This is a genomic window from Calidifontibacter terrae (genome assembly GCF_054778835.1).
Genome location: NZ_BAAGZF010000001.1, coordinates 114125 through 227629, shown reverse-complemented (window position 1 = coordinate 227629; position 113505 = coordinate 114125). Strand labels below are relative to the sequence as shown.

Sequence of the window (113505 nt, the reverse complement as noted above, 5' to 3'; positions counted from 1 at the left end):
TCGATCTCGATGCCACGTTGCTCGACCAGGCGGCGCGAACCTTCCCCGAACTGCCCACGTTCCTGACCCGGATCGACGACGCGACGCCGGATTCGCTTGCCGCCCAAGGATTCCCGGACGCGTACGACGTCGTGGTGTGTGTCGGCAACGTGATGATTCTCGGCGAAGAGGGCGGCGAGCAACTGGTGCTCACCCGGATGCGTGAGCTGCTGGCTGACGGCGGGCGCCTGCTGGTCGGCTTCCACACCGACGCCACCCCGCCGGACTCCCGGGAATACTCCCCCGCCGACTTCGCGGTCGATGCCGCGGCCGCTGGCCTGCGCGTCGACGCACGATTCGGCAGCTACGAACTACATCCGTACGACCCGAACGAGAACTACGTCGTGCACCTGCTCAGCCGCGCCGGCTGACCACCCAGCGACCGGTGTCGACGATGGTCTCCTGCGCCGGTCGCGGGCTCCAACCGAGCGTCTGCTGCGCCTTCGCCGACGTCGCGTTCTTGTGGTGGCTCAGTTCGGTGACGACCTGACCGACCGCGCGATCGACGCGACCGACCAGCTTCACCAACGCGTTCGGCAACACCCGGGTCGGCACCTTCCGGGCTTGCGGCCCGAGGCCCTCGCGCAACGCCTCAGCGATCTCGCGCACCGTGAGGAAGTCGCCGGAAACAGCCAGGAAACGCTCGCCCGCCGCCTCCGGATCGGTCATCGCACGCACCTGCAGATCGGCGACATCGCGAACGTCGACGACCCCGAAGGCAACATCCGGAACTCCGGGTAGGCCCTTCATCAGCCGTTCGATCAGTTCGACCGAGGTGCCACTGTCGCGACCCAACGGAGGCCCGAGGATTGCCACCGGATTCACCACCGCAAGTTGGGTCTGCGGGTGGTCCTTCGCGAACTCCCAGGCGGCGCGCTCGGCAAGTGTCTTCGACGTTGGGTACGGCGCGACCGGCACCTCCCCGGACAGGTCGGTCCAGTCCTCCTCGGTGAAAGCGCGACCGGTCGGCTGGTGGCCGTATCCGACGGCGGCGAAGGAGGAGGTGACCACCACCCGTTCGACTCCGGCCGCATGGGCGGCCCGCAGCACCCGCAGGGTGCCTTCGCGAGCAGGGCCGATCAACTCCTGGGGGTTCTTCGGGACATTGGTCGGGAAGGGCGAGGCGACGTGGAGGACGAAGCGACAACCGGCCACCGCCTCAGCCCACCCCTCATCAGAGGTCAGGTCGGCGCGTACGACCTGGACCTGGCTGACGTCCTGACCCGCGGCGGTCACGAGGTCGCGGGCCTCCTGCTCCTTGGCGGTCGACCGCACGGTCGTACGCACGCGGTAGCCGCGTTCGAGTAGCGTTGCCACGCAACGGGATCCGAGGTATCCGGAGCCCCCGGTCACCAGGACAAGTTCAGAGCTCATGAGCCCAGCGTAAGACGACCTTTCGCGACCGTCACCACGTCTGGACAAGCCAGCTCCGACCAGAACTGAACGGCTCTCTGCGGCGGCAATACCCCCACCCCGCGCACCAGCCAGGCGGTCATTGCCATCCCGTGGGTGGCGATGACAACGGGCAGTTCCGGATCGGCGCCGACGACAGCCCTGGCAAGCGCGCCGGCGAACCGGTCGGCGACCTGCTGCGGGCTTTCCCAGCCTCGGTGACGGTCGTCCAGGTCACCAACGATCCAGGCGGCACGCCGCGCCCGGAAGTCCCCAGCGAAGGGTTCGTCGCGGCGCACCTCACCGAAATCGGGGTCTTGCTCGATGCGCGCCGTCGGCGCGGCCAACCGGAGCGTGTCCCGCGCCTTCGGTTCCGGGCTCGAGCGCCAGGTCGCCTCGACTGGCAGGAGGGCGCGCAGCGATGTCGCAGCAGCCCCGCCGACGGGCGACAACAGCCAGTCCTCCGGCCGCACGTCGGCTTCCAACTGCGGCATCGCGTGTCGCACCAACACCACCTTCACGCCCTTGATCCTCGCGCAGCCCTACCCTTGCCGGGTGACCGACACCTACACCGACCACGAAACCGGCGTGCACTACTGCGGCGGCGAGATGGAGGACTGGTCCGACCGCCCCGCCGCGGCGGACGTGTTGCCCGCCCACGCAGCCCGCTTGGTGCCCGACGACGCCCGCCGCGTGTTGCTGATCGGCGCCCGCGCGGCCGCCGTCGCGCCATTGCTGAGCGGCGATCGGGAGTTCACGGTGGTCGTACGCGGTGAGACTGACGCCGAGCGCCTGGCCGCGACCGGGGCGACGATCCACTGCGGTGCCCTGGGTCGATGGACCCCCACCGACCGCTTCGACGCCGCCGTTGTGTTGGACCCACCGGACCGGATCCTGCCGCCTGCGTCCGACGGAATCGGCCACTTCGACCTGCTCCACCTGGTCGAAGGATGGGCCCCCACCACGATCGCCTACGTGGAGAATGGCGCCGGCCTGCCGTCGTTGGACCACCAGGAGCGCGGGCCGTTCAATGATCGCGACTTGACGGCACGAGGGACCTCGTATGACCTACGCCCGCCAACCGCGACGGAACTGACCCGCGCTCACCGGCGCCCCACAGCCTTGGTATTCGGAGCCCGGGCCGCTGCGGATGTTGTTGTTGCGCCGGACCGCCTCGACAACGCGGTGGTCACGCTGATCCGCTCCCGTTCAACGCTCGACCTGCGTTGGGACGCGCTGTTGGAGGCGCCCGCCTCAGCGGTGACCGGATGGCTACTCGGCGGCAACGTTCGCGACCGCTCACTGACCTTCCGCAACCTGACGGGCGAGGTGGTGACCGATGGCGAACCGACCGCCGTCGGCACCCCGCTGGAGACTCCGTTCCTGCGCTTGCTGCGCAGCGATGACCGGCCACGACTGACGACGGCACTGAAGGCGTACGCCCGGTGGGTCGGCCGCGACCAGGGCCCACTGCCGCGCGATGTTGTGGCAACTGACCAAGGCTTCGCACCGATCGAGTCAGCCGGGCCGAGGGTCGACCTCGCTGCGGCCCTCATCGACCTTGCCGCCGCGGTCGCCGGGCGGCCGCACGCGCACCGCTTCGGGCCGGAGCTGGACCGGGTCGCCATCGCCGCTCGGTTGGCGGACCTGCTGCCCGACGGACCGGACGGCGCGGCGCTCACGGCCGCCGATGCGGCGTACGAGGGGGCGCCGTTCGCTCGCCCAACGGTGTTGAGCCACTGGCAGGAGCAGCAGTCGGCCGCCCAGCTACGCGCCGAGGTGTTGGCCAAGGAAGCCCAGTTGGAGCAGGTCCGAGCCGAGTTGGCGAAGGATCAGCGCGACCGCCGCGCCCTCGAACGATCGTTGGCCGCCGACTCCGGCCCACGCGCCACCAACCTGCTGAAGATGCCCGCAGATCGTCTCGGTCGGGTGGCCCGGCGGCTCGGCCGATGATTGGCCCGGCGGCGCAGCCGATGATTGGCCCAACGGCGCAGCCGATGATCCAGGTCAGCGACGACTAATTGCGGATGTAGTCGGTGAGCTGGTCGCGTTCGGTCTGCAGCTCATCGATCCGGCCCTTGACGATGTCGCCGATGCTGACGATGCCGACCAGTCGGTCATCGACCACGACGGGAACGTGGCGGAAGTGGCGTTCGGTGACGATGCGCGCCACGGACTCAACCTCATCGCCGGGGGCGCAGCTGTGAACGTCCGCAGTCATGATCTTGCTGACCGGAATGGCGAAGAACCCAGCCTCGGCGCCGGGAAGCGCTCGCACCACGTCGCGCTCACTGACAATCCCCACCACCGTTCCGGCTTCCGGATCGTCTGAGACGACGGCTGCACCGATGCCGTGCTCGGCCAACAACGCGACCAGATCCCCGATCGTGGCGTCGCTGCGAATGGTGACGACGGACTGGCTTTTGGAGCGGAGCAGGTCTTTGATACGCATAACTGAATGTAACGCTCGTCACATGCAGTCGTCGCCTCTCTCGGCGAGGCGGAATGTGCGAATTCTGCGCAGCGTCAGTCCAACCGGGCGACGCCGTAGCAGAGCAGGACGTCGTCGCGGCGCTCCCACTTCAGCAGCACCCGCTGGGCAACGTCGTCGGGAACCTTCAGTCCGGGCCAGTTCAGCCAGGACAGCACCGGCAGGTCAAGCGCCTTGGCGGCCGCCTCGCAGGCGGTCCACAAGGGCCATACGACCTCGGGGTCGAACGATTTGGTGCGCTGGGCGAGCATCGGCGATACCGGCTGATCGGCCAGCTCCGCGTCAATCGCTAGCGCACAGCCGTCAGTGGCCGGCGCCTTCCATGCGATGCCCCGCCCATCGGCGAGATAGGACCGTGCGGTGCCGGGAAAGGTCTCCCCGGACACGTCCGGTCCGATTTCGACCCACTCCGGTCCGGTGAAATCGGACAGGATTCGTTGCCGTTCGTCGATGCTCACGCGACCTCCTGGGCACTCATGTGGCCATTCAATCGCAACCGGTGCAACACCCTCAGGGGCGGGGTCAGATCGACCCGCCACCATCCAGCACGATCACCTGGCCGTTGATGTTCGTGTCGTCGAACAACAGGGAGCGCACGATCGGCGCGATGTTGGCCGGCGTCACCATCCGGCCGGACGGGGTGCGGCGGCTGATCGTCGACAACTGCTCGGTGCCCAGCACCGACGACATCTCCGAAGCGAAGAAGCCCGGCGCGACCGAGTTGACCAGAAATCGGCCGTGCATCTCGCGGGCGAGGGTGCGGGTGGCCGCGTCGAGGCCACCCTTCGTCGCGGAGTAGGCGACCAAGCCGGAGTAGCCGCGCTGCGCGCAGATCGAGGTGATGTTGATGATCCGGCCGCGTCCGACCTTGCTCATGGCGTGGCGGATGAACTGGCGGGTGAACACCAGTGGCGCGGTCAGGTTGGTTTGAATGATCTGCTCGATGCGCTCCGGCGAGGTGTGCAGATGCATCGAATCCTGGCCGATCGCAGCGTTATTGATCAACGCGTCGACCGGGCCCAGAGCTGCCGAGGCCGCCTTGAGGAAGGCCCGGCCGCCGGCCTCGTCATTGATGTCGAGCGGCGCCGCGTAGAGCCGGTCAGGATTCTCCTGCAGCAACTGCTCGATCTCGGGCGTCAAGGAGCGGGAGAAGGTCGCGACCTTGGCGCCGTTGGCGAGGGTGTCGCGCACCAGTTCCAGGCCCAGGCCTTTGGTGCCTCCGGTGATCAGAACACAGGATGCGGCCGGAATCGCGGTGGGTTCAGCAGTGGGCTCAGACATCGCTTTTCAGCGTCTCCTTCAGCGGGATCTCATCGCGCACACGGATGCGGCGCGGTACGGAGTAATCGGGCAGACGCGCGGCACACCACGCCTGCAGCTCGGCGTCGGTGACCGGCTCGGCCGCGGGGTCGAGCACGACCTCCGCGGCGACAACCATTCCGACCAGGGGCGCCTTGCGGCCCTTGACCGCCGCCCAGGCCACCGCGGGGTGGTCGAGCAGCACGGCGCGCACCTTGGCGGCAGATGCCTTCGATCCACCGACGTTGATCTCGTCGGACGCGAGGCGACCAACGATTCGTACGCGGCCGTTCTCGATCTCGACCCGGTCGCCGGTGTGGATGGCGGCATCCATGCCTTCGGCTGCCTTGCTGGAGGCAATGACGAGTTCGTCATCGACCACCGACAAGCGCGGGCGCCCCGGAGTCTGACGGTCAAGCCACGCTGCGGGGAAGCCCGCGAGCCCGTCATGGACGGCAATGGCCGCGCCGGCTTCGGACGAGGCATAGATCCAGGACAGACGCGCCTCGGGATAGACCGAGCGCAGCGTGTCGAGAACCGCCTGGTCGACCGGCTCGCCGCCGAGCGTGACCTGCTGCAGCGGCAGTTCCTTCATCGTGTCGCCGGAACGCCACAATGCCTGGCGCCAGAAGGTGGGGGTGCCAGAGGCGGCGGTGACGCCAGCCTCGAGCGCGAGCCCGGGCCATTCATCCAGCTGCGACGGCTCAATGAACAGCACGTTCTGCCCGGGCAAGCTCAGGGACAGGGTGACGACCTGCCACCAGGCGTAGGCGCCAACGGCGTAGGGACACAACCAAGTTCGGGCCGGCTGCTCCCCCGCGACGGTCGTCAAAGAGTCGAGCGTGTGAGCCACCTGCTTGGGCCGGCCGGTCGAACCAGAGGTCAACAACCAGACACGACCGCGCTGCGGTTCGCGCTCGGTGGTGGCCGGCTCAACGGCGTCGCCGCGGACGAGCGCGAGCCCGTCGGCGCGGAACCCGTCAGCTTGCTCGGCGCCGACCCGACCAGACCCGGCGATCAGCGTCTCGCGGCCCTCCGGATCGATGGCGTGGCGCCACACGGCGCGCAACGCCTCCAGGTGAGAGTCAACGAGATATGCGGCGGCCGCGGGCGTGTCGCCGGCGCGCTCGTCGAGGGCGCCCAACTCCTGCCAGGTGCCTTCGAATCCGACGGTGACGATGCGGTTGTTCGCACCAGCGGGAAGGGCGGCGGCTCCGGAACCCAACGTCAGGCTTCTTGCAGCTGCTCGATGAAGGTGAGGACGTCGCCCACGGTCTCGATCGAACGCAGCCCAGGGGCGTCGAAGTTCAGCTCGGTGTCGAGCTCGTCTTCGACGCGCAGCGCCAGCTCGGAGAAGTCGAGCGAGCGGAAGCCGATCTGCGACAGCTGGGTGTTGTCGTCGGCGGGCAATTCCTTGCCTTGAGCCGACAGCACCTCCGCCATCATCGAACGCACCTGGTCGCGGCTGAGCGTGGTCATCAATCCTCCGGGGGTCGAACGGTCCTCGGTTAGTCTAGGGGTCACCTGCCCGTCCACCACGAATGCCGGAGGCTCCATGCTGCGCCCTGCCACCGACGAGGACTGCGAAGCGGTCCGCGTCTGGCGCAACCACCCCGACGTACGCGCCGTGTCCCTGACCCGCGACGTCATCAGCCCCGAAGAACACCAGAAGTACTGGGACTCGTTGCGGGACAACGAAACCCGCAAGGTGTTCATGTACGAGCGAGGCGGTGTGGCGGCAGGGGTCGTCACCTTCTTCGCGATCGACCGGGCCGCAAAATCGGCGATGTGGGGCTACTACCTGGACAACGACGGCCTCACCGAACGTGGCGAACTGCTGCTGGCGTGGATGGGGATCCAACGCGACGCGGTGAAGCTGGCCGACGGCGAACTCGACCTCGACACGCTGGAGGGCGAAGTGCTCGACTCCAACGCCGCCGTACGCCGGATGAACACCCGCAACGGGTTCGAGGAGATCGGCTCCGACGAGCGCGTGATCGACGGCGAACCCACCCTTGTCCATACCATTCGCCGCAGGAGGCCAACAGCATGAGCAGCATCCGTATCGCGGGCCGCGAGATCGGCCCGGATCACGAGCCCTACATCATCGCCGAAATGTCCGGCAACCACGACGGCTCGCTGGACAAAGCGCTCGACATCGTCCGGATGGCGGCCGAGTCAGGCGCCCACGCGATCAAGCTGCAGACCTACAAGCCCGAAACGATCACCATCAAGTCGGACGCCCCCGACTTCCGCCTCTCGGCAGGTCACGAGTTGTGGGGCGGCCGCACCCTGTGGGACCTCTACGAAGAGGCCCACACGCCCTGGGAATGGCACAAACCGATCTTCGAGCTCGCCGCCGAACTCGGCATCACCTGTTTCTCCTCGCCGTTCGACCCGACCGCGATCGACCTGCTTGAGGACCTCAACACCCCGGCCTACAAGATCGCCAGCTCCGAGATTGTCGACCTGCCGCTGATCCGGCTCGCGGCCAGCAAGGGCAAGCCGATCATCATCTCGACCGGCATGGCATCGGTCGGAGAGATCTTCGCCGCTGTTCAGGCGGCTCGCAGCACAGGCAACGAGCAGATCGTGGTGCTGGCCTGTACCGCCAACTACCCGGCCGACCCCAGCGAGTCGAACCTGCGCGGCATCCCGGTGATGGGCAACACCTTCGGCACCCTCATCGGCTACTCCGACCACACGATGGGCATCGGTGCCGCGATCACCGCGGTCGCGCTGGGCGCGTGTGTCGTGGAGAAGCACGTCACCTTGTCGCGCGCCGACGGTGGCGTCGACTCCGCGTTCTCCTCCGAGCCGGAGGAACTGCGGATGCTGGTGGAGCAGACCAAGGTTGGTTGGCAGTGCCTCGGCCAGCCGCGCATCGGTGCCCGTCAGCAGGAGAAGGAAGGGCTGCGCTTTCGCCGTTCGCTCTACGTGGTCGAAGACGTCGTGGCGGGCGATCCGGTCACTGCCGCGAACGTACGCTCCATCCGGCCCGCGAACGGGCTCTCCCCCGACGAGTTCGCGCGCGTCGAGGGCCGCACGTTCAAGCACGACACCCCCCAGGGCACCCCGCTGTCCTGGGACCTGATCTGACAGCGAGGAAACGCCACATGCTCGAAGATGTCGAAGCCGTCGTCGACACCGACCTGGACTCCGGGGCAACCCTGCTCGGCGACCACCTCGTCGAGGGGTCCGACCTGGCTGGCGAACGGGAGTTCTGCGCGCTTGTCGCATCCTTCCGCCAGCTCGTTCACGACCTGCGTCCTGCAAAGGCGCTGTTGGTTGGCCCGAGTGCCGCCGAGTTGGTCAGCCTGCTGCCGACTGAATCCACCGCCCACCTGTTGGTGCGTCACGTTGTTGACGCTCGCGCGATCGCGGCGGTCGTCACGGACCGACCCAACGACCATATCTTCAGCGGCGGCTTCGAGCTCTTCCCGCAGCGGGAGTCGTACGACTTGGTAGTCGTGCTCGGGGGCGGTCCGGTCGTGCTCTCCCCCATCGCCGAGGGCATGTCCGAGAGGCAGATCCTGGCCAAGGCGAAGTCATTGTTGAGTCCCGACGGGGTGCTGCTCTACTCCGCGGAGAACGCCCTCGGTCTGCACGACATGCTGGCCGCTGAGGCCGAGGTGCCGACCGGCGACGATCGACTCTGGTATGTCGGCAAATCGCGTGTCTCCCAACGCCCCTGGGTCCACAACGAACTTGTGGCCACGCTGGAGGACCTTGAGCTACACACGGCCGGATGTCTCTTGGGCTTCCCGTCTCCTCAGGCGCCCGATCTGGTCGTCAACGCCACCTGCACCTCCGCGCAGATCACCACCCGGTTGGCGCGTGAACTGCCGCATGCCTTCACCAACTATTTCTCCGATCGCGCGTCTGTTCGTAACGCCGGCGACTTCGCACAGTTGGTGCTGCAGGCCGACTTGCGCACCCAGCTAGCGCCGGTTTGGTATTTCCTGCTGACCACCCGGGAACGCACGCTCGACCTTCCGGCCCTCGTCGTCGCCGAGCCCGACACGGCCCCCGCCTGGTCGTTCCTCGAGCGTTACAACGCGGCTGGCGAGGCAACGCTGACCTGGGGCGACGGAGTCAGCACTGTTGCGGAGCGTTCGGTCCTTGGAGTCTCGCGAACCCTCACCCCTGGTGACTTCACCGACGGCACCAACCTCGAACGTGCACTGCGCGTGGCGTGCGCCGGCAGTGACCACCCCACGCTGCGAACGCTGATGAAGCGCTACCGAGCGTGGCTGGAGCAAACCGAGCCATCCGAGTCGTTCACCGCTGAGCAGCGGTGGTTTGCCGTTCCGAACAACGTGATCGTTGGACCTGACGACACCCTGACTCTGGACGACCCGTCCTGGTCGGTGGCTCGCCCCGATGCCGCCTCGGCCGCGTTCGTCCACGGCGTTCGCACCTTCGCCACTCGCCTGCTGGCGGGCGGCGCTCCGCACCCGTGGAACCTGCCCGTGACTCCCGACGACGTGACCCGCACGCTCGCCGCGATGGGTGGCGTGACGGTGACCCCCGAGGTCATCGCCCACGTCGCCGACATCGAGGTCGAGATCGGCAGCGCCATTGGCACTCTCAACGGCGACCCCGAAGAGCTCCTGGCCCAGAACCTTGCGGAGAGCGCCCGGGAGAACCACTTGCCCGACGCTTCGTCCGCTGGCTTCCGCGAGCTGCTCGGCCAGGTCCGCACCCTCAGCCAGACGGTCCGATCGCAGGAGCGACAGGTGGCCTGGCTCGAGGGAACGATGAAACTGCGCGACCGCCGAATCGCCGAATACGACCGCCTGATGTTCAAGCTCGAAGAGTCATTGAGCTACAAGGCGATGCGCACCATCGGCGCGCCCAAGCGGATCGCCGTCGCGCGCGCCAAAGACCGCGTTGACGAGGCGTTGCCGGACGACGTGCGCAAGAAGGCGCGCCGGTTGGTTAAGCGCTTCATCGACCAGCAGGGCGGCTCCGACAGCTGATTCCTGCCGGTCACGGCAAACGCCGAAGGGCGGGTCAATTGACCCGCCCTTCGGCGTTTGCCATGTGGTTGCAGAAGACTCAGAAGCCACCCTTGGGGCGCACCCGTGGGATGTCGCTGTTGGTGCGCGAGGAAGGGAACTCCTCCGGTGGTGCGAACCGGCGGGCCAGCGCGGACCAATCGAATTCGTACGACGGTTCTGGCGCGGTGTGGGCCTCGACGTCGAGGTCCTCGCTCCACCCGAAGAGATCGATGATTTCTTCGGGGGGCAACAACTGATCGGCGCCCAGTTCCTCGACCGCGATCGCGTAGGCGATGTCGCGGGGAACGGCCGGCTGGTGGAACTGCGGATAAAGCGCCTGCGGTCGGTGCGCCCCACCCAGAATCGCGTGGTCGTCGCCGAGCTCCATCGGGTCGCCGTAAACACCAACTTCGGCTCCCGCGAGCGCTCCGTGCAGCAGCGCCGAGGTCATCCGGTTGCTCACGACCCGGCGGTGACGACGGATCTCGGCGAGTTGCTTGTAGAGGAACTCGGTGTCGGTCTCGCGCCAGAGATAGCCGCGCTTGCCATGGGTGATGACTCGGAAACCGGCGCGTTCGTAGATCTTGCGCACCCGCGGCTGCTCGAACTCGTTGATATAGAGGCAGATGGTGATGGGAACGTCACCCTCAGTCTCGCGAATCTCGGCGATGTAGGCCTCGTGGTCTCCGGCGACCTGCTGCCCTTCCCAACCGTGGAAGGGATAGACGATCGTTCCCTCTCGGGGGTGATTCTGGGCCTCCCACTCGCGCTGGTTCTCCATCTCCAGGAGGTAGTTCCACGGCGCGCCGGTGACGACGTAGTCGCGCATCCCGAAGGCCCATCCTCGACGGGCGCAGGCGTGGGAGTAGACGAACTTGGGATAGCGGGCGGCGAAGACAGTGCCGACGGCGAACCCGTCGTACATGTTCCAGCCGTGCTGCAGGTAGCCCCAGATCCGCGGCGGATCCGTAAGTCCCACATAGCGCGCCATGATGTGGGCGTGTCCGTAGAAATGGTTGGCGTGGTGCATCGACTCAGGCCTTCAAGAAGCTGCGGATCAGCTCGATCACTTGGTCGACCTGGTCGTCGGTGAGGTCCGGGAACATCGGCAGGCTGATCTCCTGCTCGGAGTAGAGCTCCGCGACGGGACAGGAGCCTTTGCGGTGGCCGAGCTCCTGGAACAGCGGTTGGTGGTGCACCGGAATGTAGTTGACCTGCACGCCGATTCCGCCATCGCGCAGGTGATCGAACAACTGGCGCCGTCGACCGTCCTGGATCCGCAACGGGTAGAGATGCCACATCGGGGAAGCACCCGCGCGGTGACCGGGCAGGATCAGTTCCTCAATCCCGGCGAGACCCCTGTTGTAGCGATCGGTGATCGCTTGTCGGCGCTCTTTGAACGCCTGGAGGCGCTTCAGCTGGCTGAGACCGAGCGCGGCGAGAACATCGGGGAGCCGGTAGTTCAGGCCCAACGAGTGAACCTCGTAATACCAGCCACCGAGTTCTTCCATCAGCTCCGGGCGACGTTCATAGCCGATGCCCTTGAACATCCGCGCCCGCTCCAGCAGGTCGGCATCGGCCGATACGACCGCGCCACCCTCGGCGGTGGTCAAGTTCTTGGTCGGGAAGAACGAGAAGGTGGTGACGTCGGCCAGCGACCCCACGGCGACGCCGTCCAGCGAGCCGGCAATCGAGTGGGCCGCGTCCTCGAGCAGCAGGGCGCCATGGTCGTGGGCGACCTTCTTCAGCGCCGCCGCATCGATCGGGTGCCCGGCATAGTCGACGCCGGCAACCACGGTGGTGCGGTCGGTGATGTGTTCCGCCACCGAGGCCGGGTCGAGGTTGCCGGTGTCGGGGCTCACGTCGGCGAAGACGATCTCCGCGCCCTGCCACATAGCGCAGGTGGCAGTCGCGAAGAAGGTCAACGGCGTCGTGATCACCTGATCACCGGGCTTCACCTGCAGCGCCGCGTAGGCGGTGTGTAGGGCGGCGGTGCCCGAGGTGACTGAGACGGCCGGCAGGTCAAGACCTGCCACCGCGCCGATCTGCTGCTCGAACGACTCGACGGCCGGTCCGGTCGTCAGCCAGTCGCTGGTGAGGACCGCGGTGACCGCGTCGATGTCGGACTGATCGATCGACTGACGCCCGTACGGCAGCATCAGACGCCGGACTCCAGGATCTTGCGGATGTCGTCGGCGTCGTACCAAAGGTCGTTCTTGTCAGACGCGCAGTGGAAGCCCTCGGGAACCGGCACCGCATCCTTCGGGGCTTCGTAACCCCAGGTCGCGAACTCCGGCTGCAGGATGAAGTATTTGCCGTCCATCACCATGACCGCGCGACGACCCTCCTCCTGGCTGATCATCTCTTCGTGCAACTTCTCACCCGGACGCAGACCGATGTCGTGCATCTTGGCGCCCGGCGCCACGGCCTGAGCAAGGTCGGTGACCTTGTGGCTCGGGATGTGCGGGACGACGAGTTCGCCACCCTGCATCATCTCGAAGGTGTCGAGCACCATCTGTACGGCCTCAGGCAGCGTGATCAGGAAGCGGGTGCAGCGCAGGTCGGTGATCGGCAGCGATTCGCCGGCCGCGGCGAGCGCGCGGAACTTGGGGATGATCGAGCCGCGGGAACCGGTCACGTTGCCGTAGCGCACCACCGCGAAACGCGAGGGGTAGGCGGCGGCGTAGTGGTTGCCGAGCACGAACAGCTTGTCGGCGGTCAGCTTGGTGGCGCCGTAGAGGTTGATCGGGCTGGAGGCCTTGTCGGTCGACAGCGCCACAACCTTCTTGACGCCGGCGTCAATGGCCGCCTCGATGACGTTCTGCGACCCGAGCACGTTCGTCTTGACGAACTCGTGCGGGTTGTATTCGCCGGTGTCGACCTGCTTGAGCGCGGCGGCGTGAACGACGTAATCGATGCCGTGCATCGCGCGGCGCAGTCGATCCAGGTCACGGACGTCACCGATGAACCAGCGCAAGCGCGGGTCGTCCTGGAACAACTGGCGGGCTTCCCACTGCTTGAGTTCGTCGCGCGAGTAGATCACCACGCGCTTGGGGTTGACGTCCTTCAACAACCGGGTGATGAAGGCTTTACCGAACGAACCCGTTCCTCCGGTGATCAGGATGGAAGAACCCTGCAGAATGCTCACGAATTGGCTCCCGTTGGTCGCGTGGTGGCCGCCCGCTGTCACGGGCCTGTTCCACCCTGTTCCCACAAGACCGCAGCACAAGTCGGGCACCGTGGGAACGGGGCGCCTCAGGCTAGCATTCACGGGGCGCCAGACCGTCGGACGACACGGGAAGCAGGCAGACGATGAGCAGGGACCCGATGAGCAGGGGCCTCAGTGGCGCGACCGTCGGTCTGCGGTGCGACGCATCGCGCGATACCGGAGTGGGTCACGCGGTGCGGTTGCTCGCCCTGGCCCAGGAGCTGATCAGCCGTGGCGTCACGCTCGCCGGCTTCGGTGGCTTGGAGATCGACTGGGTGGCGCGGGCCTACGCCGATCTCGGAGTCCACTTCTCACCTGCTGCCGATCTGTCGGCTGCGCCGATCACTCACGCGGTGCTCGACGGCTATGGGCTCTCCCCGTCGATCGGCGCGAGCCTGGCCCAACGCGGAGTGCGAACGCTGGCCATGGTCGACGGGCCCTTTGGAGCCGAACAGATCGCCGACGTCTACGTCGACCAGAACTTCGCGGCTGAGTCCGCAGCCGTGAAGCTGCCCGCCGTGGCGGTCGCCGGCATTTCGTACGCCCTCTTCCGCGACGAGGTGCTGCGCGCCCGTCGCCCCCACGTTGCGGACAGCAATCCACCGAGGGTGCTGGCCGTGTTCGGTGGCACTGATCCCTACGCCGCGTGTCCGCAACTGGCTGCGCTCGCGCTGGCGACGGGCCTGCCGATGACGCTCGTCGCCGTCGCGGCGACGACCTCGATCGCTGACGGCCTGGCCACACTCGCGACCCTGCCCTCTCAGCAGGTCGAGATTGTTCGCTCCCCTGCCAACCTCGCCGACCTCGCGGCTGGCTGCGATGCGGCGATCAGTGCGGCCGGTAGCACCATCTGGGAACTGCTCTGTCTGGGAGTGCCGACCGCCTCGGTCTGCGTGGTGGACAACCAGGAACCCGGCTACGACGCAACGATCAACGCCGGCGTCACCCTTGCCGGCGGGCGGCTCCCCCGGCTGCGCGGCACCGACCGCGAAGTTGAGGAACGGACGGTCGTGGGCAACCTCACCGAACTGATCGGCGACATCGCGCTGCGCGACGAGCTGCGCTCCACTGGACTGCAGCTGGTCGACGGTCGCGGCCGCAGTCGCGTGGCGGATCTGCTCCTGCAGAGCGCCACGCCGTAGCCTGTCCGGAACGTCCGCTCTCGCCACACAACCTTCGTGGAGGTCCGAGGTGCCCCGCACCCGCGTCGTCATCCAGTCCCGCCTGAACTCCTCCCGCCTGCCAGGCAAGGCACTGATGTCAGTCGGCGGCATGCCGCTGATCGAACTCGTGGCCCGCCGTGCCTCGCGATCCGGTCACGAAGTCGTGGTCGCTACCAGCGAGGAGCACTACGACACCCGTATTGCCGACCACCTGGGCGGGGTGGGCATTCCGGTGATGCGCGGATCGCTCGACGATGTTCTCGGCCGGTTCGTCGAGGCGACCAAGGACCTCGAGCCGGGCGACTGGGTCGTGCGCCTGACCGGCGATAACCCGGTCGGCGACGCGCTGCTCATCGACGAACTCGCCGAGGCGATGCGGGCGGGGGGTTATACGTACGGCCGCAATGACATCTCGCATATGCCCGAAGGCTTGGGCTGTGAGATTTTCCTGGTCGACGATCTGCGCCGCGCGCACGAGACGTCGTTGGAGGCCTACGACCACGAACACGTCACGCCGTGGCTGCGCCGCAACGTCCGCACCCTCGACTACACCCCGCGACGGAGCCCGGGTGACCCGCTGCGCTTCCGCTGCACCGTCGACGTCCTCGGCGACTTCGACCGCGTGGCACGCCTGTTCACCGATATCGGTGACCCGGTCGCCGTCCCGTGGCCCGACCTGATCCACAAACTCGACGCGATGATTGCCTCCTCCGGGGCAACAGTGCCCAGTCGCAACCACCGCGGGACCCCGCACAGCGTTCTCACCCTCGGAGGAACCCAGCTGTCCGGACCGTTCGCGTCGGCCCCACCCGAGGTGCGCGAGATGCTCGCCCGCGCGGTCGACCACGGTGTGACCCACGTGGAGGTTGGCCGCGCCGACGGCAACGCCGAACACATCCTGCGCAGCTGCGGCGAGCCGCAGCTGACCCAACGGCTCAAATTCATCTCGAGGTTGCAACCGCTGGTTGCGGGAGACGCCTCGGTGGCCCGCCTCGGAGTCGAGGCAAGCCTGGAACGGTCATTCGCCGAGCTGGGTCGGCGCCAGGTCGCCGCCGCTCTGCTCAGCGGCGTCGAACAGGTGGGCCTGGGCGGCGGTGCCGCTTGGCAGCGACTGCAGGACTACCGCTCCACCGGCGAGGTCGGCGCTGTCGGTGTGAGCCTTGCCCATGCGAGCGAAGCGAGCTCGCTGCTCGGTCTCGCGGGCTTGGATTTCATCGAGCTGCCGTTCAACGTTCTGGCCGGCCAACTACCCGACGCGGCGATCGAACTCACCGAGCGCGGAGTCACCCTCCTTGCCCACTCGATCTACGCCGGCGGCAGCCTCTTGCGGGGTGACCATCCGCGCGCCGCGTCACTCGGCGAGGCGGTCCGGGCCACCGGCCGCGACGGTGTTGCTGACCTCGCAGTCAGCTACGTGCTGGGCCACCCGGCTGTCGGCTCGGTCGCTGTGGGTGCACTCACCGACGATCACATGCGCCACAACTTGCAGCTGGCAGCTCGCGAGCCGCTGACTGCTGATCAGGTGACGCAGGTGCAGCAGATTCTGCGCTGAGGGCGCGACCGTAGGGTGGGCGCCATGCGTGTCGACCAGATCGTCCCGAGCCTGCTCGCAGGTGACCCCGCCCGTCCGCGGGTGACCTTCTACGACGATGCCGACGGACCCACCCGGGGCGAACGCATCGAGTTGTCCGGCAAGGTGTTGGCGAACTGGGTCAATAAGGCAGCGAACATGCTGCAAGAGGAGTTCAACCTCGGTCCCGGCGGGACCGTTCAGCTCGACCTCCCCGCGCAGCACTGGCGCACCATCTACTGGGCCCTCGCCGTCTGGTCCGTCGGCGGCACCCTGCTGGTCGGTGGCGGTGAATCCGCAGATCTCCGGATCAGCGATTCGGCGCCCGCCGATGTCCTGGTGACCCTGGCCGCCCTGGCCCGTTCCCATCCCGGCGACGTCGGCTCGGCGCTTGATGAAGCGCGCGAACTGCCGACGTACGGTGACCGGTTTGTGGCCTGGGCCAAGGCGCCGGACGATCAGCCGTGCCTGGCCACACCGGCGCAGTCGTGGACCTACGCCGAACTGGTCGCTTCCGGCCAGCCCGAACGAGCCCTGGTGACCGGCGACCTGGCCCGCACCCTGCGTCGCGCAGCGACGCTGTTCGCAGCGGACGGCGCGGTGCTCCTCGTACGCGACCCGGACCCTGCGCTGATGCCAGACCGATTGCGTGCCGAAGGTGTGGCAGGCTGACGCCTCAGGCCCGCGCGGACGCTTGTTCGCGGACCGCGTCGCGCTGCAACCGGCGCTTGATCCGCCCGTCTTCGCGCTTGGCCTTGGTCTCGAGTCGCTCGGCCTCTGTCGGCGGCGTTCGGTCCTCACCCATCAGGTCGGACATATAGCGCTCCATGATGTCGTCCATCGGGCCGTCGGCCTCGAGTTGGCCGCCCTTGAGGTAGAGACCACGGGTGCAGAAGCGCAGCAGATCACCCTCGGAGTGAGAGACCAAGAACAGGGTTCGGCCCTGGTCAAGCAGGTTCTCCATCCGGGTGTAGCACTTGTTGCGGAAGGCCGCGTCACCCACCGCGAGCACCTCGTCGACCAGGACGATCGGCTCGTCCAGACAGGTGATCACCGCGAAGCCGAGACGCACCTGCATGCCGGAGCTGAAGTGGCGGTAGGGAACGTCAAGGCCGTCTCGGACGGCTGGCCCGGCGAAGTCGACGATCTCGTCGAACCGCTCGTCCACCTCTTCCTTGCTCATGCCGTGCAGACCGGCGGTGAGGTAGATGTTCTCCCGCGCCGAGAGGTCACCGATAAAGCCACCGGTGAGCTCGATCAGCGGCGCCACACCCTCGTTGACCGACGCTCGACCCTCGTCAGGCAGCAGGGTTCCGGCGATCAGCTTCAACAGGGTGGACTTGCCCCCGCCGTTGCCGCCGACCAGGCCGACAGCCTCTCCGCGACCGACGCTGAAGTTCAGGTTGCGCAGCGCCCAGAACGTGTCTCGGGTGTGTGAGCTACGACCGGTGAACACGATTTCGCGCAGCGACAGGTTGCGCTTGCGACCGCGCAGAAACTCGATGCCGAGGTCCTCGACCCGGATCACCGGTTCACCCGGTGGGGTCTTCCACTTCACCGTGTCCGCAGCCTTGGAGAAGCCGTAGTCGTTCCAGGACAGCGCCGGGTCGTAGCCCGGGGGGTCCTTCGGGCCGCGCTGCGGAGTCCACAGAGGCCCCGCGTTCTGGTCGGTCATCTCAGATCTCCTTCAACACCGACGGTTCGAGCTTGCGGAATACCCACATGCCGAAGGCCAGCCAGAGAAGGGTGACCACGGCGCCAGCGATCCACGCGTGATAGTCGGGCGCGATCTTGGTAATAAACGCCTGTCGCAGCATGTCGTTGATCGCGGTCAGCGGATTCAACTGCTGGAGGTGGGCCGCCCAGGGTGCCTTCTCATCCAGCAACTGCGAGGAGTAAACAACGGGGGTGAGGTAGAAGAGCACCCGCAGGCCGATTCGGACCAGTCGTACGAAATCGTCGACCAACGCCGTCACCGGCGCCATCACCAGCCCGATGCCGATGCAGAGCAGGAACTCCATCAGTAGCGCCGGAATCCACAACAACAGTTCGAAGGGTTGCAGCGAGAGCTCCCCGCGCACCAGGAAGAAGAGGATGAACGCGATGAGGATCGGCAGGGACATCAAGAACTCGATGCCCTTGGCGATGATCAGGCGAATCACCCACAGCTCGCGCGGGATGTTGGTCGAACGCACCAGCAACCGTTCGGCGTACAACGCCCGAGCCGACTCGTTAATCGACATGTTGAACCAGTTCCAGGGCAGCAATCCCGCGACCAGGAAGACGACGAACGGGGCACCGCCGCTGCGGGTGCTGCCGTGTTCGCTGACGCCGTAGATCACCCCGAAAATGAACCAATAGACCAAGGCCATGGCCAACGGGTCGATCAAGGTCCAGAGGTAGCCCAAGACACTGCGGGCGTAACGGACTCGCAGGTCACGCCTGACCAACGTCCAGAGCACCTTGCGGTGCTCGTAGATCCGCGTGATGCGGTGGGTGATGTCCATCGTGTCCTTCGTCTTCGCCGGAATGCGATAACCGCGTCAGGATATCGGCGATTGGCTGGGCGTCCGCCGATCGTCGAGCGAGAGTCGCACCCGCGAGGTCAGGAAGCCAAGTCCCCAGGTGAGGTGCATTGTCGCGAGCACCGGCGGCACCAAGGATCGCACGGCGGCAGTCTCGCCGCCAGAGATGGCGACACCGCCGACCGTGATCGCGCCGAGGTATCCGACGGGGAGCACCCACAACGGGCGCCACACCACTCCCCCGAGGGCTCCGACAGCCACGGCGACCAGCGCCACCGGCGGCGCGAGGTAGCGCGCGTTGATCGACCCGCTGTGGGTTCGGGCAACCACCCGGCGCCACTGGCCGTACTCAAAATATTGCCGAGCCAGCTTGCGGAAGTTCGGGCGCGGCCGATAGGCCACGCGCATCTCCGGGGTGAACCACACCACGCCGCCCTGCTGGCGGATCCGGAAGTTCATTTCCCAGTCCTGGGCCCGGCTGAACCGCGAGTCGTAGCCCCCGACACGGTTGAGCCATTCGTGGCGGAACACGCCGAGATAGACCGTCTCGGCCGGACCGGCGTCACCCCCCAACTTGAACTTGGCACCGCCGACGCCGATCTTGCTCTTCATCGCCACCGCGACCGCCTTCTCGAAGGTGGTGCGGCCGACGGCGTCCATGATCCCGCCGACGTTGGCCGCGCCGGTCTCCTCCAGGGTGCGCCGCGCGGTCTGCAGGTAGTCCGGCGACAACATGCCGTGGCCGTCGACCCGACAAACGATTTCGTGACGGGCGTGGGCGATTGCGGCGTTGAGCGCGTCGGGGGTGCGACCGGTCGGATTGTCGACGATGCGCACCCGGTCATCAGCCGCTGCGAGGTCGCGCGCAACCTCGAGGGTGCGGTCGCTCGACGGGCCGATCGCGAGGATCACCTCGATCGGTCCGGTCCACTGCTGCGCCAACACCGCATCGACCGAATCGCGCAGGTAGCGCTCCTCGTTCAGGATCGGCATGACCACCGAGATTCCGGGAAGGGTGGCGTCATCGGTGGGTGGCACGCCCGCCAGGCTACAGGCTGCTCTCATCGGTGGCCGCTACCCTGTCGCGGTGGCAGATGACGACGATGCGATGACCTTTGACACGCGGCCCGGTGCTCCGCGCCGGCCACGGCGCAGCCCAAGGACCGACGACGCTCGCCGTGCCCTCCCGGTCCGCGGGCAACGCCGCACACCCTCGGAAGACGCCACCCAGGCTATGCCGGCCAAGAGTCGACCGGCGGCCAACGGCCGACCATCGCCCCCCGCCGCTCAGGCTCGCCCCACCCGCGCTCCAGCGGCCGATGCGACGACCCGGATACCGGTCGCCGGAGGCTCGCGACCCAAGCCACAGCGCAGCCCGGACGCCACCACCCACCTGCCCACAGGCGGCCGGTCGGCGCAGCGTTCCGGCGGCTCTCCGGCCCGTCCTTCCGCTGGAGCCCCGGCACCGCGTTCTGGGGGTCCGGCGCGAGGCTCCGGCGGCAATCCCCCGCCGCGCGGCCCCGGCTCTGGACCGCAGGGTCCGCGGGGCCCCCGCGATGGTGCCGATACCCGACCGCCGCGCCGCCGCCGTCGCTGGGTGAAGTGGGTGATGATCCCGCTGGTCATCCTCGCGCTCTGGGTCGGCTCCTTGCTGTGGGCGGCCAACAGCGCCTGGAACAAGGTGGCCAAGGTCGACGCCATGCCGACCGATAACCGACCCGCCGGTGGCAAGGGCACCAACGTCCTGCTCGTCGGTTCGGATAGTCGTGCCGGCCTGACGACCGCGCAGATCCATGAGTACGGCGCGGGCGGCGAGGGCACCTCACGCACCGACTCGATCATGATCCTGCACATGGGGTCGGGCAACCCAGTGCTGCTGTCCATCCCGCGCGACTCCTACGTCGACATTCCGGGCCACCGCAAGAACAAGATCAATGCGGCGTTCTCGATCGGTGGCCCCAAGTTGCTGATCCAAACCGTCGAGCAGGCCACCGGCCTGAAGATGGACAACTACATGGAGATTGGTTTCGGTGGGTTCGCTGGCGTGGTCGACGCGGTCGGGGGCGTACGGATGTGTCTGCCGGAGGCGGTCAACGACTCCTTTGCCCACATCAACCTGCCGAAGGGCTGCCAGACGCTCAACGGCCAGCAGTCGTTGGGCTATGTGCGGTCACGACACGCGTTCGCCGAGGGTGACCTCGCGCGGGTGAAGCACCAGCGGGAGTTCCTGGCCGCGTTGATGGCCAAAGTCGCCAGCCCGAGCAACTTGCTTGTTCCGTGGAAGCTGAAGGGTGTCGGCGAGTCGGGCGCCCAAGGCCTCGCGGTCGACAAGGCCATGTCGCCCTGGACCGCGCTCAAGACCGCATGGACGCTGAAGGGCGTGACGAAGGCGGGTCAGTCCATCCAGATCCCGATCGCGAACGCCGCCTACCAAACCTCGGCGGGCGAGGCCGTGCTGTGGAACGACGCGAAGGCCAAGGTCCTCTTCGACGCACTGCGCAACGACCAGTCGCCCAACGTCCAGCCGTAACCGCGACACATGTGATGAGGCCCCCGGCGCTTACGCCGGGGGCCTCATCACAGAGCAACGATCAACCGATCACCGCAGCAGGCTGCGGGCCATCACCATCCGCTGAATCTGGTTGGTGCCTTCATAGATCTGGGTGATCTTGGCGTCGCGCATCATCCGCTCGACCGGGTGGTCCTTGACATAGCCGGCCCCGCCGAGCAGCTGAACCGCATCGGTGGTCACCTCCATGGCAACGTCGGCGGCGAAGCACTTCGCGGCAGCACCGAAGAAGGTCAGGTCGGGGTCCTGGCGTTCTGACTTGGCGGCGGCGACGTAGACCATCTGCCGGGCAGCTTCGAGCTTCATGCCCATGTCGGCGAGCATGAACTGCAGGCCCTGGAACTGGGCGATCTCCTTGCCGAACTGCTTGCGCTCCTTGACGTAACCGAGGGCGTAGTCGAGCGCGCCCTGCGCGATGCCGACGGCCTGGGCGCCGATCGTGACGCGCGTGTGGTCAAGGGTGCGCAAGGCGATCTTCAGCCCCTCTCCCTCGGCGCCGATCATCCGGTCGCCCGGGATCCGGCAGTTGTCGAAGTGCAATTCCCGGGTGGGGCTGCCCTTGATGCCGAGCTTGCGTTCAGGCTCGCCGAACGAGAAACCTGCGTCATCCTTCTCGACCACGAATGCGGTGATGTTGCGACCGCGTTCGCCATCAGCATCGGTCACGGCCATCACCGTGTAGAACTGCGAGACACCGGCATTGGTGATCCAGGACTTCTGTCCGTTGAGGACGTAGTCGTCGCCGTCCTTCTTCGCGCGACACTTCATCGACGCGGTGTCGGATCCCGCCTCACGCTCAGAGAGGCCATAGGAGAACATCGCCTCACCCTTGGCCAGCGGCGTGAGGTATTTGCGCTTGATCTCCTCCGACCCGCCGAGGATGACCGGCATCGAACCCAGCTTGTTGACCGCTGGGATCAGCGAACTGGAGGCGCAGGCGCGGGCCACCTCCTCGATCACAATGCAGGTCGCCAGCGCGTCGGCGCCAACACCGTCATAGTCCTCGGCGACGTGCGGTGCGTGGAAGTCCGAGGCGACGAGGGCCTCGAGCGCCTCCTGGGGGAACCGGCTCTTGTCGTCGACGTCCGCGGCATGCGGCGCAATCTTGTCGTCGGCAATGGCTCGGATCGCCTCACGCAGGGCCTCGTGGTCCTCGGAGATCTTGAACAGGTCGAAGTCAGTGTTTCCGCTCACAGGCGCATCCTACTTCCGGGTATTCGGTGGTCAGTCGGCGAGCGCGGGAATGACTTCGCGCTCGAACAGGTCGATCCCGGAGGTGTCGTAGGCAGCCTCCGCGAAGTAGGTGATCGCGTAAGCAAGACCCGCCTCGCGCATTTTGCTCAGCGTCTCCACGATCTGGTCGGGGGTGCCGACTGCTGGCTGCTGCGCCAGGTTCTCGCGCATCTCGGCCGCCCGCTCCTTCGTGAAGCCGCCCTTGATCATGAGGTCCTCGTAGAACGCGAGTCGGTCGTCGACCTGGGCGCGGTCCTTGCCGATGACCACGTTGTAGTTGGCCGACCGGGTGATCGCGTTGAAGTCACTGCCGAGCTTCTCGCAGTGACCACGCAACACTTCAGACTTGCGGGTGAAGCCCTCGAGGCTGCCGTCGAAGTTGGTGTAGTCGGCATATTGCGCCGCGATCTTCAGGGTCACCTTTTCACCGCCGCCGGCGATCCAGATCGGGATCCGGTGGCGCTCGCTGGTGGTCTGCAACGGCTGCGGGTGACACAACGCACCGTCGACCTGGTAGTGCTTGCCGTCAAGGGTCGCCGATCCGGTCGACCACATTTGATGGAAGATCTCCACGCCTTCGCGCAACCGGCCGAGGCGGTCACCGGCGGAGGGGAAGCCGTAGCCGTAGGCGCGCCACTCGTGTTCGTACCAACCACCGCCGATCCCCATCTCGACTCGTCCGCCCGAGATGGCGTCAACGGTCGCGGCCACCTTCGCAAGGTAGGTCGGCTCGCGGTAGCTCATGCAGCTGCACATCTGGCCGAGCCGCACCCGCTGGGTCACAGCCGCGAATGCCGACATCAGGGTCCACGCCTCATGCGTCGCTTCACCCGAGGGCTCTGGCGTGGTGTGGAAGTGGTCGTAAACCCACAGCGACTCCCAGCCGTTGTGGTCATCGAACCGCCGGGCGAGATCTGCCATCGCCTGCCATTGACGAGCCGGCTCGATGCCGACCAAATCGAACCGCCATCCCTGGGGCACGAACGCTCCGAAGCGCATGAACTACCTCCGCGTGAAGTGGTGTTGACCACACTCTAGGTCCAGGCTTCATCCCAGGTTCACCCGCCGTGATGCGGCGCTTGCGGTCCCGGCAGCGCCCCGATCGCTACGGTATGGCTCGTGTCTTCCGAGTCTCACATTGCCGTTGTCGGCACCGGTTATGTCGGTCTGTCCATCGCTGCGCTGCTGTCGCAGCGGCACCGCGTTGTCGCGTACGACATCAACGCGCAGCGGATCGGAGGGTTGCAGCAGGGCCGTAGCCCGATCGTGGACCGCGAGTTGGAGGACCTGCTGTCCTCCGGCCACCTCGACCTGAACTTCACCACCGACAGCCAGCAGGCCTATACCGGTGCCCGGTTCGTGGTGATCGCCACCCCGACCGACTACGACCCGAAGAACAACTACTTCGACACCAGCACCGTCGACGGCGTCATCACCGACGTCACCCGCGCCAACCCCACCGCAGTCATGGTCGTGAAATCGACCATCCCCGTCGGCTACGTGCTGGACGCGCGAGAACGACTCGGCACCCAGAACGTGATCTTCTCCCCCGAGTTCCTGCGGGAGGGCAAGGCCCTGTTCGACAACCTGCACCCCTCCCGGATCATCGTGGGCGACACCAGCGACCGGGGCCAGGAGTTCGCCGACCTGTTGCGGGAGGCCAGCTTGGAAGACGACGTCGAGGTGTTGTTGACCGAGCCGACCGAGGCCGAGGCGATCAAACTGTTCGCCAACACCTTCCTGGCGATGCGCGTCGCCTATTTCAACGAGCTCGACACGTTCGCGTTGACCCACGGGTTGGACACCCGGCAGATCATCGACGGAGTCAGCCTCGACCCCCGGATCGGGAAGTTCTACAACAACCCCTCGTTCGGCTACGGCGGTTACTGCCTGCCCAAGGACACCAAACAGTTGCTGGCCAACTATCAAGACGTGCCGCAGACCCTCATCTCGGCGATCGTCGATGCGAACCGGACCCGCAAGGACTTCGTGGCCGCCGACATCGTGGGGCGCCACCCCCGGGCGGTCGGCATCCACCGCCTGATCATGAAGGCCGGTTCCGACAACTTCCGGGCCAGCAGCGTGCAGGGCATCATGAAACGGATCAAAGCCAAGGGCATCCCGGTCGTGGTCTATGAACCCGAACTGGCCGACGAGACCTACTTCGGCTCCCCCGTCGAACGCGACCTGGACCGCTTCAAAGAATCGGTCGACCTCATCGTCGCCAACCGGCTGGTCCCCGAACTCGACGACGTCGCCGACAAGGTCTACACCCGCGACATCTTCGGCATCGACTCTTAGCGGGCCGGACGCGCGGTGGTGTGGTGACCAGCTCGGTCACTTCACGCTGGATCCCGTCGTCAGCTCAGTTTCGCGCGCAGCGCCGCACCTTTGGCCTGCGCCTGCTGACGCAACTCGGACTGGAAGGCCAGCATCTTTTCCTGCACCAAGGGGTCGGCAGCGCCCACGATGCGAGCGGCGAGCAGACCTGCGTTCCGGGCACCACCAATCGACACGGTGGCGACCGGAACGCCGGCCGGCATTTGCACAATCGACAACAGGGAATCCATCCCGTCGAGATATTTCAGCGGGACCGGCACCCCGATCACCGGCAACGGGGTGACCGCGGCAAGCATGCCGGGCAGATGCGCGGCGCCGCCGGCACCAGCAATGATCGCTTGCAGGCCACGACCGGCCGCGGATTCGCCGTACGCGATCATTTCCTGCGGCATGCGGTGGGCAGAGACAACGTCGACCTCGTGGGCGATGCCGAACTCGGTCAGCGCCTGCGCCGCCAGTTCCATCACCGGCCAGTCGGAGTCGCTGCCCATGACGATCCCCACCAGGACCTGCTGCGCGTCGATCATTCGGTCACCACTCCTTGCAGATAGTCGGCGGCATGCTCGGCCCGGCCGCGCAGTTCGCCGAGGTCGTCACCACAGACGGTGACGTGGCCTATCTTGCGACCGGGGCGAACTTCCTTGCCGTACATATGAATTCGCAGTCCGGGATCGCGCGCCATCAGGTGTCGATAGGTCGGGTAGAGCTGCGGGAAATCACCCCCGAGCACGTTGCCCATCACGGTCCACGGGGCGCGCGCCGTCGTCTGCCCCAACGGGAGATCCAAGACCGCGCGCAGGTGTTGTTCGAACTGGCCGGTGACCGCACCGTCCATCGTCCAGTGGCCGGAGTTGTGTGGCCGCATCGCGAGCTCGTTGACGACGTACGAACCGTCTTTGCGTTCGAAGACCTCGACCGCCATCACGCCGGTGACGTCCAACTCACCGGCGATCGTGAGCGCATCACGGGTCAGCCGCACCGCGAGGTCATCGTTCAGGTCTGGTGCGGGCGCGATCACCTCGGTGCAGATCCCGTCGGTCTGCACGGTGTGTGTGACGGGCCAGACCGCGGCCTGACCAGAGGGACTGCGCGCCACCAACACGGCGAGCTCGCGCAGGAAGTCGACCGCCTCCTCGACCAGCAGACTCTCCTCGCCGGTCAGCCGGTCAAGCCACCCGCGCGCTTCGTCGAGCGAGCCAGCGACCAGCACGCCCTTGCCGTCGTAGCCACCGGTCGGAGTCTTCAAGACCACCGGCCACCCGTGGTCGGCCGCGAAGGCCCCGACCTGCGCCGCGGTGGTGACCTCAGCCCACGCCGGACACGGGATGCCGATCTCGGTGAGTCGACGACGCATCACCAGCTTGTCCTGGGCGTGGATCAACGCCTGCGGGCTCGGGTGAACCGCGACACCGTCGGCCTGCAGGGCCAACAGAATGTGCTGCGGAACGTGTTCGTGGTCGAACGTGACGACGTCACAGTCCGCCGCGAACCGTCGTACGGTCTCCAGGTCAGTGTGGTCGCCCACCGGGGCGGCCGGCACCACCAGGGCCGCCGCAGCGGTCGGCGACTCGCTCAGTATTTCGAGGGTCAGTCCCAACTCGATCGCGGGAGCGGCGCACATCCGCGCCAACTGCCCGGCGCCGATGATGCCGACGACAGGGAAACCACCAGGTGTTCGACGCAAAGTCACGGGCATCACGATATCGGGGCGCCCAGATTGATCGGTTAGCATCCGACATGTGTCAGAGACCACCCACGAATCCTTCGCCGCCCGCATCTGGCATGAAGTCGCCAAGTTCGGCGCCGTCGGCCTGATCAGTTTCGTGGTCGACATGGGCGGGTTCAACCTGCTGGTCACCGGACCGATGGCCGGCAAGGTCACCACAGCCAAGATCGTCAGTGGGGCCGTCGCCACCGCGGTTGCGTGGGTCGGCAACCGCTATTGGACCTTCCGGCACCGCCGCAACCGTCCGGTCCACCACGAGATCGCGTTGTTCTTCCTGGTGAACGGCATTGCCCTCGGCATCTCGGCCGTGTGGGTGGCATTCAGCCACTACGTGCTTCACCTCGAGGGAACGCTCTGGCTCAACATCAACGCGTTCATCGGCATCGGTTTGGGAACCCTCTTCCGGTTCTGGACCTACCGGACGTTCGTTTTCGCTCCGGAGTTCGATGAGGCCGAGGCGGTCGACCCGAGTCAGCAGTTCGCCGACCAAGCCTGAGGCTCGACCCTCAACGGGGCCATTCTTCTTGTTCGGGCGCCTGAGCCGCGGACAGAAAGAGCGCAAAGACCGCAGGCCGGGCGCTGCGCAGCTCCAACCGCCCGCCGTTCGCGCCGGCAAGGTCGCGGGCTAGACCCAGACCGAGACCGGTGCTTCCGGTGGAGACCTGACGGTCGAAGACCCGAGCGGCGATCGTCGGATCGACGCCTTTGCCGTGGTCACTGACCTCGATCACCACTGATGGCCCCGATCGCCGGGCGCCGACCTCCACCGTTCCCGAGCCGTGGGAAAGAGCGTTCTCCAACAGGGTCGACAGGATCTGCGACAAGGCGCTGCGCGCGATACTCACCCACAGACCGCGCTCGCCACTGACCAACACCGACCGGCGCGCTTCTGCGAAGTTGGGCTGCCACTCCCGCTGCAGGGCGGCGATCACCGAGTCCAACGAGGTCTGCGGGATCTCGCCATCGACGCTGTGCCGGGCTCGTTGCAGGAGCTCATCGACCACCCCGGTCAACCGTTCGACCTGGTCAATACCGACGCGCGCCTCCTCGTGGGCAACCCCTAAGTCGTCGGCCATCGAGATCTCCTCCAACCGCATCAACAAGGCAGTCAACGGCGTCCGCAACTGGTGGGAGGCATCGGAGGCGAACTCACGCTCGGCCGCAAGGGTTCGGGTGATCTCGCCCGTACGACGTTCGAAGACCTGGGAGATGCGGGTGATCTCCTCCATGTCACTGCGCAACGGGCGGAACACCGCCGATCCGTCGCCGACCAACTCGGCCTGCTCGGTGAGGTGGCGCAGCGGCTCGGCGACCTGGCGGGCCATTCGCCGCGCGACCAAATGTCCGATCAGCGCCGCGATGCCGGCCAGCAGCACGATCCCAAGGCGTCGCCACCAGCCCACCGCAAAGGCGAGCGCCGGGATCATGAAGACCACCAGGCTCACCGCAAGAGTCGTGGTCATGCTGCGGATCAGCCTGCGCTGCAATGCGGTTCAGCCCTCGGACGGAAGCTCGAAGCGGAAGCCCACGCCCCGGATCGTCGTGATGAACCGCGGGTCGAAGGCGTCATCCTCAAGCTTGCGACGCAACACCGACACATGCATGTCGAGGGTCTTGGTAGATCCAAACCAGGTGGTTTCCCAGACCTCCCGCATGAGCTGCTCGCGCGAGACGACCTTGCCTTGTTCGCGAACCAGCACCCGCAACAGGTCAAACTCCTTGACCGTGAGCTGCAGTTCGTCATTGCCGCGATAAGCGCGCCGCGCCTCGGTATCGATCCGGACGAAGGGTGCGGTGGGGCCGTCAATGGGCGTGCGGCGTAGCAACGCCCGGGTTCGAGCCAGCAACTCAGCGAGCCGAAACGGCTTGGTGACGTAGTCGTCGGCGCCGGCATCCAAGCCGACGACCGTGTCGACCTCGTCGGCGCGCGCGGTCAGGATCAGGACCGGAACGTTGTAGCCCTCCGATCGCAAGGCTCGGCAGACATCGAGACCGTCGAGCACCGGCAGGCCCAAGTCGAGGATGAATAGGTCGGGATTCTCCCGAGCACCCTCCAGCGCGGAGGCGCCGTCTTCGCGGACGTCGACGACATAGCCTTCTCGGCGCAGCGCGCGGGCCAGCGGTTCCGAGATCGCGCTGTCGTCTTCCGCCAGCAGGACCCGAATCATGGGTTCGATCGTAGTGGTCATCGGTCGGTCCACTGCGGACGACGCTTCTCGGCGAACGCGCGAACGCCTTCGGCCCGATCCGGCGAGAACGCAGTGGCTCGCCAGCAGCCGTCCTCGATTTCCAGTCCGGCCTGCAAATCGGTCGACGAACCCAACCGCATGGCTCGTTTGGCGTTGACCAGGCCGGTCGGTGAGTTCTGGGCGATGCCCCGCGCCAGTTCGAGCGCGCGGTCACGGGCTGCGCCGGCCGCGACCAGTTCCTCGACGAACCCCCAGGCGTGGGCCTCGGCCGCGGAGAACTTCTGCGCGGTGAAGATGGCCCGCGAGGCCTTTCCCCAACCGACTCGACGGACCAGCAATTGGGTGCCGCCACCGCCCGGAATCACCCCGACGGACACTTCGGGGAGCCCGATCAGGGCGTCGCCGCCGGCGACGATGATGTCGCAAGACAGCGCGATCTCGGCCCCGCCTCCCAGCGCGTAGCCGTCAACGGCAGCAATCGTTGGCATCGGCAGATCCAGTACGCCGGTGTAGGCGGCCCGCGCGATCGGTCGCTGCGCGATCAGTTCGGCATCGGTGAACCCGTTGCGCTCCTTCAGGTCTGCGCCGACGCAGAACGCTTTGTCGTGGCTACTGCTGACCAGCACCACTCGTACGGATGGGTCGGCGGCCAATTCGCTCGTGGCAGAAGCCAGGTCGCGAGCGAAGGCGGTCGAGACCGCGTTCATTGCCGCCGGCCGATCGAGCACCAGCTCGACGATGTGGTCGCCATCGCCGTGTCGACGAAGGGTGATCATCTGGTCTCCTTCTTGATGGATCTGCTGATGGCGGCGGCCTGCACGTCACCGACACCGGGCAAGCGCACCACGCCCACCTCGAACACATCGGCGGTGGCCATTGCGGTGGCCACCCGGGCGACTTCGGCGTCAACGAGAATCTCGCCCGGCGCTGCTGTGCTGGTCAGTCTGCTGGCTCGGTTCACCGTGTGCCCGTAGACGTCGCCTTGCCGGGCGAGCACCCTGCCGGTCGCGACGCCGATCCGCAGCCGTGGCAGTTTGGTCGACGCAGCAACCGCTTCGAGCAGGTCGAAGGCGATCTGAATGCCGCCGTCGATCGATCGATGAGTGAACAGGACCTCGTCGCCCACTGTTTTCACCACCGCACCGCCGGCCTGAGCAACGACATCGGAGACCGTGGTCTCGAAGGTGGTCACCAGTTCGGCGAGGTCACGCTCGCTGGTCGTCCGAACCAGGCTGGTGAAGTTGACCAGGTCGGCAAAACCGACCGTGCGCACGACACCGACATGTGATTCCGGCTCGGCATCAGCGACCATCTTGGAGATGGCGCTCGCCAGGTTTCGGCGCGCAACGTAGTCGACCAGCAGCGTCATCTCGTCGGAGATGGCGATCATCCGCTCGGCGACGTCGAACGCGATGGCGGTGTCGAGCTCGAGATCCTGTTCGGCCGTCATCATGTCGCTGACTAGTTGCAGCATCCACATTTGCATACGGTCGGTGCTGCGGCCGACGGCCCGCGCCAGGCGCACCGCTGTCTCCTCATCGAGCAACCCGTTACTGATCAGCCGTTCGATGCGACGGACGGCCTCGACGTCGCGCTGATTAAAGACAACGTCCTCGTCGCGAGCGTTCGCGAATCCCATGGCGCGCCAGAACTTGCGCGGCAGGTCCGAATTCGTGCCAGCCAATGCGGCGACATCCAGCCGGCGCAGGCTGCGGGGGCTGCCCATCAATTGCTCTTCGACCTGGTCGACAAACGCCGACCGGTCCTGCGACCGGATCGAGGCGGCGTCGGGACGCACATGGATGATGTCGCCGACCGAGTGTGGGATCCGCTCGTTGCCATCGTCGACGACGAGGCGACCCAAGTCGTCAATGTCCACCGCTCGCCCTGTGCAGGTCTGGTCGTGGGACACCTGCACTTTCACCTGCTGGCCGAGCGTGACGCAGGCCGATCGGTAGTCGTCGTCGCTGGACGGGTCGTCCCACCGGGCCTGGATCGCCACGAGTTCTTCGAGCACGGTCGCGATGAGGTCCTCCCGCCACACCTGGGATCCGTTGAGCGACAACGAGGTTGCGGCATCGGTAGCGAGCTGGTCCTTGTTCTGCCACACATTGATACCGATGCCAGCAACGACCACTGGGTCGGTGCCCGGAGCGACCTCACACAAGATCCCGCCGACCTTGCGCTGCTGCCCGTCGCCAATCTTCAACAGCAGGTCGTTCGGCCACTTCAATCCCGCTGTCAGGCCCGTGGCGCGCAGCAGAGCCCGTCGTACGGCGAGGCCGACCAGCAGCGGGACCCACCCCCAGCGCCCGGGCTCCGAGGGCAACGGCAGGGTGACCGACAAGGAGATTCCGAGGCCGGCAGGCGCCTGCCACCCGCGGTCAAGCCGGCCACGACCGGCGCTCTGGAAGTCGGCGACGAACACGCTCCAAGGTTGTGGATCAGCCATCAGAGCGGCGTTGGTGGAGGCGACCTCGGGGACGATGTCGACCCGGTTCCACGGCTGCGTAGGGATCTGCGCCCGCAGTCGGTCCGCCTCCAGAACTGGTGCCATGCCCCCAAGGCTATTGTCTGTGACCATGACGGGTAACACAGGTCACAAGGTGAGTGCCGACGACAGCACCAATGCCGCACCCGCAGTCGACATCCACACCACAGCCGGCCGGTTGGCCGAATTGCAGCTGCGGATTGACGACGCGGTCCACGCCGGCAGCCGTAAAGCCGTCGAGAAACAACACGCCAAGGGCAAGAAGACCGCCCGTGAGCGGATCGAGCAGTTGCTGGATCCAGGCTCGTTCGTCGAACTCGACGCGCTCGCTCGACACCGCTCGACCAACTTCGGTCAGCAGAAGAACCGTCCGTACGGCGATGGCGTGGTCACCGGTTACGGCACTGTCGACGGCCGTACGATCTGTGTCTTCAGCCAGGACTTCACCGTCTTCGGCGGCTCGCTGGGCGAGGTCTTCGGCGAGAAGATCTGCAAGGTCATGGACCTCGCGATGAAGATCGGCTGTCCGGTAGTCGGCATCAACGACTCCGGTGGTGCCCGCATCCAGGAGGGCGTCGTGGCCCTCGGCCTCTACGCCGAAATCTTCCGGCGCAACGTCCACGCCTCCGGGGTGATCCCGCAGATCAGCTTGGTGATGGGCCCGTGCGCTGGTGGCGCCGTTTATTCACCGGCGATCACCGACTTCACCGTGATGGTCGACCAGACCTCCCACATGTTCATCACCGGTCCCGACGTCATCAAGACCGTGACCGGCGAAGACGTCGGCTTCGAGGAGCTCGGCGGTGCGCGCACCCACAACTCGCGCAGCGGTGTTGCCCACTACATGGGCTCCGACGAAGACGACGCGATCGACTACGTCAAGGAACTGCTCGGCTACCTGCCGCCGAACAACCTCGACACCGGTGTCTCCTATGAACCGGTCGACGAGTCAGACCTGGTCATCACCGACGAGGATCGCGCGCTCGACACGCTGATCCCCGATTCCGCGAACATGCCATACGACATCGTCACCGCAATCCAGCAGGTCTGCGATGACGGCGAGTTCCTGCAGACCCAGGAGTTGTTCGCGCCGAACATCGTCACCGGGTTCGGGCGCGTCGACGGGGCGACCGTCGGCGTGGTGGCCAACCAGCCGATGCAACTGGCCGGCACGCTCGACATCAACGCCTCGGAAAAGGCGGCGCGGTTCGTGCGCACCTGCGACGCCTTCAACGTTCCGATTCTGACCTTCGTGGACGTCCCCGGCTTCTTGCCGGGCACCGACCAGGAATGGGGCGGGATCATCCGCCGCGGCGCCAAGCTGCTGTTCGCCTACGCCGAGGCGACCGTCCCGCTGGTCACCGTCATCACCCGCAAGGCCTACGGCGGCGCCTACGACGTGATGGGATCCAAGCACCTCGGCGCCGACATCAACCTGGCATGGCCGACCGCCCAGATCGCCGTGATGGGCGCTCAGGGCGCGGCGAACATCTTGTACCGCAAGGACATTGCCGCTGTCAGCGAACAGACCGGCGGCGACGTTGCGGCCATCGAGGCGCGCCGTCAGGAGTTGATCCGGGATTACGAGGACACCCTCGCGAACCCTTACATCGCTGCCGAGCGCGGCTATGTCGACGCCGTTATCTCGCCGCACGAGACGCGGGTGCAGGTCGTCCGTGCGCTGCGCGCCCTGCGTACGAAACGGGAAACGCTGCCGCCCAAGAAGCACGGAAACATCCCGCTGTGACAGTCGAACCAGAACAGACTCCGGCGACCATTCGGGTGGTCTCCCCGACCGATTTGTCGGCGCAGGAGACGGCCGCGCTCGTGGCCGTGCTCTCTTCGCTCGGCGGCTCGCCCTCGCCTGCCACCGAGACAGGATCCACGTGGGCCGGTCGTGCGCGGACTGGCTGGCGGGCAAGCGGATTGCCGGGCCGTCGCTGAATTAGTCGGCGAACCGGTCGCGCAGTTCCTGGCGCTCCGCCGGGTCGGGCAGGCAATCGGCCTCGACCACGCGGCGCAACGCGGCCTTGTCGCCGTAGAACGCTCGAAAGACGGTCGGAACGTCGACGTCGTGATCGGGGCGCTGGATCACCTCGATCGGGTCGCCCGGTCGGATAGTGCCCGGGGTTTCGATGGAGAGATACGCACCGGACAACTCGTGGGCGACGAACCGCTTGAGCCAGCCGCGCTCGGCCATGTGTTCCCGAAAAGTGCCACACGGAATCCGCGGGCCGCAGACCTGCAACACGGTCTCACCCACCTGCCAGCGTTCGCCGATCAGCGCGTGGTCGACGTCGAGGCCAGCGGTGGTGATGTTCTCGCCGAACATTCCGTCATGGAGTTTCCGATCAAGTTCGGTTTCCCAGTGGTCAAGCTGCTCGCGGGCGACGGCGTAGACAGCCTGATAGTCGCCACCGTGATGACGTCGGTCGCCGATGAAGTCCCCCTCGACGCCGCTGCCGATGCCGCCATGCTTCGGGCCGGGTGGGCGCAGCCGGATCCACGGCATCGGACGCTTGTCGATCCCGGTGGGAGTGGACTTGGCGCCGTTCGGGCGTTCCGCTCCGATGTTTGTCGACCTCACGTGGGCATTCACCCTCCCATCCCATCACGGTGAGTGCTTGGATCGGAGGATGGAACTGCATGTCTACCAACTGGTCTTCCTGCGCCGCGGGGAGAACCCGCCGCAACTCGACGAGGCTGCGGGCGAGCAGTTGCAGCGCGACCATCTGGCCTACCTGTCCGGTCTTGGCGAACGCGGCGTGCTGGCCGTGAACGGCCCGGTCGATGAGCAAGGCGACAGCGACCTGCGCGGGGTGAGCGTCTACCGCTGCGGCTCCGTGGCGGAGGCTCGCGCGCTCGCCGAGGCCGACCCCGCCGTACGAGCCGGGCGGTTGCGGGTGGAAGCGATGACCTGGTGGAACCAGCCGGGCGCGATCGCGCGGCCGGCCGAACTGGTGCGCCACGTCGACGTCGACTGATCAGCAATTTCGGTGGTGACCCGCGTCACCGACCGGTTAGGTTCGAGGGCGTGACTCGTGAAACCACTGCCATCGATGCCATCGCCGACGCCTACCACGACGCTTCGGTTGCGCTCAGCCCGATCGCCGCGACCTACCTCGGAGTGCCGGGCCAGGACGACAAACTGGACGACTTCTCCCCCGCCGGTTGGCAGGCCAAGGCGCAGCTCTCCCGCGACACCCTTGCGGCCCTGGCCGCCGCGCAACCGGTCGACGACGTCGACAAGGTCACGCTCAGCGCGATGCGCGAACGACTCGGCCTCGACGTCGAGGTCCACGAAGCCGGCATCCCGCAGAGTTCCCTGGACGTGATCGCCTCCCCGTTGCAGGAGGTGCGCGACATCTTCGACCTGATGCCGACCGACACCGAGGATCAGCTCGCCATCATCGGCCGCCGGCTGGAGGCGATGCCGCTGGCCCTCGACCAGTGGTTCGAGTCGCTGCATGCTGCGGCCGCCGACGGCAATATCGCCGCCCGCCGCCAGGTCACCGAATGCATCCAGCAGACGGTCGACCACACCGCAGCGGACGGCTACTTCGCGACGTACGCCGGTCAGCACCCGCAGGTGGCAGATCAGGTGAGGACGGCCGCCGCGGCCTATGCCCGAGCCGGCGAGCGCCTGCGCGAGGAGATTCTGCCGATCGCCCGCGAGCAGGACGCGTTCGGTCGCGAGATCTACCCGCTGTTCAGCCGCCGATTCCTTGGCGCGAGCGTTGATTTGGAGGAGACCTACGCGTGGGGCCAGGAGGAGTTGGCCCGGATCAACGCCGACATGCAGCAGGTCGCGCAGCAGATCAAGCCCGGTTCGTCGGTGAAGGAAGCGACGGCGGCGCTCGATGCGGATCCGCGCTATCAACTGCACGGCACCGACGCCCTGCAGCAGTGGATGCAGACGAAGGCCGACGAGGCAATCACCGAGCTCGGCGGCACTCACTTCGACATCCCGGAGCCGGTGCGCAGCATCGAGTGCATGATCGCGCCGACTCAAAGCGGCGGCATCTATTACACGGGTCCGTCGGACGACTTCTCGCGCCCGGGTCGGATGTGGTGGTCGGTGCCCAAGGGCGTGACCGAATTCGGCACCTGGCGCGAACTGACCACCGTCTATCACGAGGGAGTTCCGGGACACCACCTTCAGGTGGCGCAGACGATGTTCCGCCGCGAGCTGCTCAACAAGTGGCGGCGGATGGACGCGTGGACCTCCGGCCACGGCGAGGGTTGGGCGCTCTACGCCGAACGACTGATGGACGAACTCGGCTACCTCGACGACCCGGGCAACCGGATGGGCATGCTCGACGGACAGTCCCTGCGCGCTGCTCGCGTGGTGCTCGACATCGGCTTCCACTGCGGCTTCGAGGCGCCAGCCGAGGTCGGCGGCGGGTCCTGGACCTACGACAAGGCGTGGACCTTCTTGAACGCCCACTGCGACATGAACGAGGGCTTCCTGCGGTTCGAGTTGAACCGTTACCTCGGCTGGCCGGGCCAGGCTCCGTCGTACAAGATCGGTGAGCGCCTGTGGATGCAGTTGCGCGAGCAGTCGAAGCAGGCCGAGGGTGATGCCTTTGACTTGAAGGCGTTCCACCGCCGCGCTCTCGACATCGGTGGGGTGGGCCTGGACACGCTGCGCGACGCGGTGCTGGGCACTCTCTAGCGCAACGGGTTAGGGCACCCGCGATACTTGTGCAGTGGAACCCGCTGAATTCGCCCTCGTCGCGTTGGCCCTGGTCGCGGCCGTCGTCACCGTCGACGGCATCTGTCGACGAATCGGCCTGTCGGCTCCGCTGATCCTGACGGCCCTGGGCGGAGCGGTCTCGTTCGTACCAGCCGTTCCGACCGTCCACCTCGACCCGCACACCGTGCTCATCGGGTTCCTTCCGCCGTTGCTCTACGCCGCCGCGATCAACACCTCGTTGATCGACCTCGGTCGCGATCGCCGGCAGATCATCGGGCTGTCGGTGTTCCTTGTGCTCGGCACAGCCGCCGCCGTCGGGCTGGTCGCCTGGTGGATGGTCGCGACCGTCCCGTTCGCGATCGCCCTCGCCCTGGGCGGGGTGGTCGCTCCGCCGGACGCCATCGCGGCCACCGCGGTGGCGCGCCGAATCGGGCTCCCGCGGCGAGTCGTGTCGGTGCTGGAAGGTGAGTCGCTGTTCAACGACGCCACCGCGCTGGTCATCGTCAGCACCTCCATCGCTGCCTTCGGCCACGCCGTCACGCCCGGCGACGTGACCCGTTCGTTCGTGATCTCCGCCTTTGGCGGCATCGCCATCGGCTACCTCGCCGCAAAGGCGCTGCGCTTCGTACGCCGTCGGGTGCAGGACACCACCACCAACGTTGCGCTGTCGTTCATGACGCCCTGGTTGGTTTACGTGCCGGCCGAGGAGGTCCACGCCTCCGGCGTCATCGCGGTTGTCGTCTGCGGGGTCTTGCTCGGCCACACCGCGCCGCTGGACCAGACCGCCAGCGCCCGGGTCTCCGAGCGCCTCAACTGGACCACCCTGCAGTTCATCCTGGAGAACCTGGTCTTCCTGCTGATCGGCCTGCAGGTGCAGCCGATCCTGCACGACGTCCGCACCTCCTCCCTCGGTGTTGCCCACACCATCCTGGTCGCGGTCGCGGTGTTGGCGACAGTCATCGTCACGCGCGCGATCTGGCTCATGGGATGGGCACTGATCAATCGCTACGGCCCACACGACCCGGACACGATGTCCGTACGAGAGAGCGTGGTCGCCTCCTGGGCCGGGATGCGCGGGGTGGTCACCCTGGCCGCGGCATCACTGTTGCCGGAGGACGCACCCGAGCGCAGCGTGCTGATCTTCGTGGCGTTGGTCGTCACTATCAGCACCCTTGTCTTGCAGGGATTCACCCTCGGCCGTCTCGCCAAAGCGGTCGACCTGCACGGCCCGGACCCACGCGAAGACGCGTTGCAATACGCACAGACTCTGCAAATGGCCGTACGCGCCGGCAACGAGCGTCTCGAACAGGAACTCACTCGCGACCCCGAGGTTGCGACCTCGGTGGTGCTCGCGCTCAAGGCGCAGGGTGAACGCCGAGCCAATCTCGGCTGGGAACGTCTGGGGCGCAGCGATGTCGCGGCAAGCACCACGTCGGTCACCTATCGAAAACTGCGCATGGCGATGCTGGAAGCAGAGCGGGCGAAGGTCCTTGCCCTGCGGGACAAGGGCTTGATGGACTCAGAAGTCATCACCGACATCATGGACGACCTGGACGTGGAGGAATCGATGATCGCTAGAAGCAATGAGGACGACCGGGAAGCCCGGGACCAGATTCTGCTCACCCCCGAGCAACGCCAGTTCGGCTGCCCCGATCTGGCGCAAGCACCGCTGACGATCGACCCGGTGCATCCCGAGGGCTGTCTGGAATGCGAGCGCGAGGGGCTGACGCCCGTACACCTGCGGTTGTGTTTGACCTGCGGCAACGTCGGCTGCTGCGATTCCTCGGACGGCAAACACGCCTCGAAGCACTACGCGCAGACCGGCCACCCGGTGATGCGTTCCTTCGAGCCGGGCGAGGCCTGGCGATGGTGCTTCCCGCACCAGCTGCTGGGCTGAGGGGGCCTCCCCACTTGTCCGCCATCCCGCTGGCGTGCCGATAGCAAAGTGACGGACAACCGCGGTCGCTCAGTCGGCTGTGTGCTCCGCCAGAGCGAGAATCACCATGTTCGCCCGCCGGCCATCTTCACCGGCCCGTCGATCCTCGCCCCCTGCCCGCTCGAGCCAGCGGTCACGCAGGACCTCCAATTCGGTGCGGAGTTCGGCCGTTTCAGCTGGGTCGAGATTGACGATGAACGAGGAGTGCAGACCCCCCTTCTCGGCAGCCCTCTTTCCCCTCGATGACGCCCGGTCGATGCTGATCCCCCGTTGACCTGGCGGCTGCCAGACGGTCAGCTCACCGTCGTAGGCAACGTCTGGATATCCGCGTTGCAGGTTGCGCAGCATCGCTGCGTTAACCGCGTTGAGCTGTCGTTCCAACAGCGATTCGGGCAACAACCGCTCCGGGACGACGAACTTGCGAGCGATGGTGCGGTAACGCACGATCGGCCGGCCGGCTCGCTGCACCCGATCGACAATCTCCAGCAGCCCGAGGTCGTGCCACCGGCGAGTCCAGTAGTGGACCTTGCCCATCGGCTCCTCCAGATAATCGACGGCCTCGCTCATGCTGCGCGCGGTCGCGAAATAGGCCGACAAATAGCGGGGTCCCACTCGGGCGCTCAGCGCATCCGCGATGACGGGTTCGGTAATCGCTAGCTCTTCCAACATCTACTCAGATTAATCCGATACCAATCGAAGTAGCACCCGACATACGGTCGTCGCATGCTGACTGTGTGGCGCCGAGAGCGCCTGTTCTGGACCTCGATGTGGCGAGCGTCGGGCAGTCTCACCGTCGTCTGCTGGGTGCTGGTCCTGCTGATCGGCGTCTCGGCGTACATCACCATGTGGGCGAGCGCTCGGCTGGTCGCCGCCCTTGTCGGCGACCACCACGACGTGCACCGCTGGCTGCTGCTGACCATTGCTGCGCTCATCGTGCAGCCGGTCGCGGTCAACCTGCTCACCTGGGCGTCCACCGCCCACCAGAGCCGCGTCACCCGCGACCAACACGCCCGGATCGCCGCTGTCGCCAACGCACCCCACGGCATTGGCCACCTCGAGGACCCCGAGACTTCCGGACGGATCACCGCAACGCTGGAGAATCTGCGCGGCCAGTTCGGGCTGACCTGTGTGGTCGAGGCCTGGCAATCGATCTACGTGCGAGCTTCCGCCGCCGCCGCTCTGCTGATTCTGACCCGCTGGTCGATCGTCGCCGCTGTGTTGCTGCTGGCGATGCACATCGTCGCCGGACGCGGGTTCACCAACTACCTGCACCAGTTGCAACGCGATCTGATGGACAACGCAGCCACCGACGGACGGCGCTCGCAGTACTTCCACAAACTGCTCGTTGAGCGTGATGCGGGCAAGGAGGTTCGGCTGTTCGCGCTCACCGACCAGTTCCTTGGCTGGCATGCCGACATCTGGCGCACCGCACAGGTGGGGATGGAGGCCCGCCGTAACCGCGCGCTACGACCAGCCTTCATTGCCGGGCTGTTTGTGCTGGTCGGCACCACCACCGCCGTCTGTTGGCTCGCCCACGATGCGTGGACCGCAACGATCACGACCTCCGTCCTGGTGGCGTCGTTGCAGGCACTGGCCGGCATGCGCGGGTTCGGCCCGCTAGGTGACACCTCAGCGCAGGCCGGGCGAGCGCGCGTTTATGCCGGTGAGGTTGCGGCGTTGGAAGTCGAACTGGCCGACGACTCCCCCGCTGGCTCGTTCGATCGAACCGGATCCGGCGGCGCGGCCGTCCACCTGGACGACGTCAGCTTTACCTACCCCAGTCGGAACCTGCCTGTCTTCCAACACCTTTCGCTTGACATCCCGGCTGGCCAGTCCGTCGCGATCGTCGGTGTGAACGGCGTCGGCAAGTCAACCTTGATCAAATTGCTCGCCGGTCTGTATGCCCCGAACCACGGCAGCGTACGGGTTGACGGGGTCGACCCGGCCGCGGACGATGCGACCCGTCGCCGCGTCGCGGTGATCTTCCAGGAGTTCGTTCGCTACCAGCTCACGATGCGGGAGAACGTCCTCCTGGGAGTTCCAGGCGGCGCCGACGACGCGGCGTACGAAGCCCTGCGCGATGCCGCCGCCACGGACGTTCTCGAGCGAGTTGGCTCGCTCGACACCATCCTCGATCCGGGCTACGCGGGCGGCACCGATTTGTCCGGAGGTCAGTGGCAGCGGGTGGCGTTGGCCCGCGCCTTCGCCGCCGTCGCTGCCGGCGCCGGTGTGTTGGTGCTCGATGAGCCCACCGCGGCCCTCGATGTGCGGGTCGAGGCCGAGATCTTCGACCGCTTCCTGGAGGTCACCCGAGGCCTCACCACGATCCTGGTCAGCCACCGCCTGTCCAGCGTGCGCCATGCGCAACGGATCGTGGTCTTGGGTCCTGAGGGTGTGGTCGAGGACGGAAGTCATGACGAACTGCTCGCCCGCAAGGGGGATTACGCCCGGATGTTTCGGCTGCAGGCATCCCGCTTCAACCACGAGGAGGTGGCCTCGTCATGACCCGAATCGTGCCTGAGCCGCCCACCTGGACCGCGGTCCGGTTCGTCATCGGCGCCACCTGGCGCAACGGCCGCCGCTCGTTCGTGATCAGCTTGCTCGAAACATTGGGCCGGGCGGTGCAAGCGCTGACTCCGCTGTTCGTCGCCCTGGTCGTCACCGGCGCGGTCGAACACCACTGGAACATGCTCGTCGGTGGCGCTGCCGGGCTGGTCGCTTCCCATGGCGCGCTCTACCAATTGATGCTCCTTGGCGTCCACGAGCGCATCAATGTCAACGACCGGGTCGGGTTCGAGTTCGATCAGCGCACCGGACGCCAAAGCGGCACCACCCCGACCATGGACCACCTGGTCGACCCGGTTTACCGCGATCGCCTGCAGACCCTCACCGAGCGACGCGGCGCGATGGGCATGGCCTTCCAAGCCCTCGTCAACACCCTCAACAACCTCGCCTCGTCGATCGTCGCGTTTGTCGTCGCCTTCATCGTCGACCCGCGCCTGCTGCTCCTGCTCTTCATCGCCGTTCCGGCGGCTTTGGCTGCCCGGCGTACGGCGGCTTGGGAGGAGGCAGCCGAGAACGAGTCTGCGACCGACGGCCGCCTGGCCGCTCACCTGATCGACGTCGCGACCTCCGCCGGCCCGGCGGCCGAACTGCGGGTGATGGGCGCGCGCGACCGCATCGCGCAGCGGTCCGATGCCGCGGTCGTACGCTGGCGGGCGCCATTCACCCGGTCGGCTTTCCGCGGCGCGATGCTCAACTGCGCGATCAGTGTCCTCTACCTCGGCGCTGGCGGCGCGATCTTGTGGTGGATGGTCGAGGACGCACAGCGCGGAACCGTCTCGGTCGGGGCGATCGCCGCGGCCGTGATCGTGGTCGCTGAGTTGCGCGACTCCTCCGAATCGATGCTCTGGACGACCACCCTGGCCGCTCGGATGGCCCGCACAGGCCGCCGTGTGCTCTGGTTGGAGCAGTACAGCAATGAGGTCATCGCCGAACACACCGGAAGCGGGGTCGCCCCCACGCGGCTGGAGCGCGGAATCAGCCTGCGCGACGTCACCTTCACCTACCCGGGCGCGAAGAAGCCTACGTTTCAGGACCTTTCGCTCGACCTGCCGGCCGGAGCGACCATCGCAGTGGTGGGCGAGAACGGCGCCGGCAAGTCGACATTGGTCAACGTGCTCACCGGGATGTACGACCTCGACGCCGGCCGGGTCGAAGTCGACGGGCAACCGTTGGCGGACCTCGATCTGGCGCAGTGGCGCGCGGCAAGCTCGGGGGCGTTCCAGGACCACGCCCGGTTCGAGTTCTCGGCCCGGGACGCCATCGGCATCGGCGACCTGACGGTCGAACCGACCGACGACGTCGTGGGCGGCGCGCTCGAGCGCGCGGCGGCCGCCGACGTCCTGCGGGCGCTTCCGGATGGTCTCGACACCCAGCTGGGGCCGGAGTGGGGTGGCGTCGGGCTGTCCGGCGGGCAGTGGCAGCGGCTGGCAATCGCGCGCGGCATGATGCGGCAGCGACCGCTGCTGCAGGTGCTGGACGAACCGACCTCCGCACTCGACCCGGCCACCGAACACGCGCTGTTCGACGGCTATGCCGATGCCGCACGGCGCACCCGTGACAACGGCGGCATCACGATCCTGGTCACCCACCGCTTCTCGACCGTGGCCGCCGCCGACCTGGTCGTGGTGATGGCTGACGGCGCGGTGGCCGAGGTCGGCACCCACGACGACCTGATGGCGGCCGAGGGAACCTACGCGCAGCTCTACGCCCTCCAGGCAGCCGGTTACCGCTGACCACCCAACCTCGCAAGGCTGGGTAGGGTCGTCGCCGTGACCTCAGCCATGCCAACAGTGCATCTCGTTCTTGCCTCCGCTTCCCCGGCCCGCCTGTCGACCTTGCGCGCCGCGGGTGTCGAACCCACGGTGCAGGTCAGTTCGGTCGATGAACCGGCTGTGACCGCGGCGGCGGCGAAGCAGTTCGGCAGCCTCGAGCCGGCCGACGTTGCCCTGCTGCTGGCCAAAGCCAAGTGTGAGGACGTCGTCGCCGGCAACGAACTCGATGCGTTGGTTCTGGGCTGCGATTCGGTGTTGGAGTTCGAGGGCGAGGCGCTCGGCAAACCCAGCGATGCTCCCGATGCGATCGCCCGGTGGCAGCGGATGCGCGGCAAGTCCGGCACCCTGCACTCCGGCCATTGGCTGGTCGATGATCGTGACGACGGAACCGGCGCAACCTTCGGGGTCGTCGCCTCCACTGAGGTCGACTTCGCCGACCTCAGTGACGCAGAGATCGAGGCGTACGTCGCCACCGGCGAACCGCTGCAGGTCGCCGGTGCGTTCACGGTCGATGGGATCGGTGGCCCCTACGTCACCGGCATCCGCGGCGACTACCACAACGTCGTCGGGGTCAGCCTGCCCGTGTTGCGCGAAATGCTGGCCGAGCTCGACCTCGCTTGGCACGACCTGCGCGGCTGATCAGAGTCGGAGCGAGTGTGGGGTGGAGAGACCGGTCTAACCGGACGAATCCCGCGCGATTTTGGGCCCCTGCGTCGGGCTGAGGTTGGGCAGACAGAGATTCCAGACCGAATCCTCCGGCTCCAACAGCCACTGCGACGTGGCCGACAGTTTGAGGATCCGGAACACCCCGATCATCAAGACGTAGGCGACCGGCAGCTCCAGCAGCAGCGCCGAGAGAATCGCTTGCATCCGGTCGTCGCCACCGGCCGTCATCACGTCGAACCAGGCGTCGCAGATCAACACGACTCCCGTCGAGAATGCGCTGAGCACCACCAGGAGTCGCCGCATCAAACCGAGCACCACATTGGTGATCATCAACACCAGCAGGATCAAGTCGAACCCGACCCAGGTTCCGCTCCAGTTGTTCACTCGGTAACCCTCGGGCAGGGTCCACGCGAGATAGGCCGTCCACGGGATGAGCAGCGCGGTGCAGAGAACCATCATCCACAGCCGCACCCGGCGAACCCGGTTGATTTTCGGCAGCGGGTCCAACGGTCGTTGCAGCCGCTGGATGAGGTCACGTCGTTCCTGTTTCGACAGCGCCCCGATCTGTTCCTCGGTCAGCATTGCGCAACCTCACCGTTCGTCCTCGAACCGCACGTTAATCTCTTCGAATCCCTTGGCGCGCATGGACTTTGCCTGTCCGACATAGGTGTCCTCGTCACCCTTGGTGAGGTCGACGTCGTCGGTGAACGGGGTCAGCAGTGCGCGCGGATACAGCTTACGGCGGCGTACGACGTCGACTTCCAAGGCGATGACGATCAGCAACGCGATGGCGTAGATGAAGGCCAACATGCCGAGCACGAAGGCGAAGACGCCGTTCACTGCCGAGGCATGCCGTACGACCGATTCGACGTAGGCAGCGCCGTAGCGTTTGAGCAGTTCCCAGCCGACCGCGGTCAGCACCGATCCGAGCCAGATATCGCGCAGGCCATGGTTGACCGCGCAGGCCATTTGATAGGCGCCGAGGAAGACCACGCTCGACAGCAACACGCTGACGACGAACAGCACCCAGCCGGCGAGCGCTCCTGGCAGGATCCGCTCGAGGTAAATCCCCAAGGCCGTGGTCGCTAACAGCCCGAATCCGAGGGAGATCATCAGGACGAACGAACGAGCGCGCGACCGGAACGGGTTCGGGCGGCTGTTGCGTGGGACCTGCCAGATCGTGTTCGCGGCGTACTGGAGGGCCTGCGCAGCGCCGAGCGCGCCATACAACGCACCGAGGACACCGACGATGAGCGCGGTCGGACCGCCGTTAAGGGCGCCCGGCGCCTTCAACTGGTCGCCGACCACCGGGAAGTCGGCGAGGGCCGAGTCCAAGAGTTGCTGCTGCCAGTCGGGATGGCCGCGCAGCACCAAGCTCAGGATCGTCGAGGCGAGCAACAGCACCGGAAACAGCGAGATGAAGCTGTAGTAGGTCAGCAATGCCGCGAGGTAGCCGCCGAGGTCGTCGAAGAATTTGTAGATCACCCCGAGCGGGAAACCCAGCACCGGGAAACGGCGTTGCAGCCGGTCCAACCGGTGACTGATCGACATGTGCGAAATTTATCCCTCCCGGTGTCGCTGAGCAGAATTGGGCAGCAACCCAGTTCGACGCGTACCGTGAGCCCGTCCGTATCACCGCTGCCCGGGGACCACAATGACCGATCCAAATGAACCGACAAGGTTCAGCATTATGGACATGTTCAACTCCGACGATTCGTCCGAGGAGGACCTCGACAATTCCTCGGACGACTACAGCGACGACGACGACGGCGGAAACGATGACGACGGCCGCTATCGCGCCGGTGGCGGTTTCGGTGGCGGCCTGATTGCGGCCCTGGTCGGCGCCGGGGTGTTGCTTCTCGGATTCGCTTGGTGGGGCGGCCGGGTGACCGCCCACTCAGGGCCGGGAGCAGACCAGACGGTGACCCAGACGGTGGCGCCGATCACTCAGGTCGCGACGGTGACCCAGGACCACACGGTCACCAGCACCGCGGCTGCAGGACAAGCGCAGGTCGTTACCCAGACAGTGATCATCCGGCCACCGGCACGCACCGTGACCCGGGTCGCTGCTGGCTCGGTCAAGACCGTCACCACAACTGTCAGCGGCTCGGCTCCCGCGGGTGCGACCAGCACGGTCACCGTGACGGCTCCGGCCTCGACGGTGACCAAGCCGGGCCCAGCAACCACGGTGACCACCACCAAGACGGTCGTTCAGCCGCCGGGTCAGACGAAGTAACTGACCCACCTCCACCGGAGGCGGGCGATCAGACCGGCGGGATGGACCGCCGCCTGGTCGAGAAGTGGCGGTCGCGGCCGGCGGCGTAGCGCAACCGGTGCACCAATTCGTCGCGCAGTTCCTCAGCCTCGACCACTCCGTCGATGACCAAGTCGGCGGCCAGCCGCTCCAGGTCAACGTCCTCGAGGTATTCCTCGCGGCGGGCAACAACGAATGCCTCGCGCTCGGTGGCGTCTTCGATGGCCGCAATCTTGTTCGCGTAGACCGCGTTGACGGCGGCCTCCGGGCCCATCACCGCGATCCGCGCCGTCGGCAGCGCGAGGGTGGCGTCGGGACCGAATCCCGGGCCGCCCATCGCGTAGAGCCCGGCGCCGTAGGCCTTGCGCAGCACCACGCAGAACTGCGGGACGGTGGCAGAGGAGACTGCGTGAACCATCTTTGCTCCGTGGCGGATGATCCCGCCGCGCTCGACCTCCGAACCGATCATGAAGCCCGGCACGTCGGCGAGATAGAGCAACGGGATGTTGTAGGCGTCGCAGGTCCAGATGAAGCGCGCGGCCTTGTCGGCAGAGTCGGTGAACAGCACCCCACCTTTGACCGCCGAGTTGTTGGCCACGATGCCTACCGTTCGGCCGGCCATTCGCCCGAAGCCGATGACGAGTTCCGCCGCGAACAACGGCTTCACCTCAAAGAAACTGTCGTCGTCGACGAGGCCGTCGATCACCTCATGGACGTCGAACGGCTGGCTTTCGACCTCCGGAACGACCTCGCGGGTGAGCGCGACGGCCGGTTCCTCGGTGCCATAGACCGGACCGTCGGAATGCCAGTTCTGCGGCAGGTAGGAGAAGTAGAGCTTGGCCAGTTCGATGGCTTCGGTGTCGTCGGCAGCAAGCAGGTCGCCGACGCCCGACTGGGTGCAGTGCATCCGCGCGCCACCGAGGTCTTCCAGGGACACCTTCTCCCCCACGACCATCTCGGCCATCCGCGGCGAACCGAGATACATCGAGGCGTTGCCCTCGACCATGATGATCAAGTCGGTGAACGAGGGGATGTAGGCGCCACCCGCAGCCGACGGACCGAACAAGCAGCAGATCTGCGGCACCTTGCCCGACAGCGCGACCTGGTTGTGGAAGATCCGCCCGGCGCCGCGTCGGCCCGGGAACATCTCAACCTGGTCGGTGATCCGGGCGCCTGCGGAGTCGACCAGCCAAAACACCGGCAGGTCCTCGCGCAACGCCATCTCGGTGGCCCGCACGATCTTCTCGACGGTGCGAGATCCCCACGAGCCGGCCTTCACGGTCGGGTCGTTGGCGATCACGATCGCCGGCCGTCCATCGACTGTTCCGCGGCCAGTGACGACGCCGTCGGCCGGGAGACCCGGCGCGGTGGCGTTCGCGTAGCGGCCGTCCTCCACGAACGAATCGGCGTCGAACAGCAGGGCGATGCGGTCTCGTACGTAGAGCTTGTTCTGCGCGTCGAGCTTCGCTTTCGCGGACTCGGTGGGCTGCGCCGACGCCTCGTGAGCAGCCTGCAACCGGGCCCGGACATCGGTGACGCGGGGATCGCTCGGATGCGTCACGACGGCAGTCCCAAACCGCGAGCGATCAGCATTCGCTGCACCTCGGAGGTGCCTTCGCCAATCTCCAGGATCTTGGCGTCGCGATAGAAACGGGCCACCGGGAACTCCTCCATGAAGCCGTTGCCACCGAAGATCTGAGTCGCTACCCGGGTCGCGGTGACCGCGGCCTCGCTGGTGTAGAGCTTGGCGATCGAGGCGGCCTGCTTAACCTCAGCCACGCTGCCGCGGCCGACCTGCAACTCGTCCTTGAGCCAGGCTGCTTTGTACGTGAGCAGCCGGCCCGCCTCGACCATCACCGCAAGATCGGCGACCTGGAACGAGACGCCCTGGTTGACCCCGATGGGCTTCCCGAATGCGATGCGGGTCTTGGAATACTCGGTGGCCGCCTCAAGGCAGGCCTGCGCCAGTCCAACCGCGAGAGCGGAGATCGCGATGCGACCGTCGTCGAGCGTCTTGAGGAACTGACGGAAGCCCTGGCCGCGCTCGCCGAGCAGATTCTCCTGCGGAACGCGGCAGTCCTCGAAGGCAAGACCGTGGGTGTCGGAGATGTGCCAGCCGAGCTTGTTGTAAGCCGGCTCGACGGTGAATCCGGGTGTGCCGGAAGGGATCATGATCGCGCTGATCTCCGGCTTGCCCTCGGCGGTCTCGCCGGTTCGGGCGGTCACCGTGACCACGGAGGTGCGGTCGGTTCCGGAGTTGGTGATGAAGGACTTCGCGCCGTTAACGGTCCACTGACCGTCGGCCAACGTGGCGCGGGTTCGGGTTCCGCCGGCATCAGAGCCAGCCTCCGGCTCTGTGAGGCCGAAGCCGGCGAGCGCTTTGCCGGACACCAGGTCGGGCAGGAACTGTTCCTTCTGTGCTGCGCTGCCGTAGGTCAGGATCGGGTTGATGCCTAGCCCGACACCGGCCGACAGGGTGATGCCCATCGACTGGTCGACGCGGCCCAACTCCTCGATCGCCAGGCAGAGGTAGGTGAAACCGCCCTCGTCGAGTCCCGCGCCGCCGTATTCCTCCGGCACGACCAAACCAAACAGTCCGAGGTCGCCCATCTGCGGGACCAGCTCGGAGGGAAAGTGGTGGTCTTTGTCCCACTGTTCGACACCGGGGGCGATCTTCGCCTCGGCGAAATCACGGACCAACCGGCGGAAATCCTCGTGGTCCTTGCTCAACTCGAACATGCAGCGACCTTCCAGAAGTGGCGAGCGTCACACCTTGACGTTGACGTAAACGTAAAGCACGATGACGGGGATGACAACCCCGGACCTCACGTGGACGATCGCCGAACTCGCCGTCGAGTTCGACGTGACCCACCGCTCGCTGCGCCATTACGAAGAGCTCGGCATGCTGACGCCCCAGCGCGACGGCAACAAGCGGGTCTATGACCGCGGCGATCACATCCGGCTCGGCCTGATCATGCGCGGCAAACGGCTCGGTTTCTCCCTCCCCCAAATCCACACCATCGTCACGATGTATGACCAGCAGCCCGGCGAGAGTGGCCAATTGCGCTATCTGCTCGGACAGTTGGCAGACCGTCGCGCCGACTTGGAACAACGTCGGCTCGACATCGAGGACTCGCTGCACGAACTGGAGACCCTTGAGCGTCGTTGCCGAGAAGATCTCCGCGGCCTGCAGTCGAGCGCGTCTGCCGCTGCCGACACAATGGCGCCATGACGAGTTCCTTCACCGGAGTCGACGATGCCCGCCAGCGACTAGCCGCAACCGGCTATCTCGCGTCCGACGCCATCTGCACCACCAGCCACCTCGCGACCGCACTGGGCCGACCGATTCTGGTTGAAGGCCCCGCCGGCGTCGGCAAGACCGCTTTAGCGAAGGCGATCGCGCAAGCCACGGACCGCGACCTCGTACGACTGCAGTGTTATGAGGGCGTCGACGAGGCCCGCGCGCTCTACGAATGGAACCACGCCAAGCAGTTGCTGCGAATCACCGCCGAGCGTGAATCCGACTGGGAACACGCGCGATCGGACATCTTCAGCGACGAATTCCTGCTGGAGCGACCCCTTCTGCGCGCGGTGCGCAGCGAGCGCCCGGTGGTGCTGTTGATCGACGAGCTCGACAAAGCCGACGAGGAGATGGAGGGCCTGCTGCTCGAGCTGTTGTCGGAGTTCCAGGTGACCATCCCGGAGCTGGGAACCATCGTCGCCCGCCACACCCCGATCGTCGTGGTCACCTCGAACGCCACGCGTGAGTTGTCGGAGGCGCTGCGCCGCCGTTGCCTTTTCCTGCACATCGATTATCCGAGCGCCGAGCTCGAGCAGCAGATCGTCGAGCTCCACGCGCCCGGACTGCCGAGCGCACCCCGGGAGGCCCTCGTACGCGTCGTGCGGGCGCTGCGCGCCCAAAACCTGCGCAAGCCGCCGTCGGTGTCCGAAACCATCGACTGGGCGCGCACCCTCCTGGCGATCGGTGGTGACGATCTCGACTCGGCATTCGTCGCGGCAACCCTCGGAGTCCTGCTGAAACACCAAGACGACATCGACGTGGCCCGAACGAAACTGGCCTTGTGACCACCGAGCGCCTCGTCGGTTTGGTGACCGCGATGCGCGATCACGGGCTGCAGGTGGGAACCGCCGAGACGGTCACCGCCGCCGAGGCGATCGGTGTGCTCGGTCTCGACCGCCGCGACACTCTGCGCGAGGGGCTCGCCACCACGCTGGTCCGCAATGCCGACGGACGTCCGGTCTTCGACCAACTCTTCGACCTGTGGTTCCCGGCCGCGACCCACGCGCGCACCCTGGATCGCGAACCGGCCGACCTCGACGAACTGCGCGCGCAACTCACCCAGGCTTTGGCCGATCACGACGAGCAGCGTCTCGACGACCTGGCGGCCGCGGCTCTGGAGCTCCTTGGCCGCATCTCCCCCGACGACGAGGCGCGCGGATGGTCCTCGGGCCAGACCATGGACCGGTTGGCCGCTCAACGACTCATTTCGGCAGCCGAGGAGATCGCGCTCCAGCGTGATGGACAGGGGGGTGGAGTTGGTGACGGTGACGGCAAGGGAAGCGGTGGATCGGGTTCGGGCTCAGGCGGATTCCCCGACCGATTCACCCGCGACGAGCTCCGCGCCGAAGTTGCTGCGTTCCGGCGCCGGGTTGAAGCCGAGGCGCGACGGCGCAACACCGCTGTCCGCCCCCGGGAACAGATCGCCCGCTATGGGGTGGAGTCGCCGACCGACCGGCGCGACTTCCTCGCCCTCTCGACGCGTGACCTCGACGAGATGCGCCGCCAACTAGACCCCCTCGCCAAGAAGCTGGCCGCCCGACTGTCCCGCCGTCGGCGCTCGCAGCGCGGCGGGATCGATGTTCGCCGAACCTTGCGCGCGGCGACGGCTACCGGTGGAGTGCCGTTGGATCCGGTCTACAAGCGGCCCCACCGGCACCGGCCAGACGTGCTGATGATCGCCGACATGTCCGGTTCCGTCGGTGGTTTCAGCTCGTTCACGATGCTGCTCATGCAGGCGCTGCACGACCAGTTCCGGCAGGTGCGGATGCTTGGTTTCGTCAGTTCGGCTGCCGATATCACCCAGGTCGTCAAGGACGCACCACCCGGAGCCGCGTTGACGTCTTGGGCGCTGCAACAGGCCGCGCTCACCACCCGCGGCCGCAGCAGCAGTTACGGCAACTCGCTGGCCGACGTACGCGATGAGTTCCTCCCGCTGGTCGGACCTCGTACGACGGTGCTCGTCCTCGGCGACGGACGCACCAACTACGGCGATCCAGGGCTCGATCTGCTGCGTGAGATCGCCCGGCCGGCGCGGCGAGCGGTCTGGCTGAACCCCGAACCTGCTGCCCGGTGGGGCGCCGGCGACTCGGCTGCCGGCGACTACGCGCGCGTTGTCGATATGCACGAATGTCGCAACGTCGTGCAGTTGCGCCGGTTCGTTGAGCGAGAGCTCGGGTAATACTGGCCCCGTGTTGTTCCGGAAATCCTGCACCCTCCTTGCCACGTCGGCCTTGATTGCCGCAACCTCGGCGCCCGCTGATGCGGCGGTCTTGCCGTACGGATATGAGGTCGCTGGAACGCCTGTCACCGCGGCGACCTCGGGCGCCGGGCCCATTCTCGGGCCGGGCCTCTACCGACTTGATCTGCCCAATGACGGGTCGCCCCGCACCATCACCGTTGAGCGCTCCGCGTTCCCCAACCTGGTCGCTGACGTGTTGTCGGCCGAGACAGAGGGCAGCTCGCTCACCGCGACCGGTGACCACTCGCTGGAGATCGCTCTGGTCGGTCCGGACGACACCGAATGCGACACCGACACGGACACATTGTCCGCAGACGACGCGATCGACCACCTGACGACGCAGGTCGGCTACGACGCGGGCAAGGACGGCCGGTTCAACTCGTGGAGCGGCTGCCAAGAGGCGAGCTCATTGACACTCAAGATCACCCACACTGCCACCCGCGCCGCCGGAACAACCCCCGCCGAGCTGCTGCTCAGCAGCGAACCCCAGGCGACCAGCGGAGCCGGTGTCGCGGCCACTACTGCCGAACTGGGGGTGCTCAAACCCGCGAAGGGCGCCACTCAAGACGCGGTGACCGGCGGCCGCGGCTTCACCCAGGCAACCACGTTGACCGGCGGCACCTACCCGACGGAGCTCACCGCCGGCGGTTGGACCTACTTCCGGGTGCGCGTCGGGTGGGGGCAACGGGTGGCCGCGGAACTGCGGGTCCCGGCCGACGGCAGCAACTTCGCCCCACCAGCTGGTGTATCGGTCAAAATAGGACTGTTCAGCCCGCAACGGGTGGACATCACACCCGGCTACAGTGCGGACACGACCACGACCTCGACGATGTACAGCAACGAGTCGAGCCAGGACACCCTCAATGTGTTCTCCGCTCCGGTGCGCGTCGCCAACCGGGCCCCTGCCACCAGCATCAGCGGCCCGATCGACCGGGATGCGCTGAGGTTCACGACCGCCGCCGGCTGGTATTACCTCGGCATCCAGACCGAGCCGTCCGACACCACGCCCGGCACTGCGCTCAAGTCACTCCCGAAGATCCCGGCGGACCTGGCGATCCACGTCAGCGGAACCGAGCAGCAGGGGCCGACCTACGAAAACAGCACCGAGCCCCTCATCGGCAAGATGAGCGTGGGCAACGGCGTCGATCAGAGCAGCATCCCGTGGGTTCGACTCTCGCTCAGCGTGATTGCGATCCTGCTGGCCGCAGTGGCCGTGCTCTGGGCACTGCGCCAGCGCCGCAGCGAGTAGGGCGCCGAGTCAGTTGGCAGCCTTCGGCACGGCCCGCCACCGGGTCGTTCCGTCCACCGACGCGCACTCACGCACGACGCCGTTCTGGTCCGCCTCGGTGGTTCCGACATCGGCCCACGAGCAGCCGGCGCCCAGCCGGGCGAGGCCGGGGGTGCCCTTCGGCCCATCGTTGGGCAACCAGATCGCGGTGAGCGCCGCCGCCGCAATCAGGGGCGCACCGACCAGAGCGGCCGTACGGCGCAATCGCCGGGCCCGCGCCGCGCGCTGCGCCAGTCGGTCCACTGCGGGGTCGAAGCCCCGGGTCATCGATCGGCCCGCGGTCGTGTCGCCGCCGAACGCGACCGTACGGCCGCCGGAGACGAATTCCCCGTGGGCCTCCCCCATTGGCGGCAGGTCCGCCGGGATGTCAATCGTGTGCTGATCGAGCCAGCGCAGTTCGGGAGAGTTGAGGGCGTCGAGCGCTTCCAGCGCCGACCCCGTACGCCGGTCGATATCCGGGTGGGCAAGGCGAGCAAGCGCCTGCCACAACGTGTCTGGCACATCCTGCGGCCTGGGCGGCAGGTCACCGGGGTCCGTACGGGTCGTCGCTCGCGGCTTGTGTCCGGTCAACAACTGCAGGCCCACCATGCCCGCGGCGTAGAGATCCGATCGCGGATCGAGGTCATAGCCGCGCAACTGCTCCGGTGCGAGATACCCGGGCGTTCCCATCACGATGTTCTGGCTCGTCAGTCGCGGCGCGTCCATCGAGATCGCGATTCCGAAGTCGGTGAGCAGCAGATGTGGTTTAGCGGTGCCGGTGGCAGCCAGGAGCAGGTTCGCCGGCTTGACGTCCCGGTGAACAACCCGCTGCTCATGCACCGCGGCGAGCGCCCCGAGCAGTTGGCGCATCAATTCGGTCGCGAACAACGGTGGCAACGCGCCGTGCTTCTTGCCAAGCCCGGCGACCGACCCGCCATCGACCAGCGGCATCGTCAGCAGCACCCGGTCGTCGGTGCCGGCCCACCCGAGCGGGGTGACCACGTTGGGGTGGTGAATGCGCATGCCCTGCTCGCGCATGAAACGCAGCAATGCCCCAGCGTCGCTCTGCCGCAACACCTTTGCCGCGATCACCGAACGGTCGCGCAGGTCGTACGCCCGCCAGACGCCACCCATGCCACCCTCACCGATCATGTCGATCAGCTCGTAGCGGCCGGCGAACACCTCACCCACGCGAATTCCTCCGGAACAGACACCAAGGCCGGACCACTCGAGAGCGGTCCGGCCGAGCGTAACCAATCAGACGCCGAAGGTGTCCGGGTCGGGGCCCATGCGCTCGCCCTGGGGCAGCGCGTCGATAGCCGCCAACTGCGGCGCGGAGAGCTCGAAACCGAAGACATCGAAGTTCTCGGCGATCCGCGAGGGGGTCACCGACTTCGGGATCACGACGTTGCCGGTCTGCAGGTGCCAGCGGATGATCACCTGCGCCGGCGTACGCCCAACCTGCCGCGCGATGTCGGCGATGGTCTCGTTGTGAAGCAGGTCACCGCCTTGGCCCAGCGGGCTCCACGCCTCGGTGACGATGCCGTGGTCGGCGTGGAACGCGCGCAGGTCGGCCTGGTTGAAGTCAGGGTGCAACTCCACCTGGTTGATCGCGGGGTATTCGCCCACGGCATCGTGCAACGCGGTCAGGTTGTCGATGGTGAAGTTGCAGACGCCGATCGCGCGGACACGACCTTCCTCGCGCAACTGCATCATCGCTTCGTACGTCTGAATGAATTTTCCCTTGGCGGCTGTGGGCCAGTGGATCAGCAGGAGGTCGAGCGGACGACCGAGGTCAAGTCGGGCGATCGAGGCGTCGAAGGCGGCGAGAGTCTGTTCCATGCCTTGGTCGTCGTTCCAGATCTTGGTGGTGACGAAGACCTCGTCGGAGTTGACGGCGTTGTCGGCCAGCGCACGTCCGACGCCGGACTCGTTGCCGTAGATACGGGCGGTGTCGATGCTTCGGTATCCGACCCGCAGGGCCTCGGCGACGGCGGGCGTCGCCTCCGCGTCCTCGACCTGCCATACGCCGAATCCGAGTTGCGGCATGGTGACCGAGGTCGGGCCGGCGTGCAGTTCGACGGTCGGAGTGTCTGTGGTGATGTCAACAGTCATGCAGTGTGCAGCACAGCTCGGTCGACCGATATTCCGTCTCTCGGGTTTGCGGGCCGCCCTGACGTGTGGCGTCGGACACACGGCGATAGGCTCCCACCATGCCCGAACTGCACAAGGTCTTGATCGCCAACCGCGGTGAAATCGCGGTCCGTATCGCTCGTGCCTGCAAGGACGCCGGACTCGGCTCCGTTGCGGTCTACGCCGAGCCAGACCGGGACGCGCTCCACGTCAAAGTCGCCGACGAGGCCTATGCCCTCGGTGGCAACACACCCGCGGAGTCCTACCTTGTGCAGGCGAAGTTGCTCGACGTAGCGAAGCAGTCCGGCGCCGACAGCGTGCACCCCGGTTATGGATTCCTCGCCGAGAACGCCGAGTTCGCCCAAGCCGTCATCGACGCCGGCCTGACCTGGATCGGACCATCCCCGGCAGCGATCGACAGTCTCGGCGACAAGGTCAAGGCCCGCCACATCGCCACCAAGGCCGGCGCGCCGCTCGTTCCCGGCACCAACGACCCGGTCAAGGGTGCCGATGAGGTCGTCACGTTCGCCAAGGAACACGGCCTACCCGTCGCCATCAAGGCGGCGTACGGCGGTGGCGGTCGCGGTCTGAAGGTGGCCCGCACCATCGAGGAAATCCCCGAACTGTTCGACAGCGCCGTCCGCGAGGCCGTCACCGCCTTCGGCCGTGGCGAATGCTTCGTGGAGCGCTTCCTCGACAAACCACGCCACGTCGAGACGCAGTGCCTGGCCGACACCCACGGCAATGTCGTCGTCGTCTCCACCCGCGACTGCTCCCTACAGCGCCGCAACCAAAAACTGGTCGAGGAAGCCCCTGCGCCGTTCCTGACCGACGAACAACACACCGAGTTGCTGCGCGCCTCCAAGGCGATCCTCAAGGAAGCCAACTACACCGGCGCCGGCACCTGCGAATACCTCGTCGGCCAAGACGGCGTGATCTCCTTCCTCGAGGTCAACACCCGCCTGCAGGTCGAACACCCGGTCTCCGAGGAGGTCACCGGAATCGACCTCGTACGAGAGCAGTTCCGCATCGCTGCTGGCGAGGCTCTCGGCTATGACGACCCCGAACCGCACGCTCACTCGTTGGAGTTCCGGATCAACGGCGAAGATGCCGGCCGCAACTTCTTCCCTGCTCCCGGAACCGTGACCACCCTCGGTGTCCCCTCGGGCCCCGGCGTGCGTTGGGACGCCGGCCTGGTCGAGGGCGACACCGTCGCCGGCGCGTTCGACTCGATGATCGCCAAGCTCATCGTCACCGGCGCCACCCGCAACCAGGCCCTCGAGCGCGCCCGCCGCGCGCTGGACGAGTTGGTCATCGAGGGTATGCCGACCGTCACTCCCTTCCACCGAGCAGTGGTCAGCGACCCGGCGTTCGCGCCGGACGGCGATGCCCCCTTCACCATCCACACGCGCTGGATCGAGACTGAGTTCGACAACCAGATTCCGCCGTACGCCGGTGGTTCGGCCGATGCCGACGAGCCGGCCGCGCGTCAGAACATCGTGTTGGAGATCGGCGGCAAGCGGGTCGAAGTGTCGCTGCCCGGCGATCTGCAACTCGGTGGTGGTGGCGGTTCCGCTGGCCCGAAGAAGGCCCCCAAACGGTCTCGTTCCGGTGGTGGCGGGGCAGCCGCCAGCGGCGACTCGGTCACCGCCCCGATGCAGGGAACGATCGTCAAGATCTCGGTCGAGGAAGGCGCCACGGTTGCCAGCGGCGACACCATCGTGGTGCTCGAAGCGATGAAGATGGAGCAGCCCATCACGGCTCACAAGGATGGTGTGATCACCGGGCTCAAGGCCGAGATCGGTGCCACCGTCACCTCGGGTGCTGTGCTCGCCGAGATCAAGGACGCCTGAGCGTCAGCCGATCTCGGCCTCAGAGATTGCGTTGATCAGCAATCCGGTGGTGGCCGCCAGGAAGGCCGCCCGAGTCTCTGCCGGCTCGGACAGCGACTGAATGGCGACACCCTCGATGCCCGCCACGACCGTACGAGCTCGTAGTTCGGCGTGGTCACGGCCGTGTTGCTCGACCAGTTCCCTAACGATTTCGACCAACTGTCGCCGCCAGCTGACCATTGCCTCGCGTAGTTCCGGGGTGCGTACGGACTCCAGTCCGAGTTCCGCCATGGTGACCAGCAAGGCCGGGTGGACGGCCCAGTTGGCGAGCATCGCGACCGTCGCCTCGATCGCTTCGGTGGTTTCCTCGGGATCGCGGGGCAGGTCGCACCCCATCGCCAGAACGTCGTCGGTCAGTCGTTGGGCGACGCGCTCGGTGACCGCCGCCAGCAGACTGGCGCGGGTGCGGTAATAGACCGAGCAGCTCCCCTCGGGCAGTTCCGCCGCCCGGTCCAGCGCGCGGTGAGTGAGCGCGCGCAAGCCGCCTGCACCGATCACATCGATGGCGCTGTCCAGCAAGAGCGCTTGACGGGCTGCGGTTCCTTCGGGGCGTTCAACGGTCACGACGTGAAGCCTGTCACACTGAGAACTCCGTATCCCGCAGACCCGAGGACTGTCATGCATTGGCTCTGGAACCTGATCCCGCTCGTTTTAGTCGGCGGTGCCATCTGGCTGGTTCTGAAGTATCTGCGGCCTCGACTGCGCGCCAATCGCTATGCGGCCTGGGAGCGGGAAGGGCTGCTGCCCGACCAGGTTGACCCGCACGCCGTCGATCGCAGCCGAGACGCCCGGCCCACCGACTGACTCCCTCCCCGCCGAACCGCGCCGGTTCCTGCCGCTTAGACACGTTCTATCCGGTCGGAACTCGCGCGGTTTTTCGTTGGCTGCCGGGCCGACTGGACAACCACTCACTACAGGCGTAGTGTCTTTCTTGTCAGAGCACTACAGATGTAGAAGGAACGTAACTCACCATGAACATGATCCCTGGCTTTTTCACCGGCTTCAGCGTGATCGTTGCTATCGCGCTTGTCGCGTTGGTGGCCGTCCTCGCTACCTGGACCGTGCAGTTCTTCGCCCGCAACCGTGCCGAGCGCCTTGCTACGCGCCAGCCGCTGGTGACCTACTACCGCCACCTGGGTAGCCACTCGTTCGCTCACTGAGCCCACCAACGCTGCAGTAACGCGCAAACCCCGCAGGTACACCTGCGGGGTTTGCGCGTTACTGCAGCGCTTGGGTGCTGGGGCAGACGGTGGCCCCGGCGGAAGCAGCCGGTCAGATCTCGCTTTGGTGCAGCCGGCGGGCGGCCTCGGAGATGGAACCGGTCATCGAGGGGTAGACCGAGAAGGTCTGCGACACCTGATCGACGGTGAGGCGGTTCTGGACGGCCAACCCGATCGGGAAGATCAGCTCGGAGGCCTGCGGCGCCACGACCACTCCCCCGACCACCGTGTTGGAGCCCGGGCGGACGATCAACTTCACGAAGCCGTCCTTGATGTTGCGCATCTTGGCCCGCGGGTTGGTCGACAGGGGCAGGGTGACGACCCGCGCTTCAATGCGGCCTTCGTCGACATCAGCCTGCGAGTAGCCGACCGTGGCGATCTCGGGGTCGGTGAAGATGTTGGCGCAGACGCCGCGCAGGTTCAGCGGGGCAACCGCGTCGCCGAGCGCGTGAGCCATGGCGATGCGGCCCTGCATTGCGGCGACGGAGGCCAGCGGCAAGACCCCGGTGCAGTCACCGGCGGCGTAGACGCCGGGCACCGACGTACGAGACACCCGGTCGACCACGATGTGGCCCGATGGCGTCAGGTCGACGCCAGCCTCTTCGAGGCCGATGCCGTGGGTCTGCGGGATCGAGCCGACGGCCAACAGCGCGTGGCTCCCCTCGACCGTACGGCCGTCTTCCAGGGTGACGGTCACGCGATCGCCGTTGCGGACGGCGGACATGGCGCGCGACCGGTTGAGAACCTGCATGCCGCGACGGCGGAAGACGTTTTCGATCACGGTGGCGGCGTCGGCGTCCTGACCAGGCAAGACCCGGTCGCGTGACGACACCAGCGTCACCTTCGAGCCCAGACCAAGGTAGGCGTGAGCCAACTCGGCACCGGTCACACCAGAACCGACGACGATGATCTCCTCCGGCAGCTCGGTCAGGTTGTAGATCTGCTGCCAGGTCAGGATGCGTTCACCGTCGGGCATCGCGCTGTCCATCACCCGCGGGGTGGTGCCGACCGCGAGCAGAATGACATCCGCGTGGATGTCCTCGGTTGAGCCGTCGTCATGAGAAAGCCGCACCAGGTTCGGCCCGGCAACCGCGCCCGACCCCTTCACCACGCGGCAGCCGACGCTCTCAACCTGGGCGCGAATGTCGTAGCTCTGCGCCTGCGCGAGCTTGATCACCCGCTGGTTGACCTCGGTGATGTGGGCTTCGGCGTGTTGGTCTTCGGCGTGGCCCTCGAAGTGCACGCCAAGACGCCCGGCCGACTTGAACCGGGACATGAAGTCAGAGGTGGCGATGAGGGTTTTGCTCGGCACACAGTCCGTCAAAACCGCGGCCCCGCCAAGGCCGTCCTTCTCCACCACCGTGACGGCTGCACCGAGGGCCGCGGCGACCAGAGCGGACTCATAACCGCCAGGTCCACCACCGATCACAACTACAGATTTCTGTCGACCACTCACGCCGATATCCAACCACGCGCGCCGTCGCTACTCTGGGCCGGTGACGCCGAGCTTCGACTTCTCCGCCCTTGATCCCTTCTCCCTGGCCGATGACGCCGCGCGCGCCATCGCGCAGCTCACCGGTGTGCCACGTCACGATGTGGCGCTGGTTCTCGGATCGGGGTGGGGCGAAACCGCCGACCGCCTCGGCGAGACAGTCGCCACCCTCGACAACGAGCAGGTGCCCGGGTTCGCGAAGGCCGCGGTCGCCGGCCATCACGGCACGATCCGTTCAGTCCGGATCGGCGACAGCGACAAGCACGCGCTGGTCTTCGGCACCCGTACGCACTATTACGAGGGCCGCGGTGTGCGCGCCGTGGTTCACGGGGTCCGTACGGCCGCAGCCGCCGGCTGCTCGACGCTGGTGTTGACGAACGGTTGCGGTGGACTGCAGCCGCAGTGGCAGCCCGGCACCCCCGTGTTGATCAGCGACCACCTGAACCTCACCGCGAACTCGCCGTTGGAGGGCGCGACCTTCGTTGATCTCACCGACCTCTACTCCGCGCGGTTGCGCGACCTCGCCCGCAGTGTCGACCCGAGCCTCGACGAGGGTGTCTACGCCCAATTCCGCGGACCCCACTACGAAACGCCGGCGGAGGTGCGGATGGCCAAGACCCTCGGCGCCGACCTGGTCGGGATGTCGACCGCACTGGAAGCCATCGCCGCGCGCCACGTCGGGCTGGAGATCCTTGGCATCAGCCTGGTCACCAACGCCGCGGCCGGCATCTCCCCCGACCCGCTGAGCCACCAGGAAGTCATCGACGCCGGCAAGGCCGCGGCTGACCGGTGCGCCACGCTGCTCGCCTCGATCGTGCGGGCGCTGTGATGGACCTCGACGCCGTACGCTCTTGGATCGCCGACGACCCGGACGCCACCACCCGCGCGCAGCTGCAGGACCTTCTGGAACGTGCATCGGCCGGCGACAGCGCCGCGACCACGGACCTCGAAGACCGATTCGCCGGACTACTGGAGTTCGGCACCGCAGGCCTGCGCGGGGCTTTGGGTGGGGGCCCGAACCGGATGAACCAAGTCGTGGTCATCCGCACCGCCGCGGGGCTCACCGCCTACCTCCAAGAGGCAACCGGGAAATCGGACGTCACTGTCGTCATCGGTTTCGATGCGCGCCACAACTCCGACGTCTTCGCGGCCGACACAGCCGCAGTGGTCACCGCCGCCGGTGGCCGCGCGCTGGTGCTCTCGCACCCACTGCCGACTCCCCTGCTGGCCTACGCAATCCGTCACCTTGGCGCGGACGCGGGCGTGATGGTGACCGCGAGTCACAACCCGCCGCAGGACAACGGCTACAAGGTCTACCTCGGCGACGGCAGTCAGATCGTGCCACCGTCCGACGGGCAGATCGCGGCCGCGATCGACCGCTTCCCACGCGCTGCGGACGTCCCTCGCGCCACGGACGGTTGGGAGACGGTCGACGATGCGATCGTCGCGGACTATCTCGACACGGCGTGCGCGGTGGTGGCCAAGGGCTCTCCGCGCGACCTGCGGATCGTGCACACCGCGCTCCATGGCGTCGGCAGCGCCGTGATGCGCGATGCGTTGCAGCGCAGCGGTTTCGGTGATGTCACCAGCGTCGCCGAACAGGAACATCCCGACCCCGAGTTCCCCACCGTCGCCTTCCCTAATCCCGAAGAGCCCGGCGCCATCGACCTTGCTTTGGAGACCGCTCGCCGGGTCGATGCTGACCTGGTGATCGCCAGCGACCCCGACGCGGATCGTTGCGCGGTTGCGGTGCAGGACGCCGACGGCTGGCGGATGCTTCGCGGCGATGAAGTGGGCGCCCTCCTGGGTCACCACCTGCTCCAGCGTGGCCCGGTCGAGGGCGTTTTCGCCAACTCGATCGTGAGCTCGCGACTGCTGGGCGCCATCGCGCGCGCTGCCGGAGTTCGCCACGAGGAGACACTCACCGGGTTCAAGTGGATCAGCCGTGTTGAGAGGCTGCGATACGGCTACGAGGAAGCCCTCGGATATTGCGTCGATCCGGGCAAGGTGCGCGACAAGGACGGCATCACCGCCGGGCTGCTGATCGCCGAACTCGCCGCGACCGAGAAGGCCCGCGGACGAACTCTGCTCAACGTTCTCGCCGACCTCGCGACTGCCCATGGTCACCACCTGACCGACAGTTTCGCCGTTCGCGTCGACGACCTCGCGGTGATCGGCATGATCATGGCCAGACTGCGCGAGCAGCAGCCGGACAACGTTGCCGGGCAAGCTGTTTCGCAGACCGAAGATCTGCTGCGTGAAGGTGGCCTGCCACCCACCGACGCCCTGCGCTATCACCTGGCTGACAACACGCGGATCATCGTGCGACCCTCGGGCACCGAGCCGAAGCTGAAGGTCTACCTCGAGGCAATCGGCAGTGACCGCGCGGAAACGCAGGCTCGACTCGCCGCCGTACGCCGGGAGTTTGAAACGCTCACCAGCGCCTGATCAGGCGAAGGCGCCGACCAGCAGCAACACCACGAAGACGGCCCAGCCGGCGAGCGCGATGGGCGACCAGGAGCGCTCGACAACCTGCGGTTGGGGTTCCAGCAAGCCAGCAGCGACAGCCCGGTCGTAGCCCTCCTGCCCGTGGGCGATCGAGCGCTGCACGTCACCGGCGGAACTCGGCCGGTGGCGCAGATCCTTCGGCGACTCCGGCAGCCCGGTGCCGGCCAGCATCCCGAACCGCGCTCGACCGCTTTTCTCGGCCCGCGGCCGCTGGGCCGAGATCGCCCATGCGCTGAAGGTCTTGCCGTCATGGGTCACCAGGGTGAGGTTCCACCGGGTCTCGATCAGGTCGATCGCCGACCAACTGAGGTGGGTGACCCGGATCAGGTTGTCCAGCCGTACGCCGTCCTGCGCCAGGCGCACCGACGGGCGAACGAACAGCAGCCACAACAGAACAGCGCCCGCGACCATCCAACTGGTGACCGCCAGGTCGATGCCTCCGTCGAAGGCGAAAATAACCAGCATGACCGCCATCAGCGCGATGACGGCGATGCCGATGCCGACGGCGCCCCGTTGGCGGAAGACATTTCGCCCTGCCCCGGCGGGGGTCTGTTCGGCCACGTCAGGCGGGGAATCCGTCGAGCACCGCGGCGGTGCCCGACAATCCGAGACGGCTCGCCCCGGCCTCGATCATTTCCGCTGCCGCCTCGGGGGTGCGGATGCCGCCGGAGGCTTTCACACCGAGGCGGTCGCCGACGGTCTGACGCATCAGCCGTACGGCGTGAGCAGTCGCCCCGCCCGCCGGGTGGAATCCGGTCGAGGTTTTCACGTAGTCGGCACCGGCCGCCTCGGATGCCTCGCAGCAGGCGACGATCTGCTCGTCGGTGAGCGCGGCGGACTCGATGATGACTTTCAGCAGGACGTCGGGGGCGGCATTCCGTACGGCCTGGATGTCGGCTTGTACGGCCGCAAAGTCGCCGGCGCGAGCGGCGCCGACGTCGATCACCATGTCGACCTCGGCAGCGCCGAGGCGCGCGGACTCGGCCGCTTCGGCGGCCTTGACCGCGCTGGTGTGCTTGCCGCTCGGGAAGCCGCAGACCACGGCAACCGGGACGGCCGACTGCAGCGGCAGGAACGAGGGTGAAACGCACACCGAGAACACGCCAAGGCGTTCGCCTTCGGCGATCAGGGCTCGTATGTCGTCGACGGTGGCTTCGGGCTTCAGCAGCGTGTGGTCAACCATTTGGGCCACCTGCGTGCGGGTCAGGTTCGTCACCGCCCAAGGCTAACCGCTGCGTGCCCTATTCTCATCGCGCTACAGATCGAAGGAGCCCGATGACCTCACCGACCGCCCGTGTCCTGCTGCTGTGTGGACCCAGCGGCTCCGGCAAGAGCAGGCTGGCCCGTCGCCTGCACCACCGCCACGGCTGGCCGATCGTGCGACTCGACGACTTCTACAAAGACGGCGCCGACCCCACGATCCCCGCCTCGACCCTTGGCATCCCCGACTGGGACCTGGTGGAGTCGTGGCATCTCGAGCGGGCCCGCGACGCCCTGGTGCAGTTGTGCACCACCGGCCGCGTGGAGGTGCCGATCTACGACATCTCCACCTCCGCCGTCACCGGTCACGACACGGTTGCGTTGGACGGAGCCGACACCGTTCTGGCCGAAGGAATCTTTGCCGCCGATCTCGTCGGCCCGCTGCGCGAGGCCGGGGTGCTGCGCGATGCCTTCTGCATCCGACAGAACCGCTGGGTCACGATGGGCCGCCGCTTCGTCCGCGACGTCTCCGAGCGCCGCAAGCCGGTTCCGGTCCTCGCGCGTCGCGGGCTGCGGCTCGCCCTCGACGAGCCGGCCGTGGTCGCCGGACATGTCGCGCGAGGTGCACGACCCATGACGCCGAAAGAGGCCGAGCGGGCAGTTAGGGTCTGACCCATGACGAACTGGGGGGATCCGAACGGCCCGTCCGAGCGCGCCTGGACGCCACCGCCAGGCCCGCCTCCACCGCCCTCCTACACCGGCTATCCGCCGGCTGGCCAGCAGTATCCGGGCCAGTCCCCGCTCGGCTACGTCCCGCTGGTTCCGCGGCCCGGGGTCGTGCCGCTGCGGCCGCTGCTGTTCGGCGACCTGCTGGAGGGCGCCTTCCGGACCGTACGAGGCAACCCGGGCGCCACGCTCGGCCTGTCGCTGCTGGTGTCGTGTGTGGCGGCTGTCCCGCTGCTGCTGGTCACCCTGCTGCTGGGCAACATTCCCCTGGGCAACGGCGACAGCTCGGCCGTCCTCTTCCCGCTGGTCAGTTACGGCGGATCCGCGATCACCACCGTCTTGACCGCCATCCTGACCGGAATGCTGATCGTGGTCGTCGGCGAAGCTGTGCTCGGTCGCCGGATCTCGATCTCCGCGACCTGGAGTCGGGTGAAGGGCCGCATCTGGGCACTCCTCGGGGTGGTGTTGCTCATCGCCCTCAGCGTCGTGGTCTTCCTGACGTTGCTGGCTCTGCTGTGCTGGGTGGCCTACTTGATCGCCGGCGTTGGCCTGATGGTTGCCGCGATCATCCTGTGTGTGCCCCTCGCCGTCTGCGCCGTGGTGTTCGTGCAGGTCCGCACCTCGTTGGCGACGCCGGCTGTCACCTTGGAACGGATGGGACCGATCGTCTCGCTGAAACGATCCTGGGCCCTGACCCGCAACCAGTTTTGGCGCATCCTGGGCGTCACTCTGGTGGCCAGCCTGCTGGCCGGCATCGTCGGTGCGATCATCACAGTTCCAGCGTCGCTCGTGGTCGCCGTCGCGGCTACCGGGGCTGACGGCACTGCTTCCAGCTCGACCGGCAGTGTGCTGCCCCTGCTGGTGTTGCAGGCAGCCACCCTGTTGGCCTCGGCAATCACCACCCCGTTCACCGCGAGCGTGACCGGCCTGCTCTATATCGACCAGCGCATCCGTCGCGAAGCGCTCGACATCCGGCTCATGGCCGAGGCTGCTAAAGGCTGACCCAGGTGTTCGCGACCCCGCCGCTCGATCCCTCCACCGCTCAGGCCCACGACTGGCTGACTCAGGAGTTGTCGAAGGCGAAGTACGGCGACCAGCATCACCTGGTCGCCCGCTTCCTGCTCTGGTTGGTCAAGCAGTTCGATCGAGCCACCAACGGCACCGCCAGCATCAGCTCGACCGCCTTGCTGGTGGGGCTGGGCGCGCTCGCTGTCGCGATCGGTTTCGGGCTGACTCGGGTCCGCCGGGATCGGCCGCAGCGGTCCGACGGCGCAGCCGGCGACGGCGTCTTCGAACAGGTTGCACGGACCGCCCGCGAGCTGCGCGCCGACGCCCGCCGTGCGCGCGACGCGGGTGACCACGACACCGCGTTCCTCTGCTGGTTCCGGGCGATTGCCCGCAGCGGGGTCGAGCGAGTTTTGGTGCCCGAGCGCGCCGGAAGCACCGCCCATGAGGTGGCGCAGACGTTGATCTCCTCCTTCCCCGAGCAGGTTGCTCAACTGACCACTGTCGCAGAGATTTTCGACCGAATCCGTTATGGCAACGCGCATGCGTCGGCGGCCGACGTCGGCCTGATCGAGACCCTCGACACCACACTCACGCGCACTCGCCCGCAGGTCGCCGCGATCCCGGAGACGACGCCATGAGGCGGCGGCTGACCTGGGTCGCCACCCTCATCGTCCTGGTGCTCATCGCTGCCGCGGCCACCCTGTTGCTCGATCGCCGCTCCGACACCCCGCTCGACCCGGCCAATCCGGGGCGCGACGGGGCCGAGGCGGTCGCTACCGTGTTGGCCGAACACGGTGTACGAGTTCGCGCAGTGCAGAAGCCGGCAGGCCTAGCCGCGGCTCGCCCTGGGGCGGACGCCGCGATCCTGGTGCCCCGGCCACAGGAACTGTCCAACGCCGCGCTGCGCTCGCTCTTGCGCGCGAACGTCGGCGCCGCGCGGGTGGTGTTGATCTCGCCGCGCACCCAGCAACTCGATGGGGTTCTACCCGAGTTGACCGGTAGCAACGTTGCGGCGTGGAGCGACTGTTCGCTGCCCTGGGGCCACGACCTGACATTCCCGGAGTCGACGCGGTGGTATCAGAACCTGCCCACCGATGCGAAGTCCTGCTTCGGCAACGGCTCGCAGGTGCCCGCCTTCGAACTGCCACCAACTGCCGATCACCCCGCCGTATTGGTTCTTGGCTCAGCCGAGCCGCTGCGCAACGGCTCGATCAGCGACGGTGACAACGCCGCGATCGCGCTGCGCGCTCTCGGCCAGACCAGCGAACTGCTTTGGTATTCAGGAGGATTCGACCCGGCTACCACCCAAGAGTCGGTGGCCCCGCGATGGATTCGGCCGGCGCTCTGGTTGGTTGGGGCAACGGTTCTGCTGCTGATGCTGTGGCGTGGCCGGCGACTCGGCAAGTTGGTCAGCGAGCCGCTGCCGGTGGTGGTTCGGGCCAACGAGACGACCCGGGCCCGCGGCCAGCTGTATCGAAAAGCCCGAGACACCCCGGCGATGGCGCGCACCCTGCGAGCCGGCACCCGTGGGCGGTTGACCACCACGCTGGGACTAGCCCCTCGTACGCCGCCCGAACGGTTGGTCGACGAAGTGGCCCGAGCCACCGGACGGCGACCCGAAGAGGTCGCCCGCCTGCTGTTGGACAACGGCACCGATCCCGGTGCCCGCGCTTTGCCAGAATTCGCCCGAGAACTGACCGCCCTGGAAAGGCAGGCCCGACGCTCATGACCGACCTGAACAAGCCGGACGACCACGCGGCCCCCACCCATGCCCTTCCCCGGCTCGACAACCCGCCGCCGGGCGGCGAGGCGGACGCGGCGCGACAGGCGTTGACCCGCGTACGAGCCGAGGTGGCGAAGGCAGTCGTCGGCCAAGATGCGGCCGTGACCTCGCTGGTCATCGCGCTGCTGGTGCGCGGCCACGTATTGCTGGAGGGGGTGCCCGGCGTTGCCAAGACGCTGCTGGTGCGCGCCCTAGCCCACACATTGTCGATCGATTCCAAGCGGGTGCAGTTCACTCCCGACCTGATGCCCGGCGACATCACCGGTTCCCTCGTGTTCGACTCGCGCGCATCGGAATTCAGCTTCCGTCCCGGGCCGGTGTTCACCAACCTGATGCTCGCCGACGAAATCAACCGCACCCCGCCGAAGACCCAGTCGGCGCTGCTGGAGGCGATGGAGGAGCGGCAGGTGTCGATCGACGGCAGCCCCCGCACGCTCCCCGATCCGTTCCTGGTCGCGGCCACTCAGAACCCGGTCGAATACGAGGGCACCTACCCGCTACCCGAAGCCCAACTCGACCGATTCCTGATGAAAATAAGCGTCCCGCTGCCGCCACGCGAGGACGAGATGCAGGTTTTGCTGCGTCACGCGAACGGATTCGACCCCAAGGACCTCAACGCAGCGGGTCTCCGGCAGGTGGCGACGGCGGCCGATCTGGCCGCCGGGGCTCGCGCTGTGCGGTCGGTCAATGTCCGGCCCGATGTGGTGGCCTACATCGTCGACATCGCTCGTGCCACGCGACAGTCCCCCTCGTTGTCGCTCGGCGTCAGCCCGCGTGGCGCCACCGCGCTCCTGTCGACCGCGCGCGGCTGGGCCTGGCTCGGCGGCCGCGACTTCGTCACCCCCGATGACGTGAAAACGATGGCGACCGCGACTCTGGCCCACCGCATTGCCCTGCGCCCCGAGGCCGAGCTCGAGGGCGTCGGCACCGTCGCGGTGTTGCAGTCGGCGATCAACTCGGTGCCGGTCCCCCGCTGACGTGGCCATCTCCGGACGCGCCGTCGCGCTGACCCTTGCCGGGTTGGTGCTGGTCGTGCTGCGGCCGCAGATGTTCACCGTCTGGGCCTGGTTGGCGTTGGTGGCGCTGCTCGGCGTGATCGACGTCCTACTGGCCGCACCTCCCGGCCCGACGCACCTGCAGCGCGACCCGGTCGCCCCGGTTCGTCTGGGCGAGGCCACGTCGACGTCGCTGGTCGTGCGAAACACCGGCTCTCGCCCCCTGCGCGCGCTGCTGCGGGACGCGTGGCAACCCTCCGCGGGAGCGCGCGGCGAGCGCCATCGAATCTCGTTGCCGGCGGGCGAGGCAACCCGGCTGACGACCACGTTGCAGCCGACCCGGCGCGGCGACCGGTTGGCCGCTGGGGTGACCATCCGCTCGTTCGGGCCGATGGGCCTGGTCGCGCGACAACGCACGCTGCAGGCGCCCGGATCCGTACGCTGCCTACCCGCCTTCCCCTCTCGCCGGCATCTGCCCAGCAAGCTTGACCAGTTGCGCCAGATCGACGGCCGCGCGGCGGTCCGCGTTCGTGGTCAGGGCACCGAGTTCGACTCGCTGCGCGACTACGTCGACGGCGACGACGTACGCAGCATTGACTGGCGTGCGACCGCCCGGCGCCAACACCCCGTCGTACGCACCTGGCAGCCCGAGCGCGACCGGCGGATCATCCTCTTGCTCGACACGTCGCGTACGGGTGCCGGCCGGGTCGATGACGTTCCCCGGCTGGACTCCGCGATGGACGCCGCGCTGCTGCTGACCGCGTTGGCTTCCAAGGCCGGCGACCGGGTCGATTTCCTCGCCGGTGACCGCGACCTGCGCGCGCGAATGGGCGGCGGCGGTCGGCGAACCGAATTGCTACACAACGTCGTCACGGCGATGGCGCCGCTCGAACCTGCGTTGGTCGAGGCGAACTGGTCGGCCCTGGCAGGTGCGGTCAACGGCATCACCCGGCGCCGCGCGCTCGTGGTGCTGCTTACCCAGCTGGAGCCGGCCGCGCTCGAGGAGGGTCTGCTGCCGGTGCTAGCCGGACTCACCCAACATCACCGCGTGGTGGTCGCCTCGGTGGCGGACCGCTCCGTTGTCGAGCTCACCCGGTCCCGCGACAGTGTCTCGCAGACGTACGAAGCGGCCGCCGGCGAGCGCACCCTCGCGCAGCGCCGACGCGTCACCGGCGCGTTGCAGCGCGCCGGAGCGACGGTGATTGACGAACCGCAGGACCAGCTCCCGGTCGCCCTCGTCGACCACTACCTGCTGCTCAAGCGCAACGGGCTTTTGTGAGTGCGAGCCGCGCTCAGCCGCGCGCGGGGGCGAAGGCTGCTTGGTCGAAATCCGCGACGTCGCCGGTGACTCCCTCGCGGGCCGCCACTCGGCCGAGAGTGAACACGTAGGTCAGGAACGCCGCCTCGGCGAGCGCGCCGATGGCAATTCGCGCCCAGGTCGGCAGGTCGGAGGGCGTCACGAACGCCTCGATCACACCACTGATCAGCAGCACCACGACCAGGCCCATCGCGACCGTCATTGCCGACCGGGCCGCTCGGGCGAAGCTTGCCGAACGGGTGAGGTCGCCCGGCTCCACCCATGACCAGAACAACTGCAGTCCTGTGCCCGCCGCCACGAAGACAGCGGTCAATTCCAACATGCCGTGCGGCAGGATCAACCCGAAGAACACGGACGCGCGACCGTGCGAGGCCATCAGTCCGCCGATCGCGCCCAGGTTGAAGATGTTGCTCCAGAGCATCAGGATCACCGGAAAGCCCAGCGCGCCGCCGGCGATACAAACGGCCGCGACCCAGGCGTTGTTGGTCCACACTTTTCCGGCGAAATCACCCGCCGCGTGTTCGCTGTAGTAGTCGGCGAAATCGTGGTTCACCAGCTTGTCGATCTCGCTCGGGCTCAGCAGCGTCGTCTGCACTCCGGGGTGATCAGCCACCCACCAACCGATCGCGAACGCCACGACCACATTGACCAGCAACACGGTCAGCCACCAGCGCCGCGTCGTATAAAGCTTCGCCGGGAAAGTCCGCAGGAAGAACTCCCCCACCGACTCCCAGCTGGAGGTCCTAGCACCCATCGCGCGCGACCGCGCCTTCGCCAGGATGGTCGAAAGGTATTGCAGGACAGTCGGATCCGGAGCCGCGGAACGCAGGTAGGAAAGATGCGTGGCAACCCGCTGATAGAGGTCAAGCAGTTCATCGGCGTCGGTGCTGGTCAATCGGCGCTGCTTGGCCAGTTCCTGCAGCCGCGCCCATTCGCCCTGATGCGCGAGCACGTACGCGTCCAGGTCCACACCGGAACTGTACGCTGCAGCCACCATGGCCAGCCCTACCGCGCCGGAGCCGATTCGCCGGCTCAGGGGCGCCGACGACGACCGCCTCGTGACCGGCGAGGCGGTGCTGATCGATGTGCCGGCGACGTCCGTCGGCTCCTTGATTCTCAGCGCGCTCATCGACCTCCTGGTGCAGTTGGGCCTGCTGCTCGGCGCCGCGCTCGGCGCCGTCAAAACGTCCCGCTATCTCACGTCAGCTCAAGGCGACATCGTGGCGCTGCTGATTTTTGTCGGTGTGTTGTTTGCCTTCCCGGTCGCGGTCGAAACACTCACCCGCGGCCGCTCGCTGGGCAAGATGGCGCTCAAACTGCGGGTCGTACGAGACGACGGTGGCCCGATCGTGTTTCGCCACGCACTGGTGCGCGGCCTGGTCGGGATCATCGAGAAGTACATGTTCTACGCCGTGCCAGCGGTGATCAGCTCGTTGCTGTCGACTCGGGCCAAGCGACTGGGCGACTTCGCTGCCGGCACCTACGTCGTCCGCGAGGAGACGGCGCTACGGCTCAGCCTGCCGCCGCAAATGCCCTATCCGCTGGCCGGCTGGGCCGCTAGTGCCGACATCGCTCCACTGCCGGACGGGATGGCGCTGCAGATTCGCCAATTCCTCGGTCGCAGTGGCGGACTCACCCCGGCCGCACGCCAGGAGATGGGCAACAGGCTGCTCGCGCAGGTGCTGTCGCGTGTCTCCCCCGCCCCGCCGAATGCACCAGTCGAGGCGATCCTGGCTGCGGTGGTCGCCGAGCGTCGACGGCGCGACCTGGAACGACTTCAGCGCGAGGCGCAGACTCGTTCTGCACTGCTGCGCTGAACCTCGCGCACCCGCGACACTTTCGGTCTTCAGGACGCCTGCGGCGGTGCCGGGTCAGCCCGCAGCGTCGTACGCCGGCTTGATCCGCTCCTCGATGATGGCCAACCGCTCGTCGAAGGTGAGGAAGGCCGACTTCATCGCATTGATCGTGACCCAACGCAGATCGGCCAGGTCCCATCCGGCGTCGTCGACCAGCGACTGCATCTCCCACGACATCGAGGTGTCGCTCATCAACCGGTTGTCGGTGTTGAGGGTGACGCGGAACCGCAGGTTCTTCAGCAGCGTGATCGGGTGGTCGGCGTAAGAGCCTGCCGCGCCGGTTTGCAGGTTGGAAGTCGGACACATCTCCAACGGAATGCGGCGATCGCGCACGAAACCGGCCAGCAGTCCCAACTGCGGCTGCGCACCATTGGTGTCGATGTCGTCGACGATGCGGACACCGTGACCGAGTCGTTCGGCCCCACACCACTGGATCGCTTCCCAGATGCTCGGCAACCCGAACGCCTCGCCCGCATGGATCGTGAAGTGGGCGTTCTCGCGGCGCAGGTATTCGAAAGCGTCGAGGTGACGAGTGGGCGGATAGCCTGCCTCAGCCCCCGCGATGTCGAATCCGGCGACCTCTTGGTCGCGGTAGTGGACCGCCAGTTCGGCGATCTCGCGCGATTTGGCGGCGTGGCGCATCGCGGTGAGCAGGGCTCGTACGCGGATCGGCTGCCCGGCCGACGCGGCGCGGGCTTCGCCGTCGCGGAAGCCGGCGTTGACCGCCTCGACCACCTGCTCCAGGCTCAGCCCCGCCTCGAGATGCTGCTCGGGCGCGTAGCGCACCTCGGCGTAGACCACACCGTCGGCGGCGAGGTCCTGGGCGCATTCCGACGCGACCCGGAACAGCGAGTCATGGGTCTGCATCACGGCGACCGTCTGGTCGAAAGTCTCCAAATACCGCACCAGCGAACCGGAGTTCGCGCTCTCCCGGAACCAGTCGGCCAACGACGTCGCGTCGGTCGCCGGCAATCCGTCATAGCCCGTTTTCTGCGCGAGTTCGAGCACCGTCTGCGGTCGTACGCCGCCGTCGAGGTGGTCGTGCAACAGCACCTTCGGCAGCGCGAGAATCTCGGGCCGGATCACCCCGGGCATCAGGCTTCCTCGTCGTCACGGTTGACCGTGCCGGGGCTGAACGCCGGCAGGCAGACCGCGATGTATTCCGCACCCTCCGGACCAGTGGAATAGCGAATCCGTTCTCCGGCAGCGGTTTTCACCGACTGACCAGCCTCGACCCGCAGCTGACCGCCGTCGTGGTCGATGAGCACAGTGCCTTTCAACACGAGGGTGAACTCGTCGAATGCCGGCGTCTGGAACGGCTCATCCCAGTGGGCGGGGGCAACCATGTGGGCCACGGACACGGCGTCCTCACCAGTGGAGGCGGCACCAACGTGCTCGTCGATGATCTTGCCGCCGGGAACGGGGATCCGAACCGGCTGAGTGTTCAGGATGGGCATGGCACTCCTCGAGACAAAGACGGGCGGGATCAGGCGAGACGGTCGATGAGCAGCGGCTGGCGGTCGGCTGCGGCGTCACCGATGGCCCACCCGCCGGCGAGGGACTCCAAGGCGCGATCGAACCGCTCCGGGGTGTCGGTGTGCAGGGTCATCAGCGGCTGCCCGCTGCGTACGGTGTCGCCGGGCTTTGCGTGCATCTCGACGCCCGCTCCGGCCTGGACGATGTCTTCCTTGCGGGCTCGACCAGCGCCCAAGCGCCAGGCCGCGATCCCGACCGCGAGCGCGTCGAGTTCGGTCAGCACTCCGTCGCGATCGGCGACGACCTGCTGCTGGTGTTTCGCTACGGGCAACTCGGCGTCCGGGTCGCCGCCCTGGGCGCGGATCATCGCCTTCCAGGCGTCCATCGCACGGCCGTCACGCAGCGCGTCGGCCGGGTCAATGTCGGTCTTGCCCGCCGCGGTGAGCATCTCGCGGGCGAGGGCGACCGTCAGGTCAACGACATCGGACGGGCCACCACCGGCGAGCACCTCCACCGATTCCCGCACCTCCAGCGCGTTGCCAGCGGTCAGGCCAAGCGGCGTCGACATGTCGGTGAGCAACGCGACGGTCGTGACACCGGCGTCCTTGCCCAGGTCGACCATGGTGCGGGCGAGCTCGCGCGCCTGCTCAACGTTCTTCATGAACGCACCCGACCCGACCTTCACATCGAGCACCAACGCGCCGGTTCCCTCGGCGATCTTTTTGCTCATGATCGAGCTGGCGATCAGCGGGATGGCCTCAACAGTGCCCGTGACATCACGCAGGGCGTAAAGCTTCTTGTCGGCCGGGGCCAGGCCGCTGCCGGCCGCGCAGATGACCGCGCCGACGTCTTCCAGCTGCGCCATCATCGCGTCGTTCTCCAGCGCCGCGCGCCAACCGGGGATCGCCTCCAACTTGTCAAGAGTGCCGCCGGTGTGGCCGAGGCCGCGACCGGACAACTGAGGCACAGCGACGCCGCAGGCCGCCACCAGCGGGGCCAACGGAAGGGTGATCTTGTCGCCCACACCACCGGTTGAGTGCTTGTCGGCGGTCGGGCGCGAAAGCGAACCGAACGACATCCGCTCCCCCGAGGCGATCATCGCCGCGGTCCACCGGGAGATCTCCTCGCGGGTCATCCCATTGAGCAGGATCGCCATCGCCAACGCAGCCATCTGCTCGTCAGCGACGACCCCGCGGGTGTAGGCATCGACTGTCCAGTCGATCTGTTCGGGGCTCAGCGCCTGCCGGTCGCGCTTGGCGTGGATGACATCGACAGCATCGAAACGTTCGGTCATGAACGAATCCAACCACGGGCGGCGGAACCGCGGATCCCGATGCAGCGTCATAGGCCTCGGCGGAGCCACCGCCGCCTGCCCCATCCTCGATGTCGAAGGACCTACTCATGCGCCGTTCGCTGACCGTCACCGCCACCGCCGCCTTGCTGGCCGTCCCGATGCTTGCGGGTTGCTCCGGCTCCAGCTCGAACAAGACAGCCGTCTCCAACGCTGCATCATCGACAGCGACACAGTCGAACACCACGTCCAACGACGCGCCCGCTGGCTCGAGTGGCACCAGTAACGCTGGGGCCAAGCCGAACAAGGACGACGTCAAGGCCGGACTCGTAAAGTTCTATGCCTCCAAGGGCGTCACTGGTGCGCCGGCAACACTGCTTGCCAACTGCATGGTCGACAAGGGCTACGACGTCTTCTCCGCGCAGACGCTGAACGCGATGAAAGACGGCGAGCCGACGAAGATCGACCAGAAAGACAGCGCGAATTTCGTCAAGGTGTCGGGTCAGTGCGCTGGAGCGAGCGGCGACCTGCCCACCGGCTGACGGCGCGTTGCCGAGCTAACCGGTGGGGGTGTTCAACAGCTCGGTGCTGCGCTCCCAGAGTTCGCGAGCCAAGGCGAGGTCTCTGGCCTGCCGGCTGGAGGCAGAGACCTTGCGCTTCTCGTAGTACTCCCCGGACTGCCAGTCCGTGTCGGCCGCGGTCTCGGAGAGCCACACCAGCTGGTCGGCGCCCTGGTCAGGGCTGATCGTCATCAGGTTCTTGACGATCGGCGTGTGGTAGATGAACCGCATGAGGTGAGTGGTGTCGCTGGCGAAGCTGCTGCCGACGATGCCAGGGTGGAACGCCACCGACGAGATGCCGTCGGCGTGGTAGCGACGGTGCAGCTCGCGGGTGAACAGGATGTTGGCCAACTTCCCGTTGCCGTAGGCAGTCTGCGGGCTGTAACCCTGCTCGTTCTGCAGGTCGTCGACATCGAATCGACCGAACAGTTTGGCCGCGGCACTCGCGGTTTGGATCACGGTGGCTTCGCTGGCGGTCAGGGTTGGCAGCAGCAACGTGGTCAGGAGAAAAGGCGCCAGGTGGTTCACCTGGAAAGTCTTCTCATAACCGTCGGTGGTCACCACCCGGTCGCCCATGATGCCGCCGGCGTTGTTGGCCAAGACGTCGATGTGGGGGTAGGCGTCCTGCAACTGGTCGGCCAGCGAACGCACCTGAGCGAGGTCGCTGAAGTCGGCCACGAAGTGGGCAGCACCCAGTTCATCGGCGACGGCGGCGGTCTTGGTTGGTGAGCGGCCAACGATCACCACGGTTTCCCCCCGCGCCGACAACTGCCGCGCGGCAGCTGCGCCGATACCGTCACTTGCCCCGGTGATCACGATCGTCTGCTGCGACATGGCGCTGTCTCTCCGGTAGGCATTCGGTTGACGGTATGGGCGAACCACTCTCAGGCGGCTTGCTCCGCTTCGACCCGTAGGCGTGAGGGTAGCGCCGTCGGCTCGACCGGCACCCGGTTACTCGGTCGACGCAACTTCGCGGCCAGGTCGTTCGGCAGCGACAAGCGAATGACCTTAAGCCACGCCGAACCAACCTGCTGCGGCAGCGATCCGCTGGTGTAGCGCAGGCCGTAGCGCTCGCAGATGTCCTGCACCTTCGGCGCGATCTCCGAATACCGGTTGCTCGGCAGGTCCGGGAACAGGTGGTGCTCGATCTGGAACGACAGGTTCCCGGTGGCGATGTGCATCGGCTTGGAACCGTGAATGTTGGCCGACCCGATCATCTGTCGCAGGTACCAGTCGCCGCGAGTCTCCCCCTCGATCGAGGTCTTGGTGAACGTCTCAACACCCTCGGGAAAGTGACCACACATGATCACCGAGTGAGTCCACAGGTTGCGGCCGAGGTTGGCCACGTAGTTGGCCAGCAGGGTGCGGCGCGCAGAACCGGTCGCCAACGCGAGCGCCGGGTGAATGGCGTAGTCCCGCGTCATCTGTTTGCGGATCTTGTGAACGACCTTCGTGGCGTCACGCTTGAAAACGGCCTTGTCCTTGCGGCCGGCGAAATACCTGCCGAGTTCCAGGTCGTACGCCGCAATGCCATATTCGAAGAAGCAGGCGTTGACGAAGTTCCACAGCGGCTGCCCGAGGTAAAGCGGCACCCACTTCTGGTCCTCGTCGACGCGCATGATGCCGTAGCCGAGGTCGTTGTCGCGGCCCAGGACGTTGGTGTACGTGTGGTGCAGTTCGTTGTGGCTGTGCTTCCACAGATCCGAGGGCGAGGCGTTGTCCCATTCCCAGGTGGTCGAGTGGATCTTCGGGTCACGCATCCAGTCCCACTGGCCGTGCATGATGTTGTGGCCGAGCTCCATGTTCTCCAACACCTTGGAGACAGTCAGCCCGACGGTGCCAGCGACAAACGCGGGCTTCCAACGCGACGCCAGCAGCACGCCACGCGACCCCATTTCCAGGCCACGCTGAATCTTGATCATCCGGCGGATGTACGCCGCGTCGGAGGCCCCACGGGCCTCGACAACGCTCGCCCGTACGGCATCGAGCTCGATGCCGAGCTCTTCGATGTCCTCCCGGGTGAGATGGGCAATCGGGTTGTGTTCCTTCTTCTGCAACGCAGTCATCGCGTAGTCCTTTCGAGGGTCAGAGATCGATGTCGCATCGGCCGGCGGCGGCCGAGATGCAGGTCTGCACCAAGACCCCGTCGCCCGGGGCCGCGGTGGTGGTTTCGCCCGTACGCAGGTCACGCACCGAGCCTTCGCGCAACGGCAACACGCACCCGTAACAGATGCCCATCCGGCAGCCGGAGGGCATCAGCAGCCCGGCTTCCTCGGCGAGGTCCAGGATCGGGCGGGAACCGTCGCAATCCAGGTCGCGGTCGCGACCGGTGAAGTGCACCGTTCCGCCCTCGCCCGGTTCGGCGAGTGTCGGGCGGAACCGCTCGGTGGTGAGCCGCTCGGTCAGCCCATTGGCCGACCAGTGGTTTTCGAGAGCTTCGAGCATTCCGGCCGGGCCGCACGCGAGCGTGTCGCGCTCGCGCCAGTCCGGAACCAAGGTGTCGAGTTGCGCCGTGTCGAGCATGCCGTCGACGTCGGTGTGCCTCTCCAACAACGAGATTCGCCCGTCGTCGGCGAGCTGGCGCAGTTCGTCGGCGAAGATCACGTCTTCCGGGCGCGGAGCGGAATGCAGCAACACCACGTCGTCGAGCCGGTCGGCGGTGTGGCGCAGGATGCCCATGACCGGGGTGATTCCGCTGCCGCCGGTGAGCAGGAGCAGCCGCGTCGGCAGAACCGGGGCGAGAACAAACTCTCCCTCGGCCTGCTCCAACTGAACGACCTGACCGACGCGCAGCGACTGCACCAGGTGAGTGCTGACCGCTCCCCCACTGATCGCCTTGACGGTGATCGCGATGCAGCCATCGGCGCGCGGACCGGAGGTGATCGAGTAGGCCCGCCAGAGCCGTACGCCGTCGACGTCGACTCCGATCCGGGTGTATTGCCCCGGTTGGTGGCCGCGCCAGCCGCGCCCGGGACGAATGGTCACGGTGACCGCGTCTGCGGTCTCGGCGTGCATCGAGGCCACCCGCCCGCGCAAGCGGGTGGTGGAGCGCAACGGGTCGAACAGATCGAGGTAGTCCTCCGGTAGCAGCGGCGTCGTGGCCGCCTTCACCAGGCGGAACGCTTGAGCGCGCCAGCGGGGTGATCGAACGTCGGTGGAAGAACTCATGTTCTGAGACTGGCAGCCGATCAGAGCAAATACTTGCCCGTAGGCGGTGAACCGACATACTTGATTTGTGCGCCCCGAACAAAACATCGTCATCCCCGACGCCGTGCTCAACCGCCTTTCCGCTCAGCTGCCGGTTGTCAGCGAGCGAGTCATGGCCGCGGTGGTTGAGCGTGTGCCGGAATACGACGGCGCGCTGGCCGGCGAAATGGCGGCGACCATCGAAGGTGCCGTGCACCTCGCGCTGCGCGGATTCCTGCGCCTGGCCGCGCGCGGCGGCGACCCCGGAACCCCGATGCAGGCATCCGTTGACGCGGCATACGCGCTCGGTCAGGGCGAGGCACGCGGCGGCCGGTCGATGGACGCACTGCTGGCCGCCTACCGGATCGGTGCCCGCATCGCGTGGCGCGACCTCTCGGCCGAGGCAGTGGAAGCCGGACTCGACGCGAGCACCCTGGCGCGCTTCGCAGAGCTGGTGTTCGCCTACATCGACAGCCTGTCGGCGGCGAGCGTCAGCGGCCACGCCGAAGAGTTGGCGGCCGAAGGGCGCGTGCGCGAACAACGACGCGAACGCCTCGCGAGCGCTCTGCTCGCCGGGCGGGATCAGGACGCGCTGATCGGACTCGCGGAACGGGCAGGGTGGACGCCGCCGACAACCCTCGCCGCGGTCGTGCTGCCCGCCGAACGGGTCAGCGTCGTGGCAACCCGGCTTGGCGCGACCACGTTGCGCGCACCCGATGAGGGCGGCCAGGAGAACCCCAACGCGGTGCTGCTCGTGCCAGATGCCGAGGGTCCCGGACGGCGCCGGCTGCTGCGCGCCCTTGAGAACCGCCGGGCTTGCATCGGCCCGAGCCGCCGGTGGTCCGACGTCGCGGCGTCCTACGCGCGGGCGCGGCGATCGTACGAACTCGGCTTGGCGCAGGACGGTCCGCTCGACACCGACGAGCACCTCGCCCGGCTGGTCGTCCTAGCCGACGGCGATGCCCACGCGGACCTGCGGGAGCGGGCGTTGGCACCGCTGATGACCGCGTCTGCGGCAACTGCCGATCGACTCGCCCAGACGCTGCGTTCGTGGTTGCTCCACCAAGGGCGCCGCGACGCCGTCGCTGCGGACCTGCACGTGCACGCGCAGACCGTGCGCTATCGGATGGGCCAGGTGCGGGCGGCGTACGGAGACCGCCTCAACGATCCCGACATGATCCGCGACTTGATGGTCGCGCTCGCCGTCGACCCCGAGTTACATCCGTAGGAGTCCTCAGGCCAGGTTGTGGGCGCCGAACGCCTGCGGCAGAACCTGCGTCATTGGCAGCACGCCTTCCGGGGTCTGCAGCAGACACCCAGGGCCACCGTTCTCCCAGAGCAGCTGACGACACCGACCGCAGGGCATCAGGGCTGTGCCAGAAGCGTCAACACAGTAGACAGCTACCAGCCTGCCGCCGCCGGTGCGGTGCAACTCGGAGACCATCCCGCATTCCGCGCAGAGCGCGACACCGTACGCCGCGTTCTCCACGTTGCAACCCGACACCACGCGGCCGTCGTCGACCAGGCCGGCAACACCGACCGCGTAGTTGGAGTACGGCGCATACGCGGTGCGCATCGCGGCGATCGCTTCGGCGTGCAACGCCTCCCAATCGATAGCCGTCATCAACTCGCCTGTCCGCGCCGATAGACCTGGCCATCGGCCGCGGGCATTCGCAAACGCTGGGCACCGACGGCCATGACCAGCAGTGTGGTCACATACGGCGTCATCGAGGTGAACTGATCAGGCACCGTGTCGGTCGTCAGGTAGAGGTAGCCGGCGAGCAGTCCCAGGACCAGACCGATCACCCCCGAGACCACCTTCTTGTTTCGGATCAGCTGCCACAGACCGATGACGATCAGCGTCACCGAGACCGCCAGCAACAGTGCGTGGACCGTCGGGCCACCCTGCCGCAATTGGATTGCGTCGGTGTAGCCGAACAACAAGGCGCCGGCGGCAAGAGCCAGCGGCTGCCAGTTGCCGAAGATCATCGCGGCCAGACCGATGTAGCCACGGCCACCGGTCTGCCCTTCGACGTATCCGTTGCCGGCCACCATCGCCAGGAAAGTGCCGGCCAGACCGGCCAGAGCACCCGAGATCAGGATCGCGACGAACTTGTAGCGCAACACGTTGATGCCGAGCGTCTCAGCGGCCTCCGGGTTCTCACCACAGGAGCGCAGGCGCAGGCCGAAGCTGGTGCGCCAGAGCACGAAGATCGAGCCGATCACCAAGACCAACGCCAGCACGGTGAGCATCGACAGGTTGGTGAAGACGCCGCCGACGATGCCGGCAAGGTCAGAAATCAGGAACCAATGTTTGCCCTCGAGTGTTCGCAGCGAGTCATTCCACGGCGCGCTGAAACTCCAGATGTCACCCACCGCAGGCGAGTTGGTCGGGCCACCACCGTCCATGGTGCTGAACACCCGAGCGGCGAGATACTTCGCAAGGCCCAGGCCGATGATGTTGATCGCCACACCGGAGACGATGTGGTCGACACCGAAGGTGACGGTGGCCAGCGCGTGCAATGCACCACCGACCGCGCCCGCCACGATCCCGCCGAGGATGCCGGCGAGGACCCCCCACTTCACCGCGCAGAAAGCGGCGCCCCACGTTCCGAGGATCATCATGCCTTCGAGGCCGATGTTGACCACGCCGGCACGTTCGGACCACAGGCCACCAAGACCCGCCAGCCCGATGGGGACGGCCAGTGCCAGACCGGCGGAGATCGCACCGGCTGAGTCCATGTCGTTCGCACCCGAGATGACACGCAACAGCGACAACGCGATGATCCCGATGGCGGTGAAGAGCAACGTACGGGCCCAGGGGCTGCTGGGCAGACCGGGCAACCCGCTGCGGCCGGCCGCGGGGGCCTTGTTCGTCGAAACGGCGACGCTCATGCTGAAGCTCCTTGCAGTGCGGGGGTCGTGGCAGCCAACTGGCTGGCGACCCGGCGGCGCTCCATCCGTACGCCGATCCGGCGCACGAGTTCGTAGGCGATGATCACGGCCAGGACCATGATTCCCTGGATGATGAACACCAGCGCCGAGCTCACGCCGGCATTGATCTGCAGGCTGTTCGACTGTCCGTTGAGGTAGGCCCAGAGCAGCGCGCCGAACGCGATTCCAAGCGGGTGGTTGCGCCCGATCAGCGCAACCGCGATGCCGGCGAAACCAAGTCCGGTCTGGGTGTTGCTGCCGAACGCGTAGTCGTTGCCGAACAGAGCGGGCATGCCGACCAGGCCGGCGACCGCCCCGGAGAGCAACATCGCGCTGACCGTCATTTTCTTCACGTCGATGCCGCTGGCCATCGCCGCGTCCTCGGTGGAGCCGGTCGCTCGCAGGTCGAAGCCGTAGCGGGTGTGTTTGAGCACGAACCAGTAGGCAAGGCCCACCACGACGGCCAAGACGGTCAGGCCGTAGACGGTGCTGAAGGCGGTCTGCAAGAAAGGCAGCGCCGGAACATGTGAACTGGTCGGGATCGGCCTGGTCGACGTGGCATTCGAGCCGGCGATCGACTTGGCCGTGTTGGCCAGCAGCCATGCCACCAGTGAGGTGGCGATCGAGTTCAGCATGATCGTCGAGATCACCTCGGACACACCGCGGTTCACCTTCAGCAGGGCCGGGATCGACGCCCAGGCCGCGCCAATCACCATGGCCACGACAATCGACAGCGCGACGTTCAGTGGACCGGGCAACCAGCCCTGTCCGGCGAACAGGGCGGCGGCGAACATCGCGACTCGGTATTGACCATCGACGCCGATGTTGAACAGATTCATCCGGAAACCGATGGCGACTGCGACGCCCGAGAGATAGAGGGTCGCGGTGTCATTCAGGATCGTCGCGGGAAGGCCCGAGACGGGGGCGGCGAGGAAGACCTGCCACACCGGTCCGACCGGGTCACCAGACAGAACGAGCACCAAGGTGGTGACGATCACCGCGACGACGATGGCCAAAATGGGCGCGGCGACGGCGAGCCCGAGTCGGCTCCAGTCAATGGACATCGACGTCGGCTTCGCCGTCGAGGCACTACCCGTGTCGTCGGGCATCTTCGCCGGGGTCAGGTCAGGGTCGTCGCTCACGACGCCTCCTCCTCGTCCGACGCGCCGGTCATGGCAGCGCCGAGGTCTTCTGCGGTGACGTTCGCCGGGTCGAAGGTGCCGGACAACTTGCCGCGCAGGATCACCCGGATCGTGTCGGACAAACCGATCAACTCGTCGAGATCGGCCGAGATCAGCAAGACGCCCAAACCTTCTCGCCGAGCGGCTCGGATGTGGTCCCAGATCGCAGCCTGCGCGCCGACATCGACGCCCCGCGTCGGGTGGGCAGCGACGAGCACCCGCGGTGCGTGGCTCATCTCGCGGCCGACGATCAGCTTCTGCTGGTTTCCGCCGGACAGCGAGCTGGCGGCGACGTTGATGCCCGGGGTTCGTACGTCGTATTCCCGCACGATCCGCTCGGTGTCGGCCTGGGCAAGTTTGTTGGTGAGCAGCGCGCCCTTGCTGTTCGGGGGCTGCGTCTGGTGGCCGAGCATCCGGTTCTCCCAGAGCGGAGCTCCCAGGATCAGGCCGTGACGGTGACGGTCCTCGGGGATGTAACCAACTCCCGCTTCGCGGATCCGGCGAGTTGTCCAGTCGGTGATGTCGTCGTTTTCGAAGATGATGCGGCCGTTGGTCGGCTCGCGCATCCCCATGATGACCTCGACGAGTTCGGCCTGGCCGTTGCCCTCGACGCCGGCGATGCCGACGACCTCGCCGGCGTGGATTGTCAGATCGATGTCGCTCAGCACCGGAGCGACCCCGGCTTCGGCAAGACCGAGGTCCGCGATCTGCAGAACGACCCGGTCGGTGACCGTCGATTCCGTGGTCTCCGGGGTCGGCAACTCCGAACCCACCATCAATTCGGCAAGCTGCCGGGAATTGACGGACTTGGGGTCGACCGTACGAACGGTGGTGCCGCGGCGGATCACAGTAATCTCGTCGGCAACCTTGCGGACTTCGTCGAGTTTGTGCGAGATGAAGATGACCGTGAGGCCTTCAGCCTTCAGTTCCGCCAGGTTGTCGAACAGTTCGTCAACCTCCTGCGGCACCAGAACGGCGGTCGGTTCATCGAGGATGATGATCTGCGCGCCGCGGTAGAGAACCTTGAGAATCTCCACCCGCTGCCGGTCACCGACACCGAGCTTCTCGACCAGGTCGTCAGGGCGTACGCCGAGGCCGTAGGTCTTGGAGATCTCCTGGATCCGGGCGCGGGCCTTGCCACCGATGCCGTGCATCTTCTCCGCGCCGAGCACCACGTTTTCCAGCACGGTCAAGTTGTCAGCCAACTTGAAGTGCTGGAACACCATGCCGATGCCGGCCGCGATCGCGTCGGACGGGCTGTGCAGTTGCACCAGCTTCCCGTTCACGGTGATGGTGCCCTCGTCGGGCCGCTGCACGCCGTACAGGATCTTCATCAGCGTCGACTTGCCGGCGCCGTTCTCCCCCACCAAAGCGTGGATGGTGCCTCGGCGGACGGTGATGTCGATGTCCTTGTTGGCAACGACACCGGGGAAACGTTTCGTGATTCCACGCACCTCAACCGCGATCGGGGCGGCACTGAGGTCGGGGGTGGACTCATTGGTCAGGTCAGCGATGACTGAACCTCCTGATGCGGGGCTGATGTGTGATCCGGACCACAGACGGTCGGAGCCCGGTGCGACCATATCGAACGCACCGGGCTCCCACCATCACCAACGAAAATGCTGGCCGATCAGCTGGTCGGAACCTTGATCGAACCGCTCTCGATGTCCTTGCTCAGGGCGTCGAGCTTGGCCTTGATGTCGTCGATGTGACCACCGGTGCTGGAGAGCTTCACGCCGCCCGCCTTGAGGTCATAGATCTGGTTGCCGGCCTTGAAGCTGCCGCCGTGGACGTTCTTCAGGAAGTCGAGCACACCCACGTTCACACCCTTGACCATCGACGTCAGGATGACGCTGCGCGAGGCGGCCGGAGCGGTCAACGCCTGGTCGGAGTCGACACCGATGGCCCACTTGCCAGCGCCCGCAGCCTTGGTGGCCTCGAACACACCGTCACCGGACTTGCCGGCCGCGGCGTAAACGACGTCAGCACCGGACTGGTACATGCCGGCGGCTGCGGTCTTTCCCTTGGCCGGGTCGGCGAAGCCGGAGAAATCACCGTCCGGGGTGAGGTACTTGACGTCGACCTTGATGTTCGGCTTGACCTTCTTCGCGCCGGCGAGGTAACCAGCAGCGAACTTCTTGATCAGGCCGGTCTCAACACCACCGACGAAGCCGATGTGGCCGGACTTGCTCTTCAGCGCCGCCGCGGCACCCGCGAGGTAGGAGCCCTGCTCCTCGGTGAAGGTGATCTGGTCGACGTTGGCGCCCTTGGAAGCGTCCGACGCGTCGTCAACGATCGCGAACTTGACGTTCGGGAACTGCTTGGCAACCTTGCCAACCGCGGTGGCGTAGGTGAAGCCGACCGCAACGATTGCGGTGTTGCCGGCCTGGGCCAGCTGCTGCAGACGGGCCACGCGAGCCGCGTCGTTCTCACCGTTGGTCGCGGCGACTTCGGTCGGCTTGATGCCGAACTGCTTCTCAGCCTGGTCCAGGCCCTCGGCAGCCGAGTCGTTGAACGAGTGGTCCCCGCGGCCACCCACGTCGTAGGCCATGCCGACCTTCAGCTGGCCAGCCGCGGCGGTGCCGGTTCCGCTCCCGGTGCCCGAGCCAGCAGGGGTGCTGCTGTCGGAGCTGTTCTTGTTCGAGCCGCACGCGGTCATGCCGACCGACAGCAGGGCGACGGCCGAGGTAACGGCCAGCTTTTTCACCGATCGCACGGTGTCTCCTTCTTGTGGTGTGGGATCCCCCATGCGGTCGACTTCCTCTTCGACCGCAGGGAGGCGCCGGGGTTCACGCGGACCCCCGGTCGGCCAGGAGTTTACCCACGGTTTACCTACCGGCCCGACCCGAACCGGGCAGCCGTTATGGGACTGATGCCTACCGCTGTGGTCGGACCAATGCGGCGCCCGCGAGGAGTTTGGCCGCAATCCCGATCGCCCGCTCGTCCACCACGAGATCGCCTTGGTGCAGTTCGTACGTCGCGCCGCCGGGTGTGCGGGTGCCGAGCCGGGCCATCGCGCCGGGGATGTCGCGCAACATCCAGCTGAAGTCTTCGCCGCCCATCGACTGCCGGGTCGGCACGACGGACTTGCGGCCGACCATTCGTACGCTCGCCTCCGCCAAGGCGTCGATCGCGGCGCCGTCGTTGACGACCGGCGGCACCCCGCGTACGTGGCGCACGTCAACCTGAACGCCGTAAGGCGCCGCGATCTGCCGGATCACCGGCGCGACCACCGCTTCGACGCCCTCCCAGGCCAAGGCATCCAGGATGCGCAGAGTGCCGTGGGCCTCCCCCGTCGCCGGGATGACGTTGGCGGCATTTCCGGCGTTGATCTGGCCCCACACCAGCGACGCACCAGCGCGCGGGTCGAGCCGACGGGACAACACGGCCGGGGTGTCGCTGACGATCTTGGCCAGCGCGTAGACGACGTCCTGGGTCAGGTGGGGGCGCGAAGTGTGGCCGCCGCGCCCGGTGACGTTGACGTGGATCGCATCGCAGGCCGCAGTGATCGGGCCGGTCGCCAGACCGACCGTTCCCACATCGATGCTGGGGTCGCAGTGCACCGCGAAGATCCGGTCGACGCCTTCCAGCGCGCGCTCCTCCAACACCGTGTGAGCTCCGCCGGGAACGACCTCCTCGGCGGGCTGGAAGATCAGGCGTACGGCGATGCCCGCACTCTCTAGCGCAGCCTCGTTGCGCTTGAGCGCCAAAGCGGCGCCGAGCACAGCAGTGGTGTGGACGTCGTGACCGCAGGCGTGGCAGGCGCCCGCGACCAGCGAGGCGTATTGCAGACCGCTGCGTTCGGGAACAGGCAAAGCGTCGAGGTCGGCGCGCAGCGCACTGCGGAACTCCGGCTGCGCGGGCCCGACCTCGGCGACCAGGCCGGTGCGCTCAAACGTGCGAACAGCGATCCCGTGCTCGCGCAGGATCTTTTCGATCCGAGCGGTGGTCTGGTGTTCCTCGAAGGACAACTCCGGCATGCGGTGGATCTGCCGCCGCAACTCGATCAGATCGGGCTCCAACAGCGTGACGTCATCGGCAATGAGCTCGAGCAGGGATTTGGTCGCTTCAGTTCCAGTCATCGTCACAAAACCCTGATTCTAGGCTCGGGTTGCGACAACCAGGAACGGGTGGGCACCGAGCTCGACCCGCTCGGTGAAGATGTCGCGGACCACCTCGCGATCTTGCGACTCCAGGTGGTGCGCGCCGCGCAGCAACACCAGGGTGCCTTGTTCGTCCTGAACGTCGTCCATGCAGTCGGCCAGGGCGTCCCAGTTGTGGCCGAAGTGGTCTGGCAGGGGGAACGCCCGCTGACACAACTGCAGGAACGCCGCCTTGCTGGTCGGCTCGGTGATCGCGAGGTCGACCAACCGCCACCCTGCCCGCTGCGCCAACCCCTGAATATCGTCGCCGCTGCGGTCGGTGCGAAACACTCCCGAATCACGCTTCTCGAGCGCCTTCACCAGCGTGGTCATCGGGTGATCCTCCGAAACGATCGGTAGTGGTCATCGGTGTAATACATCGTGCCGTCCTTGCCCTGAATGATCCGGCGAGCGCCGCGGTCAGAGGACCCTGGGGTCACCACGGTGTACTCGCGGTAATAGCCAGATCCCTTGCGGGGCAACAACTTCTCCCGGTTCGAGAAGACCCCGTCGTCGTTCTTGTACGGGTAGGGTCCGCCGGCGTCGATCAACCCTACGGTCGTCTTGGCTTGCTGGGGCAGATCGGTGTAGGCGATGGTCGCGAGACCGTCCCGCGCAGTGGTCGTGGCCGGGGCCGCGCCGTGGGTGGTCGGGGCCGCGCCGTGGCCGGTCGTGCCCTGGGCCGGGCCGGGGCTGGTCGAAAACCACCCGACGGTGGTCGCGCTCGACCCCGTCGACGTCGCAGTCCCGCAGCCGGCGAGCGCCGCCAGGAGCACGAGCAACAGAACCCCGACACCAATCGCCATGAAATGGCGACCGACGAACGACGCGCGGCGCTGGGTCTTGCGAATCGTCGCGCTCATCAGAACTGTTCACGGGGGACGTACATCCCCCACACGTCGCGCAGCGCCTGGCTGACTTCTCCGCCGGTGGCGCGGGCGGCGAGCGCCTCGCGCATCGGGTAGAGCAAGTTCTCGCTGCCTTGCGCGGCCTTCCGGATGGCGTCGAGTCCGCGCTCGACGCCGTCGTTGTCACGCTCCTTGCGCAACGTCGCCAGGCGCTCGGCCTGCTGGGCTTCGATCGTTGGGTCGACCCGCAGCGGTTCATAGGGTTCGTCCTGGTCGACGGTGAACTTGTTGAGACCGACGACCGTTCGTTCGCCGCGGTCGATCTCCAACGCGATGTCGTAGGCGCTGCGCTCGATCTCGGACTTCTGGAAGCCCTCCTCGATCGCGTGGACGGCCCCGCCCTTGTCCTCGACCTGCTGCATCAAGGCGAGCACCGCCTCTTCGATGTCGTCGGTCATCGACTCGATGACGTACGAACCGGCAAACGGGTCAACCGTTTTCGTCACATCGGTCTCGTAGGCGATGACCTGCTGGGTGCGCAGCGCGAGGCGCGCGGCTTTGGCGGTTGGCAGCGCGATGGCTTCGTCGTAGGAGTTCGTGTGGAGCGACTGAGTTCCGCCCAGCACAGCGCCGAGGCCCTGCAACGCCACCCGCACCATGTTGACCTCCGGCTGCTGCGCGGTCAGCTGCACACCGGCGGTCTGGGTGTGGAAGCGCAACATCTGCGACTTGGGGTTCTTCGCGCCGAACTCCTCGTGCATGATGCGCGCCCAGATCCGGCGCGCCGCCCGGAACTTGGCGATCTCCTCCAACAGAGTCGTGCGAGCGACAAAGAAGAAGGACAACCGCGGGGCGAAGTCGTCGACCTGGAGGCCAGCGGCCTGGGCGGCCCGGACGTACGCCTTCGCGTTGGCAAGCGTGAAGGCCACCTCCTGCACGGGCGTCGCGCCGGCCTCGGCCATGTGATAGCCACTGATCGAGATGGTGTTCCACTTCGGGAGGTTCTGCTGGCAGTAGGCGAACACATCGCTGGTGAGGCGCAGCGACTGTTCCGGCGGGTAGATATAGGTGCCCCGCGCGATGTATTCCTTCAGGACGTCGTTCTGGATGGTGCCGGTCAGCTTGTCCGCCGTGATTCCCTGACCCTGCGCTGCAAGCTGGTAGAGCAGCAGGAGGGTGCTGGCGGGGGCGTTGATCGTCATGCTGGTCGAGACCTCGTCGAGCGGTAGCCCATCGAAGAGCACCTGCATGTCGTCGAGGCTGTCGATCGCCACCCCGACCTTCCCGACCTCGCCGTGGGCCAGCGGGGCATCCGAGTCGTAACCCATCTGGGTCGGCAGGTCGAAAGCGACGCTCAACCCGCCGGTGCCGTTCGCTACCAGTTCTCGGTAACGCTGGTTGGACTCCTTCGCGGTGCCGAACCCGGCGTACTGGCGCATGGTCCACGGGCGACCGGTGTACATCGACGGATAGACACCACGGGTGTACGGGTATTCCCCCGGCTCTCCCAGCCGCGTCGCCGGGTCGAAACCGGCGATGGACGTGGGGTCGTACAACGGCTCGAAGGGGAGCCCAGACTCAGTTGTAGCCATGGGGGCACCTTATCGGCGGGCGCGCCGACGCCGCGGTTGTCCGCCACTTCGCTGCGGACACGCCAGCGAGATGGCGGACAAGTCAGCCGGTCCAGCCCCCGGCGCGCAACGCTCGGCGGATCTGCTCATAGAACCGGTCATCGCATTCCCACACCGCCAGGGTCGTGATCCGCAACAGCTGGCGCCCCTGCAACACGCTTTCGTTGTCCTTCAACCGGTCAGAGGTTGCTCGGTCGGGCCGTAGGTGCTGGACTCCATCGATCTCAACGGCCAATCCGTAGGCCGTCCATGCCACGTCAAGGTAGAACCGGCCGCTCGGGCGACGGAGGACAACCTGCCGATCTGGACTTGGCAGCCCGCGCCGCCGACACTCGGCAGCGAAATCCAGCTCGGACAACGATTCGCAGCCGCCAGACAACTCATCGACGACATGGCGTACGAGGCCCGCCCGCGAGCGGCGGGGCAGCGCGGCGGCCGCCTCGGCGAGCAACTTCGTCGGTACCAGGCGTTGTTGAGCGGTCATCGCGAGGATCGTCGCTGCGGCACGGATCGAGCGCGCCCAATAGGCAGCCCGTACGGCGGCCACTTCAGGCGGCGTTACCCGTAGCCCGTCGAGCCGAACAACCTGGTTTGCGTCCCAAGAGCGCAACTCGTGGGCGACGATGCCGCGGGCTGCTCGCCGTCGAGCTCCCTTGGGTTGGCTGACGTGGATCACCTGATCGTCCCACCCACTGAGCCCATAGAGAAGCAGCGCGGTCACCCCGTCCAAACAAGCTTGCGGCGGGAGGTTCACCAGCACCCGCCGCAGGTCGGCGCGCTGATTGGGCGGCGCACCGACAATGCGCAACGCTCGGTGATCAACCGCGACCCGACCAGCGGCCACCTCCCTGGCGACCATCGACCGATCGATGCCGAGGGCGCCAACCTCCGCCCGGCTCACGACCCCGCCTCGGTCCTCGGCCAACCGAACCATCCGGGCGCGCGCCCGCGTATCGATACCCATCGGGGGAGGTTGCGGCCGGCGTACTACCAAGAAAAGCGATGCCCGCCCAGCGGTGGATAACTTGCGGTAGCGGGGATGCTGTGGACACCGCGGTTGTCCGTCACTTCGCTGGGGACACGCCACCGCGATGGCGGACAAGTGCCTCGGGGGGTGCGCGGTTGTCCGCCACTTCGCTGGGGACACGCCAGCGAGATGGCGGACAAGTGGTGGGGCGGGCCAGCGGGCGCGGCGCAGACCCTCGTACGGTTAGATCCGTGGCTGATCTGCGAACGACCGTCTTCGACCTTGGATACCGCGCGTTGCGCCCCGCCCTCTTTCGCAGCGGAGGTGGTGACCCGGAGACCGCGCACCACCGCACGTTGGACCAGGTACACGCCCTTGGCGAGCGCCCCGCGGCGCTGAAGGCCCTCAGCGCGGCAACGGCAGTGCGTACGACCCCGGTCGAGGTCGCCGGGATCACCTTCCCCAGCCGGGTGGGCCTCGCAGCCGGCGTCGATAAGGACGGGGTGGGCGTGAAGGCGTGGGGCGCACTCGGCTTCGGCCACGTCGAGCTGGGCACCGTCACAGCCCACGCACAGCCGGGCAATGACAAACCGCGCTTGTTCCGCGCGGTCGAGAGCCACGCGGTGATCAATCGCATGGGATTCAACAACAAGGGCGCTCAACACCTCGCGGACACTCTCCGGCTCGCCGGCCCGATCGCCATTCCGGTCGGCGTATCCATCGGCAAGACGAAGGCGACCCCGGTCGAGGAGGCCACGGCCGACTACCTCGCGTCGCTCACCGAGTTGGACGGCCTGGCCGACTACGTCGCGGTCAACGTCAGCAGCCCGAACACCCCTGGCCTTCGTTCGTTGCAGGACAAGGAGCCGTTGGCCGAGCTGCTGGCCGAACTGGTGACCGCATCAACTCGGTTGGCCGCGGCCCGACAGGCCTCCCCCACGCCGATCTTCCTCAAGATCGCGCCCGATCTGTCTGATGGGGCGATCGATGACGTGCTCGAGGTCGCCCAACATGCCGACGTGAGCGGGATCATCGCCACCAACACCACCCTGCGCCGCGACGGCCTGGTCGGCGCGGACTGGAAGCTCGCGGACGAATCCGGTGGCCTGTCCGGCGCACCCCTCACCCGGCGAGCGCGCTACGTCGTCGGCCGCGTCGCCGGCCGCACTCAACTGCCGGTGATCGGCGTCGGCGGAGTGATGAGCGACGACGACGCCGAGGCGTTGATCGACGCCGGCGCCACGCTGGTGCAGGTCTACACCGGGTTCATCTACAGCGGGGTCGCACTGGTCAGCGCCATCAACGCACGACTGGGGTGACGGCACGGGTGTTCACGTAACCCTCACCGCACCGTCCGTACGGCGTTCACCCGCATTCAACCCGCCGCCGCCACGCTCAAGGTGTGCGAGTAGCGATCGTGACCGAGTCGTTCCTGCCCAGTCTGAACGGCGTCACAACCAGCGTCTGCCGGGTGTTAGATCACCTGGCTGACAGCGGGCATGACGCCGTTGTGATCTGCCCGGGACCGGCACCTGCCACCTACCGCGGGTTCCCCGTGCACACAGTCACCGGCATCACGGTGCGCCAGTTCCGGATCGGTTCGCCGGTCGCCGAGGTGCAGCGAGTGCTAGATCGATACCGCCCCGACGTGATCCACGCGGCCTCCCCGTTCGGCCTCGGCTGGCGTGGACTAGCCGCCGGACGCAACCTGGGCATCCCGACCGTGGCGGTCTACCAAACCGACATGCCCAGTTACCTGGCGCAGCATGCCGGCCCGTTGAGCGCTCAGATCAATACAGCGTCGTGGCGCTGGATCCGACACCTGCACTCCCTGGCCGACGTGACCCTCGCGCCCTCCTACGCGACGCTGCACGATCTGCAGCGGCACGGGGTGCCGCGTTCCGCGTTGTGGAGCCGCGGCGTCGACACCGACATCTATCACCCGAGGTTGAAGAACTCTGCCGCCGTACGCTCGCTGCGCGCCTGCGTCGCACCGCGCGGCGAGATGATCATCGGCTACGTCGGCCGGCTCGCGCCGGAGAAGCAGGTGCATCGACTCGCCGAAGCGGCCGATCTGGCCGGAACCTCGCTGGTCATCGTCGGTGATGGCCCGAGCCGTTCTCGGCTGGAGCAGTTGCTGCCCAAGGCCCATTTCCTCGGGTTCAAACAAGGACTGGACCTCGCGCAGTCCTACGCAGCGCTCGACATGTTCGTCCATACCGGTGTCAACGAGACCTTCGGGCAGACACTCCAGGAAGCGATGGCCGCCGGGCTCCCGGTGGTGGCTCCCGCGGCAGGTGGCCCGTTGGACATCGTGAAGCCTGGTGTCACCGGGTTCCTGTTCGACCCAGCCATCCCAGGCGCCCTTCGGCAGAGCCTCGGCACCCTGGCGTCAGATGAGGCGATGCGCGCCCGGATGGGCGAAAGCGCCCGGCGCAAGATGGAGTCTCGTTCTTGGTCCGGCGTTTGCGATGAGCTGCTGGACTACTACGGCGCGGTGATCAGTCCGACGTACGGCCGCCGCGCCGCCTGAGCCCGTCACGGCTGCTTGACTGTGGCTGTGCATCTCCTTGTCGACGACCGATGGACCGGTGACCACGGCATCGCTCGCTACTACCGGGAGGTGCTCAGTCGGCTGCCGATGGCTGGCCATCCGGTGCGTTCCTCGGGCGATCCAATCTCTCCTCGTGGCCTCGCGACGTGGGAGGCAGCCACCTTGCGGGCCGGCCGACGGCACCGCGGCGCAACGCTCTGGTCGCCCGGTTTCACCCCCGCGATCGGTTGGGGCGGACCGCAGGCAATCACCGTCCACGACCTCATCCACCTTGATGTCGCCGCCGAGTCCAACTCGCGCAAGCGGCTCTATTACCAGCAGGTGGTGCGCCCGCTCGTCCGGCGCAGCCCGGTCACCTTCACCGTGTCCGAGTTCTCTCGGCAACAGTTGGTGCAGTGGAGTGGTGTCGACCCCGAGCAGATCGTCGTGACCGGCAACGCCACTGACCCCAGCTTCCGCCCAACCGGACCACGCTTCGATCCCGGTTTCCGTTACCTGCTTTACGTAGGCAACCGGAAACCGCACAAAAATCTCGACCTCCTGTTGCGGACCCTGCAGCGGATGCCGGACGACAGGGTTCGATTGGCCCTCAGCGGAACACCCGATGCCGCTCTCACCGGCCGGGCCAATGAACTGGGGGTCACCGATCGGGTGCACTGGTTGGGACGCATCGCCGACGCGGACCTTCCCGCGGTCTACCGCGGCGCCGAGCTGTTCGTATTTCCCTCGGAACACGAGGGATTCGGCATTCCAGCGATCGAGGCGATGGCCTGCGGAACCCCCGTGCTGGCCGCCGACCGGACCAGCTTGCCGGAGGTAGTCGGTGCCGCCGGTCTCATCGTGGACCCCGATGACGAGGACGGCTGGCTCAGCGCGACGACGGAGGGCCTGTCCAACCCCGCGCTACGAGCCGATCTGGCCGCTCGGGGTATCCGTCGGGCCGCCGATTTCTCGTGGGACACCGTCGCCGCCCAAGTCGTCGACGGATTGCGCCGACTCGGCGGCTGAACCGATCAGGACGGCTGCCGGGAGCGTCCCCGTCCGGATCCACCGCAGGTGACCGTGCAGGTGAGCCACCCGGGTCAGGCCGTCGCGCAGGGCCGGGCGGATGGCCGGCCGCTCGCCGCGAACGACCTTTGCGGCGTACGTCGGGAAGAACCCCGCCACGTCGAGCGCTAGCCGTCGCGGCGCGCTGCGCTGCGCGAAGACCTCCGGATAGCGGTGCCAGACAACGAACTCGGCCAAGCCAGACAGGTACGTCTTGCGCAGAATCGTGCGGGTTCCGCGCGTCACACGGAAGTAGACGACCATGTCAGGGGCGAACCCGATGCGCCCACCTGAGGCAGCCACGCGGCGGGAGAAATCGACATCATCCATCCCATAGGACGGCAAGCCTTCATCGAAGCCGCCTACCGAGAAGAACATGTCGCGCCGAACACCAAAATTGCACCCCAGCACGGCCCGCCCGGTCGAACCGACCAACAGCCCTTGGGGATTCAAAACGACCGAATCGGTCTCGAACGGTTCGGTCAGCTGTCGGTTTCGGCCGCCGACCACATCGTGCCTGCCCAATGCTTTGGCCCCAGCTTCGAGCCACCCGGGGCCGACGACATCGTCTGCATCACAGAAGAGCAGCAGAGGGGCCAGAGTGGCCGTGGCCCCCACGTTCCGCGCCGTGCACGGCGACCGATGGCGACTCGCATCGACAAGCCGAATCGACACGTCGTGATCGGTTGAGCGACTCCGGACGATCCGAGCCGTCTCGTCGGTCGACCCGTTGTCCGCGACCACGATCTCCCACCGCAATTGGGTGCGTTGCGCCAGCAGGGCGTCCAGTTGGGCGCCGATTACCGCACCCGCGTTGAACGCCGGGATCACTACTGAGACATCCGGTCGGCCTGTCACAGCGATCGCCGCGGACCCGGATACGCCGCGAGCAGCTCGGCGCGCCGCTGGTTCCAACGCCGCAACGGAGCCGAGCGCAATCGACCAGCCAACACCTGGTCCGCTGCATCAACCAGCGCCAGCGGCTTCGCTTCGACACCGAACGCGGAGTAATAGTCCGCGAACTTGTAGGCCCCACCAATCACCTTGTCGGACATCGGAGTCCAGTGATTCGGCACACCCATCGCCTCTGCGACGATGAGCCCGTGCAAGCTCGAGGAGAGCACCACCTCACTGGCTGCAATGTCCGCGGTGACGTCACGTGGGTGTCGAAGGACATCGATCACGTGCACCTGTGGAAGTCGGCGACGCAGCTCGCTGACCATGGGATCTTCGAAGTCGACGTAGTGCGGCACCACCGACAGCGGGAATCGCTTGGTGACGCCGACCAGGTCGGGGAAGACCGCGTCGACCAGCATGCCCGGGTCACCCAACGCGATCGACCGACGGCCGGCGGCCGCGCGCATTCGTTCCCGCGACAACTCCCCGCGTACGGCGTGCAGTCTGACTGGTGGCCCAGCCCATGATCCGCCGTCCTCGATGAAGCCCGAGCCCCAGACGTGCGGGCGCAACCGGTTTGTCGACTGCTCGAGCCATTCGAGAATCGAGCCCAGCGAAACGAGATCAACCTGGCTCAGCCCCGATTGCTTCAGGGTCGCCCCGAAGACATGCCGCAGCACCAGCGGGCTGAGCTGATCGCCGAAATTCCCTTGCTGGTCTTCTGGCCCACCCGCGTAACCCAATCGCAGCCCGGCTACGCGCCACACCCCACGAGGGGTTCCCCAGCGCCGTACCGAGGATTTAAGATCCACGGCGCCAGTCTGTCGGCAAAGCCGCTGGCCAACCGGGGATTCGGAAGAACTGCTATGAAACGAGGACGGGGCCGACTCCGGTGAGGAATCGGCCCCGCTCTCACAAACTGTGTGTCAGCGCTTCTTTGCCGCGTGGAAATCGTGGTTCAGCTGGTTGATGACATCCAGCGGGATCTCTTTGGGGCAGGCTGCGGCGCACTCACCGATGTTGGTGCAGCCACCGAAACCTTCGAAGTCGTGCTGGTTAATCATCGACACAACCCGGGCATCGCGCTCGGCCTGGCCCTGGGGAAGCTCACCGAGGTGGGTGATCTTCGCACCGAGGAAGAGCATGCCGGACGCGTTCGGGCAGGCCGCTGCGCAGGCGCCACAGCCGATGCAGGTCGCGGCGTCGAAAGCCCGGTCAGCCTTCGGCTTGGACACCTGGAGGTTGTTCGCCTCGGGGGCCGCTCCAGTGTTGACCGAGATGAATCCGCCGGACTGAATGATCCGGTCGAACGCGGAACGGTCGACAACGAGGTCACGGACCAGCGGGAAGGCCGACGCACGCCACGGCTCGATGGTGATCGTCTCGCCATCGGTGAACGAGCGCATGTGCAACTGGCAGGTCGTGGTGACCTCGGGGCCGTGGGCCTCGCCGTTGATCATCAACGAACACATCCCGCAGATGCCCTCACGACAGTCGCTGTCGAACGCGACAGGCTCCTCTCCCTTGCCGATGAGCTCCTCGTTGAGGACGTCCAGCATCTCCAGGAACGACATGTCCTCGGAGATGTTCGACACCGGATAAGTGACGAGTTGGCCCGCGGTGTCGGGGTTCTCCTGGCGCCAGATCTTCAGAGTCAGGTTCATGACCGGGGTCCTCTCAAAGTATCGGAGTGACGAAGGAACGTAGAACTTTGTGGGGTGGTCACTTATAGCTCCGTTGCTTCAGCTCGATGAAGTCATAGACGAGTTCTTCCTTGTGCAACACCGGGGCGCTATAGGCGCCGTTGGCGTCGCCCGCGAACTCCCAGGCCGCGACATAAGCAAACTCGTCGTCGTGGCGCAGGGCCTCGCCGTCCTCGGTCTGACTCTCTGCCCGGAAGTGACCACCACACGACTCGCGGCGGTGCAATGCGTCGATGCACATCAGTTCGCCCAGCTCCAGGAAGTCGACGACACGGCCGGCCTTCTCCAGCGACTGGTTGAGGGTGTCAGCCGAACCCAGGACGCGTACGTTGCGCCAGAACTCTTCGCGCAGCGAACGGATGAGGTCGATCGCCTTGCGCAGACCTTCTTCCGAACGCTCCATTCCGCAGTACTCCCACATGATGTGGCCGAGTTCCTTGTGGAAGGAGTCCACCGAACGCTCACCGTTGATCGAGAGCAACTGCTGGATGCGGTTCTCAACCGACTCACGAGCCTCGACCACGGCCGGGTGGTCTTCGGCGATCGGTTCGTACGGTCCGCTGGCGAGGTAGTTGCGGATGGTGTTCGGCAACACGAAGTAACCGTCAGCCAAGCACTGCATCAGCGAGGACGCGCCCAGGCGGTTCGCGCCGTGGTCGGAGAAGTTCGCCTCACCGACCGCGTAGAGACCCGGGATGGAGGTCTCCAGGTCGTAGTCGACCCACAAGCCACCCATCGTGTAGTGCACCGCCGGGTAGATGCGCATCGGTACGACGCGCGGGTCTTCGCCGGTGATCCGCTGGTACATGTCGAAGAGGTTGCCGTATTTCTCGTCGATGGCCCCGCGGCTCATCCGCGAAAGGGCATCGGCGAAGTCGAGGTAGACCCCGCGTCGGAAGTCACCGACGACCGGTCCGACCCCGCGGCCCTCGTCACACATGTACTTCGCCTGCCGGGAGGCGATGTCACGGGGAACCAGGTTTCCGAACGCCGGGTAGATCCGCTCCAGGTAGTAGTCGCGGTCCTCCTCGGCGATGTCGCGCGGGTCCTTCTCGCAGTCTTCCTTGCGCTTGGGAACCCAGATACGCCCGTCGTTACGCAGCGACTCCGACATCAGCGTCAGTTTGCTCTGGTGATCGCCGGACACCGGGATGCAGGTCGGGTGGATCTGCGTGTAGCAGGGGTTCGCGAAGTGCGCGCCCTTGCGGTGGGCTCGCCACGTCGCGGTGACGTTGCAGCCCATCGCGTTCGTCGACAGGAAGAAGACGTTGCCGTAGCCACCCGAGGCGAGCACGACGACATCAGCGAGGTGGGTTTCGATCTTGCCGGAGACCATGTCGCGGGCGATGATGCCGCGGGCCTTGCCGTCGACCATCACCAGCTCGAGCATCTCGTGACGGGTGAACTGCTGGACAGTCCCGGCCGCGACCTGCCGCTCCATCGCCTGGTAGGCGCCGATCAGCAATTGCTGACCCGTTTGGCCACGGGCGTAGAAGGTTCGGGCCACCTGCACGCCACCGAACGAGCGGTTGTCGAGCAGGCCGCCGTAGTCGCGGGCGAAGGGAACGCCCTGCGCGACGCACTGGTCGATGATGTTCGTCGAGACCTCCGACAGGCGGTAGACATTGTCTTCGCGCGAGCGGTAGTCGCCACCCTTGACCGTGTCGTAGAACAACCGGTAGGTGGAGTCACCGTCGTCGTTGTAGTTCTTCGCGGCGTTGATGCCGCCCTGGGCCGCGATCGAGTGGGCGCGACGCGGGCTGTCCTGATAGCAGAAGGACTTCACGTGGTAGCCCGCTTCGCCCATGGTGGCGGCGGCGGAAGCGCCGGCGAGGCCGGTGCCCACGATGATGACCGACAGCTTGCGGCGGTTACTCGGGTTGACCAGCTTGTTCTCGAACTTGGCCTTCGTCCATTTCTGGTCGACCGGGCCGGCTGGCGCCTTCGTGTCGGCGATCGGGTCGCCGAGCGTGTACATGTCGTCAATGAGTTCAGTCATGTGGAATCGCTAGCCCTTACTTGATGACGCCGAAGAGGATGAACAGCGGCGGCAACACGAAACCGATGGAGATCACAGCCGCCACAACGGCCGCAGTGAGCTTGATCGTCTTGCGGCGCTCGGGGCTGCTGGCCAGACCCAGGGTCTGCGACGCGCTCCAGATGCCGTGGTGCAGGTGCATCGCGAGAGCTCCCATCGCCAGGACATAGATCAGCGTCAGCCACCAGGTGTCGAAGCTGTGCACGATCAGCTGGAAGGGGTTCGAAGTGATCGCCGCACCCTGGCCACCAGAGCCGACATTGATCTTGACGACGGTGAATTCCAGCAGATGCCAGATCAGGAAGAGCAGGATCGTGATGCCGCCCCAGCGCATCCACTTGCTGGAGACAGAGGCCGCAACGGCCTTCTTGACGGCGTATTTCTGCGGTCGGGCCTTGTTGGCTCGCTTCCACAGCTCCGCAGCGCTGTAGACGTGGGCGACCAGTGCCACCAACAGCACCACTCGGAGCACCCAGAGCAGACCGCCATACGGGAGCATCGGCTCCCCGAACGTACGCAGATGCTCGGCGTAGGTGTTGAAGGCAGTCTCACCGGCGAACGCCTTGAGGTTGCCGTACATGTGCAGCAGGACAAAGGCGACGAAGATCAGGCCGCTCGCAGCCATCACCGTCTTCAGGAAGATCGAGCTCCCAGCCTTGCCCGTGCGCTTCGCAGGAAGGGTTTCAGTTGCCACGAACCGCAGCGTATCGCCACCGGTTTTCGCCGGTGCGGTTAGGCGCACCTATCCGCGCAAGGCGAACCGGCGTACGGACTCCCAGACTCCGTCGTCATCCTGCAGGTAAAGGTCGAAGGCGGTGACCTCGAAGGTGGCGCGAAAGTCCGACATCTCGTCGAAGGCCTCTTCGAGGTTGTCCTCCGGAACGTGGTGGGCGATCGTCACGTGCGGGTGGTAGGGGAAATCCAGCGGACGCTCCACGGTTCGCCCGCGTACGTCGCTCTGCAACGCCTCACACTGACCGATTCCTTGGGCGACCGCGATGAAAACGACCGGCGAGACGGGCAGGAAGGTGCCGGTGCCGTTCAGCATCATCCGGAACGGCGGGTGCTGGGCGGCCACCTTCTCCAGATCGGTGACGAAGGCGTCGAGCGACATCCGTTCGACGCGGGTGGGCGGCAACAACGTGACGTGCGGTGGGACGGCGTCAGCCAGCGGGTCGCCGGCCGCGTGGCGCGCAGCGGTGAGGCTCGATCCGTACGGTTCCGGGATCGGGATCGAGACGCCGATAGTTCTCATCGGTTCACCGTGCGGGCAGGAAGCCCACGGCGTCGTAGACCTTGGCCAAGGTGGGCGCAGCAAGGCCACGAGCGCGTTCGGCGCCGGTAGCGAGGATGTCGTCGAGCTGACCGGGGTCGGCCAGATAGGTCTCGACCCGTTCCTTGAAGGGCGCCTGCACCGCGACGAAGAGGTCGGCGACATCGCCCTTGAGCGAGCCGTATTTGTTCTCACCGGCGTAGCGATCGACGAGCGTGTCGACCGACTCCCCGGAGAATGCCGAGTGAATGCGCAGCAGGTTGGCGATGCCCGGCTTGTTCTCGGGGTCCCATCGCACTGCGTTGTCGAGGTCAGTGACCGCAGCCTTGATCTTCTTGATGTTCGCCTTGGGTTCGTCGAGCATCATCAGGTTGCCGCGCTGGTCATCGGCCGACTTGCTCATCTTCGACGCGGGTTCCTGCAGCGACATGATCTTGGCCGATTCGGCAGGGATGTGCGGCTCCGGCACCACGAAGGTCTCGCCGTACCGGGCGTTGAATCGCTGCGCCAGGTCGCGCGTCAGCTCCAGGTGTTGGCGCTGGTCTTCGCCAACCGGAACGCGCGCGGCGTCGTAAAGAAGGATGTCGGCGGCCATCAGCATCGGGTAGGTGAACAACCCCACGGTGGTGCCCTCGGCGCCGCGCTTGCCGGACTTGTCTTTGAACTGGGTCATCCGGGACGCCTCGCCAAAACCGGTGAGGCAGTTGAGGACCCACGCGAGCTGGGCGTGTTCGGGAACGTGGGATTGCACGAACACCGTCGCTCGCGACGGGTCGATGCCACCGGCGAGATACTGCGCCGCGGTGACCCGGGTGCGGTCGCGCAGGTCCGCCGGATCGGGGTTGACGGTCAAGGCGTGTTCGTCGACCACGCAAAAGATTGCGTCGAAGTCGTCCTGCATCTTGACCCAGTTGACCTGCGCCCCGAGGTAATTGCCGAGGTGGAGGGAATCGTGGGTGGGCTGCATGCCCGAGAAGATGCGAGGTTTCGCCAAGGTCATGCGGTCATCCTGTCAGGACTTCGCGGTTCTGCTCCACCAGGGTCGGCGGCTCACGCCGGAGGTGCGAACTCGTCGACGAGGCCGACCACGTCGGCGATGGAGTCGACCACCCGGGTGGGCACGAACGGGTAGCGATCGACCTGATCCCGACTAGTTGACCCGGTCAACACCAAGATGGTGCGCAGCCCCGCTTCCAAGCCACTGACAATGTCGGTGTCGAGTCGGTCGCCGATCATCACCGTCGTCTCCGAGTGCGCCTCGATCCGGTTGAGGGCGCTGCGCATCATCAACGGGTTCGGTTTGCCGACGTAGTAGGGCTCCACCCCGGTCGCTTTGGTGATCAACGCTGCGACAGCACCGGTCGCCGGAAGGGTGCCACTGGGTGAGGGGCCACTCGCGTCAGGGTTCGTGGCGATGAACCGCGCACCGTTCTCGATCAACCGAATCGCGCGGGTGATGGCCTCGAAGGAGTAGGTGCGGGTCTCCCCCAGAACGACATAGTCCGGGTTCCGACTCGACATCACGTAGCCGACGTCGTGAATGGCCGTGGTCAGACCTGCTTCGCCCACCACATAGGCCGAGCCTCCGGATCGCTGGTCGTCCAGGAACTTCGCCGTGGCCAGGGCGGAGGTCCAGATCGCCCCTTCGGGGACGTCAATCCCACTGGCGTGCAACCGCGCCCGCAGATCTCGCGGGGTGTAGATCGAGTTGTTGGTGAGCACCAAGAACTTACGACCGGTCTGCTGCAGCCGCTCGAGAAACTCGGCCGCTCCGGGAATCGCGTGTTCTTCGTGGACCAACACACCGTCCATGTCGGTGAGCCAGGACTCGACAGGCTTACGGGTCGTCATGGCGCCATTATCGCCGACGGGCCACACTCTGCTCCAACTGCGCGACTGCGGTCCGGATGGACTCAATGAACAACTCTTCGGAGAACTGCTGCGCGTGGTCGGCAACAACGGTTCGGGAGAGCGGCCGCTCGGCCAGCCTGCGTACGGCGGTGGCGATCGCCCCGGCGGACGGGTCCTCGAAGAAGTAGCCGCTGACACCGTCGACGACCGTGTCGAGATAGCCACCGGCATGCAGGGCCAGGGTGGGGGTGCCGAAGGCCGCAGCCTCCACCACAGTGAGCCCGAAGTCCTCGTAGCTCGGCGCAATCAAGGCCTTCGCGTGGGCATAAAGCCACCGCAACTGGGTTTCGGGCACGCCCTGCAACAACACGCAGCGCGCTCCGAGGCGGTCCTGGAGGCGCGCCGCGAGCGGCCCACGCCCCACGATCACCAATTGCTCGTTCGGCAACTGGGCGAAGGCTTCGACTGCCCGTTCAACGTTCTTGTAGGGCAGCAGGCGTGACACCAGCAGGTGGAAGTCTGGCCACTGCGCCACTCGCGCGACCGGTTCCTGCGCACCCCGCAGGTCGACGGTGTGGGGTGGATGCAATACGTCGGCGTCCCGACCGTAGAGCTGCTGGATGCGTCGCTGCACGACACGTGAGTTGGCCAGGTAGCGGTCCGCCGAGGCGGCGGCGCGTTGGTCCCAACGACGCAGTGGCGGCGTCAGAGCGTCGAGCGCCGGGCGCAACAGTCCTGCGCGGTCGCCGAGGTACTCGTCGGCGAGGTAAAGCCAGCGCGCCGGCGAGTGGCAGTAGACCAACTTCTTCCCACTGGTGGGAAACCCGTGAGCCCAGCCGGATGAGGAGGCGACCACGACGTCGGCGTCTATCCGTACGCGGTCGGAGACCGGCGCAAGAACTGGCAACGCCGCGCGATGATTGTTGCGCACCAACGGAATCCGGTTCAGTGGAGAGACCCGGATGTCAGCGTCGCGAAACTGCGGGAAGGTGCTGTCCGGGGCGTAGAGCGTCGTGTGGACCGGCGCCCCCGGGAAGGCCTTCATCAGCGACAGGACAACGCGCTCGGCACCACCGAGCTGGGTGAGGTAGTCGTGGGCAATCGCTATGCGCATGGTCGTGTCAGTATCTCCCCGGCTGTCGCTGCGGGGTGAGCAAATCCAACAGGCTCAGGAGACCGACCGCGACCGCCACCGCGCCGAGGGTGTCACTCGCACGGTGGACCAACAGCATGGTGTTGCCGACCATGGCGGCCGCAACCAAGAACAGACATGCGGCGGTGGTGAGCCGGTCGGCAGTCCGGTCCAAAATCACCGCCACTAACGGCGTAGCGGCGAGCGCCACGTGGGTCGACGGGAAGCTGTTCACCGGGAAGCCGCCGTGGTCGCCGAGGTAAGGACGCGGCAACACCTCGCGCAGCGCATAGACGAGCGCCACGGTGGCAGCCCATCCGATGACGGCCAAAGCGCCGGCGCGCCAGCGTCGGCGCAGGAGGAAATGGCCGAGCAACACGACGCCAGAAACGACCGGCAGCACTCGTCGTACGAACTGCCCGAACGCTTGGGCGCTGGAGTGTGGAACGTGACCGCCGAGCGCCCACAACTCGTTATCCATCTGCTGGCCGGCGGCAGTGCATACGAAGACGACGTAGGTCACGGCGAGCACGCCAAGCGCGGCCCAGAGGCGCCGACGCCGATGGTCTGAGGTCACCCGACACGCTCGAGCGCGGCGGCAACGGCGGCTGCCGGTTGGGTGCTTGGGCTATGCCAGGCCGCCGTGGGCTGCTCGCCCCACGGGGAGAGTTCATAGCGCCGCCAGAAGTCACGAACCCAAGTCGGCGGATCAGGGTGGGCCACCCAGGACGGGAGCCCCCGATGGGCTGCCTCCAAGGTGCCGGTCGAGAAGATGCTGACCACCGGACGCCCCAGCTCGCTCAGGGATCGGCCTGAACTCTCGAAGCTGATCCCGCCGCGGCGCATCGCGGCGTGCATCGCGCGCGACAGGGCGTCGGTCTCGTTCGGATGGGGCCGGTAGTCGACGTCCTCGGCCCGGGCGAAGTCCCAGTAGGTGCGGAAGGTTTGCCGGCGCGGCAGTTCGGTGCCGTGCAGTTGACCGAGCAACACAGGTCGCTGGTCGAGCAGCTGAACTGGCGGCAATTGCGTTGCCTGCCAGAGCAATTCCGACCCAACGATCTCGGTCGTGACATCGGAGCGCCCGTTCGACCAGTAGTCGGCGTCGTCCGCTGTCCACGCCAGCAGGTGGTCCCCCGCGGCGGCCGGCGGCGACCAAGGCGTAAGCAGACCATGTTGCGCCACGCAGAAGCGGCGGTCGTGGGCCTTGGCCCATTGAGCCACCGGCCCACTCACGTCGAGGTAGGAGCCGAGCGACAAGACACTCTCGGTCGTCGACGGAAGGTCGACGATCCCGGTGTAGGGCCGCCGTTCCCAGCTGCCGGTCGCCGGCAGATCGGGCTGGTCCAGGCTGGTGAGGACGGCGGTCGTCCTGGGGTCCAGGTGCGCCAGCGGCGCATGGCCAGCAGCCCTGCAGCTCGGGGTGAGCAAATCGACAACGACAAGGGTCTGAACCGGGCCGGTGGGCAGATGCAATTGGGCCGCCGGTGGCTGTGCCGGGGCGCGGCGCCGACGAATCGCGCGCAGCAGGCGGTCGGGGCGCCGTTGGGCGCGCTGCCATTGCTGCCAACTCCCTAGATCGTCGAACCGCATTCCGCCGCGGGTCATCGGTGCTCCCCTTCGTGAAGTGGTCGAGATGTCGGACCGCCGGCCGGGAAGCGGCCGGTGCGGACGAGGAACTCACCCTCCCAGAGTCCCTGGGCGACCCCGAGCCGAGTCGCGATCACCGCCCAGTCGCGACGGGCCGCAGGGCGACCAAGCATCCGCGCCGCCGCCAGCGCCGTACGCGGTAGGTCTGCGCGCCAGGCTTGGCCACGCAGGTGTGGCGAGGTGGCTTGCAGTTGATGGCGGGCGACGAGTTGCTGATGGCCCCGCCCGGCCACCCGGGCGCGTCGGTAAACCGAGCGCAGATCGCCGCGGGCGCGAATCGCCAGCCGCATGCCTGGCGCCCGGGCGATCAAGAAGTCGTTGCGTTCCAACCGAATTGCGAGGTCGTTGTCCTCGTTGCCGGTCACCATCGTGGGGTCATATCCGCCGACCGCGGCATACGCAGAGCGCCGGATCGCCAGGTTCCCGCCGAGCACGATCGGATAAGGCGCCGGCTCGCGGCGCGGTTGGACCGGTCCTCCCGGCAGCGCGACCAGGTGACCCGCCCAGATCCGGTCGACATCGACGAACGCACTCGACGGCAGGGTCACGTCGGCACCGCATGCCACCTCGGTCTTCCCCAGGGCGGCCGCACCAGCGGCCACCCAGTCGGGCCCGACGACATCGTCGGCGTCGCAGAAGAGCAGCATGGCCGCATCACTGGCGGCGACTCCGACATTGCGCGCGTAGCCCGCGCCGGCCGCCGCGTTGGCATCGACCGAACGCAGCCCGGGCGTTCGGCCAAGCCAGCGTTCGAGACAGTCCGCCAGGCGGTCCGTAGAGCGGTTGTCGACGACGACCACCTCGAACGGCGGAGTGCTTTCCTGCCGCGCGAGGGCCTCGAGTTGCAGGTCGAGGGTGGCAGCGGCGTTGTGGCAAGGAATGACAACAACGACGTCGTAGCTGGTCATCCGGCACCTCCCCCTCGTCACCTGTTCCTATTATTGGCGCCGTGGGTCTGTCAGGACCAGGCAGGGCAATCGGAGGTCGGGGTGGACGGACTGTTGACGACTGGGCGCGCCGTGCTCGTGTTGTCTCCACATCTCGATGACGCGTGGCTGTCGACCGCGGCGTTGTTGACCGCCGACGTCGATGCCGAGGTCTGGACCGTCTTCGCCGGTGAACCTGATCCCGCGACGACGACCCCGTGGGACCTCGCCTGCGGATTCGCCGATTCGCACGCCACGATGACCGCCCGCCGGCAGGAGGATCTCGACGCGTTCGCCGACTCCGGCGTACGGCTACGCCACCTGCCGTTGTTGGAAGCGGCCTATCGAGACCCGAACACCGGCCGGTCCCAGATCGCGGTCCTCGAGGACGAATTGCGCCGGTGGGCTCAGGAGCATCCGGGCGGCGTGGTGGCCTTGCCGATCTGCGCCGGGGTGCACGTCGCTCCCGCCCCATGGGACAGGCTGCGCGACCGGTTGCGACGCCCGACCGCGCCCGCCCCGGCCGAAGCCGCGCAAGCCTCCGCCGAAGCTGCGCCGGCAGCAGCCCCGGGTCGAACGAAGCGCTTGGTGCAACGCGCCATGCACGCCGACCATCAGCGGCGCCGTCGGCGCGCCCAGCGGCGTGGGATGGCAGCGAATCCGGACCACATCGCCGTACGCGACGCGGGGCTGCGGGTCGCCTCGAATGCCGGCGTCGACGTCCTGTTCTGGGAGGACCTCCCCTATCTGTGGCATGCCCGGGGCGCCGAGCAAGTCGGCCACCTGCGCCGGCAGGGGCTTCAGTTGCGGCAGTGTGTATTTGCCGTCGACACGGCAGCGAAGCAGGAGCACCTGCAGCATTACGCCTCGCAGCTCGAGGTGTTGGACCCCGAACGCCGGCGACTGTCTCGCCCCGGCCACCTGCCGGAGTCAGAGACCTACTGGCACCTTTTACGAACGGAGACGCAGTGACGTTGACGCCCGCGATCATCCCCGCCCGCGGTGGGTCCAAAGGCGTGCCCCGCAAGAACCTCAAACCGCTGGGTGGCAAGCCGCTGATCGCGTGGACCATCGAGCAGGTGCTTGCGACGGAGGGACTTCGGCCGTACGTCTCCACCGAGGATGCGCAGATCGCTGATGTCGCTCGACGCGCCGGAGCGACGGTCATCGAGCGGCCTGCGCAGTTCGCTCAGGACACCACCGCCTCCGAGCCGGTGATCGAGCATGCGATTGAGATCATCACCGCAGCCGAGGGACGCCCAGAACAGGTGATGTTCTTGCAGGCGACCTCGCCGATCCGGTTGCCCACCACCCTGGCCCGAGCACTGCGCGAGTTCACCGAAACAGGCGTCGACTCGATGGTCGGGGTCGTACCGACCGAGATCTTCGTCTGGCAGAAGGAACCGCAGGTCACCGCGCTCTACCCCTACACCGCGCGACCTCGTCGGCAGGACCTCACGCCCGATCAGCTGCGCTACCGCGAGACGGGTTCGCTCTATCTGACCCGCACCGATGTGTATGAGCGTGACCATAACAGATTGGGTGGTCGCATCGGGCTGTTCGTGATGGATCCGTCGGAGAGTCTGGACATCGACACGATCGACGACTTCGAGCGCGCAGAAGAGTCGCTGCGCCTCCAGAACCAGGGTCGCTGATCGGATCAGTCGCGCATCACCGCGGCGGTCGCTGCGTCGAACGCCCAAACGTCGACATAAGGCACCACGACGTGGCCCTCGATCTGCTCGCTCAGCCAGGCAGTGATCGAGCGAAGACCGACCCGCGCTGGTTCGCCCGGGGGCAGGTCGACCACTCGGCGACCGAGATTGTCGTAGACCCGCAGCCAACGCCCACTGTCGGCCAGCCGGTCGATCAGCGTGCCGATGTCGGCCTTGTCACCGGTGGTGCGGGCGGGGTCGTATTCAAACCACAGCACGGCGCACCGCGGGTCGAGGTCAGTCCAGTTCGCCACCATCAGGTGGATGTCGAATCCGTCGATGTCGCATTTCCAGACCAGCAGGTCCGCCGGGTCCGTGGCGGCGACGAGATCAGCCGGTCTGATCCAGTCGGCGTCAGCCGTCTGCTCGGTTCCAGCCGCGGAGAATCCGCCGGTGCTGCCCGATCGGGCATAGGCGACGTCTTGCCCGATCGGCCCAGCGAACCCGACAATGACGCGGGCGCGATCGCCGTACGGAGCCAGGTTGCGCCGCAGGTAGGTGACGAAGTGCTCGTCGCCCTCGACCGCGACAACCCGCGAGGCTGGGGAGGATGCGAGCACCGCGAGTGCGGTGTCACCCACATTGGCGCCGATGTCGATCACGCTCACCCGTCGACCGCTGTCCGCGAGTCGGGCGAGGACGTCGACCGCGTAGTCGTCATAGGTCGGATCGCGCTTCTGGTAGAACGGCAGATTGTGTTCCGGCGGAAGGGTGATCGGTAGCCCTCGTACGGGGTAGGTCTGATCCTGCCCGCGCAGCGTGCGCCATTTGACCGCAGCGGGATTCGTCGCGTAGCCGGCCATGCGTCGAAGGAACCGCTTTTTGCGGAGATTGAGCATCCGATATTCCTTCGGGTCGGCCCACCAGAACGGGTGGAAGCGGATAAACAACGGCCCTGCCGAACCTATACTCGACCGCATCGGGCGCGATGGGGACGCCAGAAATCCGAACGGGGTCCAGAACAGCAATGACGACGATCGATCGCCGGGTCAGCCCGTTCGCTGTTTTCGGTGATGACAGCCTGCTCACCGCCTTGAACAAGATCGGTGATAACAAGAGCGGCGTCGTCTTCTGTGTCGACCGACTCGGCACCCTCACCGGCTCCTTTACCGACGGTGACTTCCGACGCTGGGTCACCAGCGGCACTTCCATCGATCTGTCGACGGCGGTCCAGACCGCCGCCAACCCAGACTGTGTGCGGATCGCGTACGGCTCGGATCCGGCCACCATCACCGCATCGTTCCGCCCGGGCGTCCGAGTGATTCCGCTGGTCGACGAGCGCGGGCGACTGGAAGCGATCGCCCGACCGGCCGCCTCGGAGTTGGTCATCGGCCGCCACACGGTCGGCGAGGGTCATCCCGCGCTGGTCATTGCCGAGATCGGCAACAACCATCAGGGCGACGTCGAATTAGCGAAACACCTGGTGGACCTGGCCAAGGCCGCTGGCGTCGACGCGGTGAAGTTCCAGCTGCGTGACCTGGCGACCCTCTACCGGCAGGGCGATGTTTCCAGCAGCGCCGGGGAGGACCTCGGCCCGCAATACACGATGAACCTGCTGGCCAAGTTCTCGCTTTCTCCTGCGCAAATGATCGAGTGCCTCGACCACTGCCGCGCGGTCGACATCGACGCTTTCTGCACTCCGTGGGACGAACCTTCATTGCGAGTTTTGGCCGACTACGGCGTTCCCGCGCTCAAGATCGCCAGCGCCGACCTGACCAACCACACCTTGTTGCGCGCGTGTGCGGCCGAGCATTTGCCGCTGTTGGTATCGACCGGGATGTCGACCGAGGAAGAGATCAGTGCGAGCGTCGAGGTCTTGCGACGAGCGGGCGCGCAATTCGCGTTGCTGCAGTGTCAGTCGACTTATCCGGCGCCGTTCAAGGATGTGAACCTGCGCTATATGGACCGGCTCGCTCAGATCGGCGATTGCCCGGTCGGCTACTCCGGTCACGAACGCGGCATCCACGTTCCGCTGGCCGCGGTCGCCCGGGGCGCGATGGTGATCGAGAAGCACTTCACCATCGACAAGTCACTCGAAGGCAACGACCACCAGGTGTCCCTGCTGCCCGAGGAATTCGCTCAGCTGGTGTCTCGGATCCGGGAGATCGAACTGGCTCTTGGCAGCGGTGACGCTCGCGTGGTTTCCACCGGTGAGCTGATGAACCGAGCCAACCTCGCCAAGTCGCTCGTCGCGACCCGCCGGCTGGAGGCTGGGGAACAGATCACCCGCGACGCGGTCACTGTCAAGGCGCCCGGCCGCGGCTTGCAACCGAATCACCTCGACCGGCTGGTCGGGCGGCAGTTGCGGCGGCCAATCGACGAAGGCGACTTCTTCTACGCCACAGATCTTTCCGACACGGTGGCCCAGGGTCGGCCCTACAGCTTCCATCGTCCGTGGGGGCTGCCGGTCCGCTACCACGATGCGCGCCGACTGATCGATGGCAACGGCACCAACCCCGACTTCCTCGAGTTCCACTTGTCCTACAAAGACGTGGAGATGGACGACGCCGCGGTCGGCGCCGCGCTCAAGGGACGGTTCGACGGGATGTTCCACACCGTCCACACCCCCGACCTCTACGCCGGCGACTTCATCATCGATCTCGCGAGCGCCGACGACGACGTATGGGAGCGCTCGATCCGCGAGGTGCAGAAGGTCATCGGGATCACCCGCGGCCTGGGTCGCTGGTTCGACACCACCGAGGCCCCCGTCGTGATCTGCACGATGGGTGGTTTCACCGCTGACGCCTTCGTTCCTGTCGAGGATCGGGCGCCGAAGTACGCGCGCATCGCCCAGGCATTGGAGCGGCTCGATGAGACTGACGTACGACTGACGGCGCAGACGCTGCCGCCTTATCCCTGGTTGATGGGCGGCCAGCAACACCACAACCTGTTCATGGGTCTTGAGGACACCGTCGATTTCTGCGAGCAACACGGTCGCCGACTGACCCTCGACCTTTCCCATACGAAACTGGCCGCGAACTTCTCCCGACGCCCGTTCAGCGAATACGTCGAGCGGCTCGCGCCGTTGACCGAACACCTTCACATCGTTGACGCCGAAGGGGTCGACGGCGAGGGTCCGCAGATCGGCGACGGTGAGATCGACTGGCCGACGACGGCCGAACAACTTCGCCGACTTGCCCCGGGCGTGCCGTTCATCCCGGAAATTTGGCAAGGCCACGTGAACAACGGCGAAGGATTCTGGACCGCGCTGGAGCGGCTTGAGGCATGGTTCTGAGGTGAAGCGTGCATCGGCTGCCTCCGGGGGCGGACGTTTCGTCGAACTCGACGGGCTGCGCGGCATCGCCGTCATCATGGTTCTGTTCGTTCACTACTCCACGATGTTCGACATCTTCTTCCCCGGCCATCGGCGGTTTCCGGTGACGTTCTACGCCGGCGGCCTTGGCGTGCAGCTGTTCTTCATGATCAGTGGTTTCGTCATCTTCATGACCGCGCGCCGTCGGCGAACTGCCCCGGACTTCAGTCTTGCCCGGGCATTGCGCCTCTACCCGACCTACTGGGTCTGCCTCACTATCACGATCGTCGCCGTTTACGGCGCCCATGTTGCACCACTGGGTCGAAGCCGCGCCGAGCTCGCGGCCAATTACACGATGTTGCAGGCGTTCGTCGGCGTGCGCAGCATCGACGGCGCCTACTGGTCGCTGTCTCGAGAAATCATTTTTTACGGCCTGATCGCGGTGTCGCTGTGGTTGTTGGGCGGACGGTTGTCGACCCGGTTCGTCACGGCCTTTGTGACGACCTGGTCGTTGATAGGCCTTGCCCTCTGTTACCTCGACAGCACGATGGATTCGTCACTCGTGCACCTTGCGGTCACTGCCTCTGCGGGCCAATACGCGGCCTTGTTCGGCTTGGGCATGGTCATGTTCGAAGTACGTGAGGGCAGCCGCCGCTTTCCCCCTCTGCTGATCGTGCTGCTGGCTGGCATCGCGGTCGGAGCAGAGCTGCTGCTCGACGAGCATCCAGCACCGCTGTTCCTCATCGTGTTGATCGGCGTGTTCGTGGCAACGGCCGCGACGGAATCGGTGCCGGTGTTTCGGTGGCGGCCACTCACGTGGGTTGGCTCGATCAGCTATCCGCTGTATCTCCTGCATCAGAACATCGGCTACATCGTCATTTTGCGCACGGTTGACCGCGTCGGCCCGTACGGTTCCCGGATCCTGGCCGTTCTCGTCTCGCTGCTCTTGGCGTGGGCCGTCCACGCGACCATTGAGACTCGGCTGACCCGCGTCCTTGGCGAGCGCATCCGTCATCGGAAGCCTGTCGCGGCGGTGCCCGAAAATGCGTGAGCGCATCGTGCTCTGGGTAGCTCCGGTGGCGAACCTCGCCGGAGTCGCCCGCCACATCCTCGACGTCGCCCGTGTCGGGCTTCCTGGTTTCCGACTGGTTGTCACCGCACCCGAGGGGCCGCTGCTAGACCGATTGCGAGAGCTCGACTGCCCGGTCATCCCATTGTCGATCGACGGTTCGATCGCCGAGGTGTCCCGGGCGCTGCGCACGACTGTCCGGCGACTACAGCCGGCAATCGTCCACTCTCACCTCGCCAAGGCAGACTTCCTGGTCACCATGGCGACGATCGGCCTTCCAGTTGCATTGGTTTCAACCGAACACCACATCCCGGAGGACCCGCTGATCTTCCACGGAAGCCGGGCCAAGGCTTGGTCCCGGCAGGCTGCCCACCACACCCGGATCCGCCGGTTCGCTGCCCTCATCGCGGTGAGCGAGTCGACCAAGCGCGACATGCTTCGCTTCTGGCGACCCACAGCGCCCATCACGGTGATCAACAACGGGATCGACCGCATCCCTCACCCGTCGCGAACTCCGGGGCTTCGGCTGCTCTCACTGTCACGCCTCTCCCCCGAGAAGAACATCGCGGCGTCCTTGCGGTCCTTCGCGCCGGTCGTGGTCGATCACCCGCAGGCCACCTTGACGGTCGCCGGAGAAGGGGATCAGGAGGGCGAGCTGCGAGCGTTGACAGAGCAACTCGGTATTGAGGAGTCCGTCTCCTTCCCAGGCTTCGTTGACGCAGCGCAGGCGCTCAGGGACCACGACGTCCTTGTTCAGCCGTCACTCGCCGACAACTTCTCTTATTCGTTGTTGGAAGCCGTTACCGCAGGACTCGGCGTCGTCGCCAGCCCGATCGGCGGAAATCCGGAGATCCTCCCGACCCACTGCCTCATCGATCCGAGCGAACAGATGGCTATGGCAACGGCCATCGTGGATCAGGGCCTCCACCTGGATCGACGGCCCAATCTTCCGGCTAACGTGCCGACTGTCCGTGAGATGGTTGCTCGAATTGCTGACGTCTACGACTCGCTGACGTCGCCATCGCTTTCCTTCGCAACAGAGGCACCATGACAACGAGCCCTGACGTCAGCGTCGTCATTGCATACTTCAAAAACGAAGCGACCTTGCCAGCGCAACTGGACGCTTTCGTCGCTCAGGAGTCGGCGCCCGCGTTCGAAGTCTTGTTGGCCGACAACGAAGGTTCCGAAGCGTTGCGCGCGGTCGCTGCTGACTTCGCCGGTCGACTAGACATCCGGGTCGTATCCGCCACCGGACGCCGTGGACAGGCCTACGCGCGCAACGTCGGAATCGAATATGCGCGCGCCGAGATCGTCGGCCTGTGTGACGGGGACGATGTCGTCGGCCCCGGCTGGGTCCGAGCCGCCTTCGATACCCTCAACGATCACGACGCGTTGGCCACGGGGCCACTTCGTCTGGACCGGCTCAACCCAGAGTTCACGTGGCGGACCTATCTCGGGATTGATTCGGTAGCTGTTGTGGCTCCCCCCGTGGTGCAGGAGCCGTTCGTGTTCCTGGACTACGAACGGTTCGCGATCGGCTGCAACATGGCGGTTCGCCGCGGCACGCTTCGTGACGTCGGTGGTTTCGATGAGTCCCTGTTGGGCGGCACCGAAGACGTCGAGTTGTCCTGGAAGTTGATCGAACGCGGCTGCCCTCTGGAGTTCGCGCCCGACATGCTGGTCGACTATCGCCTCCGGACGACAGAACGCCAGGTGTTCCGACAGCGTCGTGGATATGCCCGTTCCCAGCTGCGGATGTGGTCAAAGAGCCGCCAAGCCGGCCGGCCGGTGCGCGGCATGTCAATGCGGTGGGCTGTGACATCGGTAGCAGGGCTTCCGATCGGATGGGTTCGAACCCGGCGCGGCACGCACGCCGAACGGTTCGAATTCGCCGCGACCGCGGGCGCCGTTCTGGGGAACTTCGAGGGCCAGGTCGCGGAACGCATCATTCGGCGGCGCTGGTGACCACCCATCGCGCCTCGTTGGTGGTCCCCACCCGCGGTGGAGCCGACCGTCTCCCCCGGCTGTTCGCCGCACTCGCCGCACAGACGTTCCCCGAGTGGGAGGCGATCGTCGTGATTGACGGCGACATCGACCAGTCCGAAGCCGTGGTCGATCGATTCACTCACCTGCCGATCCGCTGCATCGTGCTGCCCGAAAACCGAGGCCGCGCAGCAGCGCTCAACACTGGGTTTGAGGCCGCAACCGGTGATGTCGTGATCCGCTGCGACGACGACTTCGAACCGTCGCCCGGACATATCGGCGCACACGTCGCCGCGCATGAGGACGGCGACGGGGGCGTCATCGGACTTCCGCTGAACATCGCTCCCGACAACGCTTACATGCGGGCGTACGGCGCAGACGCCGACCGCCGATCGCGCGCTGCCGCCTACGCTGCCGACCCAGCAGCCCGATGGCAGTTCTGGGGCGGCAATACCTCGATCACCCGCGCCGTGTGGGCCGAGGTCGGGCCGTTCAATGATCGCTACCGCGCTTACGGTTGGGAGGATGTCGACTACGGATACCGGATACACCAGGCAGGATTCCCCATCGTGATGCAGCCGGCCGCTGAGGTGCGTCACCACATGGCTGCGGTCACACCCGCGCTGCGCGCACAACGTGCCTTCTGGTCCGGCCAAGCGCGAAACCAGTTCGAACAGCTGCACGGCATCGGGTCGGCCGGTGGCCAAACAACTCCCGACACGCCGTGGTCCAGGCTCACGACGTCGCTCGCGCCCAGGCTGAGCGAGGCGCGGGTGTCCCGGGGAGGGCGGGTATTGGACCGCGCGCTGCCCTTCCTTCCCGCCGCGATCGGGCGGAAAGCCGTTGCCCTGCTCGTCGAATCGGCCGCTGACGCGGGCTATCGGTCGGGCCCGCGGTGACCGCCACCGACGTCTGGTGTGCGACACCGGATTCCTCCGGAGGTTGGGGACCGATCACCGCCCTGGCTCACCTCGCCGCCCGCCTGTGGCATACGGAGCCGGTGTTCATCCACCCCAGCAGGCCGTACGGGCATCTGCGGAAACTGCTCTCGATGACCCCGCGGAGGAGGGCCGGCGATCGCAACCTGTTGATCATCGCGGCCCACCCCGGCGACCTGCTCTCGCTTGCCCGACCCGGCATGATCGCCGGGCGGTATGACGTCGTGGGTGCCTGGATCATCGATTCCTTTTGGACTGAACGGATCCCCCGTTTCGCCCGTGAGCGCCATTCGATCGACCACGTGTGGGTCACTGACGGTGAACTGGTCGATCACTACAGCAACGCCATGGGACTCGATGCCCGATGGCTGCCGTGGGGCACTGACGCATTGCTGGCGACCTCGAATGAAGTTGGTCCGAAACCGATCGATGTCTTTCGGCTCGGACGCCAGCCCGCGGCGTGGGACGACGACGAGTTGAATGCTGCGTCCCTGGCTGGCGCCGGCATTTCCTACCAGGGGCGATTCCCCCTTGCTCCCGATGGTGCACAGAACCAACGCCTCGTGATCGACCACCTGCTGCGCTCCAAGGTTGTGCTCGCCTCCAGCAGCCTGGCGAGCCCCGCAGACTATGCCCATCCCTCACGCGATTACATCTCGGCTCGTTTCACCGACGCCGTCGCCTGTGGCACTCGGATCGCGGGGCAACGACCCCGGTGTCAGGCGGCCGACCTGATTCCCGATGCAGCGTGGATCGAACTGCCGGCCGCCCGGGATGAGGCCCTCGCCCAACTCCGGAGCGCAGTCTCCGACCACACCAACCAGCGGGTGATTGACCTTCAGATCGCGGCGCTGGATCGATTGGACTGGCGTCATCGCCTGCGCGCCATCAGTGACACTCTCGGATCACCGACCGCGATCTTGGCCCAAGAGATGGACCAACTGACGATGCGGGTTGGTGCGTTACGGCAAGGTGTTCAGAAATGAAGGACGATCTGAAGTACCTCGTGTCGACGTTCGCGCCCCGCGAACGCCGGCTGTTAGTTGTCTACGCGTTGATCCAGTTCGTGATTGCCAGCCTTGACGTCGTCAGCGTCGCCGCGATTTTCCCGCTCATGCAGGTCGTTCTCGACGCACCGCTCGACACAGGCGTGCTCGGCACCCTGCACTCGTTGTTGGGCTCCCAGTCCCGGCGCTCG

Annotated in this window: 112 protein-coding genes (2 of these 112 only partly in view); 49 read left to right on the top strand and 63 right to left on the bottom strand. The window is 66.6% G+C overall.

Going from position 1 to position 113505, the window contains the following annotated elements; translation table 11 throughout:
* Positions 1-410 carry the 3' portion of a class I SAM-dependent methyltransferase gene (locus ACYU98_RS01110; protein ID WP_460466332.1) on the top strand. 211 nt of this gene lie to the left of the window's left edge, so 410 of the gene's 621 nt are visible here — the last part of the coding sequence; its start codon lies off the left edge, out of view; the stop codon is at positions 408-410.
* Here the strand turns inward: ACYU98_RS01110 and ACYU98_RS01105 are convergent.
* Both ACYU98_RS01105 and ACYU98_RS01100 read right to left on the bottom strand, forming a co-directional pair.
* Positions 394-1413 carry an SDR family oxidoreductase gene (locus ACYU98_RS01105; RefSeq protein ID WP_460466331.1) on the bottom strand — a complete coding sequence of 340 codons (1020 nt, stop codon included), beginning with the start codon at positions 1411-1413 and terminating at the stop codon, positions 394-396. The genes ACYU98_RS01110 and ACYU98_RS01105 overlap by 17 nt on opposite strands.
* On the bottom strand, positions 1410-1952 hold the full coding sequence (locus tag ACYU98_RS01100; protein WP_460466330.1) for a histidine phosphatase family protein: 543 nt from the start codon (positions 1950-1952) through the stop codon (positions 1410-1412). The genes ACYU98_RS01105 and ACYU98_RS01100 overlap by 4 nt, the downstream gene beginning before the upstream one ends.
* Positions 1953-1986: 34 nt before the next feature.
* Here ACYU98_RS01100 and ACYU98_RS01095 point away from each other — a divergent pair, with 34 nt between their 5' ends.
* A complete protein-coding gene (locus tag ACYU98_RS01095) occupies positions 1987-3384 on the top strand; it encodes a hypothetical protein (RefSeq protein WP_460466329.1) in 1398 nt (465 codons plus the stop codon).
* A 64-nt stretch (positions 3385-3448) separates the two neighbouring features.
* On the opposite strand, the gene ACYU98_RS01090 is transcribed toward ACYU98_RS01095, so the two are convergent.
* The 5 genes from ACYU98_RS01090 to ACYU98_RS01070 all read right to left on the bottom strand — a co-directional run bounded on the left by ACYU98_RS01090 (position 3449) and on the right by ACYU98_RS01070 (position 6700).
* Entirely contained in the window at positions 3449-3883 is a 435-nt protein-coding gene (locus ACYU98_RS01090; protein WP_460466328.1) for a CBS domain-containing protein, read from the bottom strand.
* Positions 3884-3957: 74 nt separating this feature from the next.
* Positions 3958-4380, bottom strand: coding sequence for a hypothetical protein (locus ACYU98_RS01085; protein ID WP_460466327.1), 423 nt, complete (start codon positions 4378-4380; stop codon positions 3958-3960).
* A gap of 64 nt (positions 4381-4444) precedes the next feature.
* Positions 4445-5203 (bottom strand): SDR family NAD(P)-dependent oxidoreductase, encoded by a 759-nt coding sequence (locus tag ACYU98_RS01080; protein ID WP_460466326.1) that lies wholly within the window; start codon positions 5201-5203, stop codon positions 4445-4447.
* Positions 5196-6446, bottom strand: a complete 1251-nt coding sequence (locus ACYU98_RS01075) for an AMP-binding protein (RefSeq protein WP_460466325.1) — start codon at positions 6444-6446, stop codon at positions 5196-5198. The genes ACYU98_RS01080 and ACYU98_RS01075 overlap by 8 nt, the downstream gene beginning before the upstream one ends.
* A gap of 2 nt (positions 6447-6448) precedes the next feature.
* The gene (locus ACYU98_RS01070; RefSeq protein ID WP_460466324.1) at positions 6449-6700 is read right to left on the bottom strand and encodes an acyl carrier protein; all 252 of its coding nucleotides are present in this window, start codon (positions 6698-6700) and stop codon (positions 6449-6451) included.
* A 76-nt stretch (positions 6701-6776) separates the two neighbouring features.
* Between ACYU98_RS01070 and pseH the strand changes: the two genes are divergently transcribed.
* From pseH to ACYU98_RS01055, 3 genes are read left to right on the top strand one after another with little or no spacing between them, the layout of a single operon-like run.
* On the top strand, positions 6777-7274 hold the full coding sequence (pseH, locus tag ACYU98_RS01065) for a UDP-4-amino-4,6-dideoxy-N-acetyl-beta-L-altrosamine N-acetyltransferase (RefSeq protein ID WP_460466323.1): 498 nt from the start codon (positions 6777-6779) through the stop codon (positions 7272-7274).
* Entirely contained in the window at positions 7271-8320 is a 1050-nt protein-coding gene (pseI, locus tag ACYU98_RS01060) for a pseudaminic acid synthase (RefSeq protein WP_460466322.1), read from the top strand. Before pseH ends, pseI begins: the two co-directional genes overlap by 4 nt.
* A 17-nt stretch (positions 8321-8337) precedes the next feature.
* Entirely contained in the window at positions 8338-10203 is a 1866-nt protein-coding gene (locus ACYU98_RS01055) for a hypothetical protein (protein WP_460466321.1), read from the top strand.
* A gap of 79 nt (positions 10204-10282) precedes the next feature.
* On the opposite strand, the gene ACYU98_RS01050 is transcribed toward ACYU98_RS01055, so the two are convergent.
* The 3 genes from ACYU98_RS01050 to pseB are packed head-to-tail and all read right to left on the bottom strand — an operon-like array spanning position 10283 to position 13372.
* Positions 10283-11254 carry a hypothetical protein gene (locus ACYU98_RS01050; RefSeq protein ID WP_460466320.1) on the bottom strand — a complete coding sequence of 324 codons (972 nt, stop codon included), beginning with the start codon at positions 11252-11254 and terminating at the stop codon, positions 10283-10285.
* Positions 11255-11258: 4 nt separating this feature from the next.
* On the bottom strand, positions 11259-12383 hold the full coding sequence (locus ACYU98_RS01045; protein ID WP_460466319.1) for a DegT/DnrJ/EryC1/StrS family aminotransferase: 1125 nt from the start codon (positions 12381-12383) through the stop codon (positions 11259-11261).
* Entirely contained in the window at positions 12383-13372 is a 990-nt protein-coding gene (gene pseB / locus ACYU98_RS01040) for a UDP-N-acetylglucosamine 4,6-dehydratase (inverting) (RefSeq protein ID WP_460466318.1), read from the bottom strand. The genes ACYU98_RS01045 and pseB overlap by 1 nt, the downstream gene beginning before the upstream one ends.
* Before the next feature lie 164 nt (positions 13373-13536).
* Here pseB and ACYU98_RS01035 point away from each other — a divergent pair, with 164 nt between their 5' ends.
* From ACYU98_RS01035 to ACYU98_RS01025, 3 genes are read left to right on the top strand one after another with little or no spacing between them, the layout of a single operon-like run.
* Entirely contained in the window at positions 13537-14574 is a 1038-nt protein-coding gene (locus ACYU98_RS01035; protein ID WP_460466317.1) for a hypothetical protein, read from the top strand.
* A gap of 49 nt (positions 14575-14623) precedes the next feature.
* The gene (locus ACYU98_RS01030) at positions 14624-16147 is read left to right on the top strand and encodes an aldo/keto reductase (protein WP_460466316.1); all 1524 of its coding nucleotides are present in this window, start codon (positions 14624-14626) and stop codon (positions 16145-16147) included.
* Positions 16148-16171: 24 nt separating this feature from the next.
* On the top strand, positions 16172-16837 hold the full coding sequence (locus tag ACYU98_RS01025) for a TIGR03089 family protein (protein WP_460466315.1): 666 nt from the start codon (positions 16172-16174) through the stop codon (positions 16835-16837).
* A 4-nt stretch (positions 16838-16841) separates the two neighbouring features.
* On the opposite strand, the gene ACYU98_RS01020 is transcribed toward ACYU98_RS01025, so the two are convergent.
* Genes ACYU98_RS01020 through ACYU98_RS01010 form a run of 3 tightly spaced genes read right to left on the bottom strand, consistent with a single transcriptional unit; the run spans position 16842 to position 19728 of the window.
* Complete coding sequence (locus ACYU98_RS01020; protein WP_460466314.1) at positions 16842-17840, bottom strand: ABC transporter ATP-binding protein; 999 nt, start codon at positions 17838-17840, stop codon at positions 16842-16844.
* Between the two features lies 1 nt (position 17841).
* A complete protein-coding gene (locus ACYU98_RS01015) occupies positions 17842-18672 on the bottom strand; it encodes an ABC transporter permease (protein WP_460466313.1) in 831 nt (276 codons plus the stop codon).
* Between the two features lie 36 nt (positions 18673-18708).
* Positions 18709-19728, bottom strand: coding sequence for a glycosyltransferase family 2 protein (locus ACYU98_RS01010; RefSeq protein ID WP_460466312.1), 1020 nt, complete (start codon positions 19726-19728; stop codon positions 18709-18711).
* A gap of 559 nt (positions 19729-20287) precedes the next feature.
* Here ACYU98_RS01010 and ACYU98_RS01005 point away from each other — a divergent pair.
* Complete coding sequence (locus ACYU98_RS01005; RefSeq protein WP_460466311.1) at positions 20288-21220, top strand: LCP family protein; 933 nt, start codon at positions 20288-20290, stop codon at positions 21218-21220.
* Positions 21221-21289: 69 nt separating this feature from the next.
* On the opposite strand, the gene ACYU98_RS01000 is transcribed toward ACYU98_RS01005, so the two are convergent.
* Together ACYU98_RS01000 and ACYU98_RS00995 are read right to left on the bottom strand one after the other, a co-directional pair.
* A complete protein-coding gene (locus ACYU98_RS01000) occupies positions 21290-22453 on the bottom strand; it encodes an acyl-CoA dehydrogenase family protein (protein ID WP_460466310.1) in 1164 nt (387 codons plus the stop codon).
* Positions 22454-22483: 30 nt separating this feature from the next.
* Entirely contained in the window at positions 22484-23491 is a 1008-nt protein-coding gene (locus ACYU98_RS00995; RefSeq protein ID WP_460466309.1) for an LLM class F420-dependent oxidoreductase, read from the bottom strand.
* 120 nt (positions 23492-23611) lie between these two features.
* Here ACYU98_RS00995 and ACYU98_RS00990 point away from each other — a divergent pair, with 120 nt between their 5' ends.
* A complete protein-coding gene (locus ACYU98_RS00990) occupies positions 23612-24793 on the top strand; it encodes a nucleotide sugar dehydrogenase (RefSeq protein WP_460466308.1) in 1182 nt (393 codons plus the stop codon).
* A gap of 59 nt (positions 24794-24852) precedes the next feature.
* Here the strand turns inward: ACYU98_RS00990 and purE are convergent, their stop codons facing one another.
* A complete protein-coding gene (gene purE, locus ACYU98_RS00985; protein ID WP_460466307.1) occupies positions 24853-25359 on the bottom strand; it encodes a 5-(carboxyamino)imidazole ribonucleotide mutase in 507 nt (168 codons plus the stop codon).
* Entirely contained in the window at positions 25356-26528 is a 1173-nt protein-coding gene (locus tag ACYU98_RS00980; RefSeq protein WP_460466306.1) for a 5-(carboxyamino)imidazole ribonucleotide synthase, read from the bottom strand. The genes purE and ACYU98_RS00980 overlap by 4 nt, the downstream gene beginning before the upstream one ends.
* 43 nt (positions 26529-26571) lie before the next feature.
* Between ACYU98_RS00980 and ACYU98_RS00975 the strand changes: the two genes are divergently transcribed.
* A complete protein-coding gene (locus ACYU98_RS00975; RefSeq protein ID WP_460466305.1) occupies positions 26572-27054 on the top strand; it encodes a GtrA family protein in 483 nt (160 codons plus the stop codon).
* Positions 27055-27064: 10 nt separating this feature from the next.
* Here ACYU98_RS00975 and ACYU98_RS00970 read toward each other — a convergent pair whose 3' ends face one another.
* From ACYU98_RS00970 to ACYU98_RS00955, 4 genes are read right to left on the bottom strand one after another with little or no spacing between them, the layout of a single operon-like run.
* Positions 27065-28021, bottom strand: coding sequence for a sensor histidine kinase (locus ACYU98_RS00970; protein ID WP_460466304.1), 957 nt, complete (start codon positions 28019-28021; stop codon positions 27065-27067).
* A gap of 30 nt (positions 28022-28051) precedes the next feature.
* On the bottom strand, positions 28052-28726 hold the full coding sequence (locus ACYU98_RS00965; protein WP_460466303.1) for a response regulator transcription factor: 675 nt from the start codon (positions 28724-28726) through the stop codon (positions 28052-28054).
* Positions 28727-28743: 17 nt separating this feature from the next.
* A complete protein-coding gene (locus ACYU98_RS00960) occupies positions 28744-29523 on the bottom strand; it encodes an enoyl-CoA hydratase/isomerase family protein (RefSeq protein ID WP_460466302.1) in 780 nt (259 codons plus the stop codon).
* On the bottom strand, positions 29520-31304 hold the full coding sequence (locus ACYU98_RS00955; RefSeq protein WP_460466301.1) for a biotin--[acetyl-CoA-carboxylase] ligase: 1785 nt from the start codon (positions 31302-31304) through the stop codon (positions 29520-29522). Before ACYU98_RS00955 ends, ACYU98_RS00960 begins: the two co-directional genes overlap by 4 nt.
* Before the next feature lie 25 nt (positions 31305-31329).
* Between ACYU98_RS00955 and ACYU98_RS00950 the strand changes: the two genes are divergently transcribed.
* Positions 31330-32985 (top strand): acyl-CoA carboxylase subunit beta, encoded by a 1656-nt coding sequence (locus ACYU98_RS00950; RefSeq protein WP_460466300.1) that lies wholly within the window; start codon positions 31330-31332, stop codon positions 32983-32985.
* Between the two features lie 198 nt (positions 32986-33183).
* Here ACYU98_RS00950 and ACYU98_RS00945 read toward each other — a convergent pair whose 3' ends face one another.
* Entirely contained in the window at positions 33184-33825 is a 642-nt protein-coding gene (locus tag ACYU98_RS00945; protein WP_460466299.1) for an MOSC domain-containing protein, read from the bottom strand.
* Between the two features lie 49 nt (positions 33826-33874).
* Here ACYU98_RS00945 and ACYU98_RS00940 point away from each other — a divergent pair, with 49 nt between their 5' ends.
* Genes ACYU98_RS00940 through ACYU98_RS00930 form a run of 3 tightly spaced genes read left to right on the top strand, consistent with a single transcriptional unit; the run spans position 33875 to position 37831 of the window.
* Positions 33875-34222, top strand: a complete 348-nt coding sequence (locus ACYU98_RS00940; RefSeq protein ID WP_460466298.1) for a YciI family protein — start codon at positions 33875-33877, stop codon at positions 34220-34222.
* 50 nt (positions 34223-34272) lie between these two features.
* Entirely contained in the window at positions 34273-35913 is a 1641-nt protein-coding gene (locus tag ACYU98_RS00935) for a DUF885 domain-containing protein (protein WP_460466297.1), read from the top strand.
* A gap of 34 nt (positions 35914-35947) precedes the next feature.
* The gene (locus ACYU98_RS00930) at positions 35948-37831 is read left to right on the top strand and encodes a Na+/H+ antiporter (protein WP_460466296.1); all 1884 of its coding nucleotides are present in this window, start codon (positions 35948-35950) and stop codon (positions 37829-37831) included.
* Positions 37832-37900: 69 nt separating this feature from the next.
* On the opposite strand, the gene ACYU98_RS00925 is transcribed toward ACYU98_RS00930, so the two are convergent.
* Positions 37901-38539 (bottom strand): hypothetical protein, encoded by a 639-nt coding sequence (locus ACYU98_RS00925; RefSeq protein ID WP_460466295.1) that lies wholly within the window; start codon positions 38537-38539, stop codon positions 37901-37903.
* 54 nt (positions 38540-38593) lie between these two features.
* Between ACYU98_RS00925 and ACYU98_RS00920 the strand changes: the two genes are divergently transcribed.
* The 3 genes from ACYU98_RS00920 to ACYU98_RS00910 are packed head-to-tail and all read left to right on the top strand — an operon-like array spanning position 38594 to position 42846.
* Entirely contained in the window at positions 38594-40375 is a 1782-nt protein-coding gene (locus tag ACYU98_RS00920) for an ATP-binding cassette domain-containing protein (RefSeq protein WP_460466294.1), read from the top strand.
* Positions 40372-42168, top strand: a complete 1797-nt coding sequence (locus tag ACYU98_RS00915; protein ID WP_460466293.1) for an ABC transporter ATP-binding protein — start codon at positions 40372-40374, stop codon at positions 42166-42168. Before ACYU98_RS00920 ends, ACYU98_RS00915 begins: the two co-directional genes overlap by 4 nt.
* Before the next feature lie 48 nt (positions 42169-42216).
* Positions 42217-42846: a Maf family protein gene (locus ACYU98_RS00910; RefSeq protein ID WP_460466631.1), complete on the top strand. Its 630-nt coding sequence runs from the start codon at positions 42217-42219 to the stop codon at positions 42844-42846.
* 36 nt (positions 42847-42882) lie between these two features.
* Here the strand turns inward: ACYU98_RS00910 and ACYU98_RS00905 are convergent, their stop codons facing one another.
* Positions 42883-43455: a hypothetical protein gene (locus ACYU98_RS00905; RefSeq protein ID WP_460466292.1), complete on the bottom strand. Its 573-nt coding sequence runs from the start codon at positions 43453-43455 to the stop codon at positions 42883-42885.
* A 9-nt stretch (positions 43456-43464) separates the two neighbouring features.
* Positions 43465-44424, bottom strand: a complete 960-nt coding sequence (locus ACYU98_RS00900) for a YihY/virulence factor BrkB family protein (protein WP_460466291.1) — start codon at positions 44422-44424, stop codon at positions 43465-43467.
* Positions 44425-44569: 145 nt separating this feature from the next.
* On the opposite strand from ACYU98_RS00900, the gene ACYU98_RS00895 reads away from it, so the two are divergent.
* The gene (locus ACYU98_RS00895) at positions 44570-45109 is read left to right on the top strand and encodes a hypothetical protein (protein ID WP_460466290.1); all 540 of its coding nucleotides are present in this window, start codon (positions 44570-44572) and stop codon (positions 45107-45109) included.
* 28 nt (positions 45110-45137) lie between these two features.
* Here ACYU98_RS00895 and ACYU98_RS00890 read toward each other — a convergent pair whose 3' ends face one another.
* Both ACYU98_RS00890 and ACYU98_RS00885 read right to left on the bottom strand, forming a co-directional pair.
* A complete protein-coding gene (locus ACYU98_RS00890; RefSeq protein WP_460466289.1) occupies positions 45138-46688 on the bottom strand; it encodes an acyl-CoA carboxylase subunit beta in 1551 nt (516 codons plus the stop codon).
* Entirely contained in the window at positions 46685-47866 is a 1182-nt protein-coding gene (locus tag ACYU98_RS00885) for an acyl-CoA dehydrogenase family protein (protein WP_460466288.1), read from the bottom strand. Before ACYU98_RS00885 ends, ACYU98_RS00890 begins: the two co-directional genes overlap by 4 nt.
* A gap of 70 nt (positions 47867-47936) precedes the next feature.
* Between ACYU98_RS00885 and ACYU98_RS00880 the strand changes: the two genes are divergently transcribed.
* From ACYU98_RS00880 to ACYU98_RS00865, 4 genes are read left to right on the top strand one after another with little or no spacing between them, the layout of a single operon-like run.
* A complete protein-coding gene (locus ACYU98_RS00880; protein ID WP_460466287.1) occupies positions 47937-48359 on the top strand; it encodes a MerR family transcriptional regulator in 423 nt (140 codons plus the stop codon).
* Positions 48356-49213: an AAA family ATPase gene (locus tag ACYU98_RS00875; RefSeq protein WP_460466286.1), complete on the top strand. Its 858-nt coding sequence runs from the start codon at positions 48356-48358 to the stop codon at positions 49211-49213. Before ACYU98_RS00880 ends, ACYU98_RS00875 begins: the two co-directional genes overlap by 4 nt.
* The gene (locus ACYU98_RS00870) at positions 49210-50607 is read left to right on the top strand and encodes a VWA domain-containing protein (RefSeq protein ID WP_460466285.1); all 1398 of its coding nucleotides are present in this window, start codon (positions 49210-49212) and stop codon (positions 50605-50607) included. Before ACYU98_RS00875 ends, ACYU98_RS00870 begins: the two co-directional genes overlap by 4 nt.
* Positions 50608-50617: 10 nt before the next feature.
* Entirely contained in the window at positions 50618-51916 is a 1299-nt protein-coding gene (locus ACYU98_RS00865; RefSeq protein ID WP_460466284.1) for a hypothetical protein, read from the top strand.
* Positions 51917-51925: 9 nt separating this feature from the next.
* Here the strand turns inward: ACYU98_RS00865 and ACYU98_RS00860 are convergent, their stop codons facing one another.
* Together ACYU98_RS00860 and ACYU98_RS00855 are read right to left on the bottom strand one after the other, a co-directional pair.
* Positions 51926-53125, bottom strand: a complete 1200-nt coding sequence (locus tag ACYU98_RS00860; protein WP_460466283.1) for a serine/threonine-protein kinase — start codon at positions 53123-53125, stop codon at positions 51926-51928.
* 66 nt (positions 53126-53191) lie between these two features.
* On the bottom strand, positions 53192-54049 hold the full coding sequence (locus tag ACYU98_RS00855) for an aldo/keto reductase (RefSeq protein ID WP_460466282.1): 858 nt from the start codon (positions 54047-54049) through the stop codon (positions 53192-53194).
* A 98-nt stretch (positions 54050-54147) separates the two neighbouring features.
* On the opposite strand from ACYU98_RS00855, the gene ACYU98_RS00850 reads away from it, so the two are divergent.
* Positions 54148-55920 carry an acetyl/propionyl/methylcrotonyl-CoA carboxylase subunit alpha gene (locus ACYU98_RS00850; RefSeq protein WP_460466281.1) on the top strand — a complete coding sequence of 591 codons (1773 nt, stop codon included), beginning with the start codon at positions 54148-54150 and terminating at the stop codon, positions 55918-55920.
* Positions 55921-55923: 3 nt separating this feature from the next.
* On the opposite strand, the gene ACYU98_RS00845 is transcribed toward ACYU98_RS00850, so the two are convergent.
* Positions 55924-56523, bottom strand: coding sequence for a TetR/AcrR family transcriptional regulator (locus tag ACYU98_RS00845; RefSeq protein ID WP_460466280.1), 600 nt, complete (start codon positions 56521-56523; stop codon positions 55924-55926).
* Positions 56524-56577: 54 nt separating this feature from the next.
* Here ACYU98_RS00845 and ACYU98_RS00840 point away from each other — a divergent pair, with 54 nt between their 5' ends.
* Entirely contained in the window at positions 56578-56763 is a 186-nt protein-coding gene (locus ACYU98_RS00840; protein ID WP_460466279.1) for a hypothetical protein, read from the top strand.
* Positions 56764-56930: 167 nt separating this feature from the next.
* Positions 56931-57119, top strand: a complete 189-nt coding sequence (locus ACYU98_RS00835; protein ID WP_460466278.1) for a hypothetical protein — start codon at positions 56931-56933, stop codon at positions 57117-57119.
* A 112-nt stretch (positions 57120-57231) separates the two neighbouring features.
* On the opposite strand, the gene ACYU98_RS00830 is transcribed toward ACYU98_RS00835, so the two are convergent.
* Complete coding sequence (locus tag ACYU98_RS00830) at positions 57232-58635, bottom strand: NAD(P)H-quinone dehydrogenase (protein WP_460466277.1); 1404 nt, start codon at positions 58633-58635, stop codon at positions 57232-57234.
* A 40-nt stretch (positions 58636-58675) separates the two neighbouring features.
* On the opposite strand from ACYU98_RS00830, the gene ACYU98_RS00825 reads away from it, so the two are divergent.
* Entirely contained in the window at positions 58676-59500 is an 825-nt protein-coding gene (locus ACYU98_RS00825; RefSeq protein ID WP_460466276.1) for a purine-nucleoside phosphorylase, read from the top strand.
* Complete coding sequence (locus ACYU98_RS00820; RefSeq protein ID WP_460466630.1) at positions 59500-61119, top strand: phospho-sugar mutase; 1620 nt, start codon at positions 59500-59502, stop codon at positions 61117-61119. The genes ACYU98_RS00825 and ACYU98_RS00820 overlap by 1 nt, the downstream gene beginning before the upstream one ends.
* On the opposite strand, the gene ACYU98_RS00815 is transcribed toward ACYU98_RS00820, so the two are convergent.
* Both ACYU98_RS00815 and deoC read right to left on the bottom strand, forming a co-directional pair.
* Positions 61120-61740: a PH domain-containing protein gene (locus tag ACYU98_RS00815; RefSeq protein WP_460466275.1), complete on the bottom strand. Its 621-nt coding sequence runs from the start codon at positions 61738-61740 to the stop codon at positions 61120-61122. It lies immediately after the preceding gene.
* Position 61741: 1 nt separating this feature from the next.
* The gene (deoC, locus tag ACYU98_RS00810) at positions 61742-62362 is read right to left on the bottom strand and encodes a deoxyribose-phosphate aldolase (protein ID WP_460466629.1); all 621 of its coding nucleotides are present in this window, start codon (positions 62360-62362) and stop codon (positions 61742-61744) included.
* Positions 62363-62454: 92 nt separating this feature from the next.
* Between deoC and ACYU98_RS00805 the strand changes: the two genes are divergently transcribed.
* The 6 genes from ACYU98_RS00805 to ACYU98_RS00780 are packed head-to-tail and all read left to right on the top strand — an operon-like array spanning position 62455 to position 68170.
* Positions 62455-63051, top strand: coding sequence for a uridine kinase family protein (locus ACYU98_RS00805; RefSeq protein ID WP_460466274.1), 597 nt, complete (start codon positions 62455-62457; stop codon positions 63049-63051).
* Positions 63052-63054: 3 nt separating this feature from the next.
* On the top strand, positions 63055-64107 hold the full coding sequence (locus ACYU98_RS00800; RefSeq protein WP_460466273.1) for a glycerophosphoryl diester phosphodiesterase membrane domain-containing protein: 1053 nt from the start codon (positions 63055-63057) through the stop codon (positions 64105-64107).
* A 5-nt stretch (positions 64108-64112) separates the two neighbouring features.
* On the top strand, positions 64113-64751 hold the full coding sequence (locus tag ACYU98_RS00795; protein WP_460466272.1) for a DUF4129 domain-containing protein: 639 nt from the start codon (positions 64113-64115) through the stop codon (positions 64749-64751).
* Positions 64748-65842, top strand: a complete 1095-nt coding sequence (locus ACYU98_RS00790) for a DUF4350 domain-containing protein (RefSeq protein WP_460466271.1) — start codon at positions 64748-64750, stop codon at positions 65840-65842. The genes ACYU98_RS00795 and ACYU98_RS00790 overlap by 4 nt, the downstream gene beginning before the upstream one ends.
* On the top strand, positions 65839-66873 hold the full coding sequence (locus tag ACYU98_RS00785; protein WP_460466270.1) for an AAA family ATPase: 1035 nt from the start codon (positions 65839-65841) through the stop codon (positions 66871-66873). Before ACYU98_RS00790 ends, ACYU98_RS00785 begins: the two co-directional genes overlap by 4 nt.
* A 1-nt stretch (position 66874) precedes the next feature.
* Positions 66875-68170 carry a DUF58 domain-containing protein gene (locus ACYU98_RS00780; protein WP_460466269.1) on the top strand — a complete coding sequence of 432 codons (1296 nt, stop codon included), beginning with the start codon at positions 66875-66877 and terminating at the stop codon, positions 68168-68170.
* A 13-nt stretch (positions 68171-68183) separates the two neighbouring features.
* Here ACYU98_RS00780 and ACYU98_RS00775 read toward each other — a convergent pair whose 3' ends face one another.
* A complete protein-coding gene (locus ACYU98_RS00775; RefSeq protein WP_460466268.1) occupies positions 68184-69179 on the bottom strand; it encodes a stage II sporulation protein M in 996 nt (331 codons plus the stop codon).
* 25 nt (positions 69180-69204) lie between these two features.
* Between ACYU98_RS00775 and ACYU98_RS00770 the strand changes: the two genes are divergently transcribed.
* Positions 69205-70026 (top strand): RDD family protein, encoded by an 822-nt coding sequence (locus ACYU98_RS00770; RefSeq protein ID WP_460466267.1) that lies wholly within the window; start codon positions 69205-69207, stop codon positions 70024-70026.
* 54 nt (positions 70027-70080) lie between these two features.
* Here ACYU98_RS00770 and ACYU98_RS00765 read toward each other — a convergent pair whose 3' ends face one another.
* Genes ACYU98_RS00765 through ACYU98_RS00755 form a run of 3 tightly spaced genes read right to left on the bottom strand, consistent with a single transcriptional unit; the run spans position 70081 to position 72835 of the window.
* Positions 70081-71160 (bottom strand): adenosine deaminase, encoded by a 1080-nt coding sequence (locus tag ACYU98_RS00765; protein WP_460466266.1) that lies wholly within the window; start codon positions 71158-71160, stop codon positions 70081-70083.
* The gene (locus tag ACYU98_RS00760; RefSeq protein WP_460466265.1) at positions 71160-71522 is read right to left on the bottom strand and encodes a cupin domain-containing protein; all 363 of its coding nucleotides are present in this window, start codon (positions 71520-71522) and stop codon (positions 71160-71162) included. The genes ACYU98_RS00765 and ACYU98_RS00760 overlap by 1 nt, the downstream gene beginning before the upstream one ends.
* A gap of 29 nt (positions 71523-71551) precedes the next feature.
* Positions 71552-72835, bottom strand: a complete 1284-nt coding sequence (locus tag ACYU98_RS00755) for a thymidine phosphorylase (protein WP_460466264.1) — start codon at positions 72833-72835, stop codon at positions 71552-71554.
* Positions 72836-72942: 107 nt separating this feature from the next.
* Here ACYU98_RS00755 and ACYU98_RS00750 point away from each other — a divergent pair, with 107 nt between their 5' ends.
* Positions 72943-73374: a hypothetical protein gene (locus ACYU98_RS00750; RefSeq protein ID WP_460466263.1), complete on the top strand. Its 432-nt coding sequence runs from the start codon at positions 72943-72945 to the stop codon at positions 73372-73374.
* Positions 73375-73389: 15 nt separating this feature from the next.
* Here the strand turns inward: ACYU98_RS00750 and ACYU98_RS00745 are convergent, their stop codons facing one another.
* The 3 genes from ACYU98_RS00745 to ACYU98_RS00735 are packed head-to-tail and all read right to left on the bottom strand — an operon-like array spanning position 73390 to position 76560.
* Positions 73390-74226: an SDR family NAD(P)-dependent oxidoreductase gene (locus ACYU98_RS00745; protein ID WP_460466262.1), complete on the bottom strand. Its 837-nt coding sequence runs from the start codon at positions 74224-74226 to the stop codon at positions 73390-73392.
* Positions 74227-74276: 50 nt separating this feature from the next.
* Positions 74277-75458 carry a fatty acid desaturase family protein gene (locus ACYU98_RS00740; protein WP_460466261.1) on the bottom strand — a complete coding sequence of 394 codons (1182 nt, stop codon included), beginning with the start codon at positions 75456-75458 and terminating at the stop codon, positions 74277-74279.
* Between the two features lie 19 nt (positions 75459-75477).
* On the bottom strand, positions 75478-76560 hold the full coding sequence (locus ACYU98_RS00735) for a ferredoxin reductase (protein ID WP_460466260.1): 1083 nt from the start codon (positions 76558-76560) through the stop codon (positions 75478-75480).
* A gap of 67 nt (positions 76561-76627) precedes the next feature.
* Here ACYU98_RS00735 and ACYU98_RS00730 point away from each other — a divergent pair, with 67 nt between their 5' ends.
* Positions 76628-77806: a PucR family transcriptional regulator gene (locus tag ACYU98_RS00730; RefSeq protein WP_460466259.1), complete on the top strand. Its 1179-nt coding sequence runs from the start codon at positions 76628-76630 to the stop codon at positions 77804-77806.
* 6 nt (positions 77807-77812) lie between these two features.
* On the opposite strand, the gene ACYU98_RS00725 is transcribed toward ACYU98_RS00730, so the two are convergent.
* From ACYU98_RS00725 to ACYU98_RS00680, 10 genes are all read right to left on the bottom strand, one after another.
* The gene (locus tag ACYU98_RS00725; RefSeq protein ID WP_460466258.1) at positions 77813-78202 is read right to left on the bottom strand and encodes a cytidine deaminase; all 390 of its coding nucleotides are present in this window, start codon (positions 78200-78202) and stop codon (positions 77813-77815) included.
* Entirely contained in the window at positions 78202-79473 is a 1272-nt protein-coding gene (locus ACYU98_RS00720; RefSeq protein WP_460466257.1) for an ABC transporter permease, read from the bottom strand. Before ACYU98_RS00720 ends, ACYU98_RS00725 begins: the two co-directional genes overlap by 1 nt.
* Positions 79470-80654 (bottom strand): ABC transporter permease, encoded by a 1185-nt coding sequence (locus ACYU98_RS00715; protein WP_460466256.1) that lies wholly within the window; start codon positions 80652-80654, stop codon positions 79470-79472. The genes ACYU98_RS00720 and ACYU98_RS00715 overlap by 4 nt, the downstream gene beginning before the upstream one ends.
* Positions 80651-82276, bottom strand: a complete 1626-nt coding sequence (locus tag ACYU98_RS00710; RefSeq protein WP_460466255.1) for an ABC transporter ATP-binding protein — start codon at positions 82274-82276, stop codon at positions 80651-80653. Before ACYU98_RS00710 ends, ACYU98_RS00715 begins: the two co-directional genes overlap by 4 nt.
* 47 nt (positions 82277-82323) lie before the next feature.
* On the bottom strand, positions 82324-83409 hold the full coding sequence (locus ACYU98_RS00705) for a BMP family lipoprotein (RefSeq protein ID WP_460466254.1): 1086 nt from the start codon (positions 83407-83409) through the stop codon (positions 82324-82326).
* Positions 83410-83569: 160 nt separating this feature from the next.
* Complete coding sequence (locus ACYU98_RS00700; protein WP_460466253.1) at positions 83570-84775, bottom strand: amidohydrolase; 1206 nt, start codon at positions 84773-84775, stop codon at positions 83570-83572.
* A gap of 18 nt (positions 84776-84793) precedes the next feature.
* On the bottom strand, positions 84794-85168 hold the full coding sequence (locus ACYU98_RS00695) for a barstar family protein (RefSeq protein ID WP_460466252.1): 375 nt from the start codon (positions 85166-85168) through the stop codon (positions 84794-84796).
* Positions 85165-85698, bottom strand: coding sequence for a guanyl-specific ribonuclease (locus ACYU98_RS00690; protein WP_460466251.1), 534 nt, complete (start codon positions 85696-85698; stop codon positions 85165-85167). The genes ACYU98_RS00695 and ACYU98_RS00690 overlap by 4 nt, the downstream gene beginning before the upstream one ends.
* Positions 85698-87275 carry an acyl-CoA mutase large subunit family protein gene (locus ACYU98_RS00685; RefSeq protein ID WP_460466250.1) on the bottom strand — a complete coding sequence of 526 codons (1578 nt, stop codon included), beginning with the start codon at positions 87273-87275 and terminating at the stop codon, positions 85698-85700. The genes ACYU98_RS00690 and ACYU98_RS00685 overlap by 1 nt, the downstream gene beginning before the upstream one ends.
* Positions 87276-87357: 82 nt before the next feature.
* On the bottom strand, positions 87358-88278 hold the full coding sequence (locus ACYU98_RS00680; RefSeq protein ID WP_460466249.1) for a type IV toxin-antitoxin system AbiEi family antitoxin domain-containing protein: 921 nt from the start codon (positions 88276-88278) through the stop codon (positions 87358-87360).
* A 254-nt stretch (positions 88279-88532) separates the two neighbouring features.
* Between ACYU98_RS00680 and ACYU98_RS00675 the strand changes: the two genes are divergently transcribed.
* The 3 genes from ACYU98_RS00675 to ACYU98_RS00665 all read left to right on the top strand — a co-directional run bounded on the left by ACYU98_RS00675 (position 88533) and on the right by ACYU98_RS00665 (position 91843).
* Positions 88533-89600, top strand: coding sequence for a quinone-dependent dihydroorotate dehydrogenase (locus ACYU98_RS00675; RefSeq protein ID WP_460466248.1), 1068 nt, complete (start codon positions 88533-88535; stop codon positions 89598-89600).
* A gap of 83 nt (positions 89601-89683) precedes the next feature.
* Entirely contained in the window at positions 89684-90814 is a 1131-nt protein-coding gene (locus tag ACYU98_RS00670) for a glycosyltransferase family 4 protein (protein WP_460466247.1), read from the top strand.
* 27 nt (positions 90815-90841) lie between these two features.
* Complete coding sequence (locus ACYU98_RS00665; protein WP_460466246.1) at positions 90842-91843, top strand: glycosyltransferase family 4 protein; 1002 nt, start codon at positions 90842-90844, stop codon at positions 91841-91843.
* Here ACYU98_RS00665 and ACYU98_RS00660 read toward each other — a convergent pair.
* The 12 genes from ACYU98_RS00660 to ACYU98_RS00605 all read right to left on the bottom strand — a co-directional run bounded on the left by ACYU98_RS00660 (position 91739) and on the right by ACYU98_RS00605 (position 103331).
* Entirely contained in the window at positions 91739-92740 is a 1002-nt protein-coding gene (locus ACYU98_RS00660; RefSeq protein WP_460466245.1) for a glycosyltransferase family 2 protein, read from the bottom strand. The two genes, ACYU98_RS00665 and ACYU98_RS00660, sit on opposite strands and share 105 nt — an antisense overlap.
* Entirely contained in the window at positions 92737-93591 is an 855-nt protein-coding gene (locus ACYU98_RS00655; RefSeq protein WP_460466244.1) for a polysaccharide pyruvyl transferase family protein, read from the bottom strand. The genes ACYU98_RS00660 and ACYU98_RS00655 overlap by 4 nt, the downstream gene beginning before the upstream one ends.
* A gap of 114 nt (positions 93592-93705) precedes the next feature.
* Complete coding sequence (locus tag ACYU98_RS00650; RefSeq protein ID WP_460466243.1) at positions 93706-94443, bottom strand: succinate dehydrogenase/fumarate reductase iron-sulfur subunit; 738 nt, start codon at positions 94441-94443, stop codon at positions 93706-93708.
* A 58-nt stretch (positions 94444-94501) separates the two neighbouring features.
* Positions 94502-96481 (bottom strand): fumarate reductase/succinate dehydrogenase flavoprotein subunit, encoded by a 1980-nt coding sequence (locus tag ACYU98_RS00645; RefSeq protein ID WP_460466242.1) that lies wholly within the window; start codon positions 96479-96481, stop codon positions 94502-94504.
* A 16-nt stretch (positions 96482-96497) separates the two neighbouring features.
* Positions 96498-97214, bottom strand: a complete 717-nt coding sequence (locus ACYU98_RS00640; protein ID WP_460466241.1) for a succinate dehydrogenase cytochrome b subunit — start codon at positions 97212-97214, stop codon at positions 96498-96500.
* Between the two features lie 48 nt (positions 97215-97262).
* Positions 97263-97775, bottom strand: coding sequence for a 2'-5' RNA ligase family protein (locus ACYU98_RS00635; RefSeq protein ID WP_460466240.1), 513 nt, complete (start codon positions 97773-97775; stop codon positions 97263-97265).
* A 4-nt stretch (positions 97776-97779) separates the two neighbouring features.
* Entirely contained in the window at positions 97780-98793 is a 1014-nt protein-coding gene (gene trpS / locus ACYU98_RS00630; RefSeq protein ID WP_460466239.1) for a tryptophan--tRNA ligase, read from the bottom strand.
* Between the two features lie 50 nt (positions 98794-98843).
* On the bottom strand, positions 98844-99644 hold the full coding sequence (locus tag ACYU98_RS00625; RefSeq protein ID WP_460466238.1) for an HAD-IIA family hydrolase: 801 nt from the start codon (positions 99642-99644) through the stop codon (positions 98844-98846).
* A gap of 7 nt (positions 99645-99651) precedes the next feature.
* Complete coding sequence (locus ACYU98_RS00620; protein ID WP_460466237.1) at positions 99652-100758, bottom strand: glycosyltransferase; 1107 nt, start codon at positions 100756-100758, stop codon at positions 99652-99654.
* A 7-nt stretch (positions 100759-100765) separates the two neighbouring features.
* Complete coding sequence (locus ACYU98_RS00615; RefSeq protein WP_460466236.1) at positions 100766-101353, bottom strand: phosphatase PAP2 family protein; 588 nt, start codon at positions 101351-101353, stop codon at positions 100766-100768.
* Complete coding sequence (locus ACYU98_RS00610) at positions 101350-102381, bottom strand: hypothetical protein (protein WP_460466235.1); 1032 nt, start codon at positions 102379-102381, stop codon at positions 101350-101352. Before ACYU98_RS00610 ends, ACYU98_RS00615 begins: the two co-directional genes overlap by 4 nt.
* The gene (locus ACYU98_RS00605) at positions 102378-103331 is read right to left on the bottom strand and encodes a glycosyltransferase family 2 protein (RefSeq protein WP_460466234.1); all 954 of its coding nucleotides are present in this window, start codon (positions 103329-103331) and stop codon (positions 102378-102380) included. Before ACYU98_RS00605 ends, ACYU98_RS00610 begins: the two co-directional genes overlap by 4 nt.
* A gap of 81 nt (positions 103332-103412) precedes the next feature.
* Here ACYU98_RS00605 and ACYU98_RS00600 point away from each other — a divergent pair, with 81 nt between their 5' ends.
* On the top strand, positions 103413-104321 hold the full coding sequence (locus ACYU98_RS00600; protein WP_460466233.1) for a hypothetical protein: 909 nt from the start codon (positions 103413-103415) through the stop codon (positions 104319-104321).
* Complete coding sequence (locus ACYU98_RS00595; RefSeq protein WP_460466232.1) at positions 104318-105004, top strand: acylneuraminate cytidylyltransferase family protein; 687 nt, start codon at positions 104318-104320, stop codon at positions 105002-105004. Before ACYU98_RS00600 ends, ACYU98_RS00595 begins: the two co-directional genes overlap by 4 nt.
* A 5-nt stretch (positions 105005-105009) precedes the next feature.
* On the opposite strand, the gene ACYU98_RS00590 is transcribed toward ACYU98_RS00595, so the two are convergent.
* The gene (locus ACYU98_RS00590; protein ID WP_460466231.1) at positions 105010-105903 is read right to left on the bottom strand and encodes a class I SAM-dependent methyltransferase; all 894 of its coding nucleotides are present in this window, start codon (positions 105901-105903) and stop codon (positions 105010-105012) included.
* A 128-nt stretch (positions 105904-106031) separates the two neighbouring features.
* On the opposite strand from ACYU98_RS00590, the gene ACYU98_RS00585 reads away from it, so the two are divergent.
* The 7 genes in view from ACYU98_RS00585 to ACYU98_RS00555 are tightly spaced (at most 1 nt apart) and all read left to right on the top strand, a layout consistent with a single transcriptional unit that may run on beyond the window.
* On the top strand, positions 106032-108299 hold the full coding sequence (locus ACYU98_RS00585; RefSeq protein ID WP_460466230.1) for an N-acetylneuraminate synthase family protein: 2268 nt from the start codon (positions 106032-106034) through the stop codon (positions 108297-108299).
* A 1-nt stretch (position 108300) separates the two neighbouring features.
* Complete coding sequence (locus tag ACYU98_RS00580; protein ID WP_460466229.1) at positions 108301-109368, top strand: acyltransferase family protein; 1068 nt, start codon at positions 108301-108303, stop codon at positions 109366-109368.
* Positions 109361-110437 carry a glycosyltransferase family 4 protein gene (locus ACYU98_RS00575; protein ID WP_460466228.1) on the top strand — a complete coding sequence of 359 codons (1077 nt, stop codon included), beginning with the start codon at positions 109361-109363 and terminating at the stop codon, positions 110435-110437. Before ACYU98_RS00580 ends, ACYU98_RS00575 begins: the two co-directional genes overlap by 8 nt.
* Positions 110434-111351, top strand: coding sequence for a glycosyltransferase family 2 protein (locus tag ACYU98_RS00570; RefSeq protein WP_460466227.1), 918 nt, complete (start codon positions 110434-110436; stop codon positions 111349-111351). The genes ACYU98_RS00575 and ACYU98_RS00570 overlap by 4 nt, the downstream gene beginning before the upstream one ends.
* The gene (locus tag ACYU98_RS00565) at positions 111348-112268 is read left to right on the top strand and encodes a glycosyltransferase family 2 protein (protein ID WP_460466226.1); all 921 of its coding nucleotides are present in this window, start codon (positions 111348-111350) and stop codon (positions 112266-112268) included. The genes ACYU98_RS00570 and ACYU98_RS00565 overlap by 4 nt, the downstream gene beginning before the upstream one ends.
* A complete protein-coding gene (locus tag ACYU98_RS00560) occupies positions 112265-113293 on the top strand; it encodes a hypothetical protein (protein WP_460466225.1) in 1029 nt (342 codons plus the stop codon). Before ACYU98_RS00565 ends, ACYU98_RS00560 begins: the two co-directional genes overlap by 4 nt.
* Positions 113290-113505 carry the beginning of an ABC transporter ATP-binding protein gene (locus ACYU98_RS00555; protein ID WP_460466224.1) on the top strand. The gene runs 1617 nt beyond the window's last position, so only the first 216 of its 1833 coding nucleotides appear in the window; the start codon lies at positions 113290-113292; the stop codon falls past the right edge of the window. The genes ACYU98_RS00560 and ACYU98_RS00555 overlap by 4 nt, the downstream gene beginning before the upstream one ends.

Excerpts from the sequence above, each read along its gene's own strand:
- ACYU98_RS01035 (WP_460466317.1), top strand. The coding sequence starts at position 13,537 with ATGAGCAGGGACCCGATGAGCAGGGGCCTCAGTGGCGCGACCGTCGGT.
- ACYU98_RS00645 (WP_460466242.1), bottom strand. The coding sequence starts at position 96,481 with ATGACTGAACTCATTGACGACATGTACACGCTCGGCGACCCGATCGCC.
- ACYU98_RS00625 (WP_460466238.1), bottom strand. The coding sequence starts at position 99,644 with ATGACGACCCGTAAGCCTGTCGAGTCCTGGCTCACCGACATGGACGGT.
- ACYU98_RS01045 (WP_460466319.1), bottom strand. The coding sequence starts at position 12,383 with ATGCTGCCGTACGGGCGTCAGTCGATCGATCAGTCCGACATCGACGCG.
- ACYU98_RS00940 (WP_460466298.1), top strand. The coding sequence starts at position 33,875 with ATGGAACTGCATGTCTACCAACTGGTCTTCCTGCGCCGCGGGGAGAAC.
- ACYU98_RS00950 (WP_460466300.1), top strand. The coding sequence starts at position 31,330 with ATGACGGGTAACACAGGTCACAAGGTGAGTGCCGACGACAGCACCAAT.
- ACYU98_RS01050 (WP_460466320.1), bottom strand. The coding sequence starts at position 11,254 with ATGCACCACGCCAACCATTTCTACGGACACGCCCACATCATGGCGCGC.
- ACYU98_RS00820 (WP_460466630.1), top strand. The coding sequence starts at position 59,500 with ATGGACCTCGACGCCGTACGCTCTTGGATCGCCGACGACCCGGACGCC.
- ACYU98_RS01055 (WP_460466321.1), top strand. The coding sequence starts at position 8,338 with ATGCTCGAAGATGTCGAAGCCGTCGTCGACACCGACCTGGACTCCGGG.
- ACYU98_RS00575 (WP_460466228.1), top strand. The coding sequence starts at position 109,361 with ATGCGTGAGCGCATCGTGCTCTGGGTAGCTCCGGTGGCGAACCTCGCC.
- ACYU98_RS00960 (WP_460466302.1), bottom strand. The coding sequence starts at position 29,523 with ATGATCACCCTTCGTCGACACGGCGATGGCGACCACATCGTCGAGCTG.
- ACYU98_RS00585 (WP_460466230.1), top strand. The coding sequence starts at position 106,032 with ATGACGACGATCGATCGCCGGGTCAGCCCGTTCGCTGTTTTCGGTGAT.
- ACYU98_RS00905 (WP_460466292.1), bottom strand. The coding sequence starts at position 43,455 with ATGCTGACCGAGGAACAGATCGGGGCGCTGTCGAAACAGGAACGACGT.
- ACYU98_RS00695 (WP_460466252.1), bottom strand. The coding sequence starts at position 85,168 with ATGACCACGCTGGTGAAGGCGCTCGAGAAGCGTGATTCGGGAGTGTTT.
- ACYU98_RS00740 (WP_460466261.1), bottom strand. The coding sequence starts at position 75,458 with ATGACTGCGTTGCAGAAGAAGGAACACAACCCGATTGCCCATCTCACC.
- ACYU98_RS00965 (WP_460466303.1), bottom strand. The coding sequence starts at position 28,726 with ATGATTCGGGTCCTGCTGGCGGAAGACGACAGCGCGATCTCGGAACCG.
- ACYU98_RS00745 (WP_460466262.1), bottom strand. The coding sequence starts at position 74,226 with ATGTCGCAGCAGACGATCGTGATCACCGGGGCAAGTGACGGTATCGGC.
- ACYU98_RS00805 (WP_460466274.1), top strand. The coding sequence starts at position 62,455 with ATGACCTCACCGACCGCCCGTGTCCTGCTGCTGTGTGGACCCAGCGGC.
- ACYU98_RS00690 (WP_460466251.1), bottom strand. The coding sequence starts at position 85,698 with ATGAGCGCGACGATTCGCAAGACCCAGCGCCGCGCGTCGTTCGTCGGT.
- ACYU98_RS00885 (WP_460466288.1), bottom strand. The coding sequence starts at position 47,866 with ATGTTCGAGTTGAGCAAGGACCACGAGGATTTCCGCCGGTTGGTCCGT.
- ACYU98_RS00875 (WP_460466286.1), top strand. The coding sequence starts at position 48,356 with ATGACGAGTTCCTTCACCGGAGTCGACGATGCCCGCCAGCGACTAGCC.
- ACYU98_RS00835 (WP_460466278.1), top strand. The coding sequence starts at position 56,931 with ATGAACATGATCCCTGGCTTTTTCACCGGCTTCAGCGTGATCGTTGCT.
- ACYU98_RS00970 (WP_460466304.1), bottom strand. The coding sequence starts at position 28,021 with ATGACCACGACTCTTGCGGTGAGCCTGGTGGTCTTCATGATCCCGGCG.
- ACYU98_RS00760 (WP_460466265.1), bottom strand. The coding sequence starts at position 71,522 with ATGCCCATCCTGAACACTCAGCCGGTTCGGATCCCCGTTCCCGGCGGC.
- ACYU98_RS00955 (WP_460466301.1), bottom strand. The coding sequence starts at position 31,304 with ATGGCACCAGTTCTGGAGGCGGACCGACTGCGGGCGCAGATCCCTACG.
- ACYU98_RS00790 (WP_460466271.1), top strand. The coding sequence starts at position 64,748 with ATGAGGCGGCGGCTGACCTGGGTCGCCACCCTCATCGTCCTGGTGCTC.
- ACYU98_RS00840 (WP_460466279.1), top strand. The coding sequence starts at position 56,578 with ATGCATTGGCTCTGGAACCTGATCCCGCTCGTTTTAGTCGGCGGTGCC.
- ACYU98_RS00925 (WP_460466295.1), bottom strand. The coding sequence starts at position 38,539 with ATGTTGGAAGAGCTAGCGATTACCGAACCCGTCATCGCGGATGCGCTG.
- ACYU98_RS00765 (WP_460466266.1), bottom strand. The coding sequence starts at position 71,160 with ATGCCCGGGGTGATCCGGCCCGAGATTCTCGCGCTGCCGAAGGTGCTG.
- ACYU98_RS00710 (WP_460466255.1), bottom strand. The coding sequence starts at position 82,276 with ATGGTCGCACCGGGCTCCGACCGTCTGTGGTCCGGATCACACATCAGC.
- ACYU98_RS00735 (WP_460466260.1), bottom strand. The coding sequence starts at position 76,560 with ATGAGTTCTTCCACCGACGTTCGATCACCCCGCTGGCGCGCTCAAGCG.
- ACYU98_RS00650 (WP_460466243.1), bottom strand. The coding sequence starts at position 94,443 with ATGAACCTGACTCTGAAGATCTGGCGCCAGGAGAACCCCGACACCGCG.
- ACYU98_RS00590 (WP_460466231.1), bottom strand. The coding sequence starts at position 105,903 with ATGCTCAATCTCCGCAAAAAGCGGTTCCTTCGACGCATGGCCGGCTAC.
- ACYU98_RS01090 (WP_460466328.1), bottom strand. The coding sequence starts at position 3,883 with ATGCGTATCAAAGACCTGCTCCGCTCCAAAAGCCAGTCCGTCGTCACC.
- purE (WP_460466307.1), bottom strand. The coding sequence starts at position 25,359 with ATGATCGACGCGCAGCAGGTCCTGGTGGGGATCGTCATGGGCAGCGAC.
- ACYU98_RS00750 (WP_460466263.1), top strand. The coding sequence starts at position 72,943 with ATGCGCCGTTCGCTGACCGTCACCGCCACCGCCGCCTTGCTGGCCGTC.
- ACYU98_RS00915 (WP_460466293.1), top strand. The coding sequence starts at position 40,372 with ATGACCCGAATCGTGCCTGAGCCGCCCACCTGGACCGCGGTCCGGTTC.
- ACYU98_RS00620 (WP_460466237.1), bottom strand. The coding sequence starts at position 100,758 with ATGCGCATAGCGATTGCCCACGACTACCTCACCCAGCTCGGTGGTGCC.
- ACYU98_RS01070 (WP_460466324.1), bottom strand. The coding sequence starts at position 6,700 with ATGACCACGCTCAGCCGCGACCAGGTGCGTTCGATGATGGCGGAGGTG.
- ACYU98_RS00685 (WP_460466250.1), bottom strand. The coding sequence starts at position 87,275 with ATGGCTACAACTGAGTCTGGGCTCCCCTTCGAGCCGTTGTACGACCCC.
- ACYU98_RS00855 (WP_460466282.1), bottom strand. The coding sequence starts at position 54,049 with ATGACTGTTGACATCACCACAGACACTCCGACCGTCGAACTGCACGCC.
- ACYU98_RS00850 (WP_460466281.1), top strand. The coding sequence starts at position 54,148 with ATGCCCGAACTGCACAAGGTCTTGATCGCCAACCGCGGTGAAATCGCG.
- ACYU98_RS00800 (WP_460466273.1), top strand. The coding sequence starts at position 63,055 with ATGACGAACTGGGGGGATCCGAACGGCCCGTCCGAGCGCGCCTGGACG.
- ACYU98_RS01105 (WP_460466331.1), bottom strand. The coding sequence starts at position 1,413 with ATGAGCTCTGAACTTGTCCTGGTGACCGGGGGCTCCGGATACCTCGGA.
- ACYU98_RS00785 (WP_460466270.1), top strand. The coding sequence starts at position 65,839 with ATGACCGACCTGAACAAGCCGGACGACCACGCGGCCCCCACCCATGCC.
- ACYU98_RS00755 (WP_460466264.1), bottom strand. The coding sequence starts at position 72,835 with ATGACCGAACGTTTCGATGCTGTCGATGTCATCCACGCCAAGCGCGAC.
- ACYU98_RS00880 (WP_460466287.1), top strand. The coding sequence starts at position 47,937 with ATGACAACCCCGGACCTCACGTGGACGATCGCCGAACTCGCCGTCGAG.
- ACYU98_RS01020 (WP_460466314.1), bottom strand. The coding sequence starts at position 17,840 with ATGACCGACCAGAACGCGGGGCCTCTGTGGACTCCGCAGCGCGGCCCG.
- ACYU98_RS01080 (WP_460466326.1), bottom strand. The coding sequence starts at position 5,203 with ATGTCTGAGCCCACTGCTGAACCCACCGCGATTCCGGCCGCATCCTGT.
- ACYU98_RS00900 (WP_460466291.1), bottom strand. The coding sequence starts at position 44,424 with ATGTCGATCAGTCACCGGTTGGACCGGCTGCAACGCCGTTTCCCGGTG.
- pseH (WP_460466323.1), top strand. The coding sequence starts at position 6,777 with ATGCTGCGCCCTGCCACCGACGAGGACTGCGAAGCGGTCCGCGTCTGG.
- ACYU98_RS00635 (WP_460466240.1), bottom strand. The coding sequence starts at position 97,775 with ATGAGAACTATCGGCGTCTCGATCCCGATCCCGGAACCGTACGGATCG.
- ACYU98_RS00720 (WP_460466257.1), bottom strand. The coding sequence starts at position 79,473 with ATGAGCGTCGCCGTTTCGACGAACAAGGCCCCCGCGGCCGGCCGCAGC.
- pseI (WP_460466322.1), top strand. The coding sequence starts at position 7,271 with ATGAGCAGCATCCGTATCGCGGGCCGCGAGATCGGCCCGGATCACGAG.
- ACYU98_RS00605 (WP_460466234.1), bottom strand. The coding sequence starts at position 103,331 with ATGACCAGCTACGACGTCGTTGTTGTCATTCCTTGCCACAACGCCGCT.
- trpS (WP_460466239.1), bottom strand. The coding sequence starts at position 98,793 with ATGACCTTGGCGAAACCTCGCATCTTCTCGGGCATGCAGCCCACCCAC.
- deoC (WP_460466629.1), bottom strand. The coding sequence starts at position 62,362 with ATGGTTGACCACACGCTGCTGAAGCCCGAAGCCACCGTCGACGACATA.
- ACYU98_RS01025 (WP_460466315.1), top strand. The coding sequence starts at position 16,172 with ATGCGTGTCGACCAGATCGTCCCGAGCCTGCTCGCAGGTGACCCCGCC.
- ACYU98_RS00610 (WP_460466235.1), bottom strand. The coding sequence starts at position 102,381 with ATGACCCGCGGCGGAATGCGGTTCGACGATCTAGGGAGTTGGCAGCAA.
- ACYU98_RS01015 (WP_460466313.1), bottom strand. The coding sequence starts at position 18,672 with ATGGACATCACCCACCGCATCACGCGGATCTACGAGCACCGCAAGGTG.
- ACYU98_RS00680 (WP_460466249.1), bottom strand. The coding sequence starts at position 88,278 with ATGGGTATCGATACGCGGGCGCGCGCCCGGATGGTTCGGTTGGCCGAG.
- ACYU98_RS00770 (WP_460466267.1), top strand. The coding sequence starts at position 69,205 with ATGGCCAGCCCTACCGCGCCGGAGCCGATTCGCCGGCTCAGGGGCGCC.
- ACYU98_RS00920 (WP_460466294.1), top strand. The coding sequence starts at position 38,594 with ATGCTGACTGTGTGGCGCCGAGAGCGCCTGTTCTGGACCTCGATGTGG.
- ACYU98_RS00895 (WP_460466290.1), top strand. The coding sequence starts at position 44,570 with ATGTTCAACTCCGACGATTCGTCCGAGGAGGACCTCGACAATTCCTCG.
- ACYU98_RS00910 (WP_460466631.1), top strand. The coding sequence starts at position 42,217 with ATGCCAACAGTGCATCTCGTTCTTGCCTCCGCTTCCCCGGCCCGCCTG.
- ACYU98_RS00570 (WP_460466227.1), top strand. The coding sequence starts at position 110,434 with ATGACAACGAGCCCTGACGTCAGCGTCGTCATTGCATACTTCAAAAAC.
- ACYU98_RS00700 (WP_460466253.1), bottom strand. The coding sequence starts at position 84,775 with ATGACTGGAACTGAAGCGACCAAATCCCTGCTCGAGCTCATTGCCGAT.
- ACYU98_RS00995 (WP_460466309.1), bottom strand. The coding sequence starts at position 23,491 with ATGCGCTTCGGAGCGTTCGTGCCCCAGGGATGGCGGTTCGATTTGGTC.
- ACYU98_RS00725 (WP_460466258.1), bottom strand. The coding sequence starts at position 78,202 with ATGACGGCTATCGATTGGGAGGCGTTGCACGCCGAAGCGATCGCCGCG.
- ACYU98_RS00980 (WP_460466306.1), bottom strand. The coding sequence starts at position 26,528 with ATGCCCGTGACTTTGCGTCGAACACCTGGTGGTTTCCCTGTCGTCGGC.